Origin of the sequence: Cytobacillus mangrovibacter (genome assembly GCF_042865275.1) — a bacterium.
In the GTDB taxonomy this organism is placed as follows: Bacteria; Bacillota; Bacilli; order Bacillales; family Cytobacillaceae; genus Cytobacillus; species Cytobacillus mangrovibacter.
Map to the genome: position 1 here is coordinate 115,343 of NZ_JBIACJ010000007.1, position 115,343 is coordinate 230,685.

A 115,343-nucleotide genomic window follows, 5' to 3' on the forward strand; every position below is an offset into this window, starting at 1 on the left:
ATCTGAAGACCATTTCTGTCAATGATACCTACTAAATTATCAAGTTTGTAATGGGAGCCAGCCATCGCAGCTTCCCAAACCGAACCTTCTGCTTGCTCACCATCACCCATTAAACAAAACACTCGATAATCATTGTCGTATCTTTTTGCAGCTAGAGCCATACCTACTGAGATAGGCAGTCCGTGTCCTAAAGCGCCAGTATTCATTTCGATGCCATCAACTTTATTATTTGGGTGGCCTATTAATCTAGTTCCAAACTGGGAAAACGTATCTAATTCGCTTGAAGGGAAGTATCCAAGGTCAGCTAAGATACACCATAAAGATTCAACGGAATGGCCTTTACTAGCGATAAATCGATCACGTTCATTCCATTTTGGTTCCATTGGATTATGGCGCATTGTATGGTAATACAGAACAGTTAATATATCTGTATTACTTAGTGATCCGCCCGTATGTCCAGCTTTCGCTTTATGAATCATTTGCATTAATCGAATGCGGATTTCAGCAGCCTTTTTCTTCAGTTCGATTGATTTACTCATTTCATATCACTACCTCTCAACCATGATCGGATTTCATCTTCCGTTGGATCAACTGGATCAGGATTTAAACCTGGAATATAGTTGCAAGCTTCATAAATAGCAGGGATTACATTTGCATGAATGCCAACTGAGTGATGGACATATGGACCTTTTACCAATTTTTCTTCCCAAAGCGGCCAATCGTTTACTTCAACCCAAACATAAGAACCTCTAGTGAAGGGACCTTCAATGCCTTTTGCTTTTCCTAAGAAAATAGAATACTCCCCATGATCGCCATCAAAACGAGCAAGTGTCATGGAACCACCACGGATTTCTCCTTCATGTGTACCTGGGGAATGGTCATCAAATAAGAAATGTCTTCTAAGTTTCGGTTTATCTTCAACAGATAATGAGACTGGGAAGTTTCCGCAATGAAACAATAGCTCGCCATTATCATTTTCAGGATGTCTAATCGTTAAATCAGCAAAGAACGTCGGGCTTGTATTCATTGTTGCGGCTTGAACCATAACAGATGTAATGGCTCCATGTATATCTGTTTCGCATGTTACTGGTATTTGCTCATCTGTAAGAATCGCATTTGCCAAACAAGGCATAATTCCCATTGAATCCTGCAAGGAGGACCAGCATTGGATTGCAATTGCAGTACATTGATTATCAGTAGCAAGCGTTTTCATAGCTACTTTTAATGCGGCAATTTTCCGGATATCTTCATCGCTCACGTCGATAGCATCCAGATTTGTTTTAATATATTCGATTGCTTCATCCAACTCAGGACTTTCTTTAGCTGCCACTTTCTTTGATGCGCGCTTAATATCTTCAATTGTAATTGGGTGTAATTCAATGCCGAATCGTTCTAATAATTCGCCTTCATTGCACATCATTGTCCAGAATGAAGTTGGACGTGGACCAATTTGTAAGATTCGTAGAGAATTAAAGGCTTTAACAACATTCGCAGCAGCGATGAAGTTAGTAAATCCACGCTCAAATATAGGATCATCCACTCGGCAATTTGTAATATATGTGAATGGTACATTAAATCTTCTTAATACCTTGCCAGTTGCGAATAAGCCGCATTGTGTATCTCGTAAGCGCATGCCATCCTTTAGAGGAGCTTCATCTCTTGGTCCCCATAAGAGAACAGGCTTGCCAATCGTTTTTGCTACTCGAGCTACTGTATCTTCTGTTCCGAAATTACAATGTGGAAAAAATACTGCATCCACTTTTTCCTCTTGGAATCGTTGAATAATCGACTCCGAACTAATCAAGTCATTGTATAATAATCCCTCATCATTGATGCCTTCTAAATCAATAATTTCGATATCTAGACCAAAGGATTCCATTTTTTCACGTATTTGTACTTTATAACGATAAGCGTCTTCTGCGCTAAAAGTGAAACGTCTTGTTGGTGCATAGCCTAATTTGAATTTTGACATTTAGAATGCCTCCTTAAATGTTCTTTCAATGTCATCGTATCATCGGCAGAATATCTCGTCAATAAATTAATTTAGTTATTTTTACTAAAAAATATTAGTTTAGATTTAACAGTTTTAAATAGTGTTAATCTTTATGTACTAAAGCTTTACCTTGTATTTATTTTTTGGAAATAGTAAACTAAACTTGTTTACAGATAGAGTTCGAATGTTATTTTTACTGGATGGTGACGCGGAAAATGAAGATGGAAGATATCGCTAAACTCGCTAATGTTTCTAAATCTGCTGTTTCACTTGCACTTAGTGGCAAGCCAGGGATTAGCAGTGAAACGCGGGATAAAATATTAAAAATCGTGAAGGAAACAGGCTATATACCTCGTTCAATGGTGAAAGCTGATCAAGTTTATGGAGGGAGTAATTCACTTCGCTTCTTAGTTATTACTGATTCAAGATTTATGATGGATCAGTTTTATAAACAGCCTTTTTTTATGGAGCTCATCCATTATATTGAAGAGCAATGCCGTTTGAGAGGGTACTCTCTCATTTTTTCAACTCTTGATATTGGCCAGTTTGAAAGAGAGATAAGCTTGTTGAGTGATGATACAGAAAATAGCGGCATTATTTTACTAGGAACCAATTTGAATAAGAAACAAATAGAAGAAGTCATAGGTATTCATACTAATTTAGTTGTACTGGATACATATGTAGATGAACTAAAGGTTGATTTTGTTGTAATGAATAACATCATGGGTGCTTATCAGGCTAGTACTTATTTAGTTGAACAAGGTCATCAACATATTGGTTATGTACAGTCAGATTTTCGGATGCATAATTTCGAAAGTCGAAAACGAGGATTTTGTAAAGCTCAAAAGGAACTTGAGTTTCAATCATCAGAGAAAGATATATATATCATGTCTCCAACAATCCTTTCTGCACAGGAAAAGTTCCAGCAGCAAATAAAAGAGAAAATCGCTAAAAACGAGTCATTGCCGACAGCTTTATTCTGTGAAAACGATTATTTAGCAATTAGTGTGATTAAATCACTAAATGAATTAGGAATAAAGGTTCCGGAAGACATCTCAGTTGTAGGTTTTGATAATATCCAAGAATCCGTCATCATTTCACCTGAGTTAACTACTGTGCATGTTGACAAAGAAATGATGGCTTCACAAGCAGTCGAACAAGTTATTCGATTAATAGAAAATAAAGACAGGATCGGATTAAAAACGATTGTTGATACAAAGTTAATTGAGAGAAAGTCAGTAAAAAAGTTTAGTTCGGAAAGTTAGGGTTTTTCTTACTACCCTGACTTTTCGGACTTTTTTTATGTAAATTGATAGAAAATGAAAAAGTTTAGTTTTTATCACTAAAATAAATTACTTAATCTACAAGAAATTGTATTGACACATAAATAAAAATATTTTAGAATCGATTCATGGAACATGTTTCACATTCCTGTATTAGTTTATAAAAGCGTTTACAAAGTTTAGACGAAATACATAATGTTTAGTTGTTTTTTTTAGGGTGATTGTAAACGCTTTCCAACACTACTTAACCAGGATAGAAAGGGTGATGTTTATGACGAATATGCGGAATATCGCCAAAGAAGCAGGAGTTGGAATTGCTACAGTATCTCGTTATATAAACAATACTGGTTATGTGAGTGAGGAAGTAAAGTCGAAGATTGAAAGAGTTATTGAAAAATCCAATTATCGGCCAAATGAACTGGCAAGAGCGATCTTTACAAGAAACTCTAAGATTATAGGACTGCTGGTACCTAATATATCGAATCCGTATTTTAATGAAATGGCACTAATCATTGAAGAATTTGTAAGTAATCTTGGATTCTCAATTTTCCTATGTAATACAAATGATGATCCTGAGAAGGAGAGACATTATATTGACGTCTTACAAGGACATCGTGTTGCGGGAATCATTACAGTTAGAAGCCAATGTAAAGAAGAATACACTACACATGATATCCCAGTTATTTCTTTCGAAAGTAATATTTCCGAACAAATCATTACAGTTTCAACGGATAACTATCTCGGAGGAAGGCTCGCTTTTGATCATTTATATGAATGCGGTTGCAGAAAGATGGTTCATATTGCAGGGCCGGATTTCTCTAATGCGATTAATGATCGGTACATGGGTTTTGTGGATGCGGCTAAAGAAAAAAATTTAGAAGTAGATATCATCCAATTTAAAACAGACTTTCAAAGAAAAATGCTTGAGGCTAATATAAGAACACTTGAAGATATTGAGAGTTATGATGGGATCTTTGTTTTCAATGATATAGCAGCTGCTACAGTTATAAGGTATTTCAAATTGAAGAACGTTAATATTCCACAGCAAGTACAGGTGGTAGGATTCGATAATAGTTATATTGGAGAATTCTTATATCCGTCGTTGACAACGATTGAACAGTCCGTCCAAGAGGTAAGCAAAATATTGGCGGAAGTACTTGTTAAATTAATTAAAGGAGAAGCTGTGGAACAAAGAAAAATATCAATTATACCTAAGCTAATTCAACGGGAAACAACTAAAACTTTCGAGAAGTTAAACAAAATAACTTAGCAAATATTATCTGTACTGGAGGTGTTATCGTGGAATTAAAAATGACTGATATTAATAAAAGTTTTGGCGAAGTCCAAGTTCTAAAAAATGCTGGAATTCACGTAAAGGAAAAAGAAATACACGCACTTATGGGAGAAAATGGTGCTGGTAAATCAACGTTGATGAAAATCTTAACAAGCGTTTATACGAAAGACTCTGGAGTAATCGAAATTAATGGTGAAGTTCAAGAGTTTACTAATATAAAAGATAGTGAGAATAAGAGAATAGCCTTTATTCATCAAGAATTAAACGTACTGAACGAAATGAGCATCGTTGATAACATGTTTCTAGGAAAAGAGAAAAAGAATAAATTCGGTCTGATTGATAAAAAAACGATGGTAAAGATAGCAAAGGAAAAACTTCTATTACTTGGCCTTGATGTTGATCCTAATACTCATATAAAAGATATTTCTATCGGAAAAAGACAGCTAGTTGAAATTGCTAAAGCCCTATTAATGGATGCAGAGCTCATTATTATGGATGAACCAACAGCTGCATTATCAGATAAGGAAATTGATTTGCTCTTTAAAATCATAAGGGAATTAAAAGAAAAAGGTGTATCGTTTGTTTATGTATCTCACCGAATGGAGGAAATCTTCGACCTTTGTGATGAGATAACGGTCATGCGTGATGGCGCGTTTATTGGTCAGAAAACGATAGCAACTACAAATTTTGATGAAATTGTCAGTATGATGGTAGGGTATGATTTGGATGAACGGTTCCCAAGGGTCGAAGTTGAACCTGGAGATGTCGTTTTATCTGTCAAAGATTTAACGAAAAAAGGGAAATTCGAAAATATTAATTTTGAAGTTCGTAAAGGAGAAGTTCTCGGCTTTTCAGGTTTAATGGGATCAGGTCGTACTGAAGTCATGCATGCAATTTTTGGAAGTTTCCCATTTGAATCCGGTTCCATTTCTATCGATCAAAAGGAAGTCAAGATTAGTTCTCCAATTGTAGCCAAGAAATTGGGAATTGGTTTTATCACTGAAGATAGAAAAAATGAGGGATTGATTCTTAGTTTTTCTGTTGCTGAAAACACAGTCTTACCTTCTTTAAACACTTTTACTGAGAAGAAGTTAATTAAAAAAGGAAAGATTTCGAGTGTTGTCGCAGAGTACATCAAAAAGTTAAATGTGCGAACGCCAAATCAAACGATTGAAGTTGGTAAATTAAGTGGAGGAAACCAGCAGAAGATTGTTATTGCAAAATGGCTTATCACGAAACCTAAGATTCTCATACTAGATGAACCTACGAGGGGAGTAGACGTAGGAGCAAAAAAGGAAATTTATGAGATTATCAATCAATTAAAACAAGAGGGAGTTGCCATCATTGTTGTATCCAGTGAACTGCCAGAAGTACTTGGTATCTCGGATCGTGTGGCAATTATGCATGAGAGAAAATTGAAAAAAATATTAGATATTAAAGAAGCAACGCAAGAAAAAATAATGGAATATGCCACAGGTGGAGGGGTGTAAAGGTGGAGAAAATAGGAAGTATATATAAAAAGTATGGAACATTCATTGTCTTACTAGCCTTAGTGATCATTGTATCTATCATTAATCCCAAGTTTTTATCGATGTACAATATACTTAATATTTTCAAGCAAGTTTCCATTAATGGCTTAATTGCCCTAGGGATGACCTTTGTTATTTTAACAGGTGGAATTGACTTGTCAGTTGGGGCTATCTTAGGTTTAACTGGTATGATTCTGGGACTATTAATAGCAGGAGGAACACCGGAATTAATTGCTATACCAGCGGTTCTTATTATTGGTGGACTATTGGGATTATTTAACGGAATTTTAATATCAAAAATTAAATTACAAGATTTTATTGTGACACTAGCAACTATGACCATGTTTGGTGGACTAACCTTGATTATATCTAATGGAATTCCAGCAATGGGTATTACAAAAAATGCTCCTGTGCTTGATTTCTTTAGTCAAGGAAGTATAGTTGGAATTCCATTTCCGATGATTGTCTTTATCGTTGTTTTCTTCATCTTATTAGTCCTCTTGCAAAATACAGTTTTTGGACGAGGAGTCTATGCTATTGGCGGGAACGAAGAAGTTGCAAGACTTTCATCTATGCCTACTAATCGCATAAAAACAATGGTTTATGTTATCAGCGGTGTTATGTCTTCCCTAGCTGGGATTATCTTAACTTCAAGACTAAGCTCATCACAGCCTACGGCTGGTGCAGGTTTCGAATTAGACGCAATTGCTGCGGTTGTTATTGGTGGTACTAGTTTGGCCGGAGGTAGAGGAAGACTGTTTGGTACTTTTATTGGTGTACTTATTATTGGGGTATTGAATAATGGTCTTAATATCATTGGTGTTTCTGCTTTCTTCCAGCAATTTATTAAAGGGCTAGTTATTCTTCTTGCGGTTATTCTAGATCGTAAGAGTGCTAGATAAAAATGAAAAAAATAGGGGGCAAGAAAATGAAGAAGTTTTCTTTAGTGTTAGTTGCGTTTTTCCTACTCTTTTTAGGTGCATGTAGTAACAGCGATGAAGGCAAAGGAGAAGCAGGAGGAAAAGAGGGTAAAGAAGGCAAAGGGAAAATTGCTTTACTTATGGCGGATTTAGGAAACCCATTCTTCCATGTGCTACGTGATTCTGTTGTTAAACAAGGTGAAGAGTTAGGCTATGAAGTAATTGTATATGATGGACAAAATGATGCTTCACAACAGCCATCACAAATTGAAGATGCACTTCAAAAAGGTGTAGATGCAATCATTATTAATCCAGCAGATGAATCATCTACTGCAAATGCTTTAAAAGATGCAATTGCACAAAACATTCCAGTTGTTACTGTGGATAGATCTGTAGATGTAGATGGCGTTCTTTCATATCTTGTAACTGATAATCTTAAAGGCGGAGAACTTGCGGGTGAATGGTTACAAGAAAAAATGCCTGAAGGTGGAAATGTTATCCATATGGAAGGTGTAATGGGTACAGCTCCTCAACGTGAACGTGGAGGCGGTTTCTTAAGTGTAATCGATCCTGCTAAAAATCCAGATAGTAAATTTAAAATTATTGATACTGCTGTAGGTGATTTCTCAATGGCTCCTGCTGAAGCAGCAATGTCAGATTTATTAGCTAAACATGATGATATTGATGTTGTTTTCGCTCAAAATGACACAATGGCTGTTGGTGTTGCTCGTGCAATCGAAACGGCTGGCAGAGAAGATGACGGAATTGTTATTATTGGCTTTGACGGTGCAAAAGAAGCTTACGATTTAATTGAACAAGGAAAAATGAGTGTGACAGCTGTTCAAGATTTCGAATTTATCGGCGCAGAAGCAGTTAACTATGTAAATGGCTTCCTTAAAGACGGTACAAAGCCTGAAGCAGAAGTTTTAGTTGATGTTTTCATGTCAGATTCAAAGTAAAAGTGTAAAAAAGTTGTACCCCTTTATCTTACTAAAAATAAAGGGGTATTTTTATATGTGCTTACCTGCCTTTAAGGAGTGAAAATAATGAAATATGTGATAGGTATTGATTTAGGAACAAGTGCTGTTAAAACAATATTAGTTGATCAAAATGGAGAAGTTGCAGCTGAAGCAACAAAACGATACCCGCTTATTCAGATAAAATCAGGTTACTCTGAACAGGATCCAGAATTGTGGGTAAAACAAACCATTCTGTCTTTAATAGAATTAGTGAGTCAGTTTCATGGCGACCCAAAGGATATTGAAGGAGTAAGTTTCTCAGGTCAAATGCACGGATTAGTTTTGCTCGGTGAAAATAATCAGGTACTGCGTCCTGCCATTCTTTGGAATGATACGAGAACAAGCCCGCAATGTGAATTAATAACAAAGGAATTCGGTGAAGAGATTCTAAGGATATCAAAAAACCGTGTACTAGAAGGGTTTACATTACCAAAAATATTGTGGGTGAAAGAGCATGAGCCTGAGGTTTTTCAACAGACAACTCATTTTCTGCTCCCTAAAGATTATGTAAGATACCGGATGACCGGCATGATTCATAGTGAGTATTCGGATGCCGCAGGAACCCTGCTTTTAGATATCGCAAAAAAGGAATGGAATCTTGAAATTTGCAATAAATTTGAAATTCCTATCAATATTTGTCCACCACTTATTGAATCACATGCATTTGTAGGAACTCTATTGTCTGAAATAGCTGATGAAACCGGACTTGCTCCTGAAACTAAGGTATTTGCTGGCGGAGCAGACAATGCGTGTGGAGCAATAGGTGCAGGTATTCTCTCGCCAATGTATACACTTTGCAGTATAGGCACTTCTGGTGTCATCCTTTCTTATGAAGATGACAAAGAGCGAGATTATAATGGCAAAGTCCACTTTTTTAATCATGGAAATCCTGAGTCCTTTTATTCTATGGGCGTTACATTGTCTGCTGGCCAAAGCTTAACTTGGTTTAAAGATACATTTGCGAAAAATGAGTCGTTTGAACAATTAATGGAGGGAATTGATGAGATTCCTGCTGGATCAAATGGGTTGTTATTTACTCCTTATTTATTCGGCGAAAGAACACCTTATCCTGATTCCAGCATCCGTGCGAGCTTTATAGGAATGAATGGTACTCATAAGCGCGAGCATTTTGTGCGAGCGGTTATGGAGGGCATTATTTTTTCATTGAACGAATCGATCGAAATCTATCGTGAAGAAGGAAAAACAGTTGATACGATCATTTCTATTGGCGGCGGAGCGAAAAGCGATGTTTGGCTGCAGATGCAGGCAGATATCTTTAACACGCGGGTTGTCAAGTTAAAGAGTGAACAAGGTCCAGGTCTTGGAGCAGCAATGTTAGCTGCATTCGGAGCGGGCTGGTTTTCCTCTTTAGAAGAATGTGCAAACCAATTCATTCAATTCACAGACGAATTTTTACCACAAGCAGAACAAGTAATAAATTATAAAAAGTTATTTAAAATCTATCAATTAATCTACCTAAATACAAAAGAAATAAGTGAGAAACTGCAAGATTTTCGCTTATAAAAGACAAACGGGACAAGGGGACAGGAACCTTGTCCTGTTTGTGTGAAAAAGTGCTATAATAGATGCATTCGTTTACTTTGTAATCGTTAAATATGCGAGGAGGTTAGATGTAAAGTATGTTCTCACGTTATAAAGTTTTACAAATTATAGGTGCAACCATGCTAGCGGTATTTGTGATGGCTGGTTGTGGGACAACATCAGAAAGTGGACAGAAAGAGGAGACAGGGAAGCAATCGCAATCAAGTGGTAACTCTGAATATCCTTCGACCGTTAAGGAAAATCCGATTGTTACGATTTCGATGGAAAATGATGAAGAGATCATCATTGAATTGTATCCTAAAATTGCGCCCAATTCAGTTGCAAACTTTATATCACTAATAGAAAAGGGATTTTATAATGGATTAATTTTTCACCGAGTGATCCCGGATTTCATGATTCAAGGCGGGGACCCGGCTGGAAACGGTTCAGGTGGTCCTGATTATTCAATTAATGGTGAGTTCGCTACAAATGGGTTTGAGAATAACTTAAAGCACGAGCGTGGGGTTCTTTCTATGGCTCGAACACAAGATCCAAACTCTGCAGGTTCTCAATTTTTTATTATGGTAGAAGATGCATCCCATCTTGATGGACAGTATGCTGCCTTTGGTAAAGTAATCGAAGGGATGGAAGTGGTTGATAAAATTGTTTCTGTCAAACGAAATGGAGAAATGCCTGAAGAAGAACAGAAGATGAAAACGGTAAAAGTAGATACAAAAGGATATGATTATCCCGAACCAGAAGTTCATTAATATCCCAAATAGAATATAATATTATAGAAGGAATGGGTCAACTTATCAGGTTGACCTATTCCTTTTTTTGTTAACCATTCCAAATATATGGTTTGATGAAAATCACAGAATATCTATAATCCTAAATATATAATGGATGTACGTTAAATAATTTGAATCGTTCTTTATAAAAATGAGTGTAAAGAGGTTAAACAAATCATGCAGAACAAGAATACATATGTTCCATCAAGATTTAATGCACTATCACATACAGAAGATCACGGGGTAGTTCTTTATAATAGTTATAATGGTGCAATCGTCCATTTTTCAGAGGCTGAAAAAGAAGCAGTATTATCTTCCCTAAAAAGAACCGGTACAGATCATCTTGAAAGTGAAATCAAACAAGATTTATATGAAAATGGCTTTTTAGTTTCTAATCAAGTAGATGAAAAAAGGAGAGCCCAATTTCTGCATCAATCTTTACACCGAACAGATGTGATGCATCTTGTTCTCTTGCCGACAGAAGCTTGTAATTTTCGCTGTACTTATTGTTACGAAACGTTCCCGCGTGGAAAAATGAATCCGGAGACCATTCGTGGATTAAAAGCGTTAGTGAAAGAAAAAGCAACGAATCTATCTCATTTAAATATTAGCTGGTTTGGTGGGGAGCCACTTTTAGCATTAGATGTCATTGAAGAATTATCTGTTTCATTTTTGGCTGCCGCAAAAGAAAATAAGATTGATTATTCATCAGACCTTGTTACAAATGGGTATTTTTTAACTAAAGAAGTGCTTCAACAATTACTCTCTTGGGAAATTCGGCAATTGATGGTGACCATTGACGGGATTGGAGAAATACATGATAACCGTCGACATCTAGCGGGTGGTGGAAAAACATTCGATCGAATTATCGAAAATCTTCAAGCGATTAAGGAAGTAGAAGGAGAGTATGATCTAACCATTCGAGTGAATTTTGATGAAAGCAATTTAGAAGAAACATCTCAATTGATCGATTTTTTAAAAGTGAATTTTGCAGATGATAAGCGATTTGGCGTCTTATTTCGACCTGTTGGCAGATGGGGCGGGGAAAACGATGATGAACTTCCTGTTTGCAGCCAAGTACAATCCAATCGGAAAATTTGGGAATTTACGAATGAGTCTGTTGTTCAAGGAATGGGGATGGCTACCATGATTGCTGGCTCCCTAATGCCAACAGGATCGGTATGCTATGCAGCAAAGCCTCATTCTTTAGTTGTCGGAGCCAATGGCCAGTTATATAAATGTACCATTTCTTTTGATGAAGAAGTAAATAAGGTTGGGACAATTGATGGCAATGGACATTTAGAGCTGGATTTTGACAAAATAGCTGCTTGGACAACTTCAGGAGAAGAAACGGATGCTGTCTGTCAATCTTGTTTTTATCGCCCAGTCTGTCAAGGGAATCATTGTCCATTGTATCGAATGAGAACAGGAGAAAGGCCTTGTCCTTATGAAAAAAGAAGTATAAAAAAAGTCTTAAACCTTATTTGGAAGAATAGTTTGCAATGAATGAAAGGAGGTGAATGGACATGCGCGTTTTACGTCCTGGAACAACACCAGTCAAGACAACAAATTCCGGAAAAATAATGAAATCAGTACCTGGAAACTTAAATTAAAATCATATGGCCCTTGTTACCATTCATTTTAATACTTAATTTCTAAACTTTCCATCGTATACCTTATGCGTCTATATGCAAAAAGTATGAACACAAAAACCTTTCATTTTTTAATGAGAGGTTTTTTTGTGTTCATACTGAATAATACAAGATATTGTTAACATAATGTTTTATAACGGAGAATTGTTATGAGAGTGTATATATATTGGAATAGCAGTTGAACTAGCTGTTTTTTCTTTCGGAAGGAGCTGGTTACTATGTATAGAAATAGATACAAAGAGCTAATCATTGTTTTATGTGTAGCTTTATTGATATTTCTTATAGTGAGTGCGTTTCGTAACATTTCCATATATGTTGTGTATAGCTCTGGGATCGGTACATTTATTATTTTTGGTTTGATCATTTTGGCAATCTTTGTTTTATACGTTAAAGGCCGGTGAATAATGATATGAAGATCATTATTTCTTTGAATGAAACCTATCTGGAATCTGAAATATTTCTAGTTATTGTTAAGTCATGGTAATCTTATCTTAATACGGTTGCAGCAAAAGGGTGAGGGTTACTCTTTTGCTGTCATCCAATTAAAGGAGTTGGATTTTAATGTCAGAACAATTTGAAAAGGCAATATTTGCAGGTGGATGCTTTTGGTGTATGGTATCACCATTTGATGAGCAGCCAGGGATTATAGAAGTGGTTTCAGGCTATACAGGTGGATTTACGGAAAACCCGACTTATGAAGAGGTATGTTCGGATACAACTGGACATTATGAAGCAGTTCAGATTACATACGATCCTTCGATTTTCCCCTATAAAAAATTATTGGCGATTTTTTGGCAGCAAATTGACCCGACTGATGGAGGTGGACAGTTCAATGATCGTGGACAATCCTATCGTACGGCAATTTTCTACAGTAATGAGCAGCAAAAGGAGCTAGCTAAAGCATCAAAAGCTGAATTGGCTGGCAGTGGACGCTTTCAAAATCCGATTATGACAGAAATTCTACCGGCAGGCCCTTTCTATAAGGCTGAGGAAAAGCATCAGCATTATTATAAAAAAAATCCATTCCACTATAATTTATATAAAGAAGGTTCTGGAAGAGCTCGTTTTATACGCGAGAACTGGAAAACAATCAAAAGTGATAAACAATTACGAGAAGAACTAACAACCATTCAATATGAAGTAACAAGAAATAATGCGACTGAGCCTCCCTTTCGAAATGAATATTGGAATCACACGGATGAAGGAATATATGTTGATATCATTTCAGGTGAACCACTATTTAGCTCAACAGATAAATATGATGCAGGCTGCGGATGGCCAAGCTTTACGAAATCCTTACACCGTCCAGAAATCGAAGAGAAATTAGATACTTCTCATGGGATGCGTCGCATAGAAGTTCGATCAAAAACGTCGGATTCCCACTTAGGACATGTATTTGATGATGGTCCAGGACCAGATCATGCCAGATATTGCATAAATTCAGCGGCACTTCGATTTGTACCTAAGCATAAGCTTGAAGAAGAAGGCTATGGGGAGTTTTTAAGTTTATTTAAATAAAGGGTATGTAATAGGAGAATTTATTAGAATTTGGCACTTGTCCCCTTGCTTGTTAACGAAAGAATATGAAAGGGGACAAGCGTACTTTATTAAAGTGGAAAATAGTGAATGCAGAAAAATGAGGATAAACCTTTACTCTTTAGTTCTGATCGATTAAATTTCGAAGCTTTCTTTCATGTCTCACATTTTTAATGGTAAGATGATCAATATTCTCCTGTGTTTCTAACAATTCAACCCTAAAAGAATCAAGTTTTGATTCTACACGGCCAACTCTATCTTCTAAGCGTTCAAAGCGCTTATCCATTTGTTCAAACCGCTTGTCTACTTGTTCGAACCTTCTATCTACTTGTTCAAACCGCTTGTCCATTTGTTCGAAACGCTTGTCTATTTGATCGAATTTCTCATCCATCCGATTCTCAAGTTGAACCTTCATGTCAGTAATTTTGTTATCAATATGTTCAGAATGAAGTTCCAGCGCTTTTAAAATTTCCTGAATTCCTGATTGATCCATGTTTATCACCTCCAATTCATATATATTATATCCTCAATAAAAGATAAAAGCGATCATAAAATATTCTACAAAAAGATAGAAATATGCTGTAAGAATGAAAAGGTTTTCTATCCGTAGCTCTATCCATTTGCTATAATAAATAATATTTTATTACATTTGGAGGTTCATCCATGAAGCTGACAGAAAAGGAATTAGAAATAGTAGAGATTTTGGAAAAGGATGCACGCATAGAGAATGAAGATCTTGCGAAAATGGTTCATTTAAGCATAGAAGAAACAGAAGAAGTAATAAAAAAACTTGAAGAACAGAAAGTCATTGTTAAATATACATCTGTCATTGATTGGGGAAAAGTCGAAGACCATTCTGGCTTAACTGCAATGATCGATGTGAAAGTAACCCCTAAACGAGGCGTAGGCTTTGATGAGATTGCCGAAAGAATTTATCGTTATAAAGAAGTGAAATCTGTTTATTTAATGTCTGGTGCGTACGATTTATCAGTGGAGATTGAGGGGAAATCAATGAATGAGGTGGCGCGTTTTGTTTCACAAAAGCTTTCGACACTTGATTCAGTTATCTCCACGACTACACATTTTATATTGAAGAAATATAAGCATGATGGCACAATATTTGAAACAGATGATGATGACAAACGAATTGTGGTGTCACCGTAATGAAACAGCTAAAAAAAGAGTATCTATCTAAAAAGGTTCAAGATTTAAAGCCTTCAGGAATTCGCAAGTTCTTTGATTTGGCGGCAGGAATGAAGGATGTAGTCTCTTTAGGTGTTGGTGAACCAGACTTTGTCACACCATGGACGGTAAGGGAAGCAGCAATTCTTTCCATTGAGCAGGGGTATACCTCATATTCAGCGAATGCAGGATTTTTAGAGCTGCGGAAAGAAATTGCTGGCTATATGAATAAGCAGTTTAATCTAACTTATTCTCCACAATCAGAAATTATTGTTACCGTTGGGGCAAGTCAGGCGATCGATATAGCAATGAGAGCAATCCTTAACCCTGGTGAAGAAGTGATCATTATAGAACCTTGCTTTGTCTCCTATTCGCCAATGGTTGAAATGGCTGGTGGAGTCCCTGTACATGTACAGGCATTGAAGGAAAATGATTTCAAAATATTGCCTTCCCAATTAGATGCGGTTATTACAGAGAAAACAAAAGCGATCATGCTTTGTTCCCCAAATAATCCAACAGGAACGATGTTGAATAAAAAGGAACTTGAGGATATTGCAATGATTGCAATAAAACATGATGTACTCGTCATTGCAGATGAAATATATGCAGAGCTAGTCTACGATGAAGAGTATACAAGTCTTCCATCCGTTGAAGGGATGAGAGAAAGAACAATTTTAATTTCTGGTTTCTCGAAAGGGTTTGCGATGACAGGCTGGCGTCTTGGTTTTGTTTGTGCACCGAAAGAGATGTCGCAAGCAATGTTGAAAATACACCAATACGCAATCATGTGCGCGCCAACGATGGCTCAATTTGCCGCAATCGAAGCACTTCAAAACGGCCGCTCTGATATTATAGAGATGGTGAAAAGCTACCGTCGCCGTCGAAATTATATGGTCCAATCATTTAATGAAATAGGACTAACCTGTCATTCACCAGGCGGAGCCTTTTATGTGTTCCCTTCCATTGAATCTACTGGCCTTAGCTCAGAAGAGTTTGCCGAACGGCTTCTATTGGAAGAAAGTGTAGCAGTTGTGCCAGGAAATGTTTTTGGTGAAAGTGGGGAAGGTCATATCCGCTGTTCATATGCCACTTCCATGGACCAGCTTCAAGAAGCTGTCAAACGTATCAAACATTTTATTAGTAAATTAGAACGCTGACAAAGAGGGAATGTTATTTTTCCTATCTTTTTTAAACGAAATCAAATCGTAAAATTAATTTGCTCCATTAATACGCAGTTCAACAAAATTCGTAAAAGAATAAGAGTCCAAGCCTTACTGTACATGATAAATTCATGAACAGTAAGGCTTTTTTAACACTCTCTTCTGAAAATGTTATCATTTTTGAATGAATTGTGTGTTTGAAAACTATTCACAATTAGTGTTGGTTGATTGGAGTGGAAGGCGCGAGACTCCTGCGGGAGTAGTGGGACAGCTGAGACCCCGCAGGAGCGTTAGCGACGAGGAGGCTCAGCGCCCACCCCGCGGAAAGCGAGCGACCTGAAGCGGAAATCAACCTCTACAATTTTATGTTAAAAGCAACAATGTTTGCAAAAAAAGGCCTTTTAATAAACAGAAATGACACAGTGTCATAAAACATTTGACATATGACACCATGTCATTTATTCTATAAACAGAAGGAAATGACATGATGTCATATTGAGAGGGAACTGAAAATGGATCAAGAGAAATTAAAAAAGTTTATTAATGAATTGAAAATAAAAGGCATAAACGCTTCATTATGTAAAAGACCCGTTTTAAATATTAACTTAGCGAAAGAACAGAAAACGATTATCAGTTGTTAATAGAATATAGAAAAACAACAAAAAGGAGATCAAAATGGAAGTAATGACACCAGCAAGTTTAAAACAACAATTTAAAACATTAAAGACGGATTTAATCCGATTTATGATGTCATATAAGTTCGCGTTAGCAGAAATGAACACAAAAATTGATATATTAAAACAAGAATTTCAATACATCCATGATTATAATCCAATTGAACATGTCACATCCCGTATTAAATCCCCTGAAAGTATTTTAAAAAAGGTTCAAAGGAAAGGGTATGAATTTTCGTTACCTTCCATTAGAGAAAATATTCGAGATATAGCTGCGATTCGTATCACTTGTTCCTTTATATCTGATATTTACGAAATAAGCCATATGCTTCAGAATCAAAAGGATATTGAAGTGATCGCATGTAAGGATTATATAAAAAACCCCAAGCCTAACGGCTACCAAAGCTTGCATTTAATCTTGCAAATTCCAATCTTTATGTCAGATCGTGAAGACCATATCTTTGTGGAAATTCAAATCCGTACGATTGCAATGGATTTCTGGGCAAGCTTGGAACACAAAATTTATTATAAGTACAATCAAGAGGTTCCTCAGAAGATTAGGGATGATCTTCGGGAGGCAGCAATTACAGCCGCCCAATTAGATAAAAAGATGGAAAACATCCATAAAGAAATGAATGCAATCAAGGGCCTTAATAGGGAGGAAGAGGACCTACAAGAACTTTCAATTAATAATGAAAAGTTCCGTCTCCCCTTGGACTTTTTAGCACCAATTATGCGAACTGCGGACACAATTGAATAATTCATTACAAGAGGAGCGAGCAAATTGCCGAAAATTACATTTTTTAATTTGCCAGAGGAAAAAAAGCAAACGTTAATTCAAGCAGCGAAAATAGAATTCTCAAGAGTGCCATTATATGAGGCTTCAATTACAAACATAATTAAATCAGCCGGTATCCCTCGCGGCAGCTTTTATCAGTATTTTGAAGATAAAGAGGATGCTTTTTTCTTCTTATTAAATGAATGGGCAAAAGAAAATAAAAACCACTTTATCTTCATTTTAATTAAAAATAATGGTGATTTATTTGAAACGATGAAAGAGTTTTTTCAAGTGATTATCATGGAAGAGGAAAACTTCCATTTCTTAAAGAATACTTTCTTAAATATGACTCATCGAATTGAACGTACATTTGCAAGAAGCTTTAATGTGAATGAAAGAAATGAAGGTTTTGAGAAAATCAGCTCCTTAATCGATCTGTCCATTTTGAATATTTCAGATGAGAAAGAATTATTTTATGTTTTGAAAATTATTTTAGCTGTTACCATTCGTAATTTCATTGACAAATTTGCTAGAGATTTGTCTGCCGAAGAAGCGGTAAATATATATATGATTGAAATGAATTTGTTAAAAAAAGGACTTTATCGGAATCCAGAATTGGAACTTGAGAAAAAATAACCTTCTGCTATTGACTCAAAAAACAGGATATGTTATTAAATGAATGAAGCATTTTAGCACTCTGTTCAATAGAGTGCTAAAATGGGGTATGAAATGAAAGGGGATCTCGATATGGAAAAGAAACAATTTCAAGCAGAGTCTAAAAGACTATTAGAAATGATGGTCAACTCTATCTACTCCCAAAAGGAAGTTTTTTTACGTGAGTTGATATCTAATGCAAGTGATGCCATCGACAAAATCTATTACAAAGCATTGACTGATGAGAATTTACGCTTTGAAAGCGAAAGCTACTACATAAAAGTGGAGCCAGATAAAGAAAGTCGAACATTGAAAATCATTGACACTGGAATTGGAATGACAAAAGAGGAATTGGAAAGTAATCTAGGTGTCATTGCCAAAAGTGGTTCTTTAGCTTTTAAAAAAGAAAATGAAATAAAAGATGGCTATGATATAATTGGCCAGTTTGGGGTTGGCTTCTATGCGGCATTTATGGTGGCAGATGTAGTAACTGTAATCAGTAAAGCACAAGGTAGTGAAGCAGCTTTCAAATGGGAATCGGAAGGTACGGATGGATATTCGATTGAGCCAACAACGAAAGAAACGGTTGGTACCGAAATTACTTTGAAAATCAAAGAAAACACAGAAGATGAAAATTATGATGAGTATTTAGATTCATATCAATTAAAATCAATTATCAAAAAATACTCTGACTTTATTCGCTATCCAATTAAAATGGAAATCGAGAGCAGCCGTCCTAAAGAGGGCAACGAAAATGAATGGGAGGAATATACAGAAGAACAAACCATTAACAGCATGGTTCCAATTTGGCGCAAAAATAAAAGTGAATTGACAGATGAAGACTACGAGAAATTCTACATGGAAAAACATTATGGCTTTGATAAGCCCCTTAAACATATCCATATTAGTGTGGATGGGACTATTCGTTATAATGCGATTCTATATATTCCGGAAAAAATTCCATTTGATTACTACTCTAAGGAATATGAAAAAGGATTGGAGCTTTATTCAAACGGAGTATTAATTATGAATAAATGCTCAGACCTTCTTCCAGATTACTTCAGCTTTGTGAAAGGGATGGTAGATTCTGAGGACCTATCTCTTAACATCTCAAGGGAAATCTTGCAGCATGACCGTGGCTTGAAGCTGATTGCTAAAAACATCAGCAAAAAAATCAAAAGTGAATTGCTAAGCTTATTAAAGAATAATCGTGAAAAGTATGATGAATTCTTTAAATCCTTTGGCCGCCAGTTAAAATTTGGCGTTTATAGTGATTTTGGCAGTAATAAAGACTTGCTGCAGGATTTACTAATGTTCTATTCTTCTAAAGAAAAGAAAATGATCACATTAGATGAATACATCTCTAGAATGCCAGAGGATCAAAAATATATTTATTATGCTTCTGGTGAATCGGTTGAACGAATTGATAAGCTGCCTCAAACGGAGCTTGTAGCGGAAAAAGGCTATGAAATCTTATACTTCACTGATGATATTGATGAATTTGCTATCAAAATGCTGATGAATTATAAAGAAAAGGAATTTAAGTCTGTTTCAAGCGGTGATTTAGGGATTGAAGCTGATGAAAATGACAATAGCAATGATGAAATTCAGCAGGAAAATAAAGAACTCTTTGACGCAATGAAAGAATTCTTGTCAGGAAAGGTCAAGGATGTAAGAGCATCGAAAAGATTGAAATCCCACCCGGTTTGTTTAACTGCGGATGGGGAAGTAACGATTGAAATGGAAAAGGTATTAAACATGATGCCTGACAACCAAAATGTAAAAGCAGATAAAGTGTTAGAAATTAATCTAAACCATGATGTGTTTAAGTCACTGAAGACTGCTTTTGAAACAGATAAAGATAAACTAAGCTTATATACAAACTTACTTTATAATCAGGCACTTCTAATTGAAGGCTTGCCTATTCAAGATCCAGTAGATTTTACAAACGATATTTGCAAAGTAATGGTATAATATAGAAAATTGCAGCCCTACTATTTCTTAAGGTAGGGCTGTTTAATTTATACCGTAAATCAAGGGAGGAACTGACCGATGTTAGCTTTATTGAAAAAAGAAAAAAACGGGTATACAGCAATATTTGATCGTTTTCTTAATCATTCAGTTGAACAAGTATGGGCGATGCTAACTGAAAACGAAAAGTTGTCAACTTGGTTTTCAGAGTTGAAAATTGAAGAACTGCGTGAAGGTGGCTTAATAAAGTTTGACATGGGAGATGGCTCTTTCGAGAAAATGGAAATTTCTGAGGTAAAGAGCTATTCAGTTTTAGAATATACATGGGGAAATGATAGAGTACGTTTCGAATTAGAGGAAGCACGAGAAGGCTGCAGGTTAATTTTGATTGAAAAAATAAAAGAAATCACCAATCATACTCCAAAAGATCTTGCTGGCTGGCATGTCTGTTTAGATGTCATTGATCAATTATTAAATGGCCAAAGCAATTCTTTTAGAAAAGAAGAATGGGGGAAGTGGTATGAGCAATATATAAAGGTAGTTGAAGCAGTTGGTCATGAATAAACGGGAAACGTAAATCGTATGATTGCATTAAAATGGTGCGTAAATTCCTTTGCAGATTTATAATAATGAGAAAAGTCAACGATAAGGAAAGAAGTGGAGCTGGTTGGGAAAACAACAACAGATATATCTTATTTTGTTTTTTGTCATGGTGGCTTGGGGATTGAATGTCACTGCGACAAAAGTGCTGGTAGAAAATTTTATGCCTGTAACGATGACGGCACTTCGTATTTTTGTTTCGGGTATTAGTGTGTTTATTATTCTCTTTTTAATGAAAAAGGTTCGAATGCTGACAAAAAGGGAATTCCTTTATGTCTTTTTCGGAGGGTTATTAAATGTTGTAGCACACCAATATTTTCTATCAACGGGACTCACTCAGACTTCAGCCACTAATGGGGGACTTATCCTTGGAATGGGGCCACTTCTAACAGCGATATTGGCAGTGGTTTTTTTAGGTAGTGTAGTGACAGGTATTCGCGTAATTGGAATTGTATTAGGGATTGCAGGGGTATCATTTATTGTGTTTCAAGGGAATGGAGGAATAGATGGTGTGTCGATGGGGGATGTATACATATTTGTTTCTATTCTCGCACAGGCAGCTAGCTTCATTCTGATTAAGAAAGGTTCGGAGACATTAGATCCCCGGTTAATGACTGGCTATATGTTAGTCATGGGGGCGGTTATACTATTTATCATTAGTTTGTTTATTGAACCAGAGGGCTTAGCAAGCATGCACAATGAATCAATGAATCTATGGGCTGTTTTCTTTGCTTCAGCCATCATTGCTACTGCCATTGGGCATATGCTTTATAATAGTGCAATTGGAAAAGTAGGGGCAGCGGAAGCTTCTATGTTCCTTAATCTAAATCCTTTTTTTGCACTTGTAGGAGCTGCCATCTTTCTAGGAGAGAAAATTACGATGGCGCAAATTATCGGATTTATTTTCATCTTGTTAGGCGTTATTCTTGGTTCTGGCGCATTTGAAGAAACAGTCCGCAAGATTAAGAGAAAACAGAAAATGACTATCGCTAAGTAACTGTTTTCCTTTCGTAATAGATTTAGTGGAAGAGGAGGTAATATGCAATGGATAAAGAGAGCAGTAAAAAGGTGAGAGAACGAGGAATTGCGATTGGAACTCTTCATACGGGTAGAAAAAATTGTATTACAGATGTACCAGGAGTAAGTGTTGGCCATGTGACATTAGATTATCCTCTAGAAGGTGAAGAATATGCCTGCACTGGAGTAACAGCGATTCTGCCTCATGGAGGAAACTTATTTAAAGAGAAAGTGGTTGCAGCAAGCTATGTTTTAAATGGTTTTGGAAAAACAACGGGTCTTGTCCAGGTGAATGAGCTAGGGGTAATAGAATCCCCCATTATGCTAACGAATACTTTTGGGGTTCCTGCTGTGTCTCAAGGAACACTAGAATACATTCTTCAGGAAAATCCTGAAATAGGTGATACGACAGGCACGGTTAATATTGTTGTTGGTGAGTGTAATGATGGTAATTTGAACTCGATCCGGCAATTCCCTGTAGAACCAAAGCATGCAATTGAAGCCATAGAAAATGCCTCAACAGATAGATCTCAAGAGGGAGCGGTGGGTGCTGGGAAAGGAATGGTCTGTTTCGGCTATAAAGGTGGCATTGGCTCCGCATCTAGGATTATTTTAGATGAAGAGAATAATAGAGAATACATAATGGGATGTATGGTGCTGAGTAACTTTGGTGGCAAAGTAGAGTTCCCATTTGATAGATATCCTGGGATGAAACCGCAAATAGACGGGATAGAGAAAGTGACAGATGGATCCATCATCATTATTCTGGCCACTGATATGCCATTAAGTGACAGGCAGCTATTAAGAGTGGCTAAGCGATGTGGAATTGGACTTGGCCGATCTGGCAGCCATTTTAGTCATAGCAGCGGGGATATAGTCATTGCTTTTTCAACGAAAAATAAGATTCCTCATGAAAGTGAAGAGGTATTCCAGACACATTCATATATTAGAGAGGATCATCCAATCATGAATCAGCTATTTGCTGGTGCGGCTGAATCCACTGAGGAAGCGATATTAAATTCTTTATCACAAGCCGTAACAACAAAAGGAAGAAATGGGTTAATCGTAGAATCGATGTTTTCTTAAAATAAGTATAACGATAATAATATTATGTTAATAACATTGAGCGAAAAAATGATAGAGACATAAAGTTACAATATAAGGGAAGAATGGTTTCGTAACAAACTTATATGAACCGAAAATTACAGTAGAAGGAATAAGTGGGTTCATAAAAGGAGAATAGCGACTTAAAATTACAAATATAGGAAAAAACGCTCACTAATAGTATGTTATGTGACCAGTATTAACAGTAAAAGGAAATACTGGTCACATAAAACAGAGCTTCTAGCTATTATTGTTTTTTTCGATTCCTAATCTCTGCACTTACCTTTTTCAATGCTTTTTTCGATCCTCTTTCAATATCTCTCTGGAACTTCCTTTCGCTATAACTAGTAAATAGTGAATTTAAATCATAGCCATCCGGATATAATCGCTTGCTTTTATTTCAAGCTCCAATCTCTTCGCATTTAGTTCAATGAAATCTTCTTTATAGAGCACAGTTACATGATTATATGAATCCTTCTTCTTATACACAATCCCAAATTCATCATATTCAGTTAGCTTCACTTTATCTCCAACTTCAAATTCATAGTCGATAGCTGCTTCTAATGCTTCTTCTTTGGTTTTAGGGATGTTGCTCTCTTTTACCCGTTCTAAATCGTATGTTTTATTGTCTATATATTGCTGTGCTTTTTGTAAAATATGCTCAGGGATATTCATTTTCTTCGATATCCAAAGTGCATTGCTATCCCCAGATTTCCCAATCAAAAGCTTATACAATGGTTCAAGTGTATGACTATTGAATTGCATTGCTGCATTTATGAAATCGCTATGAATTTCTGAGTAACGTTTAATTTCCCCATAATGTGTGGTAGCAACGGTTATACACCCTTTATGGTAAAATTCTTCGAGTATAGCAATTGCTAAAGCAGCTCCTTCATTGGGCTCTGTCCCACTTCCGATTTCATCAAAAAGCAGAAGCGTATTTTTGCTGGAAGCTCTTAATATTTCAGAAAGATTTTTCATATGGGACGAAAAAGTACTGAGTGAATTTTCAATGCTTTGATTATCGCCAATATCAACAAATAAATGATCAAAAACAGCTAACTCTGTACCTTCATCAGCTGCAATGTGAAAGCCAGACATAACAGATAATGTTAATAGGCCGAGTGTTTTCAACACGACTGTTTTTCCACCGGCATTTGGACCAGTAATGATTAAGCTGCGATACGATTCGCCAATTTCAAAGTCCAGAGGAACAATATTTCCAGTCAATAGGGGGTGCTTTCCTTTCCTCAGCTTTATATAGCCATGATTATTCAACTGGGGCTCTATTGCATCCATGCTTTTACTAAACTTTGCTTTTGCAAAGATCATATCGTATTGGCTTATAAGTTCAATATTAATTTTTATTGATCTTATCTCTTCAAGGATCAACCCTGAAAGAGTAGCTAAAATTTGATATTCTTCGATTGCTTCCTCTGCCTTCAAAACAGCTAATTCTGCATTTAATTTTGAAACGGCTGCGGGTTCGATAAATACAGTTGACCCTTTCGAAGAAACTTCAACAATCGTCCCAGCCACTTGATTTTTATAAGATGCTTTAATTGGGATTGTAAAGCGGTCATCTTTTTTGCTAATAAAAAATTCTTGAATATATTCCTTGTTGGCGCTGCTTCTTAAAAATTTATTTAATCGCTCCTCAATTTTTTCCTCCGTCTTGGCAATATGATTGCGAATTCGTCTTAATTCCTTGCTTGCTTGTGAATCCACGCTGTTTCCTTTAATTGAGAAATTAATTTCATCCTCAATTCCTCTAAATTCTGTCATAGAGTATGCATAAGAGTGCAATGTTGGAGCGAAAAACTCTTTATCCGCCATAAATTTTTTTATGTTCCTGCATCCTCTTAAAAAGTCAGAGATCGCTACTAATTCTGAAGGGCTAAGCATCATGCCCTTTTCAAGCTTTTCAATATGATTTTCGATATTGGTTATCCCTTTTAATGGAAGATGGCTTTCGGCATCTAATAGTTTTCGTCCTTCTGTTGTCTCTTTTAAGCGAGTTCTTACAACTTTGATGTTTGTACTTGGCTGAAGTTGATCAAGCAATGCCTTTCCAAGACTGCTTACACAATAGGTTTTGATCATTTCCTTTAGCTCGTTATATTGTAATTTCTCAAATGTCATTGTATTCATATTGGCCTCCACATAATTGTTTTTTGAAAGCTCTGTTAAACTAGACTGTTGATTTCCGCTCCAGGCAATCGCTTTCCGCGGGGTGGGCGGTGAGCCTCCTCGACGCAAATGCGTCTGTGGGGTCTCACCTGTCCCACTTCTCCCGCAGGAGTCTCTTGCCTTCCGCTCCAATCAACAGAATGTAATAACACAGACTTTGATAAAAAAATGCCCGCAGAAAATATTCCTACCTTTCCAAATAACGAAAAAAACGGTTATTTGGGTAGAAAGCTCCTGCGGGCATTTGCTTTGTAGAAAACAAAGCAAGATTATCGTTAACAAGAAGGGGAAATGAAACAAAAAAGCATGACAGGACAAATCCTGCCATGCTTTTCGTCATAACATACCTAAAATGTTACACGATTATATGGAAAAGGAAGCCGTCTTAAGGTAGGTATTCACAATGAACACATTGTGAAAAAAGGCATACTTAATAAACTGGCTAAACCAGATATAAGTACCTTATTCAACTAAATTAGTTGATACCTACTCCCGACATAAATCCCCACACCTTTTAATTAGAATAACCAAAATATAGCATCCTTTTAAAGGGAAGTCAATGGAGAGAGTAGATGGAAACGCCTAATTTGCATTGTAAAAGAATATGCACGCTTTAAAATTTCATGAAATGGAGCATAATTTGAGAGAGCCAATTCATTCAGTTGGCGCTCCAGGGGGATAGTAGTAGGGTGGTACTTTAATCCAGCCCCGCTTTCGCATGAGATCTTTTAAACTTACACCAAATTTCATTTTTTCAAGCATACATTGCATAAAGAGTGAAGCCACATCATTCCGGATGCTTTGACAGGCGGCTGTTGCACAGGTCGTTGCTGCAGCGACTGTCTTTATGCTCAGCCCATTCATAATTTCATCGTCTGTCAATTTCACACCAAGAGGAACGCCATTCGGATCAGAATTTGGCCGATCCTCACTCGTTGGGGGCAAATGGATTCCTTCTTGCCTCATAAATTCTTTGAATCGCTTGCTTTGACTGTCACATTGGTTATAGCTATCTCTCAGCATTTTTATCACATCATCATCTGTGGTTGTATTTAATCCAATTTGAATAAACACTCTTGCTTCATCCATTAATGTTAAATAAAGCCAACAGCTCATTACTTCACCGACATGAAGGGGGTTCTTAGGTTCAGCATCCAGTTGCATTTGAAAATAATCTTTTAATGATTCAAAAATTGTTGTCATACAAGTACCGATCCTTTCTTAAGTAATAATCATACTTTTTCCTAAATTTGTAAAATGATACTATAAATTAATTTTTTCTAGTTGAGAAAGTAAAAAGCATCTTTTTTTCGGAATGATTCCCGTAAAAAAGATGCTTTCAACTTAATTGGTTCATTTATTTTTCAACTTCTGCTCTTGCTATTTCCTGATATGCTTTGAAGAACGCACTACAAAAAGTATCCCATTCACTAGCTGCCATAATGGAAGCATCACTAACATCACCTAGTACAGGTCTTTGTAATAAATCTTCCAATTGTGAACTGAACTTATTAATTTCCTCTTGTGATGCTCCTTGTAAAATACTTGCGACAAACTCAGCAGGGGAGTACCATTCTGACACTCTTTGAATATCACGATAAATTTGTGTTAATAGGAGATTGCGTGGCCCTTCCCATTGCTCGTTTACAACCACATCTCTGAAAATACGAGGCAAGGATGAAAATTCCTCCATTACTCCATGGCCAGCGAAGACAGAAATTGCTTCACGCAGCACGTCAGCTCCTTCACTTGTAGCACAAATTTTTTGCAGCAGCACTAGCTCTCTTAAATTGAATAATTGTTTTCTTAATTCAAGAGGCTTGTCAGTTGAGATCCCTGGATTTAAGGGCTGTTCAAGCTTTAAGAAAAGATCATAAATCTTAAATGCACCAGCTGTCGTGCGTTTAGCAGCCTGTTCAATTTGCCTTAACTTACTTGCAGCAAGCGGGAATTCATGCACCTTTTTGCCAAATACTTTTCGGAAATCGGCATATAGATGCGCTTCTCTAGAAGCACGTAACATAAATCCAGCACACGCAATCCCAATTTCTAGCCGAGATAAAGTTAGTACAATTCCAACTGCAACAGCAATTCCTTTATTAGCTGGTGCAATCGGGTACGCAAGGGCACCATTATACTGGATTTCTGCTGTAGGTAATTCAGCTGTGCCCATTTTCCATTTAATGCGGTTGATTGTATAACCATTTCTTATTTCCTTTTCTTTATTCCCTGGAAGCCATGCAGGTACAATAAATGTGGAGACTTTATCTGAGCCAGCTATTTTAGCTGTCACAACAGCATAATCAGCATGGGCAGCTGAACAGAAGAACTTGTTTCCGTATAATCGAAAATGTTTCCCGTCTTGAACAGCCTCCAGCATATTAGCAGGGAGATCAGATCCACCTTGAATTTCAGACATAAATTGTGCGCCAATGGCAAATTCCCCGTCAATCCCTTCTTTCGTATGCATCAATATCTCTTGCAGCTCTGGTATATCTGGATTTGGGAATTGATCTAATAAAGCAACAAGGCCATGAGTACAAGTTAATGGACAGGTGACGCCAGCTTCACCTAATTGATGAATAATCATACGCTTCGTAAAACTTTCCCATGGATTTATTTTATTAGAAAATAAGCCCTCACCAAACACACTTTGTTCAAGAATATGTGCTTCATGGGGGCGAACAATTCGGTCGATCCGATGATTGAATGCATCATAATGAAGCATATAAGGACGAACCTCTGGCCGTGCGACGGTTTCTGCTAAACGATTCCACTTAGATGACACTTTAGGAGAGAGGGCAAGTACGTTTTTATTGATCTCTTCAAAGTCTTTCCCTGTAAAATGTTTGACAGCCTTCTGCAAAAATGGTTCATCTTTATACCAGTCTAGATTTTCACGTTTCGAAACAAATTCATCAAATGTGTAGGGGTTTGTGCCTCTTTTTTCAACTTCTTGGGATACTATCGTCATTTTTATCACTCCTGCCTCCATTTTGTTTGACAAATGATAATATTCAGATTTATTATAAAACTAAGTATACGTTAACGTCAACTAGGAGGATTAACATGACTGAAGATCATCTTTTTTCCATAAGTGAATTAGCAGCAATGTTCGATATCAGTTCTAGAACGATTCGCTACTATGAGGAAGTTGGACTGCTTTCATCTGAGAATCGTGAAAGTTTAACGAAGCAGCGGACATATACAAATCGAGAGCGGCGCAGGTTGAAACTGATTCTTCGTGGGAAAAAGCTAGGTTTTAGTTTGCAAGACATCAAGGAAATGGTCGATCTCTATGAATCGAACCCGGAAGGAGAGGATGAGAAAAGAAGAATCATTGAATTTGCTGACCAAAAGCTAGGGGAAATTGAGGAGCAAATTGTACAACTACAAATGCTAAAGGCAGACATATTGGCTCATAAGGAAAAATATATGGATAGAAAAGGATAAAGGGGATGAATGGAATGGGTATAACAATTCACGGAGTTCTAGAAAGAAATGCAAGAAAGTATCCTGAAAAGGAAGCATTTATTACAGCGACTAATCGATTAACCTATGTACAAATGAATAGGACTTGTAATCAGATTGCTAGACTTCTTCAAGAAAAAGGGGTTAAGCAAGGGGATAGAATCGCAATAATGGCTCGGAATAACGAGAACTTCTTCTTTGCCTATTTTTCCCTGATGAAATTAGGTGCAATTCCAATGCCAATGAATATACGATTAACCCCCTCAGAATTAGTCGTGATGTTACAAAACTCAAATGCGGCAGGAGCCTTCTATGAAGCAGAGGCACATGGGACGGTTCAAACAATTTCAGATCTATACGGATTAACTCACCAGCTGTCCATTCAAGAAATAGTTGAGGCTTCATCCGTTTACAGTGGAGAAAATATGAATTTACCAATACACTCAAGTGATGTTAGTGAAATCTTATTTACTTCAGGAACGACTGGTATTCCAAAGGGTGTTGTATTTAATCATGATCGAATGATTGCTTTAGCAACAACGGTATCAATAGAGTTTGCACTTTCGAATGAAGATAAAATGCTTACACTTATGCCATTGACCCATTCAGCACCCATCAATACATTTTTCCTAAGCGGTCTTTACTGTGGAGCTGCCCATGTAATTGGTGAGTTCACACCAAAGAATTTCCTGCAATTGATTCATGACGAAAAGCCAACATTTTCATTTGCCGCTCCTGTCGCATACTTATTGTCTTCTAAAGATCCAGAGCTTGATACATATGACCTGTCAAGCATTCGTGTCTTTGCATATGGAGGAGGACCTTTGGCATTAGCTTCTTATGAGCGTGTGAAAGAAGCATTCAAGAACGAAAATTTCTATCAAGTATACGGATTAACAGAGGCTGGTCCAAATGGCATTCTCTTACGTCCTCATGAGCATTTAACAAAAGCAGGCAGCATTGGGAAGAATCCGACAGTTAGTATGGAACTTCGAGTTGTTCGAGCAGATGGATCTGATGTCCATCCTAATGAATATGGAGAGGTTCTATTAACTGGTGACAGCTTAATGCTAGAGTATGATCAAAATCCTGAAGAAACAAATGCAACGATTAAAAATGGCTGGATTCATACGGGAGACATTGCCTACAGGGATGAAGATGGATATATCTATATTGTTGACCGTAAAAAAGATGTGATTATTTCTGGCGGGATTAATATTTATCCAAGAGAAATTGAAGAAGTACTTGCGAAGCATCCGAAAGTGCTAGAATCATGTGTCATTGGTGTACCTAATGAGGAATGGGGGGAGACTGTTAAAGCAGTCATCGTAGCTAAAGAGGATGTAACAGAAGGAGATTTGCGCGATTTTGTAAGCCCTTTCTTAGCAGATTATAAACGGCCACGTCAATATGCTTTCGTAATGGAGCTTCCACGCAATGCAAGTGGGAAAATATTGAAGCAGCATGTGAAAACAATGTAAACCGATCATAATTAAATTATGCTGACTTGAAATGATGTATTTCTATCATTTCAAGTCAGTTTTTTTGTCTAAATCCTTCTATTTGAAATCGTTCAAGATTGAGTATATTTTTATCACTTCTTGTTAAGTATGGGGAATAGGTACATTAAATTCCTAGACGGGTGATTTCAAGATGAGATTATGGAGAAATAAAAAAAAAACCGTAGAAAATGAAAATGAAAAAGGCCTGACTCTCCAAACCTTATTACAGCAATTATCCGCATCTAATGAATTTACTCAGTTTACCTATGCATCTAGGCAGTCATCATTATGTATAGGTTACTACGCATCACTTATAGATACGGAGATATTGCATCGAGATGTACTGCCATATTTGAAAGAATTAGATACAATGACTAATTTGCCTTCCATGCTTCCGATTGAAGAAGTTGTGCTTACAAGCGACTTATTGAAAGTTCAGGATAGTCTATTAAGAGGTTATATTTTTATATTTGATATAAACAACTTAAATCAAGTGGGCCTTGCCAAGGCAGGGGTTGAAAGAACGAGGCAGGTTTCACTTCCAGAGGTAGAATTTAGCGTAGTAGGACCTAAAGAGTCCTTTGTAGAGTCACTTGATACAAATATCAATCTCGTAAGAAAAAGATTGCCTCTTCCAGAGTTAGTTATAAAAGAATTACAAATCGGGAAATTATCAAAAACGAGAGTTTCAGTTCTGTATATTGAAGGGATTGCCAATAAAGAGAATGTGAATACGGTCATTCAGCGTTTATCAGATTTAAAAGTAGACCAAATCAATGACAGTTCATTTATCACTCAGTTAATTCAGGACAATCAGAATTCCCCCTTTCCTCAGCTAATTGATACAGAGAGACCGGATCGAATCGCTTCGATATTAGGGGAAGGGAAGATTGCTATACTTGTTGACGGTGCACCGCATGGATTGATAGGTCCTACAACCTTTTTTGAGTTTTTTTCCGCATTTGAAGATTATTTTTTAAATTGGACAATCGCCTCATTTTTTCGCTTAGTCCGATTTTTTGCTGTGTTTTTTTCCATTTTGGTTACCCCCATTTATGTAGCTGTACTAACATACCATTACGAATTAATACCGAAAGACATGCTCAGCACCTTAATTACTTCTAGAAGTGCCATTCCTTTGCCTCCGATAATGGAAGCACTTGTATTAGAATTAACCATAGAATTGTTAAGAGAGGCAGGGGCAAGATTGCCAACTAAGGTTGGTCAAACAATTGGTATCGTAGGCGGTATCGTTATTGGAACAGCATCAGTGGAGGCAGGACTAACGAGTAATGTTTTGTTAATTATCGTTGCATTGGGGGCATTAGCATCCTTTACAACCCCAGTCTATCAAATGGGTAATACGATTCGCTTAATACGGTTCCCGTTTTTACTAATGGCTCACTATATTGGTTTAATGGGAGTAGCAATAAGTTTTTGTTTTTTACTTATTCATCTATTAAGATTATCTTCTTTAGGAAGACCATTTCTTGAACCGTTCTATCCACTGAGATTTCAGGATTTAAAGGATTCTCTTATTCGCTTGCCTTTTTCAATGCAATCCAAACGGCCGATTCAAGAACAAACAGAGGACACAATTCGTTATGACTCAACGAAGGCAAAAGAGAATAATGATCTTTAATTGAACAAGAAAAAGGGGGGCACATGTAACTAATGGAAAAGAAAGAATTACAAATTTCCCCTTTTCTTGTTTTCTTTTTAATTCATTCCGTACAAGTAGGTGTAGGAATTTTAGGATACCAGCGGATTATTATCGATTCAGCAGGAAATGATGCGTGGATGGCAGTTATAGCAGCTGGTATTGCTGTCAGTATCATTATTTGGTTTATGTATTTATTGCTAAATAAGCATCAAAAAGATCTTGTTCAAATTCATCGGGATTTATTTGGGAAGTGGGTAGGGGGACTTTTGAGTCTCATTTGGATTATTTATTGGTTATTAATTGGGATTATTGTGTTAAGAAGCTATATTGAAATTGTACAAGTTTGGGTATTTCCAACCATTAATTTATTTATGTTTAGCCTTTTCTTTATTATTCTTGTCTATTACTGTGTGAATGGTGGATTTCGTATCGTTACAGGTATCAGTTTTTTTGGCGTACTTATTCCAATGTATATATTTCTAACCTTTTTCTTTCCTATTGAGTATACTGAATTCCGGAATTTACTCCCTGTATGGAATCATTCTATTAAAGAGATAACAATTGCATCGAAGGATATGATGTTAGGCTATTTAGGATTCTCGACTTTACTAATGTATTACCCTTATATTAAACATCCGAATAAATCACAAAAATGGGCGCATTTAGGACATTTATTAACGGTAATTATTTATTTATTTATCCTAGTTATAACGATTGGTTACTTTAGTGAACAACAGGTAAGCAAACATATTTGGGCAACACTGTCTCTGTGGAAAATTATAGAAATGCCATTTGTCGAAAGATTTGAATACATAGGGATTACTTCTTGGATTTTAATTATCCTTCCCAATATTTGTTTATCTGTTTGGGCTGCAACGAGAGGTGTCCAGAGAATATTTAATATTAAACCAAAAAAAGTAATGATTATTATGTTGATTATATTAATTTGTTCAACTATTGCTATAAAGGGGAGAGTGAATATAGAAAGGATAAATTCATATATGTCGATATTAGGCCTTTGTTTGGTCTCTATTTATATACCTTTACTTACTCTTTTATCTTTCCTGCTATCAAAAATAAGGAGGACAAAGATTGGAAAAGGGACTTAAAAACTGTACATTGATACTAATGATCATTGGGTTAACTGGATGTATGAATATTAATCAGCAGGTGTTAGATGATATTCAATTAGCAACTGGAGCTAGTTATGAATACATTGATGAAGATAAAATTGAGGTAATAGCTGTATTCCCTAATTTTCAGCCAGACAAATCTGTCAAAAATGAAACCATATCTGCAAGCAGCAGTCTTAGTAAAGAAATTCGCGATAAATTAAGTTTTCAATCAGACAGACCTATAGTCAGTGGAAAAGTAGAAGTAACACTATACGAAAAGAAAACAGCAGAAAGAGGGATTAAAGAACTTTTAGATACGTTACAGAGAGATCCCTCTATTGGTTCGAATGTTTTTTTAGCAGTTATTGATGGTGATCCTGAAGAGTTGTTAAGCAAACAGTATGGAAATACGGATAATGGTTATTATTTATCCAATCTTATTGAGCAAAATATTGAAACAGGATTGATTCCAAAAACAAACCTTCATCTGTTTTTGTACAAGTTGTATGCTGAAGGAATGGACTCCATGCTCCCCATTATTGAACAAAAGAATGGAAAGATCAATCTAAAAGCAATTGGTTTATTTGATGAAGATAGATTAGTTGATCAATTGGGAGTAGATGATTTTTTTTATTTAAGAATCCTATTAGAACACAAAAGCCAACGGGATTCGCAGGCCTTCAAACTTACTGACGATAAAAAAGTTTCTATTTTTAATATTAAAACCAAGAGAAAATATGAGATACCAAAGCCAATGACTAATTCAGAAATAAAAATCAAATTAAAAATAAAGTCCATTATTCGAGAGTATAGAAATGGAGAGTTAAATAATAAAAAAATTAAAGAATTAGAAAAAATATTGAAGGAGCATATTGAGAAAAAATCTGAAGAGTTGATCCAGCAATTTCAAGAGAAAGAGATTGATCCGCTTGGTATTGGAGAAGAAGTTCGGACCCGAACAAGGCAATGGGATCAAAAAAAATGGGAAGAACTATATCCAGATATCAAAATAACTGTTCAAGCAACGATAGATATACTTGAGTCAGGTGTCATTGATTAAGTCTGCCCATTTTTTTCATTATAGCTGCATTCGAATGGGTTATGCATTCTGAATGCGACGGCTTCTGCTTAAAATCCCTAGATAAAGAACGATGGAGCAAAGGACGGAAATAGCAGAGACAATATAGATCATACTGTAACCGAACATATAGGCAATTTGTCCAAAGAGGATGGCTCCGATTCCTACGCCAAGATCGAAGAAGGAAAAGAAGGTTGCATTGGCCATTCCTCTTCGATTACTTGGTGCTTCCTTTACAGACCATGCTTGTAATGCAGGCTGGACAGTACCAAAGCCTAATCCATACAGGATAGCAGCGATAAACATCATCAGGCTGTTAGGCAGCCAAGCGAGTAGAAGCATGGAAATAATAATCAACAGAGCACCTGGAATGAAAACAGCCTGATGTCCTCTCTGATCATATAATCTCCCTGCGAATGTCCTGCTAATCATTAAGGCAAGAGCATAAAGAAGGAAGTACCAATGAATTCCCTCGATCCCTTTTTGTGCGGAATAAATTGGAAGAAAGGACGCAATTCCACCAAAAGTAACCGTAAGAAAGAATAAGAGCATGGATGGAGGAATAGCAGTCTTTTCATAAAAGTCCCATTTCTTAAGCTGTGAGGTCTGTGAATCCACAGCTTTGTATCGAATAGTAGAGGATAATAATAAGGCCGCTAATCCTAGGGCGGCACAAATAATAAATAATTGAGTGAACGAAACAATCCCAACTAAAGCAAGACCTAGAGAAGGGCCGATTGCAAGTGCCAGGTTTCCAGATAGACCATAATATCCCATGCCTTCTCCGCGTCTTTTTGCAGGTATGAGATCAGTTGCGATTGTTCCAGATGCTGTTGTAGAAAATCCCCATCCGAGCCCTTGAATCACTCTCATAATAAATAAAAAGATTAAGCTCTTTACAAATCCAAAGGAGCCTACTGAAAGAACGAAAATTCCAAGCCCTGTTAAATAGACAAAGCGTCGGCCCTTTGATTCTAATGCATGCCCTGCGTATGGTCGTAGAAGAAGGGCGGAAAAAGTGAAAATCCCTACAACCATTCCAATGAGCTGATCATTTCCACCTAATTCTTCAACGAACAATGGAATAGTCGGCAAAGTCATTTGAAATCCGAGAAAAATAAAAAAGTTGGACATGACAATAAGGATAAAATCACGTGTCCATATTCGATCAGCACCAGCCTTGGTGTGTTCCTTAACTACTTGGTGACTCATACAGATTCCTCCCAGATATCCTAAATCCATCTTTTTGATTAAAATATTTAGAGAGCCTAAACATAATTTCTATTCTACAAGAATTTGGATAGAATTTCTATAAGGAAGTACTTATTCGACCAAAGTGGATTACTTTAACACCCCGAAAAACGCACTGGCAACGGTTGCTCCTGCTAAGACAAATACCGCTATCGAGCCAGCTTTATTTTTTTCCCTCCATAAGGAAATCGAAAAACCAATCGTATAAAGAAAGAGAAGTATCATTACAATCCAGATGAGCATTGTCAAGTTAATCCCTCATTTTATCTAGATTCGGTATTCTGCTTTGCCTTCCAAATTCACCAAATTCAATATCAACCGAAAGTTTCACATCCATATCTGGATATGATTTCATCCAATTGAATTTTTCATATTCGGGCAGGGTTGCAAATTTTTTTCTAGCGACTAATGACCAGCCAAAGGGTTCCCCTTTGTATTCTTCCTGTGTCTTCTTAATGAAACTTCTCATTTTTTGTTCGAATCTTTCTATAAGATGTTTTTTTAATTCATTTCTTTTGTTAATATCACTTGCATATTTAACCATACTATAATCTGACAAAATATCAATATGAAGCGGAAGGATGACATTAATGGTTGATGCTCCTTTTTTCAAATTCATCTGAACTTTGATCTTTTTCAATTGCGAAATTTTAGCTGTAACTTTATATCTTTTATTAAATGGATCGGGAAAAGTGGTTACGATTTCTGGTGCTTTTATGGCAACACTAAGGAGAATCGCGATTCTAGTTTCTTCGGCTGTTAATGTATCAATCATGATTCCTTCTTTAAAAATAGCCGAACCAATAAATTGAGTTTTATTTGTTAGTCCTTCAGTCTGCAATTGACCGGCAAGAATTTCGTCCCCTTCTGTACTATCTCGTGATTTTGACTCATGCTCAGTTGTGCTGTATATTCCCAAAAAAAGATCAGAATCAGCTTCAGTTATTCTAAGATATCTATGAATATCCGCTTTTGGGATCGATGCGGTTTCAATTCCACGCGTAATGATCAGGTCAAAATACTTTTGTGCTCTTGTTTCAAGTTTCGGCTGGTTTTGTTCAATGTATGTACTCGCATCCTCTTTCGAAATAATAAAATAAGAATCTCTTCTTATTTCTCTTTCCTTCGTTGCATCATACATCCATCTAATAAAGTCTTTTTCCTTAGCGAGTTTTTCCGAAATAATAAAATTTCTTAATAAATCATAAGAAATTTCTTTAGCAACAACTGCATTAGCCTTATTGGCGGAGGATACGAAATCAGCAGATTCGATTGAGATGATTTCATGTGGCGGTTCGTTAGTTGAACCTCCTTGTTGCTGCACCCCGTATTCAGGATTGGCAATTAAATAAGTAAGGATAATACTATCTTTTTCCCCTTTATCCATTCCAAGTGCTATGACATATGCTCGTTTATCTATTTCTTTTTGATCCCAGCATCCTCCTAAAGAGAATAATAAGAATAATAAACAAATGATTTTGTTAAGAGTCTTTTGCTTTTTCATTCATTAAATCTCCTTTAATTTTGGCGGCAATCCATAATAAACAAGGGAGAAAAATAAATACAGGTGTACTAATAAGTATTAATTGTTCCCTTATATTGAAAATAGTGAATGTAGGTGTCTCGGGTATCATTCCAATGAAGACACATAATATGGCCATTGAAGGGATCAAGTACTCAAAGTTTTTTATTTTAAACATATTTCCAAAGAGAAGTGAATTTATATATAAATAAAATGTAAATCTTACAAATGTGGCTAGCAGCCAAAATGGAAAGAAAAAGGTTTCGATATTGGTAAGGAACCCAAGGCTAATGTAGCGGATGGTTTCATGATAAGGGAAATTCATCACTCTTACCCCTGCAAAGTCAAATAACATAAGAAAGCTAGCAATAGCAAATGAGAGCTCAATAGTAATGATACTTAATGCAATCCAGTTTCCCTTTTTGAAATCACCTTTGCTTTTTAAATAGGGAAAAATGAATCCTAAATAAAGAAAATCTGAATAGATAGATGTTCGTAGTGAGCTTTCTTTAACGACTTCCCATTTTCCGGCTCCAAAAAAGGGGAATAAAAAGGCTGTTTGTCCCTGAAAGAAACAAATAACCACGACAATAAGAAGAGAGAGCTTGATCCACAGTAAGACAGACCATGCAACAGAACCAATTTGTTCTAATCCTTTTTTTGCTCCATAGGCACAGACAACTAATAAGAGTGAGTAGATAATCAGCATCGGTGTTTTAGGGAAATACATCATTGAAATGATATCTGCATATATAGCTGAATCAAATGAGAGAGCTGTAAATGAAATGATCCATAAACAAAGCAAAATGATAAAACCAAATAGTTTCCCAAATAAATGACTGATGATGTCTGCTAAATTTTTATTATTATAGGCTGACAAGACTTTAATGATTAGATATATAGGTATACAGGAGATTGCACCAATGATAAACGGCGCCATCCATGCAGCACTCTTCATATGTGTGTATAGGAAAACAGGCGTGTCATCGCTGAGCTTCGTTCCAACACATAGAATAATAATGGCAATGAATTCCCTAACGCCAATTTTCCCCTTCGGTTCTAACATCTGCATTCTCCTAAGTCTTTTTCATATCTTTTGGTTTTACATAACCTGGGCGAAATATTTCATTCTTTAGAGTTCTTCTAAATAAGGTATCTTTAGATGAAGCATACCTAGGTGTCATGGGTGCTAAATAAGGTACGCCAAACGATTTTAAAGAAACCATATAAAAGAGTCCAGCAACAAACAAAGCGGTCATGCCAAAAAAGCCAAATAATCCTGATGAGAGAATAAAAAAGAATCGTATAATCCGAATAGAAAAATTCAGATTAATATCCGATACTAAAAAGGAGCATACTCCGCCTAGTGCAACAACAATAACAACAATCGGGCTGACGATATTTGCTTGAACAGCCGCTTGCCCTAGAATTAATGCCCCAACGATTCCAATCGTTGGTCCAACGGGAGTGGGGACTCGTAAACCGCCTTCTCGAATAAGTCCAAATGCAAATTCCATCATGATTACTTCAATCAAAGCTGGAAAGGGGACCTTTTCTCTTGTCCCTGATATGGCCAGTAATAAATCTGGAGGAATCATTTCTGAATGATAGTTTGTAATTCCTACATAGATGGATGATATAAATAAGGTTATGAAAATGGCGACCATTCGTAATGCTCTTGTAAAGTTCCCATATATATATCGTAAATAATGATCTTCAGATATGTGGAAGAATGACCAAAAGGTTGCAGGTAATACGAGACAATCTGGAGAATTATCCATTATCAGTACAATATATCCATCTTCAATAAAGGATGTTGCTCGATCTGGCCTCTCCGTATTTAAAATAGTAGGAAAAAGTGATAACTGTCTTTCTTCAATATGCTGCTCTAATAAGGAAAGATTTTGAATAGCATCTACATTAAGTGCATTAATACGATTTTTAATGTTTCCTAAAAGCTTCTCGTTAGCTATATCTTTCATATAAATGATATATAGTTGATTGTTGGATCTTTTGGATATGGTTGTAGATTCTACAATAAGATTCTCATTTTTTATTCTCTTTCTAATTAAAGAAATATTGGTTGAGGCTTTTTCTGTAAAGGCTTCTTTGGGACCTTTCAGGGTTACCTCATTTTCCGCAGAATTTACATCCCTTCCTTGGAAATTAGTTGCACTAATGCTAAATGCTTTTGAATAGCCTTCTATAAATAAGATGGCATTGCCAATGTTAATTTCCGCAACCACCTCTTTAATAATTGAAACAGTTGAAAGTGATTGAACGGCCAGAAGATCTTCAATTTCAATTGAGCGGTTCATATTGGTAAGCAATGGGGTTAGGACAAATTCTTCTATAATGTTTATATCTGTTATTGTATTAATTGTTAGGAGGCAGGCCGTCTTATTCAATCCAGCAATTTGAAATGTCCGGAATTTCACATCTGTATTTTCTGGAAAGGAATAGAGTTGTTTGAAAAGCGTAATTGTTTTTTCTAAATCAGCATCAATTAACTGAGCTTTCATCTGAATTTCTTTTGAATTAGAATATTCCTGAAACGGATTTGTTTTTTTCTTTTTTTTAAGTGCTTTTCTAAAAAAATCGCCTATCATTTTCTATCCCTCCCATTTTTAAGTATTCCACTTGAATGAAAAGTTATGTAATAAGGAAACAGATGAATATAAATAACATATGGATGATGGTAAAATTGAGTAAATACAAAATGATGATTAAACGGAGGCTGCGTTAGTGGGGAATAATTATGGTGAATTGGTTCAGAGGCAGAGAGATTTCTTCTTACAAGGGAAAACGAAGGACGTACAATTTCGAATAGACACACTTGAATTATTAAGAAAGATCATTCAGACAAATGAAGCAGAATTAATGAAGGCACTGAAGGAGGATTTGAATAAAAGTGAGTTTGATGCGTATTTAACTGAAATAGGGATCGTGCTTGAGGAAATTAAATTTACATTAAAGCATTTAAGGAATTGGGCTAAGCCGAGAAGGGTAAAGTCCTCTATGGCCACATTAGGTTCGAAAAGCTATATTTATCCAGAACCATATGGGATTGCACTTGTCATTTCTCCATGGAATTATCCGTTTCAATTAGCAATTGCCCCGTTAGTTGGTGCAATTGCCGCTGGAAATTGTGCGATTTTGAAACCATCTGAGTTGACACCGCGTACCTCTGAGGTATTACAAGAGTTAGTTAGTAAAAATTTCCCTGAAGAGTATATTGCAGTTGTGGAAGGTGGAGTAGAAGCAAGTACTGCTTTGTTAAATGAGAAATTTGATTATATTTTCTTTACGGGCAGTGTTGCTGTTGGAAAAGTCATTATGGAGGCAGCTGCTAAAACTTTAACCCCTGTTACACTTGAATTAGGCGGAAAAAGTCCATGTATTGTCCATGAGGATGCCAATTTGAAATTAGCTGCCAAAAGGATTGCTTGGGGGAAGTTTACGAATGCAGGGCAAACATGTGTAGCGCCTGATTACTTATACGTACATACTCATATAAAGGAGAAGTTTCTACTTGTATTGAAAGAAACCATTCTGGAGCTCTACGGTGAGGATGTCATTAAATCAGGACAATTTACAAAAATTGTGAGTGAAAAACATTTCAATCGGCTTGTGTCCTTCCTTTCGAATGGTAACAGCTTATTTGGTGGAAAGCATGATTTATCCAAACTGACCATAGAACCGACAATCATAGAAAACATCAAATGGGAAGATGCTGTAATGAAAGAGGAGATTTTTGGGCCGATTTTGCCTGTTATGGAATATGATGATCTTAAAGAAGTAGTTAGTGAAATTAATAAACGTCCAAAACCGCTAGCACTGTATCTATTCTCAGAGAATGAGATGACACAGAAAAAGGTATTAAATGATATTTCATTTGGCGGCGGCTGTATAAATGACACGGTCTATCATTTAAGTTCACCATACCTTCCATTCGGTGGAGTGGGCGAAAGTGGAATCGGTGCATACCATGGAAAGGGGAGCTTCGAGGTATTTTCACATGAAAAGAGCATATTAAAGCAAACAACGAAGTTTGACCTGCCATTTAGATACCCGACGATGAAAAATGGACTAAAGTTCATTAAGAAAGTGATAAACTAAGGTTATGAGTCCTTTGAGTAGAAATAATAAGTAATATTTAGATTAAAAAAGTATACTATTAAACAGTGGACTCATTCTTCAAAAAGAATTCAATCGACAAAGAGGAGGGATTTATGTGGAATTTTCATTTGGCCTACTTATTAGCATCGCAGTAACCATCTATTTAGTAATTGATGCGCCAAAACATAATAAAAGCCCTGTATTATGGGGAATTCTTGGTTTTATACTAGGCTTATTAGGACTTGGGATCTACCTAATTGTTACTGACAGAAAAGTGTTAGGATGGATCATAGTTGCTTTGTATATCATAATCGTCATTATCATTATTTTATTTTTTGCATTTATATTTGCTGCATTATTTAATATGAGCTAATAAAAAATGGGAGCCGTTTGCATCTTTTCTGCAAAAACGGCTCCCATTTTTTTATAAAACATATAGATAGACACTTAGAAAATGTGACAAGCTGCCGAGCAGAATAAATATATGGAAAATTTCATGGAATCCAAAATGCTTAAATTCGAGAAATTTTGGCTTAACGGCATAAATAGCTCCACCAATAGTGTAGAGGATACCACCGAAAATTAACAAGAAGAGGCCAGTAGAGCTTAATGTCTCTGAAAGCGGTGAAAAGGCGAAAATAATGATCCAGCCCATTGCGATATATAAAATAGTGGAAAGCCATCTTGGGCAATTAAACCAAATCATTTTGAAAAGAATACCAGAAATAGCAACTGTCGTAACGATCCCGAATAAGAGCCACCCAGTGACCCCATTTAAGGTGATTAAACAGTAAGGGGTATAAGACCCGGCAATTAAAATAAAAATCATTGAATGGTCAAGCCTTCTTAAAAAGGCAATTACCTTGTCTTTAGCAATAACCATATGATAAGTAGCAGATGCGGAGTAAAGAAGAATCATGCTGATGCCAAAAATAATGACTGCTGTAATAACCAGAGCTGATGAAGTTGTCATTGCAGCTTTTACGACCATGGCTAGTAAGCCAATGAAAGAAAGAATGGCTCCAGCAAGATGGGTCAGCCCGTTAATAGGCTCGCGAATATAAGAAGTCATAAGTAAATCCCCCTAATATCATCTAATGTAGTTTTGATAACTACTTATAATAATATAACCATTCTGTTATGTAGTCAACATTTACATAATGGATTTTTTTAAGTAAACTTAAATTATTGAATAAACGAGTAGAGGTTATGTGCATGGAGAATATACAGCAAATACTAGATAAGCTTGGGTTAGAAAGTCAATTGACATTGGAAGATATCCCGCAAATTGATTTGTACATGGATCAAGTGATCCAGCTATTTGAAAACACATATAGCAGTGCCAAGCGTAATGATGAAGAAAAAGTGTTAACAAAGACTATGATTAACAATTATGCGAAAGGAAAGCTGTTTTTTCCAATAAAAAATAAAAAATATTCGAAAGAGCATCTCATATTAATCAGCCTCATTTATCAATTAAAAGGAGCTCTTTCTATTAATGATATTAAAGATTCTCTTTTCAAAATTAATGAGAAAGCAAGTATGGATCATTTTGAATTGGAGCACTTTTACGAGAGTTATCTGCATGTAGTGAATAAGAATATCAAACGGTTCAACGAGGATATTAATGCAATCTCAAAAGATGTAGAAGAGGAAATTGAAAGACTTGAAGATTCAGACAAGAAGGAACTTGAACAAATTCTAATGATCTCTTCATTAGCGAATATGAGTAATTTTTATCGAAGAGCAGCTGAAAAGCTTGTTGATGAACTAAATTTAGGTCAAAAGAAAAAAGAGAAATGATAGATTGGAGCATTCCAATATAAAAATAAAGCTGGGCAACCTGAAAATTGGGTAGCCCAGCTTTTTGTCCTAAAAGAAGATAATAAAAATCACTAATGCCAGAACAATGCGATAAATGGCAAATGGAACGAGTTTGATTTTGTTAATTAATTTTAGGAAGAAACGGATGGAAATAAGCGCAAATACAAATGCACTAATAAAACCTGCAATGAAGAAAGGCAATGCATCTACTGTAAAGTACTGCCAGTTTTTCAATAAAGACAGAAAGCTTGCTCCCGCCATAATCGGCACAGCCATAATGAATGTAAAATCAGCTGCCGCACGATGGCTTAGTCCGAGCAGTACACCTCCAGAGATGGTTGACCCTGAACGAGAAAACCCTGGCCAAAGGGAAAAACATTGAATTAATCCAATTGAAAAGGCTTGCTTATAAGTGATTTGATCTACTGAATCAACTTTTGGCTTTTTCCCGCCGAAGAAGTCGGCGAAGATCATAAAGAATGCCCCGATAACAAGTCCAATTAAGACTGTCTCTGTTGAAAATAAATGTTCATCAATATAATCCTCAAACAAGACGCCAAGGACTCCTGCTGGAATTAAGCCAACAATTACTTGAGAAAGTTTCAATCTGCTTCCATTGTTTGTTGAACCTTTGCTTCTGAAGCGGCCAAGACCAAGCATATCAATGAAGCGATCCTTAAATACAATGACAACGGCTAAGATCGAACCTAATTGAATGACTACCTTAAAGGTATTAGCAGTCGATTGTGACAGAAATTCTTTCGAATGTAGCCACATATCATCGACAATGATCATATGTCCTGTTGAAGATACAGGGGCGAACTCAGTTAATCCTTCAACAAGTCCTAATATGATTGCTTTAATGATCATGATGAAATCCATTAATAAATCTCCTTTTTGAAAAGTTAAGAAAATGTATGTATTCTCGTGTTGAGAAATCTCCTGCTTTAGGTGCTGTACACTTTCTTAGTAGAGTAGTAAAAATTTCTTTACGACTGATATTATAACATTTCTTGTCCCATTTTGTTCGAAATTTAGCATAGATCAAAAGTGGTGTATATCACTTCACAAACTCTTCACATTCTCGTGAACGTATGTGAGATATATCACCTATATGAATGTCGAATGACATTATTATAAAAGTATGGAAGGCAAACAAAAATAAGGGGGAAATAAAGATGAACAAAGGTGTAAAGATTCTTCTTACTTCAGCTCTAGGTATTGGATTATTAACAGGATGTAACCAACAGGCAGATTCTGGGAAAGTAAAAGAACCAGAACAAAAGGTATTAGCAGCAGAGAAAAGCGAGGTAGAGGTAATTAAGCCCCATCAAGGATTGAATCAAGAGCCAACGCCACTAAAAATTGAACGAGTTGGTCCAAAAGAAGTAAACGTAGAAATGACTTCTCAGATTACAGACATTGAAATTGCTAAAGGCAATATGTATAAAGCATGGACATTCAATGGTGAAGCTCCAGGACCAGTCGTAGTGGTGAATGAAGGAGACACTATTAATTTCACACTTAAGAATATGGATCCAGCAATTCCACATAGTATGGACTTTCATGCTGTACATGCATCACCATCAAAGGATTTCACTAACGTAGAACCAAATGAAACAGGTACATTCAGCTATCCAGCAAATAACCCAGGTGTCTTTATGTATCACTGTGGAACAGCTCCAGTACTTTCTCATATTGCGAATGGAATGCACGGAACAATTATTGTTAAACCAAAAGCTGGCTATCCAACAGATGGCGATATTGATAAAGAATTTGTTATCGTACAAAACGAATGGTACAAGTACAATGATTTAGAAGACTTCACAAATGGTGTGCCTAGTCATGTGGTAATGTCAACGAAAGCATTGAAAGAAGGCGACAGAAACACAAATGGCGATACATTTAGTCTTAAAGATGAACCATTATTAGCTAAAGTCGGCGACAAAGTCAGAATTTATGTAAATAACGTTGGACCGAATGAAGTAAGCTCATTCCACGTAGTTGGTACAGTATTCGATGATGTTTATCTTGATGGTAATCCATATAATCATATGAAAGGATTACAAACAGTTATGCTACCAGCTAGTGGTGGAGCAGTTGTTGAATTTACTGTTACACGTGAAGGCAGCTATTCAATTCTAACACATCAGTTCAATCATGTACAAAAAGGAGCCGTCGCTATCTTAAAGGTGACTGCAACTGGAGAAGATGACGGCAAGGCTACAATGAGCCATTAATAAATAAATATATAAATACGAAAAACAACACAACCATATTATATATAAAACAAATGAAAATGTGAACCCTTTTTGACAAAATTAGGACAGTTTATTTCCCTTTTTGAAAAAATTGCTCAAACGGGGACAACTGTCCTTTTGGAAGTTCTTAAAATAATTCCGCAACATTGGTGGAAATGTGTGTAGGGCAGGTGAAGCTCACATGTATAAGAAAATCGGATTATTTCTCGTGCTGTTTTTGGTTGTTTTTACCGGAAAGGCATACGGAGAAGAGCGAACTGTAACGAACAGTGAGGAGCTGCAGGAGGCACTTGCAAGTAATGAAGAGCTTACGGTTATTCAATTAAAGCGAGGAGAATACGCTGGTACCTTCACTATTAATCATCCCGTTCATTTAATTGGGGAAGAGGGGGTTGTCCTTCTCGGACCTGAAAGTGGCAATGTTCTAACGATAGAAGCAGATGATGTAACGGTTGAAGGGCTGCAAATTGAAGGAAGCGGTTCCCAAAATGCAGGGATATATGTGAAGGGGAATCGAGCATCTATTCATCAAACAATTCTCAAGAATGTTTTTCATGGCATTTATGCAAAGGATAGTTATGGTCATCGCATAGAAAACAATGTCATTACAAGTTTTAACGAAGATCATAAACATAATGGCTTTGGTATTTATTTAGTAAAAGCACCGAACTCTATAGTGAATCATAACTTTATTTACGATACACAGGATGGTATTTATGTTTCTTATTCTAATTACTGTGAAGTAAGAAGCAATCAAATGATTCGAACAAGATACGGCGTTCACACGATGGATTCTAAAACGGTACTCATTGCACAGAATGAGGTTCGTGAAAGTGTGAATGGAATGATGATCATGCAAAGCAATGAAATTTCAATTATTGAAAATGTATTCTACTTGAATACGAAGATTGATGGAGCTGGAATATTTATTTTTGATACATTTGATTCGAAAATTTCCTCTAATATTATGAAGGCGAATTTTAAAGGAATCGTTATAGAAAATGCGAAGCGAAATACCTTTGAATTTAACACTTTTTTAGGAAATAATGTCGGAATGGAATTAGGTTCTACTTCGGATGATAATACCATCTATCTAAACAACTTTTATCACAATACAAGACAGATTATTTCTGATAAAGACAATAAAAACTTGTTTAGTCGAGATAATTATGGAAATTACTTTGATGATCATGGCTCACTTAACTTAAACAATGACGATCTTGTTGATTTCGCCTATAAGAGTGGGGATGTTTTTTATAATATGACAAGTGAGGAACCTTACTTGAATATTTTTTATCAATCACCTGCTGTAGAGCTATGGAACAAGATCGAACAATATACACCAATGCCGACACAATCCTTTGTAATTGATGAGGTACCACTTGTTAAACCTGCGCCTGTTCATTGGAGCAAGGGGGAAACAAAGACCGGTATTCTAGAAAATCCTACTTTTGATGTAATTCAGATTTTGTGTTTTCTAATCATCCTAGCAGGGAGTCTGTTTATCTTAATCAAGTTGGGGAGGGAAAGACGTGAAGTTTAAAATCCTTATTAGTCTGGCTATATTCATCATTCTTTTAGCAGGATGCACATCCTCTGCCTCAGGTCCAGTTGAAATCAAGCAAAATGAAGATGCATGTGATGCATGTAATATGGGGATTCAGGAATTAAACTCAGCAGCACAAATGATATTAGAAAATGGAAAACCATTATTATTTGATGATATTGGCTGTATGATTGATTACATTCAGAAAAAAGCACCAACATATGAAGCTGCTTTTGTTCATGATTACAAAACGAAGGAATGGATTGATTTTGATAAAAGTACTTTTGTACAGGATCATTCAATCAATAGCCCGATGAGTTATGGGATAGCTGCATTTGAAGCAGAAGAAAATGCTTCAGAATTTATGAATGAACATGGTGGGAAATTATACTCACAGAAAGAATTGTTAAATGTAGAGATGAAAAGCTTAAAAACAGGTGAAATGGAACACGGACATTAATTTGTGAAGAATCGTCTTACGGTGAGGAGGCAGTATAATGAAACCAGGAATTTTATTTTCAATGGTGAAGCATGAACTGCAATTATTACTGCGCAGCAAATGGCTATTAAATTTCATGATTTTATTCATTTTCTTGTCAGCATTGCTTTATGTGTATGGTTTGCAATCAATTAAATCAGATCCTGTGGAGAAAACATTTGGTTTAGAATCAGTAAATACCGATATTGAAACAATGGGAGTAAATCCTGAGTGGTATGGATTAAAAGAAATCAAAAAAGAAGTAGCAAGTTCTTCAGATGAAATAAACCAATCTGCATACAACCGTTCAATTGCCATGCTTATTAATTTGTCCTTATGGCTTTTGCCGATTATCTGTTTAATATTAGGGGCCAATTCGATAATTGCTGATAAGGAGAGCGGCAGGTTTTCTTTATTCAAGACCTATCAAATATCCTATTGGCATTATATGTGCAGTAAGTTTTATTCATTAGTGCTGTCAATGTTTGTAGTTATGGGTATATCATATGGATCTTTTGGACTGATTTTATCCATGATTGGAAAATCCTTTGAAGGTTCTGTCTATCTCGTATTTATGGCGGTAAATATGCTGTTGATTATTGTATTTTCCGCTGCGGCTTTATTTATTGGAGCGATTAGCAAAACAAGAATGCAGGGTTTATCATTTGCTTTATTCTTCTGGAGTTTAGTCGTATTTGTCTATGAATTCGTGATTTTTTCTGTCATTGATTGGGTTCCTTATTCAATGAAGCTCAGCAGTTTATTTTTCCTGATTTTGTTCAATCCAGTGGAATCCATTCGTGTTTGGTCGATTTCAAAGTTAAATGCTGAATATGTATTTGGCCCTGAGTTTTTAATGATTGAAAAATGGGCAGAAAATGGTATGTTAACGGGTGCACTTCTTTTATCAATTGCCATTCTAATATTCTTGACGATTGCTACCTCAACGCAATTACTGAAGAAAAGGGGTATTTGATATGATTATAGAGTTAAAGAATATCTCCAAAAGTTATAAAAAGAAGCTTGCTTTAGCCCCTGTCGATCTCACTTTCAATGAAGGGGAATGCATCGTATTATGCGGCGGCAATGGTGCTGGGAAAAGTACGATGATAAAAATGCTGACTGGAATTGAAAAGCCATCTACAGGAAAAGTCATTTTTCATTCAAAGCATAAGAAGGCTTTTGCTTATATGCCTGACCAAATGAATTTCCCTCCAGAGTTTACACCCATTGAAATATTGAATTATTATGGGAAGTTCCTGGATGCGAAGAAAGAGCATATTGATCATGTGTTAAAAGAGGTAGGTTTATGGGAAAAACGCAATGTAAGGGTTGGGGGATTTTCAAAGGGAATGTCCCAGCGGTTAAATCTAGCCCAATGCCTTTTAGCAGATACAGATATATATATATTGGATGAGCCAACGAATGGATTAGATCCGTATTGGGTTATCCAATTCAAAGAAGTTATACAGCAATTGAAGCAGCAAAAGAAAACGGTAATTGTCAGCAGTCATATTATGAGAGATGCCATTGAAATTGCCGACAAAGTGATGATTTTATTTAATGGGAAAGTCAAGTCGTACGGTACACTTGATTGTATTTATAAGGAACATCAGTGCGAATCTCTTGAAGAGGTGTTCTTGTCTGTTCATCAAAGTGAACAGAGCACAGTGTAGACAGCCGGGGATAGGGAGTCTCCGGCTGAATCAAGTTTTATGTATTACTAATGTTCTTTCCCTTCATAAGTAGAATATTCCTCAATATCCTTAATCCAAATTTCTGCATTCCTTCCGTCTGGATCTGCTATCCATAAATCTCCTACTATTTCGGTTAAACTTCTTCTAATCCAAGTTAATTTACCAGAATAAGCGTTAAAGAGAGGTTGGTAATCACCTTTTCCCTTCTTCGGTGATGTGATTTTGGTTTGCTTTTCTTTATTCATCATTATTAAGTATAAAGCTGGGTTTGGCCGCTGTATTGGATCGTTTGACCATTCTTTCTCAGGCACTCTTGAAGCGATTAAAGAATGATTATCCAACCAGGTAAACCACATATCTGCATACTTATCGGGTGTTAAGCGAATAGATTGAAAGGCAGGAAGTTCGGTTACTTTTAAATTTTTATTTTTGAAACCAAAGACAATTCTTCCACTGCCTGCAATATAGGCAAGAGAATTTTTGCTTGGGGCCCATTCAGGTGTACCAATATGAAGAATGGTCTCATCTAACACGGAAAAGTTTTTTCCATCAGATGTAAGAACGCAAACCATGTCATTGTCCATTGATAAAGAAGCTGTCGGACTGACGATAAAGGAAATCCATTTTCCATCTGGGGAAAAAGCAAAGTTTGTCGCATTAATAGATGGGATACTTTCATTGCCATTAGATAATTCCTTTGGAATTATGAATAGTGGCTTATATTGGGTTAGATTTACTTTCTGAAAATCTTTTTCTAATGGAATATTGTAAAGGACTGGATTGGTCCATCCATCCGGTCTTAAAGTGGCGGAGGAAGAGGCAATAAATCCATGTCCGTCTGGATACCATTGATAACTGCTTACTCCAAGTGCTACATTTTTAAATTCTTTTAAATTAGAGATGTTAAGGACATCACGACTTTGAAAGGCGACAATATTTTCAGTTGGAGACCACTGAGGATTCCATCCATCATAAAATACCTTTATATGCTGATTTGTTTCAATATGGTATACCCAAATTTCCAACTGCGTTTCCTGTGATGGATCATTCATTGAAGGAACTTCTTTTTGATAGAGAATCCACTTTCCATCATAGGACCATTTGGGGGGATAGGGGTGTTTCGCTTGTTCTTTTGTGCGTTTTTCCTCTTTATTATCTATTTTTGTCCATAAGTAGCCATCACGGAAAAAGGCTGCTTTCATTGGCTGCCGACTTACTTGTTCACCATAAGTTAAACTAGGTATGATCAGGAGGAAGCAGCAAAGCAAACCGATGAACTTTTTCATATTAATCCCTCTTTTCATGCATGTTAGATATATTGCTCTCCTATTATTTATCGAGATAGATGGAAATATAACGTAAACGTTCCTCTTCCATAATAGGGAAGGGGAGCGTTTACGATGTGACAAGCAAATACAATTGATTATTCCTTTTCAATAATTTTGAAGCTGTTAAGCATATGGCTCATCCTCGCACCATGTCCTTCTTCTGCTTCAAGGAAGTAATACTGCTTGAAAACAAAGCTTCCTTTCTTTCCGTTGCTTATTGCTATATATTTAATGATCTCGCTATCTGATTCATTCCCTTTCTTTACTCGAAATGATAAGGCATCGAATGGATAATCGATGGGGGAAATCGGAGTGATATCTAAGTCTCCATCCGTCCATTCTGCTCTTAATTCCTCTAAAACAGCATTAGGTTCTTTATCTGTAAACTGTATAATATCCATGCCCACACTCGGATAGGATTCAGGATGGTTTTTGGCAACGATTTTGTCCATTCCTTCTGATTTAGTAAATATATAACGCTCTTCATCAATATAAATGATGTATTCAGCCTCTGAACCTTCATGTAGATTGACGGTTCCTTCTTCTTCCATTCCTTCTATCGATTGAACAATCTCCTTCTTTGGTTCAAACATTACTTTCACTTGATCCATTAAAGCATGCCCAATTTTTGATTGGGAAGCGATAATTAGTAGAGCGGCGGCAGCCATAGTGGTTAATAACAGGAGCCTTTTTTTCTTCTTCGTTGGCTTTTGAGTTCTTAATGATCTCGTTTTTTCGGGTAACTGCTTTTCAATATTGCTCCAGATTTTTTCTTTCTCTTCGCTGCTTATTTCGGTATATGAGGTTAATTCTTTTTTCATTTGAGCATCAAAGTCATTTTTCATGATAAATCCCCCTTATTTAGATGTTCAAAAAATAGTTTTAATTTTTTTCTTGCATGAAACAATCTCGACTTGACCGTATTTTGGTTGAGATCCATGATGGATGAGATTTCTTTTTCACTAAATCCTTCTAAGTATTTCAGCACAATAGGGATGCGGTATGGTTCCTTTAGTGATTCAATCGCATCGATAAGCTCTGTTCCTTCAAAAGGCTCATCAAATAGTGAAGACGAACTTAACTCTTCTTCAAGTGTCACAGTCCTTCTTGGTTTCTCTTCTTTTTTTAACAATCGCATACATTCATTGTGTAGAATACGATAGAACCAAGGATCAAAAGGTTTTGAAGAATCATAATCAGCTATATATTTATAAACGCGGATAAACGTTTCTTGGACAGCGTCTTTAGCTAGTTCGCGGTCTTTAACGATCCCAACAGCTACGCCGTAAGCTCTGCCTATATAAGCATCATAAAACTCTCTAAAGTCATGTGGGTTCCCCTTTATAAGACCTTTAAGCATTTTCTTATCCAATGATTTACACCTCTCTTTTGATGTGTTTTCATATATTACTACCTTTAGCGATGCGTAAAAGTTTAATCTTTTTGAAAATAAGTTTGGATAATAAATAATTTTTTTAGGAGGATGCTCCTTCTTTTTTTCCTATGATATGATAAAAAAGAAGTGTATATTGGGGGGGAGAATGTTTGGATAAAAACTGGTCAATGGATCTGGAACATAATGAATACGAGAATAATATTGATCTGATTATTGAGGATGGACTGAAGGCAGTGGAGGAGACAGCTGCGGGCTACTACGTTAATCTAGTCACATCAGAACGATTTGGTCATCCTGATGACTATCTTGTTCCTTTATTATCTGAGGTTTATGGAGAGTCGATTCAAATGAAATTTATTGATCAATGTGGCTGTGGGGGGTACGTTTTACGCGTATGGAAACTTTAATCAATCAACTTCAAACATTATCTCATTTTAACAATCAGCAAGTGGTCATTAACTTTTATGAAGATGAAGAATTGGTACAAAGAGAAGGACTCGTCTTTGAATCGATTCAAATAGAAGATAATCATTTGTATTTCAATAAGGCTGGCAAGATACTTTTTTCTCTGCAGTTGGATGAGTATAAAGAGTTTTTGCAGCGAAATGAATTTAAGAATTATTTTTCATTTATTAATGGAAAACAGCGAGTAGAATTATATTTTCCGTAAGAGCTGGGCTAGAATTCATGTAGCCCAGCTCTTATTTTTTAAAGAAATTTTCTGTGTAATAGGGATGGGACTCTTCATTAAATGCGACGCCGACTCCTAAAAATTGATAGTCTGGCTGTAGAATATTTTCCCTATGACCGAGTGAGTTCATGAGCCCCTCATGAGCAAAGATACTGCTGAACTGCCCGGTTGCAAGGTTTTCTCCAGCAACGGTAAAGACAATATCATCATTACTCATGCGGTCAAATGGAGATAATCCTTCAAGATTTGTATGGGAAAAGTAATTATTCGCAGCCATATCTAAACTATGACTTCGTGCTGTTTCTCTTACATGATCATCCCACTTCAATACTGGTAGATGATAATTGACACGATCTGCATTTGTAAGATCAAATAATTGATATTCAAATCCTTCTTTTAATTGATCAGTTGCCTTTGTATAAAAGGCTTTCTTATTCCTTTCAAGATCCTCATTTATGATTTGAATGGATGTAACAGTATTATCCTCGTGCTTATCGTAAAAAATAGTTATATAACATTCATCAAGTGAAAAAACATCATAATCTCGATCTTCCTGAAGTTGAAGATACGTCATTCCTTTACGAATTTGGCTTAGGGGTTCGCCTAGAAGCTCAAGAACCGTTTCTTTTGGACTTCCTAGCTTAATTCCAAATGTAGAGGCAATTAAATCTTGGTTTGTATACATACCAGAGACTTGATGATTGTCATTGTAGGCAATCATTAAAAAGTGTTGGTAGTTATTATGATAGGTATACCATTTAGTTCCATATTCATTAAAGGAAGTTCGTTGTGCCTGGCCAAATTGCTTCTCTACCTCAGTCTTTTGGTCACCTATTTCAATATTATAAATAGAAAAGGACTGTTTAGAGGGAATGGATAGATTGGGTTTATCACTTTGTTTTGTTTCAGGCTGATTATCAGTTGAAGGGACTGGATTGTTTGTTTCATCAAGTTTACCTGTAAGATCATTCACCTTTTTATATATCGTCTCTAGTGCGGCGGTTACATTGGGATGTTCAATAATGCCGCGAATCTCAGTTTTCATCGTTTCCAGTACAGGATAATAATCGGTTTTTTCGATTTGCTTTTCAATATATGGCCATGTGATAAATAAAATAAATAAGAAAATCAATGATCGAAAAAATTTCCTCAATGTACACACCTCCCCGAGACAGATGTTCGTCTCTTGTTACACTTTATTCCCTATAAGTATAAATTTTAAAAAGCAAATTTTACAGCATAAGGACTTTTCCTATTTTTGGATAAATAAGAAGGCAAATTATTATGAACGAAAATGGGTAATATAACAATATTTAATGAGACTTAACTACATTGCAATGGGGGAATGGGGATTGGAATTAACACCTGAACAACGAATTGAATTGCATGGATTTAATAATTTAACAAAATCATTAAGCTTCAATATGTATGATATATGCTATACGAGAACAAAGGAGGAAAGGGAGGCGTATATTGAATATATTGATGAGGAATATAGTGCTGAGCGTTTGACAAAAATTCTCAAAAGTGTGTCAGATATCATCGGTGCACATGTACTAAATATTGCCCAGCAGGATTATGTTCCCCAAGGTGCAAGTGTAACCATGCTTGTTTCGGAGGGGCCAGTTGTAGAAGTGCCGACTGAATCTTATAATGAATCGCCAGGGCCGCTTCCGGATTCAGTTGTTATGCAGCTTGATAAAAGTCACATAACTGTTCATACATATCCTGAATACCACCCGTCGGAAGGGATAAGCACTTTTCGGGCTGATATTGATGTTTCAACATGTGGGGAGATTTCACCACTTAAAGCACTTAACTTCCTCATTCATTCATTTGATACCGACATTATGACCATTGATTATCGTGTGCGCGGATTTACGCGGGATAAAGTTGGGCACAAATTATTTATCGATCATAATATAAGTTCCATACAAAATTATATTCCTGATGAGATGAAAAATGAATTTGATATGATTGATGTGAACATTTATCAATCCCATATTTTTCACACGAAATGCAGAATCAGAGAATTCGATCTCAATAACTATCTGTTTGGCTATACGAAAGATAAGCTGTCAGCAGAGGAAGTAGAAGAAATCACTGAAAAACTAACAACGGAGATGGATGAAATCTTTTATGGCACCAATTTTGAATCCGTCTAATGCCTATAGAAGAATACCTGACACCCATTAGGGTGTCAGGCACCGCTCGTGGACACCTTTGCTTTTTTGTCCACTACTATGAACAAAGTGAGTTTTTATCTCCAGAATTTCCACCAAGCTTCTTTCTTTTCTTCTTCAGATGCAGCTACATTTCGAAAGCTCATTATCATATCTTGAAACATAATCTCACGGTGATTGACGTCTTTCCAATATTCTTCTCGTTCCCTGTTAATGGTGTCAAGATAGATATCCCGATCTGTATTCAATGTTTCAATTAGTGCGCTGATTTCAGTATGGGTGACCTCAGCTGAGCTCGAAATATAGTGAATCATCGTTTTAAATTCCTCTGCAGCTGCCTCTGAAGAATCTGCTACACGATTTGCCAAGTAACGGATTTGCTCGGAAGTACCCTTTGAAGATTTGGCAATTCTCCTCGATAGTGTTCCAAGCTTTTCAGAAGTATGTTCAGATGTTTTATGTATATCTGTTGAGAGTTTATCAAGTTCGGCTTTTGTTTTTTCGGTTGATTTATAGATAGAATCAGAAAGGCTTTTGACCATATGGACTGATCCTTTTGAAATTTCCTTCTTTACTTCTTCAACCACTTCCTTCCGAACACCAGTGCGAATTTCTTCCCGGACATCACCGATAAGCTCATCCTTCCATGAAGTCATTGCAGCTAAGAACCGCTCAATATCTATCTTGCTCATTTCAGTTACGATTCGATTATCACTTGCTGCAGGTAATACTTCAATCGGAGAAAGTTCTGCTTCCTTACTCATTTGAGAAAGCTTTTCTATCGTTTCCTGTATTTTGTCTTTACTTAAACCTTCTTCATGCATTTGCTTGACTGTCTCTAGAAGGCTAATGTTATCCTCCGTATAATAGCGCGCTCCTTGTTTCGAACGAGGGATGACAAAAGTGCCGCCTAATTCTTTTTCCCACTGCTTAAGTTCACGGGGTGAGACAGCAAGCTTTTTTGCCGCTTCTTTAATCGTATAGTTTTTCAAGATTTGCTTTTCCATTTGGCTTCCAACCCTTTCTGTTATGCTAAATATTCCCGTAGGATGATTGTATGATTTTCCCTATGGTAAACTAATTCAGCAAAGGCTACTTCATTTTCCTGCCTCATGACAAAAGCTATCAAAAGAAGACGGATTTCTGCAGAAATAGTCAGTTCATTGGCTATTCGACAGCGACAAGCTATTATTTGGATGGTTGCATGTGATTGATAATAAAAAAGCTGGCAATTCTTATCGTAAGAATTGCCAGCTTATATTTTTCAATTGCTTCTAAGATTCAAATATGATTTTTCCTGTAAGTGTAAGATCGTATCCATTTAGCTGCTCCAGCTGAGAGCGGTATTCGTTAGAATTAACCGCTTCTTTAATGACTTTAAGTAATTGACTGTTTTCTTTTGTTTTTAAAATGACTAAATCATATTGTTCCTTTATCAGTGGAATAAAGTCAACGTTTACCATTTTTGCCGCATTTTCAATCCCGATTCCTGCATCTGCTTGGCCACTAGCTACGGCTGAAGCGATAGTAAGGTGACTCGTCAATTCTTTTTCATAACCATGCAGTGCCTCTTGCGAGATGCCATTGATCCGTAATTGTTCATCAAGCAAAACTCTTGCACCTGAACCCTTTTCACGATTAACAATCGTAATATCCGGATTGGCCAAATCACTCCATGTTTTTATCTTCTTCGGATTTCCCTGCTGAACGTAAATTCCTGCATTTCTGCAAACTAAGTTAATCAATAGAAAGGGCTGACTCACCAATAGACGCTTAACATAAGGGATATTGTATTCATTAGTGTCCCCATCGAATAAATGAACACTTACAACATCACATTCACCATTATACATGGAAACTAGACTATTTAAGCTCCCATTATATAATCTTAATGGAGTGAGCTGTGTGTGTGTTTCAATATATTTACTTAGCATGTCCAGAACGATATCCTGCCCACTTATCACAACTTGTTTTTTACTATTTTTTAATTCCTTATTTTCACCTGGCAAAATGGGATCTTCAAGCACTTTTCCTGTCTTATTTTTCGATTTATAGCTCTCAAGATCTTGGTAATCTACTCTCATTTGCCTTCCAACCCGATAGGCAGGAAGCTCATTTTTTTTGATTAAATCATAGACGGTTAATTTTGAAACCTTCAATAATTGAGAAACCTCTTCAATAGTATATGAGTTATTCATACGATCACTCCCAGTATAGTATAACCTAATTAGTAGTGGCGGGTGAATTTTTTAAGAGAATGTGATAAAAACCATTGTTAGTTATAATTAATTATAATAAGATATAACTAGTTATAACGAATAATAATAATTTAAACTGAGGTGGAAAAATGAAAAAACATTTTAAATTAGTTATTGTCCTTATATTTTTACTCGTATTTACAGGAGCATGTGCTAACAATCAAGAGACAGAAACACCAGCAAATACTGAAACAAAAGAAGAGGTAGAGTTAACCATTTCAGCTGCAGCTAGTTTGAAGGATGCAATGGATGTGATTCAAAAGGCATACCAAGAAGAACATCCTGAAGTAGAATTAGTATTTAACTTTGGCGCTTCAGGTTCTTTACAGCAACAAATCTCTCAAGGAGCACCTGCAGACTTATTTTTCTCTGCAGCGGAAGATAAGTTTGATTTATTAGTTGAGGAAGGCAACATTGCAAAAGAAGACGGAATCGATCTTCTCGGAAATTCATTAGTATTAGTCGTGCCAAAAGAGGATCAAACTATTAAAGGTTTCGAAGATCTTGGTAAAGCAGAAATCGACAAGATGTCCATTGGAACGCCTGAATCCGTACCAGCAGGAAAATATGCTAAGGAATCTCTTGAAAAGATGGAACTATGGAATAAAGTGGAATCAAAAATTGTTTATGCGAAGGATGTCCGTCAAGTATTGTCCTATGTAGAAACTGGAAATGTTGCTGCAGGGATGGTTTATAAGACAGATGCTATTGTATCTGATAAAGTAAATATTATTGCTACGGCAGATCCTAACACACATACACCAATTATTTATCCAGTGGGAATTATTAAAGCTTCCAAACATTACGAAGCAGCAAAAGAATTTTATCAGTATCTTCAAAATGACAAAACATTGAAAGTGTTTGAGGAATATGGATTTACTACTAAATAAGGTAACAATGCAAGAATTTTTAAGTCCAATATGGCTATCCCTGAAAATCTCTATTGTAGCTAGTCTTGTTGTTATTTTGATAGGGATTTTGGTCGGCCGGGTTTTTGCGAGAGTAACTTTTAAAGGCAAGGCCATTTTGGAAACTATACTTATGCTTCCAATGGTTCTGCCTCCAACGGTTGTTGGATTCTTGCTTATTATCATTTTTGGAAAGAATAGCTGGGCAGGGCAAGCCATAGAGTGGCTATTTAAGCAGCCAATCATTTTTACTTGGTGGGCTGCCGTTATTGCGTCGATCGTTGTGGCTTTCCCGCTTATGTATCAGTCTGCCAAATCAGGATTTAAAGGAATAAACAAAGATATTGAAGAAGCGGCACGAGTAGATGGAGCAAGTGAATGGAAAATTTTTCTGTTTATTTCAATTCCGTTAGCGTCTAATGCTCTTATTACTGGGAGCATCTTAAGTTTTGCCCGGGCTCTAGGCGAATTCGGTGCAACTCTTATGTTTGCAGGTAATATTCCTGGAAAAACTCAGACGATTCCTACCGCGATATATATTGCGATAGACTCAGGTAATACGCAAATGGCCTGGCTATGGGTGATTTCGATCATTTTAATTTCCTTTATCATGCTGCTAAGTGTCCGAGTAAAAGAAACCTAATATTATTCACGTACAGAAGGCTCGAGTTCATCAACTCGAGCCTCTTCTCATTGTCTCCCAAAACCTCATCTAAAAAGCCACAAATCGTTCAAAAATATAACCAACTATAAGTTTAGAGGCGCCTATTATGGTTAAGCTGATTAATATCATTTATGAATCATAGCCTTATTTGGCTGAAAGGAAGGGATCCATATGTCAGGACCAAGTTTGAAGAAACCAGATGCACATTCATCTATTCATGAAGCTGCACTTAATGAAGCAAAAGAGTTAATGGAAATCTATCGCCGTTGTTTGGAAGATAACCAAGAGGAAAAAGCTCTTCAAGTAGCTGAAATCATAATAGAGCATTGGGAAACACGAACACTAAAGCATGCAGAAGCGGAAGAAGAAGGTCTGTATAAGGAGATGGTCGAGGAAAACCCGGAAGTAAAGGAGCTGGTTATTCAGCTTACACGAGATCATGACATTATGAGGCGTATTGTTGATCAGATGAAGGAACTACTCCAAAAACAAGTGGTGGATGAGCAATTTATCAGTTTGATGAACGGCTTGATTATTGTTGACTTAATTCATAACGAGGATGAGATGAATAAACTTCTAGTCAATGACAAACACTAATTGGAGGGAATTTAAGGAAATTGCTAGTGAGGAGGGTTAGAGTGGGAGAACACCAGCTTGAAAGGGAAGAATCATTACGAATTGCTGCCCCAAATGTATATAGAAGGATGGTAGAAACCTTTGAAAAACATAATATTCATCCATATGATGCACAAGGCAGTGTCATAAAGAAAAAAGAAGGCTTGGATGTCACATTAAGACTATCAAATAGTTTCTCTGAAGTGGCAAAAACACATATTAGCTTTGAACAGGTGAAGGAGCCTGATACGGAGCTCACTGACTTTTTTGAACAGGCTGCCGAAAAGTGTAAGAAACAATTAATCACAGACTACTATAAAATGATCAAACTGTAGGAAGGAATGGTGGCATGTTTTCATTCGAAACAGATTCATTATTGGTTGATGATCGTGAAGATTTGATTGCTGTACTGCGGATGAGATTTGGCTTTCTGCCAGGAGAAATCATTGAGAAAATTTATGAAATCAATGATTACGGGACACTGCAGCGATTGATTCTTGCAGCAGCAAATGCGGCTAATTGGGAAATATTCCAAAAGGAACTGCATGCTGGGGAAGAATCGTTTCGACTTTTAGGAGAAGAATTTAATCCAATTGCGGATAGCCTGAAAGGAAGGGATGACATAAATGGAGCAAAGACAAAATAAGCTACTACAATCATTAAGGCATTTGAAGCGTGGAGAGCGGATCAATGATGGATGGACAGAAGAGAGCCCGCGTCCGCGCAAATCAGAAGATATTTATAGAAGACGCTGGCAGTATGATAAAGTCGTACGCTCTACTCATGGAGTAAACTGTACGGGTTCTTGCAGCTGGAAAATACATGTGAAAGACGGAATTATCGCTTATGAAACGCAGCAGACAGATTATCCATCCACTGGTGAGAATTTCCCTGATTATGAACCTAGAGGATGTCCGCGTGGGGCCAGCTTCTCATGGTATACATATAGTCCAACACGAGTAAAGCATCCCTATGTAAGGGGTGACCTTTATGAATTATGGAAGAATGAGTTGAAAACAGCTGATAATCCTATAAAAGCATGGGAAAATATTGTAACTGATCCAGAAAAGCGTGCAAAGTATGTGAAAGCCCGTGGGAAAGGTGGCTTTGTTCGTGGGAGCTGGAAGGAGCTCTGTCAATTAATTGCTGCATCAATCATTTATACGATCAAAAAATATGGTCCTGACCGTATTGTTGGTTTTAGTCCCATACCAGCAATGTCTATGGTCAGTTATTCAGGTGGAACGAGATTCCTATCATTAATCGGCGGTACGATTCTCAGTTTCTATGATTGGTATGCGGATCTACCTCCTGCTTCCCCTCAAGTTTGGGGCGATCAAACGGATGTTCCAGAAAGTGGAGATTGGTATAATACGAAATATTTCATTATTTGGGGGACGAATATTCCGCAGACAAGAACACCAGATGCGCATTTTATGGTTGAGTCACGTTATAACGGGACGAAAGTAGTAGGAGTCAGTCCAGACTACGCCGAGTATGATAAATTTGCTGATATTTGGTTGCCTGCAAAACCTGGTACAGACGGGGCACTTGCGATGGCCATGACGCATGTGATTTTAAAAGAGTTTTATGTGGACAAGGAAACACCTTATTTCATTGACTATGCAAAACAATATACCGATTTACCATTCCTTGTGATTTTGGACAAGAAAGATGGGAAGTTCCGTTCAGATCGTTTCTTGCGCGAGTCAGATATTAATAATAAACAGGATCTTGGTGAATGGAAGACGGTCATGTGGGATGAAAAAACGAATCAACCGGTCATTCCAACAGGCAGTCAGGGCTTTCGCTGGGATAATGGAAACAAGTGGAATCTTGATTTGAAAAGCGAAGATGGAAGCGAGATCAATCCACAGCTTAGTTTCTTGAATAAGTCGGACGAAGTGGTTATGGTGGATTTCCCTTATTTCGCCGAGAAAACAGGTGGATCAGTTGGAAGAGGTGTGCCTGTAAAGAAAGTGAAAGATCAATCAGGCAATGAACTAACGGTTACAACTGTCTATGATTTGATGATGGCACATACAGGTATTAATCGAGGTCTTGCAGGGGATTATCCCGAAGACTACAACGATCCAAACAAACCGTATACACCTGCATGGCAGGAAAGCATTACAGGAGTGAATCCAGCACATGTGATTCAGGTAGCAAGAGAATTTGCCCAAAATGCTGCACAGACAAATGGAAAGTCGATGATAGCGATGGGTGGGGGAACTAACCACTGGTTCCATAGTGATCAAATCTATCGGTCGATTTTAAATCTTGTTCTATTAACAGGATCGCAAGGTGTAAATGGCGGGGGATGGGCTCATTATGTTGGGCAAGAAAAAGTACGCCCAATTGAAGGCTTTTCTCAAATTGCCTTTGCCAATGACTGGGTGAAATCTCCTCGTTTTATGAATGGCACGTCCTTCTTCTATTTTGCAACGGAGCAGTTCCGTTATGAATATCAAGCGGATAATGAGAAAAATGAATGGGGTGGCAAGTATAGCAATATGCACCCTGCTGATTTCAATGTGATGTCTGCCCGATTAGGCTGGCTGCCAAGCTTCCCGCAATGGACGCAGAATTCTTTGGATGTAATGAGAGAGGCTAGAGAAAGATTGAAAGAGGATGATCAAGGGCTTATTGAAGATATTGCCAAGCAAATTGCGGATGGAAAGATTACGTATGCTCTAGAAAATCCTAATGATCCACGTAATTATCCGCATATATTCTTTAATTGGCGCTCCAATCTACTTGGTGATAGTGGAAAGGGCCACGAATACTTTGTTAAACATTTAATCGGTGCAGATGATTCGGTCCTTACCGATACCGAAAGTTCATGGCAGCCGGAGAATGTGAATATTGATGAGAAGCCGCCTGAAGGAAAGACGGATCTATTTATTGCCATGGATTTTCGGATGACAAGCTCTGGACTATTTTCTGATATTATTCTGCCAGCAGCTACTTGGTACGAGAAATTTGATATTAGTACAACAGATCTTCATCCGTTTGTTCATCCTTTCAATGCAGCCATTTCCCCACCTTGGGAAACAAAGAGTGATTGGGATGCATTTAGGGAAATTACAAAAGAATTTTCTAAGCTTGCAGCCGAGCATCTCCCTGCACAGGAAGACATTGTGATGGCTCCACTAGCCCATGATACGATTAACGAAATTGCTCAGCCACTAGGCAAAGTGAAAGATTGGCAAAAAGGTGAGGTTGAGGCAATTCCTGGGAAAACGATGTCCAACTTGAATATTGTCAAAAGGGATTACCCAAATGTATTTAATATGTGGACAACGGTTGGCCCGAATATTCGCAATGGCTATGGAACAAAAGGTGTAAAGGTAGATGGAGAAAAGGCATATCAAGAATTACTTCAACGTCTTGGTGTTTCCAAACGAGAAGGAGTCGGAAAGGGTCATCCAGATCTCTATTCTGATAAACAAGCAATCAATGCCATTCTTCTAATGTCAGGAGCGACAAATGGAAAACGCGCTGTTGAAGGCTGGAAGTCAATGGAAGAGAAGACAGGAAAGAGCTTAGGACATATTTCGGAAGCTCGTGAAGAGGAAGATTATACGCTTGATGCATTAAGTGTCCAGCCTCGTCAAACGATTTCGACGCCTGTTTGGAGCGGCTTAGAAAATGATAACCGCCGCTATTCTCCATTTACGGTTAATAAAGAATACAATATTCCATGGCATACACTTACCGGCCGTCAAAGCTTTTATATTGATCACGAAGTTATGCTTGATTATGGAGAGGGTCTCCCGCTTTATCTTCCGCCAGTTAATTTGGAACCATTTTTAAAAGGGGAAAAAGAAGTGGAAAACGCGGGGAAGTCTCTTACATTGCGCTATATGACTCCTCACCAAAAATGGGGCATTCATACAATGTTTACTGATACAAATCATATGGTGCAGCTTTTCCGCGGCTGGCAGGTTGTCTGGTTAAATGAAAAAGACGCTGCTTCTGTCGGCATTAAGGATAATGATTGGATTGAAGTCTATAACCGTAATGGAGTTGTTACAGCAAGGGCTGTCCTTACTTATAGACTTCCAAGAGGTGTTGCCTACATGTATCATGCACAAGACAGAACGATGGGTGTTCCAGGGAATACGATCAATAAGAAGCGTGGGGGAACACATAATAGTGTGACGAGAATTAATCCGAAAGCTACACATATGATTGGCGGCTATTCTCAGTTAAGTTATGGGTTTAATTATTATGGACCAACTGGAAGCAACAGGGACACAATGACAGTAATCCGTCCATTGAAGGAGGTCGATTGGCTTGAGAATTAAGGCTCAAGTGGCGATGGTCATGCATCTTGATAAGTGTATCGGCTGTCATACTTGTTCTGTGACGTGCAAGAACACGTGGACAAACCGTCCCGGAATGGAATATGTCTGGTACAACAATGTGGAAACACGACCAGGACCAGGCTACCCGAAAGAATGGGAAAATACCGATCGCTACAAAGGTGGATGGACTTTAAGAAATGGTCAGCTGCATTTAAGAGCTGGCGGCCCTGTTTCAAAGCTTGCTAATATTTTTTACAATCCAAACATGGCAACATTGGATGATTTTTATGAGCCGTGGACATATGATTTTGAACATCTTCATAAGAGCCCGAAGAAGGAGAATTTGCCTGTTGCTCGTCCAAAGTCGATGATCACGGGTAAATATATTGATAAACCAGAGTGGGGATCGAACTGGGATGATGATCTTGCAGGTGGCAGTGAAATCGTTCCAATGGATCCGAATGTGCAAAAGCTGCAGGAGCACATTGCGATGGAATATGAGAAAACGTTCATGATGTACTTGCCAAGGATTTGCGAGCATTGTTTGAATCCGTCCTGTGTCGCATCCTGTCCATCTGGTGCGCTATACAAAAGGGATGAAGACGGGATTGTGCTCGTAGATCAAGAGGCATGCCGCGGCTGGCGTTTCTGCATGAATGGCTGTCCTTATCATAAGGTGTATTACAACTGGAACACTCATAAAGCGGAGAAGTGCAATTTCTGCTATCCAAGAACTGAAGCTGGACTGCCAACGGTGTGTTCCGAAACTTGTGTTGGGCGGATTCGATATATCGGAGTTGTTCTGTATGATGCGGATCGAGTGAAGGAAGCAGCATCTGTTGAAGATCCAAAGGAATTATATGAAGCACAGCTCTCAGTCTTCCTGGATCCGAATGATCCAGAAGTAATTGAAAAAGCACGTGAAGCAGGAATTAATGAAAGCTGGATAACAAGTGCTCAAGAATCGCCTATATATAAAATGGCGATGAAATGGAAAATTGCTTTGCCGCTTCATCCAGAATATCGGACGCTTCCAATGGTATGGTATGTACCGCCGCTAAGCCCGATTATGAACCATATTACAAATGAACAGGATTTAAGTATGGACGGCTATATTCCTGCTGTCGACGATATGAGAATTCCAATGGAATATCTTGCCTCATTATTGTCAGCAGATGATACAAGTGTCATCCGCCGAGTCTTGTTAAAAATGGCTGCCATGCGTGTCCATATGCGTGCGAAAACAGTTGGGGGCCTTGATGAAATGAAAACGAGCAAACTGCTTCGTGAAGCAGGGACAACAGTAGAGGAGTTAGAAGATATGGCTCGACTCCTTGGAGTTGCCAAGTATAATGAACGATTTGTTATTCCAACTGGCAGACGTGAAATGGATGATAACTCCTATTATCGTCAAGGGTCTTGCAGTATTGAAGAATTGGCTCCAGCTGAAGGCATGGTCACATATCCTTATGAAAGAAGTGATCATGGATGAGAGAAGAAATAGCAGAGGTGCTTATCTTTGTCGCCCGATTCTTGGATTATCCAGATCATCAATTTTTTAATGAGTGTTCAGATCTTGATCAATATGTGAAAAAGAATTTGATAGATGAAGAGCTGCAAAGGGAAGTGTCCCAGCGATTACAGCCCATGTTTGAAATGGAATTAAAGGATCTTCAAGAGCTTTATGTTGAAACTTTTGATTATAAAGATAAAAGTGGTCTGTATTTGACAGCTCAAGAGCTAGGTGACAGCCGCAGACGCGGAGAAGCATTAATTCGATTACAAAAGCTGATTGCTGATCTAGGTTTTGAAAATGTAAGTAAAGAATTGACTGACTATATTCCAATGCTAATGGAGCTACTAGCAGTAGCTCCAGAAAATGATGATGTTAGTCAGCTTAAGCGCAGGCTAGCCTATGCGATCAATCGTATCTTTACACATCTTCCAAGCAGCAATCCTTATTCTAACGTATTTGACATCCTAATGACCTTTGCCTTTGAAGCACCAAATTCAGAGGAGATTGCGCAATTGGAGAATGAACGGGAGGAAGCCGATTTAGATCCTTTGCCATATCCGATGATTTATCGGTAAGTGAGTGGGAAGTCTATTATAATGATTGTTTTGAGATTTTCTTGCAATCCAATTTTGCAAGGAACCATCGAATTGCTTACTAAGGAGGACAGATATGGGATTTTTTTGGTGGGGAATATTTCCTTATATAGTTGGGACCATTCTAGTCGTTGCTTCTGTTTATCGTTTTGTATTTCGCGGGACTAGCTGGCATGCACCGTCTACAGAAATTTTCGAGAAAAAGTGGCTGAGAATTGGTTCGTTGCTTTTTCATTGGGGTATTCTATTTGCCTTTATTGGGCATGTAATGGGGGTTCTAATCCCGATTAGTTTCTATGAATCAATTGGCATAACAGATCATTTATATCACTTCGGTGCAATTGCTGGTGGAGGAATTGCTGGACTGATGGTTGTCACTGGCTTGATTGTCTTGTTGATTCGCAAGGTTTCAAACCCAAGAGTCAGTGTCCATGCTTCATTTGCTGATTATTTCACAGTTATTTGGCTTATTATTGTCGCTGGATTAGGAACATATATGACACTTATTTATAATACAACAGTTGTTGCTTATGAATATCGAGTAACAATTGGCCCATGGTTTCGAAGCTTGTTCACTTTAAATCCCGACTATGAGCTTATGACAGCCGTACCTTTCCTTTTCCAGATACATGTAATTGCTTCATTTATCTTATTTGCGGCCATTCCATTTACACAGCTCATTCATATGTTCAGTTTTCCAGGACGTTATCCTGCAAGAGCACCACAGCAGTATCGAGCGCGTGACGGTTACAAAAATAATAATTAACTAAGAAAAAATCACTTTCAGTTTTGAAAGTGATTTTTTCTTGTAACAGTTTATTGTTGTGTAATATCACTAAACATGGCGACATGCCTTTTAGGATGACCGGCTTCATCATTGAGCGTACTAATGGTTAACCATTCTAAATAAATTTCTCCATTTTTACGCTTATTCCAAATTTCTCCTTGCCAATAACCTTCTTCGTAAATTTCCTTCCACATTTCCTTGAAGAATTGTTCGTCATGTTTTCCTGAATGCAAGATATTTGGCTTTTTGCCAACAGCTTCTTCAAGTGAGAAACCGGTCACTTTTGAAAAGGCAGGATTCACTTGTTGAATGACTCCATCTAAGTCTGTAACCATAATTCCTTGCCCTGTACTTTCCACAATTTGATCTGCAAGTGAAAGCTTGTCTTGATAATAAAGCCAAACGACGAGAATCGTACTTGCTAATGCAAATTCAGAAAGTGACATGAAACCAATTGCATAATGTCCTGTCCAATTATGTAAAATCGTTAAGATAATCGGAGGGAAGAATCCGCCTAATCCACCCATCGCAGAAACAATCCCGTTAACAATTCCGGCTTGCTTCGAGAAATAAAGTGGGACAAGTTTGAAAATGACTCCATTCCCAATCCCGGCACAAATGGCCACTGCTAGACAGCCAACCGTGTAGACTGGCAGGGAAGGGGTAAACGATAAAAGGAATCCAGCAAAAGTTAAACCAGAGAATACAACAACTAAAATTAAGAATGAATTGAATTTATCTCCGAGCCAACCGCCAATTGGACGTAGAAAGGTTGCAAGGGCAATAAATCCAGCTGTTCGGAATCCAGCATCTACCTTTTCAAGTCCAAAATGGTTTACTAGAAAATTCGGAAGGTAAATGGTGAATGCAACAAATGAACCGAATGTAATAAAGTAGAACAGGCTTAATAGCCAAAGCTTTGGATTCCTGTACACACTTTTAAACTGCTGTGAAAAAATAGCATGGACTTTCTTTTCTTTACGGTCCCCAAGAAAAAAGTTTAAGAGCGCTACGAGAATTAATAAGATGATATAAAATTGAATCGTTAATCGCCAACCAAATGAGTCAGCTAGTACTGGAGCTAAGAATGATGTTAAGGCTGTTCCGATATTACCTGCGCCATAAATCCCATTAACAAAGCCATGTTTCTCCTTAGGATAATATTTTGGAAGAGCAGTAACCCCAACCGAGAAAACAGCACCGCCAATCCCTACTAGCAGTCCACCTAGAATCAATGTCATAAATGAGTTAGCCACACTAATAATGAAAACGGGCAAGATTAAGATGATGAAGCTGATCGTAAAGATAATTCTAGCCCCATAGCGGTTAGTCCAGAATCCAATAGGGATTCGTAAGAGTGACCCTAGAATAACAGGAGTCGCGGTAACTAACGTCATCTGATTCGCTGTAAGTGTAATATCAGCGGAAATGTATGGCATGAGGGAAGAAAGAATAACCCATACCATAAAGCCAAGAACTAAACTTGATGTTTGTAATGTTAACTGGAAATTACCTCGCTGCATAATGTACTCCTTTCATAACTTCTCTATATGTAGTTTGTTTTCATCAAGCCTGTTTCATACCTTTACATATAACCTTATCATTTCACAAGTGTGATATTGTATGAAAAAAAACGGTGCTTATTCCGCGAAGGCAGAATAAGCACGATGATTAAAAGGTGTTATAAACATTCTCACATTCAGTTGCAGACGGTTCATAAAAACAGTGAAGCCTAAACCGATCTACAAGGGGCTGGTTATACCAAGTTGGGGGGCAGTCCCCAGGTGGCCGGAAATACCAAAGAGCATATTTGGCTGGCCATGGTCTTTCCCCTCTAACAGCCCTTCTAGCTAAACGTCGCTCACTTTCCCTTGCTCGCTGATAAAAGTATCCTTTCTGAACTGCTTCAAAAGCATGAGGCTGATGGATCATTTGAGGAATGGTTCGCAATCCTTTAAAGTCAGAACAATTTGCCCGAATCCGGTTGATCCCAACTGCTCCAACAAGCATCATTCCCATTTCACCTTCTCCTTCAGCTTCAGCCCGAAGCAATCTTGCTAACATATCAAGATCTGAGGAAGTATGTGCTACTACCGCCAAGTTATCACCACCATACATGTTATACAACTAGCATATTTTCATTCATGCCTAATGATGTTTGTCTGAATCATTTTCGTTTAAGGAAAGAAAAATAATTGCAACAAATGATGATGATTTGCCGGTCATTAGCTCCATAGCTTATTTCTGCAAATGATTGTCTCTTCTAATGATTGCTTCTGCTTCGACTTCCACATTGCCTTTTAACGCACGTGAGATCATACAGGATGTTTCGGCTTTTTGAGTGAGTTTTAATGCTAATTCAACATCCATTTCAGAAGCGTCAGCGTGAAGGACAATGACAGGATGATGAATGATTTTTTTGTATGTAATAATGCCCTTTGTTACATCGACAATGCCGACTGATTCCATCGTTAGATCTACTTTATCGAGCTTACTTCTCTCCATCATTGCAGCTAAAGTGATGATATAACAAGTAGCTGCTGCTCCTAAAAGCATTTCATCTGGATTCGTGCCGACACCCGGTCCTTCCATTTCTGGTGGAATGGAAACCTTTGTCTTTAATTGTCCTGTTTCGATTTCTCCTACGTCATTTCGTAAGCCTGGCCAATGTGCCTTTAAGTGAAATTGATGTTCTGCCATAGGGATCCCTCCTTTGCTATAAGCTATGTTAGCCCTGATTGTTGATTAAGAGCCATTGGTGTGCACGCGAATGTGTTTTATTCGAATGAATTACTTAATGAGCGGGTACACCAATGGTGATTTTATGCAACAATATTATTTAACAAAGCTTGCTATAAAATATATCGTATTTGAAGAGATTTTTGTAATTTTTTGTTTCTAGCTTTAGATCCAAGTGTATATTATTTCATTCAGTTGCTTGTTTACATAGTAGATTGGTAAATGTAATAATGAAGAAGAAAGCTGTCGAAAAACATAGATAATTAAGCGCCAAGGTGGTGTTTGTATGAATTGGATGTTTAAAACGAAGTATCGGCTATCTGAATTATTGGCACTTGGGATTTGTTTCTTTTTTGCCTTATTTCTTCCTGGTTATCTTGGCCTTAACAAATGGCCAACATTAATCCTAATTATTTGTCTTGTCATCTTTATGAGAATCATTGAATGGCCGATTGCGAAATTACTAGGAGATCGTGATAGATTAGTAAAGTTGAAACATTATGTTTGGACATTTGTGCTTGTTCTGTTTCTAGTTGTCGGTATAAGGATGCTTGTATCGTGAAGTCTTGAAGCTTTGCAGGAAAATGTGTTTCCTGTTACCCTAGGAGTCTAAAAAGATTTTTATAAGGAGTATTATCAATATGAAATTTGTTTCTTGGAATGTGAATGGACTTAGAGCCTGTGTAAAGAAAGGCTTTTTAGATTACTTTAATGAAGTGGACGCAGATATTTTTTGTATCCAGGAGTCAAAACTGCAAGAGGGGCAGATTGACCTTGATTTAGAAGGCTATCATCAATTTTGGAATTATGCTTTGAAAAAGGGATATTCCGGAACGGCTGTTTTTACGAAAAAAAAGCCACTTTCTGTTAAGTATGGGGTAGGGGATAATGAGTCAGAGGATGAGGGCAGAATCATTACACTGGAGTTTGAAGATTTTTATTTAGTGAATGTGTACACGCCCAATTCGCAAAGGGATTTAGCTCGGCTTTCGTTTCGGTTGGAATGGGAGGAAGAGCTACGGGCATATCTACAAGAACTTGATCAATTGAAGCCTGTCGTCTATTGTGGAGATTTAAATGTAGCTCATCATGAGATTGATTTAAAGAATGCGAAGTCCAATCATGGAAATTCCGGCTTCACAACAGAAGAACGTGGGAAAATGACGAATCTTTTAAATTCTGGCTTTGTTGATTCGTTTAGATATGTCTATCCTGACGCAGAAGGAGCTTACACATGGTGGTCCTATATGATGAAGGTAAGAGAGCGGAATATCGGCTGGCGAATTGACTATTTTATCGTTTCTGAACGCATGACAGAATCTATTCAAGCAGCACAGATTCATAGTGAAGTCATGGGCAGTGACCACTGTCCAATAGTTTTGGAAATGGATTTTCAAAAAATATAAAAATCAAAAACAAAAAATAAGAAAAAGTATCGCTAATTAAACTGATGCTTTTTCTTATTTTTTTGGTTTTGAAAATTATCCTGTTTATTTCCGCTTCATTCAGCTGGGTGCAAAAATCTATAATTAGCTTTAATAAAGCATTTTATTAGCCTAATATTGGGCATGCTGATGAGTTTAGTACTTAAAATGTTTCCTTATCTTCCAGTTTCTGATATATGCAGTTATACTTGATAGTAGAATGCCCAAATTGTTCCAAAAGGCTTGACCCTAGAAGGAGGAATTGAATGAATACAATTTGGTTGAACTCGAAAACAAAAATACCAAGTATGACAAATATGGCGATCAATAGAGAGCGGTTACATCAATTACTGAAAAAAGGCCATTCCACCAAATTAACGATTGTTCAAGCGCCAGGGGGCTATGGGAAAACAACTATCCTTAGTCAGTGGATAAATCAACTGGACGAACCTAGGTCTTGGTATTCAATTGAAACGCTTGATAATGATCCGATTCGTTTCTGGAAATATGTCATACAATCTGTGTCTGACACTTTAAATAATGACTTAGATACACGACTATTTCCACTATTTACTTCACATCCCCCAGCTCCATATGAGCTTATCATTGATTCTTTCTTAAATGAATTAAGTGCTGTTAAAGAAAATCTACATATTGTCTTAGATGACTATCACTTTATTGATCATCCCCTCATACACGAGATGATGATTCGCTTTATCGATTATTTGCCTAATAATACTCGTGTTTATCTATTAAGCCGGACGAGTCTTTCACTTCCAATAGCTAGATGGCGAGTGAAATCATGGCTCACAGAAATTGGTTTCAAACAACTGTGTTTCACATATGAGGAAGTTGAAGCTTTATATAAAAAGAAAAATCTTGTATTGAATGGAGACAAATTATATCAAGATGTGTTGGATATTACGGAAGGATGGGTGGCAGGTATTCAATTAGCCAGTCTATCCATTGCAACTGATGAGTTAGATGTGAGTAGATTTGATGGATCACACCCGTTTGTGGCCGAGTTTTTGATGAAGGAAATTTTTGAGGCGCTGTCACCTGCTATTCAGGATTTCCTTTTACAAACTTCCGTCCTAAACATGTTGGACCCAAAGGTTTGTAATTCTTTAACAAATCGCACAGATAGTTATGATGTATTAGTAGAACTTGTTGAAAAAGGTGTGTTTACCGTTCGAATGTCTTTAAAGAACCCTGTTTTTCGGTATCATCAATTATTTGCAGATGCTCTTCAAACAGAAATGAGAAATAAGTATCATGAAGAACAAGTAAAGGCCATCTATCAAAAGGCAGGAACACTTTTGTGTGAAAATGGGGATTATATTTCAGCGATTGAATTAGTTATACAGCAACAAATATACGATTTGGCAGATTCATGGATTACAACCTACCTTGTAGATATCTTTACATCAGGTCAAATAACAACATTAGTGCGCTGGGTTGATACATTCAGAGAAGTTAAATTTCCCCTTCCATTTGAAACGATTGTCATGTATACCATTGCACTAACCGCTATTCCTGACTTGCAAAAGGCAAAGCAAATCATTGATGAACTGGAACATAGGCATAAGTTTGACCAATGGATGGATCATCCTGATCATCAAGGAGTCGTTAGTATTCTAACTACATTAAAAGCATATGTTCTAATGGCAATTGGGGATGATAAGGAGCAAGTTGCAGAAATTATTCTGAAGCAGCTTCAAAAGGGAAGAGTGAGTTCTAGATGGGATCATATTCCGATGCAATACAATCAGTTTGAAGCAAAAATATCCAGAACATTGATAGGATCAAAGGGGAAGTTTTCTTCAGTAGATGAGTCGATTGCATTCGCGAATTTCTTTCAACAAACCGAATTTAAAGAACAAAATATGATGGGATTTAGCTATGCTGTTTTAGCTGAGATATTGTATGAAGCAAATTTACTTGAAGAAGCATTTCAAGAAATCGAAGGGGGATTGCAATATGCCTTTCGCTTTCAAGATTCTGGTTTATCCATTCCTCTTTATATATTGAAAAGTAGGATTTATATGGCAAAAAGGCAATTTGCCGCAGCTCAAGCTGTGTTGGACCATGCCATGCAGGGAGTGACTGAGTGGTATTGGATTCGTTCATTACAAGCGATGAAGGCCCATGGTTATTTAATGGAGTCTGATATAAAAAAAGCTGAAACCGAACTGTTCAAAATGAAAAGGCCGGAAACATTTAAAATTGAATTAGGCCAAGAGTTCTGGCTGCTCGTTTACGTCCGATTTTTACTTGCCATAAATGATGTTCAAAAGGCTCTGTCAATCGCTATCCGTGTAAAAGAAAAATCATTAAATGAGGATCAAATTTCAACGATAATTGAGGCTTCATTACTTGAAGCACGGTGCTATATGAAAGTAGATCGTTTAGAATTAGCCTTTACCGCGATACACAAAGCAATGGAATTAGGAGCTTCCTATGGATATAAAAGAATCTTCCTTGATGAAGAGGATATTATTCCGTTAGTAAAAAAGTATGAAACGTTCAGAAAAAAGGATTCGAATGAAATTTTCAAATCTGTTCCACTTTCCTTTATTGAAGAATTGCTAAGAACTAGTAATAAGATTACTGATGAATCAATAAAAGAGCGCCTTACTCCTCGTGAGTTGGATGTACTCCAGTTATTAGCAAAGGGCATATCAAACCGTGAGATTGCTAGTCAACTATTTCTTTCTGAAGGAACGGTACGTGTCTATTTAACAACTATTTATAGCAAGCTCGAAGTTCAATCCCGAACACAAGCAATCTTACTGGTGAAAGAATGGAATTTTTAAAAATATGGTTGACTGATAGTTAAAAATTAATTATTTATTAGCTGTTTATGGAGGCACATCCAATTTTTTATGGATGTGTTTTTTGCATTTATTCATAGTCATCAGTAAACGGTTTTTATAGAAAAAGTATTAACATTCCTCAATAGTGGGATTAAACAGAATTGTTTAATATTGTAATTAGTGTGTTAACCTTGTATTTATATAACACTATGTTCTGAATACTCTGTATATTTGTTTTTTAAGTGAAACTATACTTCTCAAATTTCTTAAGATAAGGGCCTGAATGCCATTAATATGTGACAAAATCAATTTTTATTGGGGGGAAGACATTGGAAAAGTTAGATCAAGAATGGATTCAATTAATCTTTGAAGCAATGGAAATTGGTCTAAATGTAGAAGATATACGAGAGTTTTTTCTACGCCAACTAGATGAAAATAGGAAAGAAATTTTCTCCGAATAATTTCATATTTACTCGGTCTTCGCATAACAATCAAAAAAGGAGATCTCGGAAGGTATTGATTCAACACTAACCATGCCTTAAAGAGGCTTCTCAAACATTTAGTCAATTAATGAGAAGCCTACAATAGCCATTATTTATTTATCCTTTAGAACGTTTTACATCTTGCAGTTTATTTTGCCAAAAAACAATTATATTCCCCTCAATCCACCCAAATCCAATATTTCAATTCCTTTTTGTCCAGATTGTACAAGTAAGCCTTGCTCTTCGAAATCAGCTAATTTACGACTGATGCTTTCTGGTGTTGTACCGAGATAGGAGGCAAGGTCTTTTTTTACTTAATGGGGGGTGAAAGGAGGATATGATGTGAAAAAGTTTATAATGATTATAACAATTTTAATGATTTTGGCATTAGGAATACCTACTAGCGCAGAAAGTGATATACCAAAAGGAGCACAACAATTTGCAGATAACTTTTTCATAGATATCGTAATAGAACACCTAACTGCAGCACATGCAGGTAATTTTAATCTCAATCCAAACTCGAAAAATATTACATTTGGCCCACTTCATCATGTTTATGTACTTACTAAAGAATTTGCTGCAAACAAAAATACAGATGGCTCAGGAATTATAGGTTCAGACGAATATATCTCTGTAGTTTACCAAGATGGTGTACCTGTTAATGTAATTGGTACTTATGAAAATAAAGCAGGAGTATTTGAACTATCCGCATTTGGTTTTGGATTGGAATTTACTCGAAATCTAGACAAACTAAAGTTAGAGAATGGTGAACATCTCCTTTTTGAGGCTCCTTTTGATGCCTGGTACATCTATAATGGAAAAAGTGTCAAACCACTATCGCATTCTGCTGTAAATCTAATGAGTGAAGAAAAAAATATCCTCGATTTTCAAAAAATAATTTATGAAAGATACAAAGATGCAGATGATAACCCAGAAATGGGCGGTGGAATTAGTTTGCCTGAGAATACCGATAGAAATGAAAACATCTTGTTATATTCAGTAATTGGAATTTTAACTGCAACTCTCATAGTATTATTCATTCGTAACAGAAGAATTAAAAATAAATAAAATTATAAAACGGGCATCATGCCGCCCATGATGCCCGAAATTCAATTAAATTCCCCTCAATCCATCCAAATCCAGTATTTCAATTCCTTTTTGTCCAGATTGTACGAGTAAACCTTGCTCTTCGAAATCAGCTAATTTACGACTGATGCTTTCTGGTGTTGTACCGAGATAGGAGGCAAGGTCTTTTTTGCTTAAGGGGAGGGTGAATTGTAAGGTATTTTCCTTATCTGCCAACTCCACTAAGTAAGAAGCTGTTCGTTTTTCTACATCTTCAGAAGTGAGGCTGCTGACAAGCCTCTCGACATTCAAAAGCCGCTTGCTGAATTCATCAAGTAATTTTAACGAAATCGATGGCCATTTTAAGAGAAAGGCTTGTAGATCCTGTTGCCTTATAATACAAATCTCCGTATTTTCCATTGTTTCCGCATAATGGTCAAAAGTGGATTTCGAAAAAAGAGAAAGCTCACCCATAAAATCTCCTGGTTCCATCATGCGAATGAGCTGCTCTTTACCTGATTCAGCGAGATGATAAATTTTCACACGTCCTCGGTGAATGATATACATATAATCAGAAGCATCTCCAGCCTCATAAATAATTTCACCGCGTGAAAACTTTTCCATTCGTGTAGTCTTAACGATTTCTTCCATTTCTTCTTGCTTCAAATGATTGAAAATAGGGACAGCAGAGATGCAAAGCTGATTGCCCTTCTGTCCCGCATGACCGCAGCTACTCAAGATTTATACACCCTTTTCCGTTAGTAATGCAGGAATGGATTTATGCTTATAATTCCTATCCCTAACATTATTATACCGCACTAGCCGGATCGCGTTAGTGATTACGATCAGCACACTCAGTTCATGGATCAGCATCCCAGAAGCAAGGAATACTTTCTTCAAAAGAACACCAACAAGAAGGAGTAGGACGGTTCCGACTGCAAAGAATGTATTTTGTTTCATGTTTCTGACGGTCGCCTTTGCGAGCTTGAATGCATGTGGGAGTCGATCGAGCTTATCGGACATTAAAACTACATCAGCTGTTTCCATAGCAATATCTGTACCGGCACCGCCCATTGCTAAACCGATATCTGCTGCCGCGATGGCAGGGGCGTCGTTAATGCCATCTCCAATCATTGCTACTTGATATCCATCTTTCTGAATCTTTTGCAGCTTAGCTACTTTGTCTTCAGGGAGCATTTCGGCATAAACATGATCAATGCCAAGCTGTCTCGAAACAAGCTCTGCTGTATGTCGGTTATCTCCAGTCAGCATATACACCTTTTTTACCCCATTTGCCTTCAAATTTCGAATCACTTCGGCTGCTTCTGGACGAATTTGGTCGGCAATGGAAAGAATGCCTTCAATTTTCTTATTAAATGCAACGAATATGGCTGTATATCCTTTTTTCTCATTTATCATAGCTGCTCGTTCGATTTCTTTAGAAATATAAATTTCATTTTCAATCATTAGCTTTCGATTCCCGATTGCGAAGGATAGATTCTCAATCATTCCTGTGATTCCTTGACCCTTGATCACTTCAGTATGTGTTGGTTTTTCATGAATATCAAGCTTTCGATTATTGGCTTCGCGTACTATTGTTTGTCCAAGATGGTGTTCAGAAATGGTCTCTGCCTGTGCTGCTAATTGCAATAGTTTGTCTTCATTCATGGTAAATGTCTGAATCGCTACTACTTCTGGCATCCCCTTAGTTAATGTCCCTGTTTTATCAAAAATAACTGCATTGACTCGAGCGAATTTCTCCATTATTTCTCCACCTTTTATAAGCACACCGTTTTTTGCACCATTGCCAATTCCTGCAACAATAGAGACGGGAGCAGAGATTACAAGTGCACCTGGACAGGCGATTACGAGAAAAGTCAGAGTTAATTCAATATCCCTTGTCATTAAATAAACAATAATGGAGAGGATGATAATGGCAGGTGTATAGAAATTCGCAAACCTTTCCACAAATTTCTGTGTTTTAGCTTTTGATTCCTGTGCTTCTTCAACAAGCTCAATAATTTTTGCAAAAGTAGTATCATCACCTACTTTTTCCGCGATTACTTCTATATACCCATTGTCAATTAATGTTCCGCTAAATACATGATCCCCATTCTTTTTATTAGCTGGGACAGATTCACCAGTAATTGTTGCTTCATTAATAAAGGCAGTTCCTGAAACAATTTTCCCGTCTACTGCCACTTTTTCACCTGATTGGATAAGGACATGATCTCCTTGCATGATTTTATCAATTGGTAATATGATTGTTTCTCCATTTCGTATCACTTTTGCCTCAAGTGGAGCCATATCCATTAATGATTTTAATGATGAACGCGTTTTTGCAAGTGTTCGAGCTTCAAGATAAGCTCCGAATTGGAATAAAAATGTGACAACTGCAGATTCTACATACTCCCCAATAAACAAGGCGCCTATAACAGCAATCGTTACGAGTAATTCAATACTGAAGGCCTTCATACGCAGGGACTGGAATGCTTTTACCATAATAGGGAAGCCTGCAATTGCGGTAGTGATCAGTAGCGAGCTGTTTATTAGAGTAGAGAGATCCATTAAAAAGAAGGCTAAGGATGCTAATAACAATACCGCTGAAACAAATACAATTTTTGACTTTATTTGATCTTTCATTTTTTTCACCTCTTTTGATTTTAAGAAAAGAATCCTTAAATTAGGATTCTTTACTTGCTAAGACTGGGTAACCTAGTTTCTCAATAATGGTATTCAATTCCTTTGCATTAACAATTGTTTCATCAAAACTCGTTTTTACTTTGCTTGAGTGAAAGAGAACTCTTGCTTCACTGACTCCTGGCTGTTTCTTCAATGTTCCTTCAATTTTTTTGACGCATGATGGACAAGTAAGTGGCTCAAGCTGATATGTTGCTGTTTTCATAATGATTTCCCCCTAAAAGTAATGTTTTATCTTTATCATTATCTTATATGGAATGAAAATGGGATTCCTTGATATGCGTCAAGTAATAAGCAGGAATTCAAATAGAGGCTGTTGAAATAGGACATAGCATTGTTTTTTGAGGGAATTAACTGTAAGTGGGTAAAAAAAACAAAGTATAAAGGAAGGAGTTACGTTGGCAGATATAAGTCAATGAAGGGCTTTAGCTTTTATAGGAAAGGAGCATTATATATGGAAAATATTAATGAAGGCATAACAAAAAGCGAATTACCCAAGATTGGTAAGCCAGCCACTCGTGCGCTATCCATTGCTGGATATATTAAATTAGAACAATTAACAAAAGTGACTGAATCGGAGATATTGAAATTACATGGGGTTGGACCGAAAGCAGTGAGAATACTGAAGGAAACGCTTAATGAGAAAGGTCTATCTTTTGCCAATAAAAACGAGCATTGAATGGAGTGTAAGATGAGCTGTAATCGTACACATGATAGGATTTTTTAGGCTGAACCACTTACAAATCAGTGGACAGCCTTTTTGTAATTTACCCCTAGATTTAGCGACTTTGAATAGCGACTTTTAGGCCAAGACCAATATAGATGACTCCAACCATTTTGTTGCTCCAGCGACCAATCCAAGACATCCGCTTCACAAAACGTCCAAGCAGTTGTACACTCATCGCTACAAATGTTGTGTATAATACCCCTAACAGTACAAAGATAAATCCAAGGATCAAAAATTGAAGAAAGGATGATCCCTGCTCAGGGTGAACAAATTGCGGCAGGAATGCCAGAAAGAAGAGAGCGGTTTTTGGATTAAGAACTTCAATTAAAATGGCTTGGCTATAAGTATTTGACGTCTTCTTCGGAGAGTGATTTGGTAATTGAGGATCCGCAGGCTTTTCTAGAATAGCCCGTATTCCTAAGTAAATTAGGTATACTGCTCCGACAATTTTTACAATAGTAAAAGCAAGTGAAGAAGTCATTAATATGGCAGATAGTCCAATTGCGGCAAATAAAGTATGAATAATGTCCCCCGTCGCAATCCCAAGGCCTGCGATAATTCCAGCTTTACGTCCGCTTTGAGCTGTACGAGTGGCGATCAGTAAAACAGCAGGGCCTGGAATCAGAAATAGTCCAAAGACAATAATGACAAACGCACTCAATGTTGAAAGTGTGAGCAAATCATCTCCTCCAATCCATTTCAAATGTTGGAAATATTGTATCAATAAACTCGTGAATAAGTAAATGGACTATTAAGTAATTAACAAACTTCGTTTAGAATGTACCATTTGGGTACTAAAATCTCATCTGGAAATAATTTTCCGCTTGAAAAATAAAATAATGCGTAGTACTATGTACAAAGTGAACATAAACAAATTAAATATTAACTGTATAACCTCAAGAATATGGCTTGAGGGTCTCTACCAGGAACCTTAAAATCCTGATTACAGAAAATGAATGAATCATTTTTTGTAATCAGGATTTTTTTGTTTTCTAAAAAAGACCTTCTAGCCTATTTCTTTTAGCTTTTATAGGAAAGGATGCGAAACAGATTATGAATTTGAAAGTTTTTATACTAGCTTTATCAACTGTTGCAGTGGGATTGGTTGAATTAGTTGTAGGCGGAATATTGCCGACCATTGCCGATGATTTTAGCATTTCATTAAGTGCTGCCGGACAGCTAATTACAGTTTTTGCTCTTATCTATGCCATTGCCGGACCAGTTCTACTTGTATTAACGAGCAAAATTGAACGGAAGAAATTGTATCTTGCTTCTTTGTTCGTTTTTTTCCTCGGTAATGTATTAACGTATTTCAGTCCGAATTTTACCTTTATGATGATAGCGAGGGTACTGACTGCAACAAGCACGGCATTGATCGTCGTACTTTCTTTAACAATTGCGGCAAAAATTGTTGCACCTGCTCATCGAGCAAAAGCGTTAGGGCTTATTTATATGGGAATTAGTTCATCACTTGTATTGGGTGTACCAGTCGGCATCTTGATTTCCGACACATTTGGATGGCGCATCATATTCCTTGGAATCGCAGTGCTGTCAATTGGGTCAATGGTGCTGATTTCTCTATTTTTGGAGCGTATTCCTGGAGAAAAAACAATTTCACTTTCCCAGCAATTAAAAGCGGTAGCTAGTGCAAAATTAGGCAGTGCCCATCTAGCAACAATGTTTATGCTAGCAGGCCATTATACGCTTTATGCCTATTTCACGCCATTCTTAGAAACAAATCTTCATTTAAATTCAACTTGGATCAGTATTTGCTATTTTGTATTTGGGATTGCAGCTGTAAGTGGAGGAGCATTTGGCGGAACACTTTCGGATTGGATTGGTGCGCCTAAAAGCATCATCATCGTTATCAGTGCATTTGCGCTTGTCCTTTGCTTATTGCCATTAACGACTTTTTCACTTGTTCTATTCCTGCCAGTGATGATGATATGGGCGGCACTAAGCTGGAGTCTTGCGCCACCCCAACAAAGCTATTTAATTCAAACAGACCCTGCAACTTCAGACATCCAGCAAAGCTTTAACAACTCTGCCTTACAAATCGGTATTTCACTTGGGTCAGCAATAGGTGGACTTGTATTAAACCAAACGGGTTCTATTTCAAGTACGGCTTGGTTTGGAAGTGTTATTGTCATTATCGCCTTAGTATGTGCTGTCTTTTCTTTGACAAGACCAACGATTGCAAGAGATAATACAAATGCTGCTTAAATAAAGCAAGCTGAGTGAATTTACGGGCAACTTGCTCATACTGAAAGAGCATATTTAAAAACATAATATCCAAAGGCGTTCTCTCAATATGGAGAGGCGCTTTTTTGTTTAATAATGGTGGTACAAGAGGGCAATTATTTGACGAAAATCGAACAAAAGGTAGTTCAAACTAAACTCAATAAGGCTTATCGGTTAGGGTTTCCCCATGCCTTTTAATAATAAAGTCAATAAAATATCTGCTTGCTATCGGCAAAACCCTTTTGTCCTTGTATGCCAGGCTAATTGTTCGAATGACAGATGGAGAGATTTCTTTTGTTACAATGTTATATGGGCATCTGCTTAAAACGAGTTTTGGTAAAATAGAAATGCCTAATCTTTGTTCAACCATAGACATAATCGTATAATCATCATGGACTCGATATTGAATATTAGGCTCAAAGTTGTTTTGTTTAAAAATAGTTAATGGTTCACTAATTTCTCCCTCATCTAAAAGGATATAAGGACCATTCGTTAATTGTTCCAATGTCACTTTTTCGGCTGCAGCTAAAGGATGATCTGGCGGCAATACGGCAAGCATATCATCTTCTTGCAAGGGAATGGTCGTTACATTTGATACAGCATTTGGATTCACAAAGCCGAAATCTACGCTCCCTTCTTTAATCCAATTAGAGATATCCGTGTATTCCCCCTGATGCAATTCAAAATGAACAGTAGGGTACTGCTCCTTAAAGTCCTTCATTAATATTGGCAGCCAATGACATGAAACACTAGAAAATGTACCGATTCGAATAAGCCCACTATGTAGCCCTACCATCTCTTTGTGCTTTTCTAGCAATTTCCTATGTGAATGATAAATATTATTAATATATGGAAAAAATTCTTCACCATCAGGTGTCAATGTAATACCCGTTCGTGAGCGTAAAATAAGTGTAGTAGAAAGCTCTTCCTCCAATGAATGCACCATCTGGCTAATGGCAGATTGAGTATAGCCTAGCTCTTCAGCTGCTTTCGTAAAGCTTCCTGTTTCAATTGCCTTGATAAAAGCATAATACAAATTCATCCAAACAACCCCCTCTGCATTAGCATTTCTAATAGTTCTATTATAAATATTCGTTTTATTAATGTAAATTTAGATGGTACGATAACGCTAAGCTTTGAGAAATAGAGGAAAAGGGGGTTGGCAGATGGTTATGACACAACGACAAGCAAATTGGATTTTAGCTACTGTTTCAATGGCTTGGGGAGCATCGTATATTTTTATGAAGCTATGTGTAGATGAGATCCCTCCAATAACAATTGTCGCTTTACGATTTGGGATTGCATTTATCGTTATGCTAGCAATATTCTTCAAAAAGATAATTCATGTTAATACTAAAACGTTGATTTATAGTGCGATTGTAGGAACCTTGCTTTGTGGGATATTCATTGCACTAATGTATGGTGTCAAAAGCACAACTGCGTCTACAGCTGGTTTTTTGACGAGTACTACAGTAATCCTTGTTCCTGTATTGCAAACATTTATTACACATAAACTGCCAAGTCAAAAAATTGTATGGGGTATTCTAATTGTTACCACTGGTTTAGCATTACTAATAATCGGAGATGATTTTAATCTTGCATCAGGCTCATTATATTGTTTATTAGCTGCACTCCTTTATGCAATCCATATTATCGTAACGAATCGCTTTGTACGTGAAGTTGATGCCTTGCAGCTAGGAATTTATCAATTGGGATTTGCTACCACGTATGCAATCATTTTAACCCTTTTATTAGAAACACCTGTTTTGCCAGGGGATGCAATTCATTGGTTTGCGATACTTGGTCTGGCACTTATTTGTTCAGCTTATGGCTTTGTCATGCAGCCGATTGCTCAACAATACACGACACCTGAAAGTGCAGGTTTTCTATTTTCACTCGAACCGATTTTTTCTGCTATACTTGCATTCATCTTCCTACATGAAAACATGGGGCTTCAAGGTTATTTTGGTGCTTTGCTCATTTTAACAGGTGTACTCATAGCAAACTCTATATCTAAAAAACAACGTCAAATGAGGATTACAAAAGAAATTGGCAAAGTTGCAGAGGATAGACATTGATTGCTGTAGAAATAGATTTTTTCAAAAGGAGGAGTAATAATGAATATACTTATTATTTATGCACATCCAGAGCCTAAATCCTTTAATGGGGCTTTAAAGGATCTTGCTGTTTTAGAATTAACAGCTTTAGGTCATCAAGTTAAAGTGTCTGATTTGTATGCAATGAATTTCAAAGCTCTTGCTGACCGTAATGACTTTCAGTTGCTTGAAAATGAGAACTTTCTAAAATATGCATTAGAACAAAAACATGCAGCTAAGACGAATCTTTTTTCTCCAGATATTAAAGAAGAGCAGGAAAAACTTCTTTGGGCAGATTTTGTTATTTTTCAATTTCCTTTATGGTGGTATTCTGTTCCTGCCATTTTAAAGGGCTGGTTTGACAGAGTATTTGCTTCAGGATTCGTTTACTCAAGAGATAACAGATATGATACTGGCAGACTCAAAGGCAGAAAGGCGATGTTATCCACTACAACAGGTTCTCCTATACAAGCGTATACACCGTTTGGAATGGACGGTGACATCCACGAGAAGATACTTTATCATATTAATCATGGAATGCTTTACTTTGCTGGTTTAGAACCTGTCGAACCATTTATTGCATGGACTCCATCACATAATGAAGAAGATCGAAAGCGATACTTGGAAGAGTATAAAACACGTTTACATAACCTCTCGAAAATCCCATCTATCCCATACCATCCTACTTCTCATTATGACGAACATCATCAATTAAAGATGGAGTATAGATAATTCCTTAAACGAAAGGGAAATTTTTAGAATTATACTGTATGGGAGGGGGAGTATATTTTGAGAAAGGTAGAAGTGTGTTCGTATAATAAAAAATGGGCTTTAATGTTTGAAGAAGAAGTAGAAAAACTGGACCGTGTTTTTGGAAGCGAAAGTGTTGTCATTTACCATATTGGCAGCACCTCAGTTCAAGGATTAAAGGCCAAACCAATAATTGATATCATGCCGGTTGTTACGAATATTACCATTGTCGATAAATATATCGAAAAAATGGGGAAGATTGGATATGAACCTAAAGGGGAGAAGGGAATACCTGGAAGGAGATATTTTCAAAAAGGTGGAGACAATCGTTCCCATCATGTACATATTTATGAGGTTGGAAGTCCTGAAATTATAAGACATTTAGCTTTTCGTGATTATCTTAGAAATCATCCAGATGAAAAAAAGAGTTATGGTGAGTTAAAAGAACGTTTGGCACAACAATTTCCATATGATATTGATTCTTATATAAATGGAAAGGAACATCTTGTTAGAGAAATTGAAGAAAAAGCAATGGACTGGTACAGATTTAGAAATCTTCAAATTGAATAGAGGCTTCTGTGACAAAATATTGTTGATTAAATGAATAATTTTATTGAAAGAAATAAAAGGGGAATCCTTATGATTAGGTTTCTCCCTTTTACACTTTAAGTCTATATTGTATTAGCTTGCTAGTCATCCCTAAGTATTCTTCACTACCGTTTCTACTTATTTCTTGAAATCCTAATTTCTCAAGCATTTTTCTTGATCGAATATTTTCTTCATGTGTTTCTGCGTTAAATGTTCTAATTCCTAATTTTTTTGAGCCATGTTCGATCATACATATAGCAGAATGAAATCCAATCCCTTGTCCCCATAGTCCAGTATCTCCAATTGCAATACCTAATTCAGCAGTATTATCTTTTATACAGGCTAAGTCAGCGTATCCAATTAATTTCTCATTTAACACTATGCCCATTCTAATAAAATCTTTGGCCGTTTTAGAATACCCATTGAGTTGTTTGCCAATAGGGGTCTTGCCTACCGAAATGGTGAAAACCTAGTGAGTACGGTAGCCAATAAGGGGTCTTGTCTACCGAATTGATGAAAACCTATTGAGTACGGTAGCTAATAAGGGGTCTTGCCTACCGAAATGATGAAAACCCAGTGAGTACGGTAGCCAATAAGGGCTCTTGTCTACCGAAATGGTGAAAACTCAGTGAGTGCGGTAGCCAATAGGGGGTCTTGCCTACCAAAATGAGGAAACATTAGTAAAAATATCTCTAATTATTCCAAAACACCAAAGTTTGCTAAAACATTCTAAAAAAAAGAGTGACATTTCTAATCAAAAAAGCACTCTTTTCTGTGTTATTTTGTTGTCAAATTCTCTGGCATTTGCAAAGTCAAAACAAGGTCATGCACCTCTAAGGTGAACCCTTTATAATTTTCTACACTTATTTAAGCCTGGATTCAAATTATTTATTCCGTCGATCAACTATCTCAAGTTCATAATAATACTGAGCAGAAATGATGTTCTTCTAAAATCTGGTTCGTCTCGATTTGCTTTCTCAATATTGCACCGAAACCACCCATAGTATATTGTAGTATTTGGTAATATGGTTCATCAACTTAAACCATTAAACTGATTAATGGAGGTATTTTACTGAATGAATAAACAGGATCAACTAAATATGATTAAAGAAGATTTTATTAATTGTCAAAAAGTACTATTGGCGATTGGTGATGAAACACGTCAAGCGATCTTGCTAGTTTTAATGGGGACCGATTGTCAAACAGGATTGCGTGTAGGTGAAATCACAGAACAAACCCATCTTTCTCGGCCTGCCGTGTCCCATCATCTTAAAATCTTGCGAGATGCTGGTATTATTTTAATGCGTAAAGAAGGGACAAAAAACTTTTATTATATTAACGTACGTTCAGAATTAGGTTTATTAAAAACGCTTGTGATGGATATTGATAAGTTCATGCAAAACTTTTATTTAAATGATGGAATTTCGGGGGGATAAGCAATGAAAGCAATGATTATTGATAAATATGGGAAAGTTCCAATGCGTTTGGCAGAAATGCCCACACCTGAAATTGGTGAATATGAGGTACTCGCAGAAATTCATGCAGCTAGTATTAATCCTGTTGATTTTAAGATACGCGATGGGAAAGTGAAATTGTTAGTTAAATATCAAATGCCCCTTACCTTAGGGAATGATTTTTCTGGTGTTGTGGCAAAGGTTGGCGCAAAAGTGACTCGTTTTAAAGTTGGTGACGAAATATATGCACGTCCACGTAAAAGTAAAATTGGTACTTTTGCTGAATATATCGCTATTCATGAAGATGATATTGCCTTAAAACCTAAAAATTTGAGCTTTGAAGAAGCGGCATCGATCCCGCTTGTTGGGTTAACCTCCTATCAGGCCTTAATAGACATTATGCAATTGAAAAAGGGACAAAAGATTTTGATTCAAGCTGGGGCTGGTGGTGTGGGTACCTTTGCGATTCAACTGGCTAAAGCTATGGGTGCCACTGTTGCAACGACTGCAAGTGTTGCTGGTATGAATTTAGTAAAATCTCTAGGTGCAGATGAAATTATAAATTACAAGACAGAAAAATTTGAAGAGATACTGAAAAACTATGATGCCGTATTTGATACATTAGGGGGCGAGACACTCGAAAAATCATTCGAAGTGATAAAAAACGGAGGGAAAATTGTTTCCGTTTCAGGTTTACCAAATGCTCGTTTTGGTAAAGAATATGGTTCCGGATTTTTTAAAACGTTGTTGTTTTCAGCAGCAAGTCATAAACTTACTGCGCTTGAAAAAAAGCATAATGTTCAATATTCGTTTTTGTTTATGAAGCCAAGTGGAGATCAATTACGTATTATCGCAAACTTTATTGAGACTGGTAAAATCAAACCTATAATTGATAGAGTTTTTCCTTTTGAAGAGGCTCAAAAAGCGATGGAATATGCGGAGGCAGGAAGAGCTAAAGGGAAAATAATATTGAAAATCAAATAGTTTCCAACAAAAGGATGGAAAATTAATTAAAAAAGAAAATACTTTAATATAGTATTTCCGTGCATATATAGTTTGGGGTAGCCACAGGTGCAATGAGGCCGCTCGTAAAGATTATTATGGAGATCAACCTTCAGCAGTATGCTTGATCAAGTGAAAACTACGATTCTCCTGAACGAACGAAACTTTTAAGGAGTGAAAAGGTATGCCAATGGAACAGGAAACCATGGGAATGTTGACAGGTGGTTTTTCAATCGTCATAGGAATAACTTTCATTGTAGTAATACTATTATTTTTTTCAAAAAGACAGAAACCATTTAGAATGGCTTATGGGCTGGTGATTGGGTATTTAGTATTTTTTAGTTGGGCTGTAAATCAAGCTTTGAATGCAATCAGTTTTGATGTAAACCATCCAATGGCATCTGAAGAAATAACCTTGCGTCTTGGTGTTGCTGGTGTTCTATGGGCTATTAGCATGCTATTTTTTGTACTGGCCATCATAAAATTTTCATTTACCCAAAAAGTAAATGAAGAAATATTACGAAAAGGACAAGGTTAGGCTCCAAAAGAGATTTGCCAATAAACTATTACCTTGTGTACTTAGAATGAATGTGTGCGTTGATCAAAGGATTAACGCTTTTTTTGTTGAAGTAAAATGGATTCATTTTAGTTATAGGATTTATCTGTTAAAAGGAGTGGAAAAAGCCGCCAAATACTTGACGACTAAGTAAAATCTATTTGGTAGAAGAAAAAAATAAAAATAAGGGGATTCTTAATCGTCTCTTAAAAATATCCTCGTTCTCAAAATTATCCATTTTTGGTTCAGACTCTCTTAAAGATTCTATGTTAAATCCAACAGCCTTAAGATGATGAAAGTAGTCTTCAATTGTTCGATGGTACTTTGTAACATTCTCTCCAAGCCAATGTTGTTCGCGTTTTCCTCGAATAAAGTAGTTATCAACTACCCAATCTGTTTTCTTTCCGCTACTTTGTAAAGTGGATGTGATAACGGGGTGCTCAATAGAAAAGATAAATTTGCCGCCATCCGATAAGGAGTGATATATTCTTTCAAATATGGCTTCAATATCCTTAATATAATGGAGGACCAATCGCGAAACTACTAAATCAAATTGCCCTTTGGGGAAATTCCAATTTTCTATTGTTGAGTGGACTAAATTACTAGTTTGAAATGATTCAAGGTTGTTTAACGCGGAATTATACATGTTAATAGAACCTTCAATTCCTTGGTAACTTTTACACCCAAAATTGATTAAATCAACTCCAAACCTGCCGTCACCACAGCCTAAATCAAGAACGTTTAACTGTGATACCTTTCCCATTAATTCCATAAAGATTGGTTTTTCAATTGTATCATTAGGATTTTTTAGTGAAGCCCTTTTTAAAGTGTAATTTTTAAAGAACTCTTCATTGTCATAGTACTTAGAGCCATTTGTATGCAATAATGAAGCCCCCTTTGAGAAAAATTGTCACAATAATTATACACACAATCAATTTCATTATGATAGAAAAGTTTCCAATATTCTACAATAGTTGTTATAATTTTCATAATAAATCAACTTATAAGTTAAATGATTTCTTAAATTAGTAGAAATCGGAAGAAATAATTTAAGTTTGAATTGAAGCTAAGGGGGAAGTTTCGTGTTAAATCGTGTTATTCAACAATTTGGATTGTATGTACGATCAATTAATGAGGTTGAAGATTCACATAGTTCTACAGTATATAAATGTCAGTTGCTTAGTGGTGATAATGTTTATTTGAAAATTCCTTATACAAAGTTGAAATTTCAGCGGGAGTTAGAAGCTTATGAAATTTTAAAAGGATATGTTGCAATTCCCGAAATGCTAGATTATTGGTCTGGTGATGAAGAGTGTACAGGTGCTTTTTTATTATCTGAATTAAAAGGAAAACCGTTAACATCTGAGGCTTCACCAACAGTAGCGTATCAAGTAGGGGTCCTTCATGCCCAAATGCATGAAATTCAGCCGCCAGCAGTGAAATTGTTAACTGGCATACAAAATGAATTCCTGAACTGGTCTAATTTTATTGAAAAGCAATTCTATAGCTTTGCAGAGGATGTAAGCCTCGTTTTGGATCAGCATTTATACAATTTAGCTATTGATAAATTTGAAAAAATGAAAGTGCAGCTTCCATCTCCTGATGGACCTAGTTTTGTACATATGGATTTTCGTCCAGCAAATATAATTGTGGATAGTAATAAAGTTTCAGGTGTGATCGATTTTGAAAGCGTACGATTTGGATCAACGGAAATCGATTTTACCAAGCTGTATCGTGATTTTCTACGCTTTGATATCCTTTTGTATCAGGCTTATCAAGAAGGCTATAAGAGTATCAGACCATTAATTGATTTAGAAGTTGTATTGCCTTTTTATCGATTTACAGATGCTTTCAATAGCATCGGTTGGTGTAAACGCCGTGGAATTGAAAAAAATGCAGTATTTCTTGAAGAGAATTTAGTGATTTTAAAACAATTTCTATTATAATCTTATTTTAAAAAAAATATTCTTTAGCCGACCTTATCATACGAACGAAGTTTGATTAATTAAAGGTTTTTTATGAAAAAGGTTAGCGGGGCTCTATTTTAGTAGAAAAGAATAGTAGTAGATAATTTTTAGAACCTAAAGAACCGGCTAAGAGATATGGAGGGTAAATATGAATATCGAAATGATTAAACAAAATCAAAAAAGTTGGGATACAGTAGCACATCATTTTAATGGAATAGATGCTTTACCAAGTTACGGACCATTTACACAAACGGAAGATGAATTAGGATTATTTGGAGAAATGAAAGATAAAAAAGTACTTGATATTGGTTGTGGAAGTGGACACTCATTACTGTATATGGCTAATAAAGGTGTTAGTGAATTGTGGGGAGTTGACTTTTCCTCGTCACAAATAAGTACAGCAAAAGAAACACTTAGTGGTTTTGAGACCAATTTATTTTGCTCACCAATGGAAAAGGAAATTGGATTGCCGAAATTATATTTTGACTATGTTTACTCCATTTATGCGATTGGCTGGACGACAGACTTACCAGCTACTTTTAAATTAATTCACTCTTATTTGAAGCAAGAGGGAAGCTTTATCTTTAGCTGGGATCATCCTTTATACGCTCATATGACAAGCAAAGATGGGCAAATTTGCCTTAATGGGTCGTACCAGAATGAGGAAGTTTTAACTTATAAAAGCTTTAAAGGTGAAGATGCGCCTATGGTCATTCATAAAAGAAAGTTGAGTACATACATAAATGAATTGATTGGAGCCGGATTTACGATTGATTCTGTCATAGAAAGCGACGTGTCAGCAAATTATCATTCGATGAAAGAAGAAGTATCCGATCGCTACTATTCTTTATACAAAGCAAGGCGATTCCCGACAACGATGATTATTAAAGCCATTAAAAAGTGAAAATGCTTGTAATTTGGAGTATTTTCTTTCAATTCGTTTTTTTATTCATGAACGCGGCAAGTTAATTTAAGTAGGTAATCTATCGATTGTGAATAAACGAGGGAGGATATCTATGTTTTGGAGCATTGTGGCTGTTTTATTTATCTTATATGTCGTATTCAGTCTTTCGACTATTAAATACCAATTAAAACAGATTCAAAAACAGCTTAAGATTAAAGATGTTGGAATAGAAAAGCTAAGCGATGAACAAATGGAGAAAGAATTAGAAGATAATTTTAAAAGTTAAAAATATATTGGCTTAATCAAATAGAATTTCTTTTCACAAACTAAAAGATGCTTTTTACTAACTTAACAGATTATTTTAGAGTGCAGTTATTTTAAAGAGAGAATGATATGGAGCCATAAAAACAGCTTAATTAGGAGCTATCTGCCAAAACAGGCAGCTTACTTTTATTAAACCAATGTTCAATTTATTGGAAGAAGGTATTAGTTTATTTCAATAAGAATATATTTTATAACGTTCTATAACTGAGTGTAAGGTGGCATTGAAATGGAGAAAAGGGTTCTATTCGACTTTGAAATTGAGTTTACCAATGGGGGTGGAATTCAGGGGCAGGAATTTCGTCTTGATATTGATGGCGATGATATTTCTGACGAAGAATTAGCTAGGTATATTGTAGAAGATACGAGACTGCTAATGGTTGGCAAAGTGAGAATTCTTAACAAGAGAATTATTAATGAAAAACATAAACGAAGTTTTGGAGACGAGTAATGAGTTTCTTTAAATGTAAGCAGCCAAATGAGGTAGCTTTTTCTTTTTTTGACGCAAGGTGCAGTTTTATTAAAGAAGGTTTGTTACAGTTTAAATTAGTTGAAAAATCAAACCCTTTTATGATGGTAATCGTATAATAAAGGTAACTACTGAAATTTCAACTTTACCTTTCAACATGTCTTTTTCAAATCTACCAATCCATTAACTTGAACTTTGAAAGTAACAAATAATTATTCAAGTCCGTCTAATTAGATGGGGTGAAAAATGAATAAACCAATATTAAGTTTAATGCTGGTTGTAAGTTTATTTTATTTATCAAGTTGTGTTGATTTGGAAACCAAAACCTCGGTTTCGAAGCATCCAGATGCAGAAGAAGTATTGCGTCTTGATGATAATGCCGATATTTTGCAATGGGATGGGTTAATTTATAAAACAGATATTGTTTGGGTGAATGAATTAGAACTTACCAAGAAAGAGTGTATTGGCGAGATTTCAGAATTATTCACAGATAAAGATACTAAATCATTTAACAACGGAATGGCGAACAAATTACCAATAGGTTCAAAAATTTATACAACAAACGAAATTGAAGGCATCCTAATTGTTGAATACAACGGCAAAAAGAAGTATTATCTATCACAAGTTGAAGGGTAAGAGAGGTTAAGACTATATTTGAATCGAACGTATTCACTAAGCATGGACGGAAGAGATCTTTACAGAAATTTATTATAATATTGCTTATGAGTTATATGGAGAGCCGCTAGAAAGTTAGTAATAGGAATTTGGGAAGTGAGTAAGCATAATAAGCTCTTAGCTGCTAAGTAATATGTTTTTATATATTTAAAGAGTCCCGATATAGAAGTACATAAGAGCGAAGATAAAAATAAAGGTTAAAAAGACTCCCAATACCTTTTGGTTATGAATTCGATCGCCATTTTTTAAGTTTATTAAAAAGTTAGTGAGATTTAAAAACCATAAAGCCCCTAATATTGGAATAACAAGCAAAAGGATTTCGAGCATATATTAGTCTTCCCCTTTTTTTATTTTCTGAATATTATACTATATTTAAGTGTAACACAAATCTTTATATTAGTAATAAATAAAATTAAATAAGGAGAATGTTTATGGTTTATATCGCTCTTTTACGAGGAATTAATGTGGGTGGAAATAATAAAATTGACATGAAGATGCTTAAACAAACATTTGAACAAGTTGGGATGAATGATGTAGTAACATACATCAATACTGGTAATATTATTTTCTCATACGATAACGCATCAAAAATTGAACTTTCGAGTATTTTGGAAGAAGCGATACATAATGATTTTGGATTACAGATAAAAGTAGTAGTGCGTAGTGTCGATGATGTTAGAGGAATTATTAACGCTATACCAGACACATGGAAAAATGACAAAGAAATGAAAAGTGATGTTATGTTTTTATGGGATGAGATTGATGATGAATCTGTACTTGAGAATTTAGTTATCAAACCAAATATTGACACGGTGAAATATGTACCCGGCGCGATTTTATGGTCTATTGATAAGGAAAATGTAACAAAAAGCGGAATGACAAAGATTATTGGATCAAAGCTATACAAACAAGTTACGGTAAGGAATGTTAACACCACTCGTAAAATATACGAACTCATGCAAGCTCAAAACAGTTAGTTCGCCTGCTGATAATTATGTAAGAATTATTTAGATGGATGGAGGAAAATGGCTACTCATTCGATAAGTACGTGTATGGTATAAAAAGTAGCGTTGATCCAACAAAAGGATTAACGCTACTTTTTTGTTTTTTTTAGTAAAGAAAATGTTTAATTCAATAATCAAAGCTAATAGGAACATCCTATATCGATAATAATATAATAAAAATCAATATTTATTTATTGAAAAACGATAAATAATATGTTAAATTCATACTGACAACAAATACGTGAGGTGTTTTTTATGAAACAAGTGTCAACGCTCTTTTTGAAAATAGCTCTTATTCTAATTGGAATTCCGATTCTTGCGTTGTGCATCTTTTTGGTTCCTGAGATAGGGGATGTGGCAGCAAAATTGCTTCCAAAGTTTGCTTTTATTAAATATCTTGTTTACATCATTTTTTATGCTTCGGCGCTACCTTTTTACTTTGCTTTATATCAGGCTTTCAATCTGTTACGCCTTATTGACAAGAATAATGCCTTCTCGCTACTTTCTGTCATAGCTTTAAAGAAAATTAAATACTGTGCAATTACAATCAGCTGTTTGCATGTTCTAGCCTTGCCGCTTTTCTATCTTTTTGCGGAGATGGATGACGCTCCAGGTGTGATCTTCGTTGGATTGGTTGTTCCTTTTGCGTCGATGGTAATTGCAGTCTTTGCAGCCGTTCTCCAAAAACTTTTACAAGAAGCAATTGATATAAAATCAGAAAATGATTTAACGGTCTGAGGTGAAAACAATGGCAATTATAATCAATATTGATGTGATGTTGGCGAAAAGGAAAATGAGTGTTACAGAGCTTTCGGAGAGAGTTGGAATAACAATGGCCAATCTTTCTATTTTGAAAAATGGAAAGGCAAAGGCAATCAGATTTTCTACTTTAGAGGCCATTTGCAAAGCATTAGAATGTCAGCCTGGAGATATTTTAGAATACCGAAATGGTGAAGAAACTTAAGAATAATTAAGCAGGAATAATGATAAAAGGGAGAGGGTACTCATGAATATAACCATGCAAAAAGGGAAACTGAAAAGCATGAGCGCGTTAAAACAGCTCGTTCATTTTGGGTGGGAGCAGGCCCTATCCTGTTTGTTTCCTGTCGTTATCTTTGCTTCTTTAGCCATTACAAAGTTCTTGCCGCTCCCATTTTTGCCTCGGTATGACTGGCTGCTTATCATCTGTCTACTGATGCAGTGGTGGATGGTGCGTTCTGGGCTTGAAACACGGGATGAACTAAAGGTTATCACAGTGTTCCACCTAATTGGACTTGCGCTTGAACTTTTTAAGGTACATATGGGTTCCTGGTCATATCCAGAGGAAGGATATTTTAAGATTTTTGGTGTGCCTTTGTATAGCGGATTTATGTATGCAAGTGTGGCAAGTTATCTTTGTCAGGCGTGGAGGAGGTTAAAAGTTGAATTGGTTAAATGGCCGCCGTTTTTGGCCGTTGTCCCTCTTGCCGCTGCGATTTATTTAAATTTCTTCACCCATCATTTTTGGATTGATGTACGATGGTGGCTATCTGCACTTGTTATTATTGTCTTTTGGCAATCATGGGTCACCTATGAGGTTAATGGAACGCGTTACCGAATGCCGCTTGCGTTTTCATTTGTGCTCATTGGGTTTTTTATCTGGATTGCAGAAAATATTGCAACGTTTTTTGGAGCTTGGGAATATCCGAATCAAAAGGATGCGTGGAGTCTCGTTCATCTAGGGAAGGTAAGTTCCTGGCTTTTATTAGTGATAGTTAGCTTTCTTATTGTTGCGACGTTAAAGCAGGTTAAGGGAAAAATACCTCAAAAATAGATGCTGAACTATTTTCTTGGCTGTGAACAGTAAGAACACACCTTAATAAATGATTAGCAACACTACAAATGTCAATTCTTCTTCATTCAGGATGATAAAATTATTGTATGGAAAGCAGTATTTTTACGAATATGTGTTAATACATTTTAAGTGAAGTATGGTTATCTAATCTTGGATAAGGGGAGACATTGTGATGAATGCTAACTCACAAGATTTCAATGCTGAAATGTTCGTTACTCGATCTCTAGATGAAATTCGTTTCTGGTCAAGAATCATGAAAGAACATTCTTTATTTCTCAGGTTAGGGTTTCGATGTGATGATACACAATTAATTGAGGAAGCAAATCAATATTATCGATTGTTTGAACAAATTGAACAGCGATCTCATTCATTTACTAATCAGACAGACCCAGGACAAATTAAACGATTTAATTCAGAAGTTCAACAAGCTGCTACAGGTATATTCGCTTTTAAGCGAAAAGTATTAGGGTTAATTCTGACATGTAAATTGCCAGGTGCGAATAACTTCCCTTTATTAGTTGATCATACTAGTCGAGAGGCCAATTATTTTAGAAAAAGATTAATCGAATTAAATGAAGGAAAGCTAAAGCCTCTAGAGGATGCAATTATTAAAGAAAATGTTTTTTTCTTAAGAATAATGGCAGATCATGCAAAGTTTATTGGGCATCTGCTTGACCCATCGGAAAGAAAGCTAGTTGATATGGCACGAAACTTTAGCAATGATTTTGATACATTACTTTTTCAAGCAAGAGACTTAGATTCAATGAGACCACAATCGCAAACAGTTCCTCTATTAGATCAATTCCTTGATGAAAACCGCGTATCTGTCGTTTCTCTTCGTGACTTTAAGAAAACTGCTCGAGACTTAATTGAAGAATGTAAAATAAAAAGTATTATTCACCCACTGTTAGCGGATCATGTTTTCCGTGAGGCTGAAAGATTTCTTGAGATTATTGATATGTTTGAATCCCATCTTACAGGGGGAATACCTAAACAAAGATAGAGTTTTGATCAGGCTTCCCATATCTATCTGTGAAGAAATATTTACAAATTTAAGGTACCGAAGAGGGTACTTTTTGTTTTGACTTAAGCTAATTGGAGCCATAGCAAATAGGGGGACCGCCAACTTTGGCGGTCCCCTTATTTGCATCATAAAAATCACTTATAAGTCAACAATCATAAAATTTAAGTCCAGTGCATTGAAAAAAGAGAGATTTTATGCTAAATTTATATAGATGTACATCCCGAAAGTATAATTAAATATATTATCCCTATTTTAATTATACAGTGTGTTCGATGCATTAGTCAATCCTTTTATAAAATTTTTTTAAGGAGTGTTTGCAATTGAATTTGGAATTTCAGCAAGAACAAAAACGAGTAGATAGTGTAATGGAAATCATAAAGAAGGAAATTAACAGGTTGGAGGAAGAAACCTCTAGGCGTAAAAGCGAAGTGGTTAATATCCGCAAACATTTTTGGGATGAAATCAAGGTGAATACGGATACCTTTGATGATTATCTTGAGACCATTATCGGCTTGAGGCAAGAGGCACAAGCTCTGTCGGTAAACCAAAGTGCCCATAGACATGCATCCAAGCGCTTGTCCACACTGGGCCGAATGCAAGTGAATCCATATTTTGGCCGGATTGATTTAATTGAGGAAGGGACTTCAACTCAGGAACAAATTTATATTGGTATCTCTTCGCTTATTGATCCCAATGGCGAAGATTTCCTCATCTATGACTGGAGGGCTCCAATCTCAAGTGTCTACTACGATTACCAGCCTGGTCCAGTTAAGTATGAAACACCTGGCGGCACAATCCATGGCATATTGGAGAAAAAGTGGCAATATCTCATCCGCGGTGGTGTTCTTCAATCTATGTTCGATACGAGCCTCACCATTGGAGACGAGATTTTGCAACAAGTATTGGGCAAAGGGACCGACAAACAAATGCACAATATAGTAGCAACCATTCAACAGGAGCAAAATCGGATCATCCGTCATGATCAAGGGAAGCTGCTCATTGTCCATGGTGCAGCTGGCAGTGGCAAGACATCGGCAGCCATGCAGCGAATTGCTTATTTGCTCTACAAATATCGAGATCGTCTGAATGCTGATCAGATCATACTTTTTTCTCCTAATTCCATGTTTAATAGTTATGTGTCGAATGTGCTGCCGGAACTCGGCGAAGAAAATATGCAACAGGTTACTTTTCAGGAATACTTGGACCATCGTCTGAGTCGAGAGTTTGAAGTCGAAAATCCATTTGATCAATTAGAATATGTTTTAACAGCTGCAAATACTTCTTCGTACAGGTCTAGGATTGCTAGTATCCGATTCAAAGCATCTACCCGTTTTTTTGATGCGATTAAATCATACAGACAGTCACTTGAAGTTTCTGGCATGTTGTTTCAGGACATTAACTTCAGAGGAAAACCAATCGTAACTGCACAACAAATAGCAGAAAGGTTCTACAGTCATGATCCTTCACTCCGCTTCCATAATAGACTTGAAAGGCTGAAAGATTGGCTCATTGAGAAAATAAATGAGACCCAAAAGGTCGAACGGAATAAGCTGTGGGTTCAAGAGGAGATTGAGCTGCTTAGCAACGACGATTACCATAAGGCACATCGCTATTTAGCGAAAAAACGTGGCTTTAGAAAAGAATCGATTGCCGACTATGAGATCGAGCCAGATGCACTTGCCAGATTGATTGTTCATCAGAAATTGAAGCCGTTACGAAAACGAGTACGAACATTTCGTTTTGTTGATATGAAGGGGATGTATAAGCAATTTTTTACTAATTCAATAAAAATCAATGATTGGATTGAAGGGGAGACACCAGCTTCGTTAGCGGATATTTGTCAAGTGACGCTGGAAATGCTAGATGAAGGCAAACTATTTTATGAGGATGCTACTCCGTTTTTACTTTTGAAAGAGCTGATTCTAGGCTTTCAGACGAACAGTTCAATTAAACAACTTGTTGTTGATGAGGCTCAGGATTATTCCCCATTTCAATTTGAGTTTTTAAGGCGGTTGTTTCCTGCGGCAAGAATGACAGTGCTCGGTGACTTTAATCAAGCAATATTTGCCCATGCCAGTGAAATGGTTGATTTTAACACCCTGACCAACTTATACGGTCCTGATGAAACAGAAATAATCAATATAGCACGGAGCTACCGATCCACCAAACCGATTATTGAATTTACACGAAGACTCGTTCCGAACGGTGAAGGAATTATCCCTTTTGAACGTGATGGTGAACGACCTGTGCTAAAAAATGTGGCTGATCATGCAGAATTGCACAGTAGCGTTGCCTCCAAAGTCGCAGATTTGCGAGGTCAAGGGTTTAATAGCATTGCGATTATATGCAAATCTGCAGAGGAAAGTTTACGTGCATACAACGCCTTGTCTGACATCGATGAAATTAAACTCTTGAAGAGTAACTCGATTGAATACGAACAAGGAGTCGTTGTAGTACCGTCCTATTTATCTAAGGGCATAGAATTCGATGCAGTTATCATTTATGATGCTTCACAAGATGTATACGGTGATGAGTCTCTACGCAGAGTTTTCTATACCGCTTGCACCAGAGCTATGCATTATTTGCAGCTCTACAGCGTAGGTAAACCGAGCCCATTTTTGAAAAACGTATTACGGGATGGTTTCATCCAAACTTGATTTCGTTTTTTAAAATTTTCATAATGCCTGCTTTTTGACAATGGAAGGACATAAAAAATTGAAAAGGTTTAAATATATCAGAGAAATAAAAAAGGGGGAATGTAGAAATGAGTTCTCTTGTTCTCGGTTTTCAGGAAATGGAAAACACACAACTTTTTCTTGTTGGCGGAAAAGGGCTAAATTTAGGAGAGTTATCTAAAATAGAAGGAATACAAGTCCCCGAAGGCTTTTGTGTTACAACAGCAGGATATCTAAAAGCCATCGAACAAAACGAAACTTTTCAAGCTTTGTTGGAACAACTAACAAGTTTAAAAGTAGAGGATCGGGATCAAATTGGTGAAATCAGCAGGAAGATTCGAAAACTCATTCTAGAAGTGGAAATTCCTACAGATGTTGTGAAAGCCGTTACTCAATATCTCTCCCTGTTTGGCGTGGAACATGCTTATGCAGTACGTTCTAGTGCAACTGCTGAAGATTTACCATATGCCTCTTTTGCGGGCCAACAAGATACTTTTTTAAATATCATCGGCGTCGATGCCATCTTGCAGCATATCAGCAAATGCTGGGCTTCCCTATTTACGGATCGCGCGGTAATCTACCGAATACAAAAGGGATTTGACCACAGTCAAGTTTATTTATCTGTAATCGTTCAAAGGATGATTTTCCCGAAGGCTTCAGGAATTTTATTTACTGCTGATCCAATTACTTCTAACCGAAAGGTGCTATCTATTGATGCCAGTTTTGGTCTTGGAGAGGCACTAGTCTCCGGCTTGGTATCTGCAGATTGTTATAAAGTACGGAAAGATACAATCGTCGATAAGAGGATTGCAGCCAAAAAATTGGCTATCTACGGACGAGAAGAAGGCGGAACAGAAACTAGGCAGATCGATGAGGATCAGCAAAAGACACAAACTTTGACTGATGGTCAGATTTTACAATTAGCAAGTATCGGTAGACAGATCGAAGCTCATTTTGGTTTCCCACAGGATATTGAATGGTGTTTAGCTGATGATACATTTTATATTGTCCAGAGTCGTCCAATCACGACGTTATATCCCATCCCTGAAGCGAATGATGAAGAAAATCACGTTTATGTATCTGTCGGTCATCAGCAAATGATGACTGATGCCATGAAACCATTGGGCTTATCTTTTTGGCTGTTAACGACTCCTGCCCCGATGCGCATAGCTGGTGGAAGGTTGTTTGTTGATGTTACACTGCAACTGGCCTCACCTATCAGTAGAACCATTTTATTAAATACTATGGGACAACATGAACCGCTCATGAGAGACGCACTTATGAATATTATTGAGCGTGGAGATTTTATAAAATCGTTACCAAATGATAATAAAGCACCGATTCCCAGAAGAAACAACACAGATTTTCCAGTAGAAATTGGAAACGATCCGACAATCGTTTCTGAATTGATTAAACGTAGTCAAACATCTATAGAAGAGTTAAAACAAAACATCCAAACGAAGTCAGGGATAGATTTACTTGAGTTTATTCTAGAAGATATTCAGGAATTAAAGAGGATTTTATTTGATCCACAAAGTACAGCTGTATTTATGGCGGCACAGGATGCTTCAACATGGATCAATGAAAACATGAACAAGTGGTTAGGTGAAAAAAACGCATCAGATACACTTTCTCAATCAGTTCCCAATAATATTACTTCAGAAATGGGTCTGGAGTTAATGGAAGTCGCAGATGTGATTCGCCCTTATCCAAAAGTAATTGATTATTTACAACATGTAAAAGATGATAACTTTCTGGATGAACTGGTTATGTTTGATGGTGGAGAGGAAACCAAAGATGCAATAATAGCCTATCTCAAAAAATACGGAATGCGATGTGCTGGAGAAATCGATATTACGAAAACTCGTTGGAGTGAAAAACCAATTACGCTTGTCCCTATGATTCTGGGGAATATTAAAAATTTTGAGCCTAATGCCAGCCATAGGAAATTTGAACAAGGACGACGTGTTGCCTTGAAAAAAGAACAAGAGATATTGGATCGATTGAAGCAATTACCAAATGGTGAACAAAAAGCCAAAGAAACAAAACGAATGATTGATTTAATCAGGAATTTCATCGGGTATCGTGAATATCCAAAATACGGTATGGTTAATCGCTACTTCCTTTATAAAAAGGCATTACTGAAAGAAGCCAAGCAACTTGTACAAGAGGGCGTTATTCGTGAAAAAGAAGATATATACTACCTCACTTTTGAAGAACTTAGCGAAGTCGTACGCACAAATAAACTGGATTATGCGATTATCAGCAAACGAAAAGATGAGTACAAATTATATGAAAAACTAACCCCACCACGTGTGATTACGTCTGATGGTGAAATCATTGCAGGAAAATACAAACGTGAAAATCTCCCAGCCAAAGCGATTCAAGGTCTTCCTGTTTCTTCAGGAGTTATAGAGGGGCGCGCTCGTGTCATCTTAAATATGGAAGAAGCTAATTTAGAAGAGGGGGATATCTTAGTCACATCCTTTACTGATCCTAGCTGGACACCATTGTTTGTTTCTATAAAGGGACTTGTCACAGAAGTTGGCGGATTGATGACCCATGGGGCAGTTATCGCACGAGAATATGGTTTACCAGCAGTTGTAGGGGTAGAAAATGCCACCAAACTGATAAAAGATGGGCAGCGAATTCGGGTGCATGGAACAGAAGGATATATCGAATTAGTATAATTGCTGAATACGTCCATCATTAATTAGTTTGTAGCATCAATAAGGGGTTACTTGAGTGATGTCTGACCGTTCCTATCTAAATTATATGAAAAAAAGAGAGGGAATACCCTCTCTTTTTCCATTTTTGGTGCTGATTACTTTTATAGTAATCATTCACGTTTTTTGTTATCTGTTAACAATTTTCTTTAAGCGTCCTGCAAGAGGAATTGCAATTACTCCTGCGATTGCGACTTGCATAATGTTTCCTGGGATAGAGCCGAATGGCAGTATCCAGTTACCGTAAATTATCACTTCTGCAAAATAATAGCCAATCACTTTTATTATTAGCGCAGTTGCAGCGGCAAGAGAGTAAACTAGTACCCTATTTCCAGGAGCCTTTTCAGCTATAAGTCCTGCTAATAGACCCATGACACCCACTATGACAAATGTAAATGGTGCCCATACAGCCCAGCCAGATAGAAGGTCAAAGAAGGCCATTCCGAAAGCGCCTGCTATTGCCCCCGTTTTTTTGCCATAAACAAAGGCAGCAATAAAAAGAGGCACGTTACCTAGATGGATTAGTCCTCCGTTTCCCATTATAGGGAGCTTGATGTTTATGAACATCGTGGCTAAGAGAGTTAATGCGATGAATAGTGCATTGATAATCATGGTTTTTGTTTTGGTTGTTTCTGTTGCTAAGTATGTTGAATTCATATGAGTACCTCGTTTTTTTTATATAATATCATACAATCCGATATTAAATAAATGGGAAAACGATAAATTATAGTGATATAGATATATATTTTATTACTTTGAATGGATTTGATACAATTCTCTACTAAAACTATAAGTAATTAGAGAATGAATGTGTGCATTGATCAAAGGATTAACGTTTTTTTTGTTGAAGTTAATATAAAGAAGAGGCATTTGTGCATATATTTATCTTATTGGAAACTAGAAAGAGGGTGAACCAATGAATCATATTAAATGGGTAAATGGAAGTTGCAAAGAGGATAATCGTATTTTTGATTCGGAATTTGAAGCTGAAAAATGGGCAGACTCTATCTATCCCGATTTTATTGCATATTTTGGCTATAAACAAGATGTAGGATATGCAACCCCTGATAAAAAGGTAATAAAACATTTAGAAGTTCTCATGCCTCAATGGGCTGCTTATAATAATTTACAAGTCAATGTACGTACGGAACATTCGAAATTAGACGGGCGAATCATTTATAAAATTTGGACAGAGCAATAATAATTATCTATCACTACTGGGTGCGATCTTTCCAAGGAGAAGATCGCTTTTTTATTGGTTTAATAAATGAGCAAGATCGTTTATCACGGACAATATAGCATATAAAATATTTGTAATTAATTATAATTTCTGTAACCTTTTCGCTAACTCAAACGATTAATAAGCGAGTACATAATTGAGGGGGGAAGCTTTTGTCTACTAACGAGAACTTAGAAGACCGCATAATTGAAGTTTATCGTCGGCATTATTTGGATGTGTATCGATTTCTTATTTGTTTTACTGGTAATCAAAACGACGCGGAGGACTTAACTCAAGAAGTATTTGTTCGTGTATTGAATAATCTTTCTAATTATAATACTGGAAATTTAAAGACTTGGATCTTTTCAATTGCAAAACATACGGCAATTGATCATTACCGAAAGAAAAGATTTAGTTCAATTTTTAAGGAAGGTTTCTATAAACAATTGCCTTCATCTGAAATGGAGCCTGATGATTTCATTGAACAAAATGAAGTGAAAAGAATCGTTCATGCAGCAATCTCAAAATTAAAACCAGATTATCGAGCTGTAGTAATCTTGAGAGGTGTTAATGAATTGACAATAAAAGAAACGGCTGACGTTCTTCATTGCAGTGAATCCAAGGTAAAAGTAGATTACCATAGGGCTTTAAAAATTCTCAAAAAGAAGCTAAATATGGATGCCGAGGAGGTAATGGGAAATGCAAACTGATAAGGAGCTATTTAGCTTAATTAAAGAATCATATTCTATGAATCCTGGGCCAGAATTTGTTGCTAATACGGAGTTACATCTTAGAAAAGCAGCAAAACAATGGAATAGAAAAAGAGGTTATAAATGGATAACAATTACTGCAGGCGGGATTCTTGTTTGTATGATCGCCGTTCTTTTAATATTCCCTTATAGTGGAAGGGAACTCATTTATAATACACTATCTTCATTGGGCGAGAGTAATTCAATTTCTCCAGTTAACAAGGAGAAACCATTAATCTATATTTACCATTCACATGATCTTGAATCATTTATATCTGAAACCCAAGTGACAGATCCGAATGAAGCCTATCATCAATCAAAGAATATTACTTTAGTGGGGGAAAGATTTAGTCAGTCTTTAAATGAAAAGAATATTAGCACAATATATGAAAATAGAGATGTTATGCGTACTTTGGAGAAAAGAGGATTAGCTTTTTCAAAGTCATATACCGTTTCAAGGGAATTTTTATCAAATATTTTAGAATCGAATAAAAGTATTAAAATGGTATTTGATATTCACAGAGATTCGAAGAAGAGACATGACACTACTACGAAAATAAATGGAAAAGATTTTGCAACAGTTTCTTTCGTTATATCCAAATCAACTGCTAATTACGAAGATAATTTAAAGTTTGCGGAAAAACTTCATAAGAAAGTGGAAGAGAACTATCCGAATCTGTCAATGGGAGTCTTTGTTAAATCAAACCCAGGAAACCAAAGTACCTACAATCAAGATTTAAAAAGTGAATCCGTACTAATGAATATTGGTGGAGTTGAAAATACTTTGGAAGAGGAATATAGGACAGTAGATGCCTTGGCAAAGGTTATTGAAGAAATACTTTTGGCAGTGAAATAACTCTCAGTTGATCTGTTACTTGCCTAATAATCAATAATCGGGAGTGTTAATCAAAAAAGGATTAACGCTCTTTTTGTTGAACTAACTAAGCAGGCTAGTTGAGTATGAGGGAGTAATGAACTGTTTATTAGATTCGATTATTACCAGGCTTTAAATAGGAGGTACACATAAATGGGGAAAACAGTTACTTTTTCTTTTAGAAGTACAAATTTTGAAGGTGTAGAAGCAACAGAAACATTCACTTTTGAAAAATTAAGCATTGACGAGGATTTGGATGATATAGCATTAAAAAAAGTTATAGATGAAATTTTTCATGCTTGGGTTTGGGATAAACTTAATATTTCCTATAGTATTGTTATGGATTGAACGAGACCATTTTCTAGTCCATTGATTGTTTGCTACATTCTAATGGGTGAATTTATTATTTACGGCTTATCAAAATAAAATCCTCCAAACAATGAATTAGGGAGGAGGGGAGGTCTATGAGTTAATGGCTGATAAAAATGAGTTAAAAAAATTCAATGGCAGAGTAGTACATGATGGAACTATAAATGATCATTTTAAAGAGCTTCATGGGATTACAATTGAGGAATGGAACGAAAAAAACTTCAAAGCCAGAACTGGTATGTCGTCTGAAGAATGTTATATTAAACAGATTACAAACTTTATACCAGTCGATTACATAAAAGAACGAAATGGCAAAATTACTGAAGAAGACATTAATGTTGTTCATTATCTCCAAGCCTTGGGACTTAAGGAAGCTGTAATAAATGTTTTGTTCGATTATGTTGGAGTTTTTAGTAGTGTAGGACTGATACCTCCTGACCCGAGAGAAGGAGGGAAATACTGGGTTGAACAAAACATTTCATCAATTGATAAAGCAATTATCTTCGCTCGATCTAAATGGATAACAGAATGGAATAGGTACAAAGATTAAAAGTATATGTAATGGAGGTAGAATACAATAAAAAGAGGAATGCTTATGGTAAACGATCGGGGCAGATTACTGAAAGAAAGAGGTACCTAGTATGAGAGTTAGAGGTTCTGCTGTTCTTATTGAAAATAAAAAAGTTGCATTAATTAAAAGAATAAAAAATGGTGTAAGTTATTATGTCTTTCCAGGTGGAGGGATGTTGAAAGATGAAACGCCTAAGAAAGCAGCGAAAAGAGAAGTTTATGAAGAGTTAGGCATTGATATTGATGTAAAAGAATGTATTGCTGAAATTGATTTTAATGGTAAGCAATTTTTCTTTTTAGGGGATATCGTTGGTGGAACTTTCGGTACTGGTCAAGGCGAAGAATTTTCAGATGAAAGTAAAGGGATTTACCTCCCTATATGGGTGGATATAGATGATTTACCATTCATTGATGTTAAACCAAATGAAGTTGCCGAAAAAATAAAAACTTTATTCAAGTAAAGGGGCGCAATTCTGCAACAAGAATTACGCTCTTTCTTTATGTGAAGAGCAATATACTAGAATCTATAATAATAAGGCAGCCGCAGTCTTTTATTTAAAATGCAGTCTTAGGTCATGTAATTTAAATACTTTTATCTGAAAGGGAGCTTTCAACCTTTGCACTACTTTTCACATAATCAATAAATCTTTTTAGATTCAAAGCTAATTCTTTATCTCTTTTACGGCTGCAAATATACACAGGTCGTCTTACCTCAATTCCTTTTACAAATACTTTCCCAATTTCCCCTCGTTTCAGATAGTCCCTGACTGCTATTTCCGGAGCTAGCATTGTACCATACCCAGCAACGACTGAACGAATTGATTCATTTAGACCATGATATTGTAATCCAATATTGAGGTTAGGAACTCTATGAATTTTGCATAATGAGAATAGGATTTCCCTCGTGGAACTTCCTTCTTCTCTTAATAAAAACGGCTCCATCATCAAGTCGGTTAATGAAACTTCTTGTCCATCGTATTTATGACCTTGTGGGACAATAAACCAATAATCAATATCCATTAGGTGATCAAGATGAATTTCAGGATTATTACACTCTTCATTCACCACAAAAGCAATATCAGATTTGTAGTGAAGCAAGTTTTCTAATACTTGATTCGAATTGCCACTGTATAGGTTCACATTTACTGATGGGTAATTCATTTTGAATTTTGCTAGCCAAACAGGTAATAAAAAATTGGCTGGCAAATATGTAGAGGCTATTCGAAGTGCTTGTATTTCTCCATTCTTAAGCTGTTGAAGCTTATTTTCAATATCCTTTTCCATATCAAATAAGCTTTCAGCATGTCCAACCAAAAACGTTCCTTCTTTTGTAAGCTTGATTCCTCTTCCTTGGGTTTCAATTAGTTTTAGTCCCGTTTCATTTTCTAAATTTCTAATTTGAACGGTTACTGCTGGCTGGCTGATCGAGAGGGCATCTGCAGCTTTTGTAACACTGTTTAATTCAGCTACTTTGATAAAGATACGTAATGCATGAAGATTCATAATCAAAATCCTTTCATAAAAATAATTTATCAGTTTACTAAAAACATATATTAGATTTATTTAAAGTTATTATATATCCTTTGATTATCAATAACGATAGAAAAGGAGAATATGATGAAAAAACTAATGATTACAGTTCTTTTACTTACCAGTGTAATCCTTTTAATAAGCGCTTCATCCTTAAGCAAACACCTAATTATTCTGTTTTTTATTGGAAACCTTTCTTCTTTTGTTGGGACTTTAGCTGGTGGAGGAGGACTGATTACACTTCCGGCGATGATGTTAATTGGGATTCCTATTCAAACAAGTATTGCAACAAATAAATTTTCCTCGGGTATTGCAGCAGTTTCAAGTGTATTCTATCTTATCCACCATAAACAGTTAAGTATTAAAACAATCATTCCACACTTATTTGTAGCATTTTTAGGAGGAATTGGAGGGGCTCTAGTTACAGCTCAGCTCTCTGAAAATACGATGAATATGTTTGCGATTATTCTCCTTTCTATTGCCTTAGTTGTTACCTTTAAAAATAAGGGATGGGTTGAAAGGGCTCAATGTGGTTATCATGAATCTACTAAAAATAGATGGGCACCCTTCATTCTCTTTTCTATAGCAGCTTATGATGGAGGATTTGGTCCCGGCTCATCCACATTTGGCATTCTATATTACATGAATAAACAACTAACTTATTTAAAAGCGGTGCAACTAACAAGGGTTTTGATTTTTGGAAGTTGTGTGGGCGCATTTATTATTTTTTATCAAACTGGCTTCCTTCAATGGTCATACGCCATAGCAATGGCTTGTGGTTCCATTATCGGTTCTCAAATAGGCTTACTTGTTTTACCTAAAGTTCCATTGAAAATAGCGAAATCATTATTAATTACAATTATGTGCTTTTTGATTACACAGATGGTTTATAAAATTATATAACTATAAATTTCTATACAAGGAATTTTTTTTTTCAATCATTAGTTTACGAGCAATCCTAATATAATTTTGATATTCTTCGAATATGCTGGGCAGAATAATTCTGCAAAAATTGGTTATTGATGGTAAAATCATTTTAGATATGGAGGGATATAAGGAAGAAATGAACCCAATATATCCATGGATGTTATCACCGTTTAACTGGAATCCCAATGCTAGATTATTAAAGGTTGGCCTGAAAACAACGGCTTCCTGAAGAAATCATCCATATTAACCAAGGGGGAATGCATATAATGAATGCAACTGAATTGAAAACAGTCTTACAGGAATTAAAAAATGGGAGCAGAAATTGGGAAGATGTCAGTAAAGTTACTATAGTCGGATCAATGATTGAGCATATTGGTTCAACGGATAGTAAACTTAGAGACCAACTGATTTATAGCTTATTTTATCAGTTAATTATTGAAAGCAATCAAATTGAACATGAGCTACTGAAAGACCTATTAGATGCTTGTTTAAATGAATATTTATTTAAAGGAATAGGTGAAAATGGAACAGATACAGTTTTTACAAGGTCTTTTACAACACTATTAATAGCATTAATTCTAGGTAGAGATATTGAAGATAATTTTCTATCTCAAAGCATGATATATAGAATAAAAGATAAATTAATTCATTATATTAACTCTGAAAAAGATTTAAGGGGATATGTGGCTGACAAGGGATGGGCTCATAGTGTTGCCCATGTAGCCGATACTTTTGATGAACTTGTGAAGAATCCAAAAATCAATAAAGAGTTTTATAGAGAAATTCTACATTCACTATGGAATAAGATATTTATTTCTGATAGTGTCTATATTCATGATGAAGATGAAAGAATTTTAATACCAATTTTAGAAATGTTAAATAAGGGATTAGAAGTAAGTGAGATAGAAATTTTAATACAAAATATACCAATAGAATTGAGTGTTCGGAGAGAACAAATAGTAGATGAAAAGTATTTGTTCTTACTTTTTAACTGTAAGACATTTTTAAAAAGTTTTCATATGAAAATCTATAGAAATTCTAAATTTGTATCCCTTCAAAAGAGTATTGAGGAATGCCTCGCAGAAATTTAGGGAAACAAAAATTGTGATCAAATGATTGTAAACGCTATCATGAAAGAATGGAATTACCTTTCCTTTTTTGTGATGAAGGACTGCTTTATGAGGCAAACGGGCATGTTTCTTCAAGATGAATTGCACGAAAGAAAAAAAGCTGGATTGTTTAAGAAACAATATGCATAAAGGATATCAAAGTGAAGAACTTCTTAAAAAGGGAGTGTTTTACAGGATGGAATTTAAATTTGGACGCTATGCTATTGTTCTCCCACCATTACATATTACAATTAGCGCAATAATAATTATTTACTTATTAGTAAGGTGGAGCAAACAACTAGAGACACGACGTTTTACAGTTTTCTTTTACTTTCTGATTAGCACTTACATTGCACCGATTTTTTCTCGAAATACAAAAGAAGGTGTCTTTGAGTTATGGTTTCCTTTAGGATTTATAATCGTTTTCTTTTACTTGTTTCGTAGTAAGAGAAACCATCCATCTAAAATGAAAGCGAGTATTTTAGGACTTTGCATAGCAATATATCGGTTAATCCTACAATACGCTGGGTAGTTTGGTGTTCAAGAGCTGTTTGGCATAGCTATTATTCTTCAACCCAATGAAAATATAAGTTCATATATTGGTATTTTTGGTAATATAAAGGAGATTATAAATTCTTTGTTAGGGGGAATCGTTGTGCCGAACGAGATTATTGAGAAAGTGAAAAGGGGACTTCAGGGAATCGAAATAGGATATTTTGATACAGGACAAGACTTTGAAGAAGCACCGTATTATTTTTATTTCGGAGACCCAGAGCTTGAGACTCGCCGATATGCAATTGCGGTTTTTACTGTGAATTTGGGAAACTGGTATAGCTGTTGTTCTTATCCGTTTTTAAATAGAGGGACTGAATTGGAAAAGTTTATTAATGCATTTTTGGAACATCATCAGAAAATTGAAAGAGATTTCCCTGTTATGCATGAATATATCATTTCATTTTTAATTAGGATTGAGGAAGAAAATGCTGATTCAACCTTCAAAATTGATAATAATTTACATGAACGTTTGAAAAGAGAAGTGTTAATTCCTAAACGGGAATACTTAAATAAGCGCACACCAATAAAATTCTTTCTAAGAGAAATTAGAGTGAATCCTTTTTTTAAAACTGATTTCTTCGAGGAACATTAATATAATGATTTTTCAGGAGGAGACTATGGGATACATTGAAGATTTACGCAAGATTGTTGGAAATCAACCTCTAATATTAGTTGGAGTTGCGGTAGCGGTAATTAACGAAAAAGGAGAATTTTTACTACAAAAACGGAGCGATGGACTTTGGGGTGTTCCTGGTGGATTTATTGAATTAGGAGAATCTACTGAAGAAGCAGGGAGAAGAGAAGTGTTAGAGGAAACAGGGATTGAAATTGGTAACCTTGAATTAGTAGGTGTATTTTCGGGAAAACAGCATTATGTTAAACTACCAAATGGTGATGAATTCTATCCTGTTACAATCGCATATATTTCAAAAGAAATTAAAGGTGGGGTTCTTGAAGCAGACGGTCAAGAAACTACTGAAGCAAAGTTTTTTAAAGCAAATGAGTTACCAGAGGGACTAAATCCTTTGATAAAAAACCTTATTAATCAATATTCGATATCATTTTCTAACAAGAAATAATAAAATTGTGAAAAGATGCACAATTAGTAACGGTAAGATATTTCTGGAATGAAGGATTGTTTTTTTAAAATCAAGAAATGTCTTTATAACATTTGGTTAACAATCTCAATAAGTTCTTTTTGAGATTGCTCATATGATATTTGTGTATTGAAATAAGAGACACCAATATTTGCATCATTTACTTGGAAAAATATAGATCCACCTCCATATAGTCGACCGATAATCCCGTTTTTTAATTCTACTTCTTGGTAATGAGCTTTTTCAGGTTCAGGGGTAAGTGTACTTGGAAAGTAGGCTTTAATATTTAGAATAATTAATTGATCTTTATTTTTTGAATTAGTACGAAATAATCGTTATTGAAGCTTACGGTGCTTACGGTGCAAAAGTGGTGTTTCTTGGTTCTAAAGGTAAACCATGATTAAGTATAGCGATTGTGAATCAGTATATATCGTAGAAGGTTGTTACAGTATCGAAATTTTTGTTACATTAAAACCAAATTTAGCGTATAAAGTGAATTTTTGTATAAAAATAATAGTTACCACACTTTACCAATACTAATACCATATTAGTATTCTTGGGAAACATAGGGATATTTATCAAATACCATATTTTGGAGCATGAATAACATTATTACATCTGTTAGCCTACTTATATATCATTTTATGAGGAAAATAGGAGGCTAATAAGATGAATAAGTTTAAGAAACTATTGATTGTACCAGCTTTAGCAGTTACACTATTTGGTTTTAGCTCACAATCAAATGCAGCAACAAATGTTCACCAAGTACATAAAGGCGATACTTATTGGACCATTGCGAATAATTATGGGATTCCGGTGGCCAGCTTAATGAAAGCAAATAACAAATCTAGTGATTTACTGTTGACTGGGGAAAAACTCGTTATCCCAAATACAGCTATATCTGAAGCGGATAAGAAACTGATGGCACGACTTGTATCTGCGGAGGCTAAGGGTGAGCCTTACGCAGGAAAAGTGGCTGTTGCTACAGTGATTTTAAACAGAGTCGACAGTTCTCTCTTCCCAAATACAGTAAAAGAAGTAATCTATCAAAAAGTAAGTGGGCATTATGCATTTACACCTGTTCAAAACGGAGAAATTAATCATCAAGCAGATACCGCTTCCATGAAGGCTGTAGAAGAAGCTTTAGCGTTTAGAGGACAAGGAAGAGGTTCATTATATTTTTATAATCCAAAAACTTCAACAAGTAAATGGATTCTCTCCCGTCAAGTGACAATAAAAATTGGTAATCATCGATTCGCACGGTAATTATGAGTAAAAACCTATGGATCATAATTGTTTTGTACGTTGAACGAAAAGTAGACAAATAAAAAAAACCTTTAATACCTTGATAGCAGGTTTACCTCAGAGGTGAAACAATATAAAACACATAGCAAAACGCACTTGAATTCACAATATAATTCACAGTGCGTTTTTTATTGATTTATCAACATTTTGAAGAATTTTTATTGCTTACCATTTCCCTAATTCACATAGTAATCACAGGGTATGAAATAATTATTGGAGGGTGTGTGAAGTTTTTGCAATTTAGTACGTGAATTACAATTGTGTAACCAGTGATATTTAAAACAAACGGAGATTTTCCAGTTTGACAGCAGGATAGGGCTCTATCCGGGGTTTATAAGCGGAGATCTTCCGATTAAGCAAAGCAGTGTTACCCATTTTTACGCTTTTTGGGTCAATATTCGGAACCTTTCCGTCTATTTAAGCTATTTACAGTGCTATTTCCTAAATAAGCGAAATTTCTCCGCTTATTTATCAAACTCGCTTTAGCATTTAATGAACTTGTACAACTTAAGGGTGGTTTCGTGAAAAAAGAAAATTAAAAAAGTGCTTAGAGATATTTGCACCTCAATTCCCAAGATATGCACTAATTATTGGAGGGTATGTGAATTTGTTGCAATTTGTTATTTGAACATAGAAATAATAAGAATTGTTTCCCAAAACTTTGAGTAATGTAGTGTAAAATATTTTAGAAAGTAAAGACTCAAATTGTACAGCTAGGGAGGGATTTTTTTGATCGTGTACACTGTTCAGCCAGAATTTCTTTATATAAAAATGCGTGAACAAGGGTTTCTGGAAGGAAATAAAGATTTTGCTATGTTCCCAGAACCATATGAATGGATGGTAAGCCAAATGAAAAAACATATCGTTTTTAGTAATATGAAAAACTATCCTATATGGTTATGGAGAAGAAAGCCAAATAGAAATGAAAAGGCTCTTGCACCAAAAGGAAAGAGATGGGTTATTTTGAAATTAGATATTGCAGAGGATGAAATTTTATGGTCATCATTTGATGAATGGCATACGATTTTAAATAATTCTCCAATTGTTTATGATGAGAATGAGTGGAATGATTTTAAGCGAAAAGGCTTCCCGAAAGAGGAAGTAATAAAAACTTGGGAACGGTTATTCGACCATCAATGGTTGGCAAATAGACCATCTGATTGGATTGGAGATTATAAAGAACATTGGTTACAAGGTGTTACATCACGCATTACAATGGAGCAAATTAAGAAAGTTTCAAGATTTCTTGGCAAAGGCTAATACTTCTCACTTTTGATAAAGCCGCTCATCCAAGAAGGGATGATCGGCATGTTTTATTTTTGTTTCACTTTTTCTGCCATGTGATCAGCAGCGATATAGCCAAATGCCATTGCTGGTCCAAGCGTTGCACCTGGTCCTGGGTATGTCTCGCGCCCATTACAGCGGCAGAACAGTAGCCACAAGCATATAATCCTTCAATTGCAGAGCCATCTTCACGAATAACTCTTGCATTTTGATCAATTACAAGACCGCCTTTTGTGCCAATATCTCCTGGATAAATAGGAAGGCGTAGAATGGAGCCTTATTAATTGGAGCAAGGTTTGGATTCTGTAACGTGGGATCTCCATAATAACGATCATATGCACTATCTCCACGATGGAGCCGTTTTTGCATCGATAAACTCGTGGTAAGGAACAGCTTCGTTAACATATTTTTCTATTTGTTCATACTGTATTGTTACCAATCGATTCGGTTTCCATCTCTATGATAACTGTGTAAACCGTTAAATATGAAGGAATTAACCATGCCCATTTTACTAGTATGGTAGTTTGTATTTTTTAAGACAGAATTTGTGCAATTCTTGTCCTTTTTACGTTAAAATTATAAATAGATTTTGTCGAAAAAGGTTAAGAAGGAGTGAGATAACAACTTGTGAAGAAACTACTAAAATTATTGCCTTTATTCCTCCTTGCATTTGTCGCCTATCAATCTTTCTTATTCATAAAGAGTTATCCTGGCTCATCAGACCAGGTTGAATACGAGGTAAATGCAGAGACTCCACCAACTGAACTGCACCCAATTGTAGCTGAGAAAGTGGAGGTTTTAAAAGAAAAAACAGCAGAAAAAGAGATTACGATCCTGATCACAGATGATTACCGCTCGATTGAGGAGCAAGACAAGATTTATGATCAGGGCAGAGGAACTCCCGGAAAAGTAGTAACTCATTTAAAGGGAGGCGATTCCTATCACAACTTTGGCCTTGCAGTCGATTTTGCACTTCAGCTTGAGGATGGTAATGTGATCTGGGATACTGAATATGATGGGAACGGTAACGGTCAATCAGACTGGTTTGAGGTTGCAGAAATTGCAAAGGAGCTGGGCTTTGAATGGGGAGGAGACTGGCGCGGCTTTAAAGATTATCCTCATCTTCAGATGAATTTTGGCTTAACCATTAACAATCTGCAAGAAGGAAAACGTCCCAAAACAGAGGGCACTGAAACACGTTCGGTTTTTAAAGAATCTTAATAGCCATACCAGAAAAAGACGACTTTAAAATTCATAAATGTGAATTTTGAGTCGTCTTTTTTAAAAGCTTCATAAATTTCTCCCTATCTTCTGATGTAAATGGTTTTGGCCCTTTTGTACGTTTTCCGCTTTTTCGAGCCATTGCACTCAAATATCGTGATTGCAATAATTGGTCAATGTTTTCATTTGTATAGCTATATCCATTATGGTGAAGCACCTCACACCCTTTTGCTAAACCTAGCGAAGCAAGACCATAATCTTGCGTTACGATTATATCTCCTTTTTCTGCTAACTTCATAATCCGATAATCGGCAGCATCTGCTCCAGAATCAACATAAATGGTTTCCACTCCTGATGGTTGTTCCGCATTAGAAAAATGCGAAAAACTAGTAACAAGAATAACAGGAATTTCAGCATTCGTACCTTCAGAGATAATGATATCTTTTACCGGACAAGCATCTGCATCAACATAAATTTTCATGTTTTCCTCTCCCTGTAAGTTTGTTTGAGTTGATGATAATGGCAAGTTTATCCTTTGTCAAACGATAAAGGTGGTTTACCTGAAATCATTTTATAATTATTTCTTTAAAGGTGTGATACTTCAATAAAGAAGCATCAATTTTTTTACAATAGATCAGTTTAATTGATGAAGGGAAATCATTACTTTACAAAGTGAATTTATGTATTGATTGCCTTTTTATTTTCAAAAAAGCCATTTTTCATTTGGAATATTATGTTAGTATTAATGAATAAGACTATTGAACTATCGAAGTAGTATAGCGAAGAAGGAAAAAGATTATATGTTGAAATTTATAAAGATAATTATATGGAGGGGACAATTTTGCTAACTAATATATACTTTGTACGACACGCCCATTCCACATATACACCTGATGAATTAGGAAGACCTTTATCTACTAAGGGTCTCGCTGATGCAGAAAGGATAACCGAAATCCTCGAAAATGAAAAAATCGATATTATCATTTCAAGTCCATACAAAAGGGCGATTCAAACGGTTGAGGGAGTCGCAAAATTTTTGGAGAAAGAAGTTATAATTGAGAAAGGTTTAAAGGAACGGACATTATCTGTAAAACCTGTGGAGAACTTTAAGGTAGCTATATCAAAAGGATGGGAGGAACCAGCCTTTTCTTTGGAAGGAGGAGAATCCAATATTATCGCCCAAAAACGGGGGATAAAGGCAATTTTAAGGGTAATAGAAATGTATGAAGGTAAAAACATTGCAGTAGGAACACACGGTAATATAATGGTACTAATTATGAATTACTTTGATGAAAAATATGGTTTTAGTTTTTGGGAAGACCTTGATATGCCTGATATTTATAAATTAACCTTTGATAATAAGAATCTGAAAGAAGTTAATAGAATTTGGAATAGGATTTAGATTGTTATTCAACTAATGGGGGCTTCGACCCAATGAGGATTAACGCTCTTTTTGTTGAACTTATTTTACGAACGGGCAGTTTTCTTCAAGTAGGAACATGTACTTTATGATTATATCCAAGAGTTGGTTAATTAATGATATGTCTACTTTCTTTTACAAGACCAATGAAATGAGGGGAATTTAGTTGAGGATAAATAATCAAATATTTATTGAATGGACAATTGCTAGAGTTTACGAGGATTTTTCTTTTACAAACGCAATTGATAATGCCTTAAAGCAAGTATGTTTAAAAGAAGGGGAAAAGGTCGAGGTTCATCAATTAGTAAATGTTGGTGAATTTAATAATGAAAAAATATTTTTGATTATTTTAAATGTTATTTCTAGTAAAGACTAGAATTATTTAACTAAAGGGAAAGAGAGTTGCTTATTGAACTAAAATTGCTGTAAATAGTTGTATATCCAATTCAATTTAATGGTGCATCTCTAAAATAAGATTAGTGTCCATTGGCATCAAAGGGTCATAAAGTTGAATAAGTGATAAGGACATAACCAAGTTAATAAGGATGTGAGATCGTTGAAAAGAATGCTTGCTATAAGTGATATTCATGGAGATATTAAGAAATTCGAGAAGCTTTTGGAGCTTGTTCAATATAACAAAGACCAAGACCAGCTACTGCTTTTAGGTGATTTTGTGGATCGTGGGCCTCATTCAAAAGCTGTTTTAGATAAAGTTATTCAGCTAAAGAGCGAGGGAGCGATTGCATTAATTGGAAATCATGAAAAGATGATGATAGATGCTTTTCACGGTGATCCGATGAACTTGAAGAGATGGTATTACAATGGTGGAATAAAAACTCTTCAGAATTACAATTATGAAATTGAAAAGGACGATGCTGAGTATTGGTATACGACTAACGAAATGCCTGAACCTATTCAAATGAATGATGACATCCGCATACATATTGAAGCACTAAAAGAATTACCGTACTATTATGAAACAGACACCCATATCTTTGTTCATGCAGGCGTTCATCCAGAGACACCAATAGAGTCAACAGAACCTCATACATTAGTATGGATTCGTGAGGAGTTCTTCAAGGCATACAAGGGAGAAAAGACTATTGTGTTCGGACATACACCAACAAAGCATTTACATGAAAGTGGCGATGTATACTTTGGGGATAATAATATCATTGGAATTGATGGCGGCTGTGCTTATGGTGGAAGG

The 115,343-nt window shown here is 36.3% G+C and carries 115 protein-coding genes, 3 pseudogenes and 1 riboswitch (2 of these 119 running past the window's edge); of the genes and pseudogenes, 83 read left to right on the forward strand and 35 right to left on the reverse strand.

Annotated features, from left to right (window positions below):
* Both ACFYKT_RS14055 and ACFYKT_RS14060 read right to left on the reverse strand, forming a co-directional pair.
* Positions 1-539 carry the 5' portion of a transketolase gene (locus ACFYKT_RS14055; protein WP_389220692.1) on the reverse strand. 316 nt of this gene lie to the left of the window's left edge, so the window shows 539 of its 855 coding nt (coding positions 1-539); the start codon lies at positions 537-539; its stop codon lies beyond the left edge, outside the window.
* Positions 536-1,972, reverse strand: a complete 1,437-nt coding sequence (locus ACFYKT_RS14060; protein ID WP_389220695.1) for an L-fucose/L-arabinose isomerase family protein — start codon at positions 1,970-1,972, stop codon at positions 536-538. The genes ACFYKT_RS14055 and ACFYKT_RS14060 overlap by 4 nt, the downstream gene beginning before the upstream one ends.
* A 236-nt stretch (positions 1,973-2,208) precedes the next feature.
* Here ACFYKT_RS14060 and ACFYKT_RS14065 point away from each other — a divergent pair, with 236 nt between their 5' ends.
* The 9 genes from ACFYKT_RS14065 to msrA all read left to right on the forward strand — a co-directional run bounded on the left by ACFYKT_RS14065 (position 2,209) and on the right by msrA (position 13,541).
* Positions 2,209-3,258, forward strand: a complete 1,050-nt coding sequence (locus tag ACFYKT_RS14065; protein ID WP_389220698.1) for a LacI family DNA-binding transcriptional regulator — start codon at positions 2,209-2,211, stop codon at positions 3,256-3,258.
* A 289-nt stretch (positions 3,259-3,547) separates the two neighbouring features.
* The gene (locus ACFYKT_RS14070) at positions 3,548-4,546 is read left to right on the forward strand and encodes a LacI family DNA-binding transcriptional regulator (RefSeq protein ID WP_389220701.1); all 999 of its coding nucleotides are present in this window, start codon (positions 3,548-3,550) and stop codon (positions 4,544-4,546) included.
* Positions 4,547-4,575: 29 nt separating this feature from the next.
* Complete coding sequence (locus ACFYKT_RS14075; RefSeq protein ID WP_389220704.1) at positions 4,576-6,060, forward strand: sugar ABC transporter ATP-binding protein; 1,485 nt, start codon at positions 4,576-4,578, stop codon at positions 6,058-6,060.
* Between the two features lie 2 nt (positions 6,061-6,062).
* Positions 6,063-7,001 (forward strand): ABC transporter permease, encoded by a 939-nt coding sequence (locus tag ACFYKT_RS14080; protein ID WP_389220707.1) that lies wholly within the window; start codon positions 6,063-6,065, stop codon positions 6,999-7,001.
* 26 nt (positions 7,002-7,027) lie between these two features.
* The gene (locus ACFYKT_RS14085) at positions 7,028-7,978 is read left to right on the forward strand and encodes a sugar ABC transporter substrate-binding protein (RefSeq protein ID WP_389220710.1); all 951 of its coding nucleotides are present in this window, start codon (positions 7,028-7,030) and stop codon (positions 7,976-7,978) included.
* Between the two features lie 87 nt (positions 7,979-8,065).
* On the forward strand, positions 8,066-9,562 hold the full coding sequence (gene xylB, locus ACFYKT_RS14090) for a xylulokinase (protein WP_389220713.1): 1,497 nt from the start codon (positions 8,066-8,068) through the stop codon (positions 9,560-9,562).
* Positions 9,563-9,678: 116 nt separating this feature from the next.
* Positions 9,679-10,350 (forward strand): peptidylprolyl isomerase, encoded by a 672-nt coding sequence (locus ACFYKT_RS14095; protein ID WP_389220715.1) that lies wholly within the window; start codon positions 9,679-9,681, stop codon positions 10,348-10,350.
* A gap of 198 nt (positions 10,351-10,548) precedes the next feature.
* On the forward strand, positions 10,549-11,877 hold the full coding sequence (locus ACFYKT_RS14100) for a radical SAM protein (RefSeq protein WP_389220718.1): 1,329 nt from the start codon (positions 10,549-10,551) through the stop codon (positions 11,875-11,877).
* 707 nt (positions 11,878-12,584) lie between these two features.
* Entirely contained in the window at positions 12,585-13,541 is a 957-nt protein-coding gene (msrA, locus tag ACFYKT_RS14105) for a peptide-methionine (S)-S-oxide reductase MsrA (RefSeq protein WP_389220721.1), read from the forward strand.
* Positions 13,542-13,680: 139 nt separating this feature from the next.
* On the opposite strand, the gene ACFYKT_RS14110 is transcribed toward msrA, so the two are convergent.
* On the reverse strand, positions 13,681-14,052 hold the full coding sequence (locus ACFYKT_RS14110; protein WP_389220724.1) for a hypothetical protein: 372 nt from the start codon (positions 14,050-14,052) through the stop codon (positions 13,681-13,683).
* 170 nt (positions 14,053-14,222) lie between these two features.
* On the opposite strand from ACFYKT_RS14110, the gene ACFYKT_RS14115 reads away from it, so the two are divergent.
* From ACFYKT_RS14115 to ACFYKT_RS14150, 8 genes are all read left to right on the forward strand, one after another.
* Positions 14,223-14,723, forward strand: a complete 501-nt coding sequence (locus ACFYKT_RS14115; RefSeq protein ID WP_389220727.1) for an Lrp/AsnC family transcriptional regulator — start codon at positions 14,223-14,225, stop codon at positions 14,721-14,723.
* Positions 14,723-15,898, forward strand: coding sequence for an aminotransferase (locus ACFYKT_RS14120; protein WP_389220730.1), 1,176 nt, complete (start codon positions 14,723-14,725; stop codon positions 15,896-15,898). Before ACFYKT_RS14115 ends, ACFYKT_RS14120 begins: the two co-directional genes overlap by 1 nt.
* A gap of 678 nt (positions 15,899-16,576) precedes the next feature.
* Positions 16,577-17,335, forward strand: a complete 759-nt coding sequence (locus tag ACFYKT_RS14125; protein WP_389220733.1) for a GTP pyrophosphokinase — start codon at positions 16,577-16,579, stop codon at positions 17,333-17,335.
* Positions 17,336-17,359: 24 nt separating this feature from the next.
* Complete coding sequence (locus ACFYKT_RS14130; protein WP_389220735.1) at positions 17,360-17,989, forward strand: TetR/AcrR family transcriptional regulator; 630 nt, start codon at positions 17,360-17,362, stop codon at positions 17,987-17,989.
* 111 nt (positions 17,990-18,100) lie between these two features.
* A complete protein-coding gene (htpG, locus tag ACFYKT_RS14135; RefSeq protein WP_389220738.1) occupies positions 18,101-19,981 on the forward strand; it encodes a molecular chaperone HtpG in 1,881 nt (626 codons plus the stop codon).
* A 78-nt stretch (positions 19,982-20,059) separates the two neighbouring features.
* On the forward strand, positions 20,060-20,542 hold the full coding sequence (locus ACFYKT_RS14140) for an SRPBCC family protein (protein WP_389220741.1): 483 nt from the start codon (positions 20,060-20,062) through the stop codon (positions 20,540-20,542).
* Positions 20,543-20,645: 103 nt separating this feature from the next.
* On the forward strand, positions 20,646-21,575 hold the full coding sequence (locus ACFYKT_RS14145; RefSeq protein WP_389220744.1) for a DMT family transporter: 930 nt from the start codon (positions 20,646-20,648) through the stop codon (positions 21,573-21,575).
* 47 nt (positions 21,576-21,622) lie between these two features.
* Positions 21,623-22,681: a DmpA family aminopeptidase gene (locus tag ACFYKT_RS14150; RefSeq protein WP_389220746.1), complete on the forward strand. Its 1,059-nt coding sequence runs from the start codon at positions 21,623-21,625 to the stop codon at positions 22,679-22,681.
* A gap of 265 nt (positions 22,682-22,946) precedes the next feature.
* On the opposite strand, the pseudogene ACFYKT_RS14155 reads toward ACFYKT_RS14150, so the two are convergent.
* From ACFYKT_RS14155 to ACFYKT_RS14165, 3 genes and pseudogenes are all read right to left on the reverse strand, one after another.
* Positions 22,947-24,850: pseudogene (locus tag ACFYKT_RS14155) on the reverse strand (endonuclease MutS2).
* 693 nt (positions 24,851-25,543) lie between these two features.
* Positions 25,544-26,092 carry a DUF3231 family protein gene (locus ACFYKT_RS14160; RefSeq protein WP_389220749.1) on the reverse strand — a complete coding sequence of 183 codons (549 nt, stop codon included), beginning with the start codon at positions 26,090-26,092 and terminating at the stop codon, positions 25,544-25,546.
* Between the two features lie 154 nt (positions 26,093-26,246).
* Complete coding sequence (locus ACFYKT_RS14165; RefSeq protein ID WP_389220752.1) at positions 26,247-27,863, reverse strand: acyl-CoA dehydrogenase family protein; 1,617 nt, start codon at positions 27,861-27,863, stop codon at positions 26,247-26,249.
* A 95-nt stretch (positions 27,864-27,958) separates the two neighbouring features.
* On the opposite strand from ACFYKT_RS14165, the gene ACFYKT_RS14170 reads away from it, so the two are divergent.
* The 5 genes from ACFYKT_RS14170 (at position 27,959) to ACFYKT_RS14190 (ending at position 33,700) form a co-directional block, all read left to right on the forward strand.
* Positions 27,959-28,342, forward strand: a complete 384-nt coding sequence (locus ACFYKT_RS14170; protein WP_389220755.1) for a MerR family DNA-binding protein — start codon at positions 27,959-27,961, stop codon at positions 28,340-28,342.
* A 14-nt stretch (positions 28,343-28,356) separates the two neighbouring features.
* Positions 28,357-29,841, forward strand: coding sequence for a class I adenylate-forming enzyme family protein (locus ACFYKT_RS14175; RefSeq protein WP_389220757.1), 1,485 nt, complete (start codon positions 28,357-28,359; stop codon positions 29,839-29,841).
* A gap of 172 nt (positions 29,842-30,013) precedes the next feature.
* Entirely contained in the window at positions 30,014-31,504 is a 1,491-nt protein-coding gene (locus tag ACFYKT_RS14180) for a spore germination protein (protein ID WP_389220760.1), read from the forward strand.
* Positions 31,505-31,536: 32 nt separating this feature from the next.
* Positions 31,537-32,634 carry a GerAB/ArcD/ProY family transporter gene (locus ACFYKT_RS14185; RefSeq protein WP_389220763.1) on the forward strand — a complete coding sequence of 366 codons (1,098 nt, stop codon included), beginning with the start codon at positions 31,537-31,539 and terminating at the stop codon, positions 32,632-32,634.
* Complete coding sequence (locus tag ACFYKT_RS14190; RefSeq protein ID WP_389220766.1) at positions 32,618-33,700, forward strand: Ger(x)C family spore germination protein; 1,083 nt, start codon at positions 32,618-32,620, stop codon at positions 33,698-33,700. Before ACFYKT_RS14185 ends, ACFYKT_RS14190 begins: the two co-directional genes overlap by 17 nt.
* A 39-nt stretch (positions 33,701-33,739) precedes the next feature.
* On the opposite strand, the gene ACFYKT_RS14195 is transcribed toward ACFYKT_RS14190, so the two are convergent.
* The 5 genes from ACFYKT_RS14195 to ACFYKT_RS14215 form a co-directional block, all read right to left on the reverse strand.
* A complete protein-coding gene (locus ACFYKT_RS14195) occupies positions 33,740-34,930 on the reverse strand; it encodes an MFS transporter (RefSeq protein ID WP_389220769.1) in 1,191 nt (396 codons plus the stop codon).
* A gap of 129 nt (positions 34,931-35,059) precedes the next feature.
* Positions 35,060-35,218: a hypothetical protein gene (locus ACFYKT_RS14200; protein ID WP_389220772.1), complete on the reverse strand. Its 159-nt coding sequence runs from the start codon at positions 35,216-35,218 to the stop codon at positions 35,060-35,062.
* A 1-nt stretch (position 35,219) separates the two neighbouring features.
* Positions 35,220-36,473, reverse strand: a complete 1,254-nt coding sequence (locus ACFYKT_RS14205) for a Ger(x)C family spore germination protein (RefSeq protein ID WP_389220775.1) — start codon at positions 36,471-36,473, stop codon at positions 35,220-35,222.
* The gene (locus ACFYKT_RS14210; RefSeq protein WP_389220778.1) at positions 36,451-37,557 is read right to left on the reverse strand and encodes a GerAB/ArcD/ProY family transporter; all 1,107 of its coding nucleotides are present in this window, start codon (positions 37,555-37,557) and stop codon (positions 36,451-36,453) included. The genes ACFYKT_RS14205 and ACFYKT_RS14210 overlap by 23 nt, the downstream gene beginning before the upstream one ends.
* A gap of 10 nt (positions 37,558-37,567) precedes the next feature.
* Positions 37,568-39,100, reverse strand: coding sequence for a spore germination protein (locus ACFYKT_RS14215; protein WP_389220781.1), 1,533 nt, complete (start codon positions 39,098-39,100; stop codon positions 37,568-37,570).
* A gap of 136 nt (positions 39,101-39,236) precedes the next feature.
* Here ACFYKT_RS14215 and ACFYKT_RS14220 point away from each other — a divergent pair, with 136 nt between their 5' ends.
* Complete coding sequence (locus ACFYKT_RS14220; RefSeq protein ID WP_389220784.1) at positions 39,237-40,610, forward strand: aldehyde dehydrogenase; 1,374 nt, start codon at positions 39,237-39,239, stop codon at positions 40,608-40,610.
* Between the two features lie 115 nt (positions 40,611-40,725).
* The gene (locus ACFYKT_RS14225; RefSeq protein WP_389220786.1) at positions 40,726-40,983 is read left to right on the forward strand and encodes a hypothetical protein; all 258 of its coding nucleotides are present in this window, start codon (positions 40,726-40,728) and stop codon (positions 40,981-40,983) included.
* A gap of 51 nt (positions 40,984-41,034) precedes the next feature.
* Here the strand turns inward: ACFYKT_RS14225 and trhA are convergent, their stop codons facing one another.
* The gene (gene trhA / locus ACFYKT_RS14230; protein WP_389220789.1) at positions 41,035-41,682 is read right to left on the reverse strand and encodes a PAQR family membrane homeostasis protein TrhA; all 648 of its coding nucleotides are present in this window, start codon (positions 41,680-41,682) and stop codon (positions 41,035-41,037) included.
* A 143-nt stretch (positions 41,683-41,825) separates the two neighbouring features.
* On the opposite strand from trhA, the gene ACFYKT_RS14235 reads away from it, so the two are divergent.
* Positions 41,826-42,413 carry a DUF1836 domain-containing protein gene (locus ACFYKT_RS14235; RefSeq protein ID WP_389220792.1) on the forward strand — a complete coding sequence of 196 codons (588 nt, stop codon included), beginning with the start codon at positions 41,826-41,828 and terminating at the stop codon, positions 42,411-42,413.
* Positions 42,414-42,482: 69 nt separating this feature from the next.
* On the opposite strand, the gene ACFYKT_RS14240 is transcribed toward ACFYKT_RS14235, so the two are convergent.
* A complete protein-coding gene (locus ACFYKT_RS14240; RefSeq protein WP_389220795.1) occupies positions 42,483-43,316 on the reverse strand; it encodes an undecaprenyl-diphosphate phosphatase in 834 nt (277 codons plus the stop codon).
* 296 nt (positions 43,317-43,612) lie between these two features.
* On the opposite strand from ACFYKT_RS14240, the gene ACFYKT_RS14245 reads away from it, so the two are divergent.
* The 5 genes from ACFYKT_RS14245 to ACFYKT_RS14265 all read left to right on the forward strand — a co-directional run bounded on the left by ACFYKT_RS14245 (position 43,613) and on the right by ACFYKT_RS14265 (position 48,395).
* On the forward strand, positions 43,613-44,674 hold the full coding sequence (locus tag ACFYKT_RS14245) for a multicopper oxidase domain-containing protein (RefSeq protein ID WP_389220798.1): 1,062 nt from the start codon (positions 43,613-43,615) through the stop codon (positions 44,672-44,674).
* Between the two features lie 202 nt (positions 44,675-44,876).
* Positions 44,877-46,238: a NosD domain-containing protein gene (locus ACFYKT_RS14250; protein ID WP_389220801.1), complete on the forward strand. Its 1,362-nt coding sequence runs from the start codon at positions 44,877-44,879 to the stop codon at positions 46,236-46,238.
* Complete coding sequence (locus ACFYKT_RS14255; protein ID WP_389220804.1) at positions 46,228-46,701, forward strand: nitrous oxide reductase accessory protein NosL; 474 nt, start codon at positions 46,228-46,230, stop codon at positions 46,699-46,701. The genes ACFYKT_RS14250 and ACFYKT_RS14255 overlap by 11 nt, the downstream gene beginning before the upstream one ends.
* A 37-nt stretch (positions 46,702-46,738) precedes the next feature.
* Positions 46,739-47,695 (forward strand): ABC transporter permease, encoded by a 957-nt coding sequence (locus ACFYKT_RS14260; RefSeq protein ID WP_389220807.1) that lies wholly within the window; start codon positions 46,739-46,741, stop codon positions 47,693-47,695.
* Between the two features lies 1 nt (position 47,696).
* Positions 47,697-48,395 (forward strand): ABC transporter ATP-binding protein, encoded by a 699-nt coding sequence (locus ACFYKT_RS14265; RefSeq protein ID WP_389220810.1) that lies wholly within the window; start codon positions 47,697-47,699, stop codon positions 48,393-48,395.
* A gap of 47 nt (positions 48,396-48,442) precedes the next feature.
* Here the strand turns inward: ACFYKT_RS14265 and ACFYKT_RS14270 are convergent, their stop codons facing one another.
* The 3 genes from ACFYKT_RS14270 to ACFYKT_RS14280 form a co-directional block, all read right to left on the reverse strand.
* Entirely contained in the window at positions 48,443-49,702 is a 1,260-nt protein-coding gene (locus tag ACFYKT_RS14270) for a TolB domain-containing protein (RefSeq protein WP_389220813.1), read from the reverse strand.
* A gap of 137 nt (positions 49,703-49,839) precedes the next feature.
* Positions 49,840-50,589 carry a hypothetical protein gene (locus ACFYKT_RS14275; protein ID WP_389220816.1) on the reverse strand — a complete coding sequence of 250 codons (750 nt, stop codon included), beginning with the start codon at positions 50,587-50,589 and terminating at the stop codon, positions 49,840-49,842.
* Positions 50,586-51,116, reverse strand: coding sequence for an RNA polymerase sigma factor (locus ACFYKT_RS14280; RefSeq protein WP_389220818.1), 531 nt, complete (start codon positions 51,114-51,116; stop codon positions 50,586-50,588). The genes ACFYKT_RS14275 and ACFYKT_RS14280 overlap by 4 nt, the downstream gene beginning before the upstream one ends.
* Positions 51,117-51,289: 173 nt before the next feature.
* On the opposite strand from ACFYKT_RS14280, the gene ACFYKT_RS14285 reads away from it, so the two are divergent.
* Both ACFYKT_RS14285 and ACFYKT_RS14290 read left to right on the forward strand, forming a co-directional pair.
* Entirely contained in the window at positions 51,290-51,547 is a 258-nt protein-coding gene (locus ACFYKT_RS14285) for a CGCGG family putative rSAM-modified RiPP protein (protein ID WP_389220821.1), read from the forward strand.
* Entirely contained in the window at positions 51,535-51,810 is a 276-nt protein-coding gene (locus ACFYKT_RS14290) for a hypothetical protein (protein WP_389220824.1), read from the forward strand. The genes ACFYKT_RS14285 and ACFYKT_RS14290 overlap by 13 nt, the downstream gene beginning before the upstream one ends.
* A gap of 31 nt (positions 51,811-51,841) precedes the next feature.
* Here ACFYKT_RS14290 and ACFYKT_RS14295 read toward each other — a convergent pair whose 3' ends face one another.
* Positions 51,842-52,984, reverse strand: coding sequence for a CAP domain-containing protein (locus tag ACFYKT_RS14295; protein ID WP_389220827.1), 1,143 nt, complete (start codon positions 52,982-52,984; stop codon positions 51,842-51,844).
* A gap of 199 nt (positions 52,985-53,183) precedes the next feature.
* On the opposite strand from ACFYKT_RS14295, the gene speD reads away from it, so the two are divergent.
* On the forward strand, positions 53,184-53,996 hold the full coding sequence (gene speD, locus ACFYKT_RS14300; RefSeq protein ID WP_389220830.1) for an adenosylmethionine decarboxylase: 813 nt from the start codon (positions 53,184-53,186) through the stop codon (positions 53,994-53,996).
* A 95-nt stretch (positions 53,997-54,091) separates the two neighbouring features.
* Here the strand turns inward: speD and ACFYKT_RS14305 are convergent, their stop codons facing one another.
* Both ACFYKT_RS14305 and ACFYKT_RS14310 read right to left on the reverse strand, forming a co-directional pair.
* Positions 54,092-55,021, reverse strand: a complete 930-nt coding sequence (locus ACFYKT_RS14305) for a MerR family transcriptional regulator (RefSeq protein ID WP_389220833.1) — start codon at positions 55,019-55,021, stop codon at positions 54,092-54,094.
* A gap of 267 nt (positions 55,022-55,288) precedes the next feature.
* Complete coding sequence (locus ACFYKT_RS14310; protein WP_389220836.1) at positions 55,289-56,212, reverse strand: substrate-binding domain-containing protein; 924 nt, start codon at positions 56,210-56,212, stop codon at positions 55,289-55,291.
* Positions 56,213-56,361: 149 nt separating this feature from the next.
* On the opposite strand from ACFYKT_RS14310, the gene modA reads away from it, so the two are divergent.
* The 9 genes from modA to narI all read left to right on the forward strand — a co-directional run bounded on the left by modA (position 56,362) and on the right by narI (position 65,644).
* Positions 56,362-57,162: a molybdate ABC transporter substrate-binding protein gene (modA, locus tag ACFYKT_RS14315; RefSeq protein ID WP_389220838.1), complete on the forward strand. Its 801-nt coding sequence runs from the start codon at positions 56,362-56,364 to the stop codon at positions 57,160-57,162.
* On the forward strand, positions 57,143-57,823 hold the full coding sequence (modB, locus tag ACFYKT_RS14320) for a molybdate ABC transporter permease subunit (protein ID WP_389220841.1): 681 nt from the start codon (positions 57,143-57,145) through the stop codon (positions 57,821-57,823). Before modA ends, modB begins: the two co-directional genes overlap by 20 nt.
* 192 nt (positions 57,824-58,015) lie before the next feature.
* Entirely contained in the window at positions 58,016-58,441 is a 426-nt protein-coding gene (locus ACFYKT_RS14325; RefSeq protein ID WP_389220844.1) for a hemerythrin domain-containing protein, read from the forward strand.
* Positions 58,442-58,482: 41 nt separating this feature from the next.
* On the forward strand, positions 58,483-58,794 hold the full coding sequence (locus ACFYKT_RS14330) for a hypothetical protein (protein WP_389220847.1): 312 nt from the start codon (positions 58,483-58,485) through the stop codon (positions 58,792-58,794).
* 14 nt (positions 58,795-58,808) lie between these two features.
* Positions 58,809-59,105 carry a hypothetical protein gene (locus tag ACFYKT_RS14335; protein ID WP_389220849.1) on the forward strand — a complete coding sequence of 99 codons (297 nt, stop codon included), beginning with the start codon at positions 58,809-58,811 and terminating at the stop codon, positions 59,103-59,105.
* Positions 59,086-62,769, forward strand: coding sequence for a nitrate reductase subunit alpha (locus ACFYKT_RS14340; protein WP_389220852.1), 3,684 nt, complete (start codon positions 59,086-59,088; stop codon positions 62,767-62,769). The genes ACFYKT_RS14335 and ACFYKT_RS14340 overlap by 20 nt, the downstream gene beginning before the upstream one ends.
* Positions 62,759-64,261 carry a nitrate reductase subunit beta gene (gene narH, locus ACFYKT_RS14345; RefSeq protein WP_389220855.1) on the forward strand — a complete coding sequence of 501 codons (1,503 nt, stop codon included), beginning with the start codon at positions 62,759-62,761 and terminating at the stop codon, positions 64,259-64,261. Before ACFYKT_RS14340 ends, narH begins: the two co-directional genes overlap by 11 nt.
* The gene (gene narJ / locus ACFYKT_RS14350) at positions 64,258-64,860 is read left to right on the forward strand and encodes a nitrate reductase molybdenum cofactor assembly chaperone (RefSeq protein ID WP_389220858.1); all 603 of its coding nucleotides are present in this window, start codon (positions 64,258-64,260) and stop codon (positions 64,858-64,860) included. The genes narH and narJ overlap by 4 nt, the downstream gene beginning before the upstream one ends.
* A gap of 94 nt (positions 64,861-64,954) precedes the next feature.
* Positions 64,955-65,644, forward strand: a complete 690-nt coding sequence (gene narI / locus ACFYKT_RS14355) for a respiratory nitrate reductase subunit gamma (RefSeq protein ID WP_389220859.1) — start codon at positions 64,955-64,957, stop codon at positions 65,642-65,644.
* A gap of 50 nt (positions 65,645-65,694) precedes the next feature.
* Here narI and ACFYKT_RS14360 read toward each other — a convergent pair whose 3' ends face one another.
* The 3 genes from ACFYKT_RS14360 to ACFYKT_RS14370 form a co-directional block, all read right to left on the reverse strand.
* Positions 65,695-67,188 (reverse strand): nitrate/nitrite transporter, encoded by a 1,494-nt coding sequence (locus tag ACFYKT_RS14360; RefSeq protein WP_389220862.1) that lies wholly within the window; start codon positions 67,186-67,188, stop codon positions 65,695-65,697.
* Between the two features lie 148 nt (positions 67,189-67,336).
* A complete protein-coding gene (locus ACFYKT_RS14365) occupies positions 67,337-67,765 on the reverse strand; it encodes a cell wall hydrolase (protein WP_389220865.1) in 429 nt (142 codons plus the stop codon).
* Between the two features lie 138 nt (positions 67,766-67,903).
* Positions 67,904-68,365, reverse strand: a complete 462-nt coding sequence (locus ACFYKT_RS14370; RefSeq protein ID WP_389220868.1) for an OsmC family protein — start codon at positions 68,363-68,365, stop codon at positions 67,904-67,906.
* A 325-nt stretch (positions 68,366-68,690) separates the two neighbouring features.
* Here ACFYKT_RS14370 and ACFYKT_RS14375 point away from each other — a divergent pair, with 325 nt between their 5' ends.
* The 4 genes from ACFYKT_RS14375 to ACFYKT_RS14390 all read left to right on the forward strand — a co-directional run bounded on the left by ACFYKT_RS14375 (position 68,691) and on the right by ACFYKT_RS14390 (position 73,105).
* Positions 68,691-68,966, forward strand: a complete 276-nt coding sequence (locus ACFYKT_RS14375) for a hypothetical protein (protein WP_389220871.1) — start codon at positions 68,691-68,693, stop codon at positions 68,964-68,966.
* 79 nt (positions 68,967-69,045) lie between these two features.
* Entirely contained in the window at positions 69,046-69,810 is a 765-nt protein-coding gene (locus ACFYKT_RS14380) for an exodeoxyribonuclease III (protein WP_389220874.1), read from the forward strand.
* Between the two features lie 284 nt (positions 69,811-70,094).
* Positions 70,095-72,644: a LuxR C-terminal-related transcriptional regulator gene (locus ACFYKT_RS14385; protein WP_389220877.1), complete on the forward strand. Its 2,550-nt coding sequence runs from the start codon at positions 70,095-70,097 to the stop codon at positions 72,642-72,644.
* A 329-nt stretch (positions 72,645-72,973) separates the two neighbouring features.
* Complete coding sequence (locus ACFYKT_RS14390) at positions 72,974-73,105, forward strand: anti-repressor SinI family protein (RefSeq protein ID WP_389220880.1); 132 nt, start codon at positions 72,974-72,976, stop codon at positions 73,103-73,105.
* A gap of 188 nt (positions 73,106-73,293) precedes the next feature.
* On the opposite strand, the pseudogene ACFYKT_RS14395 reads toward ACFYKT_RS14390, so the two are convergent.
* Positions 73,294-73,437 (reverse strand): annotated as a pseudogene (locus ACFYKT_RS14395) (helix-turn-helix domain-containing protein); the annotation flags it as partial.
* A gap of 31 nt (positions 73,438-73,468) precedes the next feature.
* Between ACFYKT_RS14395 and ACFYKT_RS14400 the strand changes: the two are divergent.
* Complete coding sequence (locus ACFYKT_RS14400) at positions 73,469-74,194, forward strand: hypothetical protein (protein ID WP_389220882.1); 726 nt, start codon at positions 73,469-73,471, stop codon at positions 74,192-74,194.
* A gap of 45 nt (positions 74,195-74,239) precedes the next feature.
* Here the strand turns inward: ACFYKT_RS14400 and ACFYKT_RS14405 are convergent, their stop codons facing one another.
* Genes ACFYKT_RS14405 through ACFYKT_RS14415 form a run of 3 tightly spaced genes read right to left on the reverse strand, consistent with a single transcriptional unit; the run spans position 74,240 to position 77,096 of the window.
* Positions 74,240-74,929, reverse strand: a complete 690-nt coding sequence (locus ACFYKT_RS14405) for a Crp/Fnr family transcriptional regulator (RefSeq protein WP_389220886.1) — start codon at positions 74,927-74,929, stop codon at positions 74,240-74,242.
* 3 nt (positions 74,930-74,932) lie between these two features.
* Positions 74,933-76,834: a heavy metal translocating P-type ATPase gene (locus tag ACFYKT_RS14410; protein WP_389220888.1), complete on the reverse strand. Its 1,902-nt coding sequence runs from the start codon at positions 76,832-76,834 to the stop codon at positions 74,933-74,935.
* Positions 76,835-76,874: 40 nt separating this feature from the next.
* Positions 76,875-77,096 (reverse strand): heavy-metal-associated domain-containing protein, encoded by a 222-nt coding sequence (locus tag ACFYKT_RS14415; RefSeq protein WP_389220891.1) that lies wholly within the window; start codon positions 77,094-77,096, stop codon positions 76,875-76,877.
* 249 nt (positions 77,097-77,345) lie between these two features.
* Here ACFYKT_RS14415 and ACFYKT_RS14420 point away from each other — a divergent pair, with 249 nt between their 5' ends.
* Positions 77,346-77,570: a DNA-binding protein gene (locus tag ACFYKT_RS14420; RefSeq protein WP_389220894.1), complete on the forward strand. Its 225-nt coding sequence runs from the start codon at positions 77,346-77,348 to the stop codon at positions 77,568-77,570.
* A 100-nt stretch (positions 77,571-77,670) separates the two neighbouring features.
* Here the strand turns inward: ACFYKT_RS14420 and ACFYKT_RS14425 are convergent, their stop codons facing one another.
* Positions 77,671-78,297: a LysE family translocator gene (locus ACFYKT_RS14425; protein ID WP_389220897.1), complete on the reverse strand. Its 627-nt coding sequence runs from the start codon at positions 78,295-78,297 to the stop codon at positions 77,671-77,673.
* A 187-nt stretch (positions 78,298-78,484) separates the two neighbouring features.
* Positions 78,485-78,584, forward strand: a riboswitch (purine riboswitch).
* An 87-nt stretch (positions 78,585-78,671) separates the two neighbouring features.
* On the opposite strand from ACFYKT_RS14425, the gene ACFYKT_RS14430 reads away from it, so the two are divergent.
* Positions 78,672-79,841 (forward strand): MFS transporter, encoded by a 1,170-nt coding sequence (locus ACFYKT_RS14430; protein ID WP_389220900.1) that lies wholly within the window; start codon positions 78,672-78,674, stop codon positions 79,839-79,841.
* 175 nt (positions 79,842-80,016) lie between these two features.
* On the opposite strand, the gene ACFYKT_RS14435 is transcribed toward ACFYKT_RS14430, so the two are convergent.
* Positions 80,017-80,901: a LysR family transcriptional regulator gene (locus ACFYKT_RS14435; protein ID WP_389220903.1), complete on the reverse strand. Its 885-nt coding sequence runs from the start codon at positions 80,899-80,901 to the stop codon at positions 80,017-80,019.
* A 124-nt stretch (positions 80,902-81,025) separates the two neighbouring features.
* On the opposite strand from ACFYKT_RS14435, the gene ACFYKT_RS14440 reads away from it, so the two are divergent.
* From ACFYKT_RS14440 to ACFYKT_RS14450, 3 genes are read left to right on the forward strand one after another with little or no spacing between them, the layout of a single operon-like run.
* Positions 81,026-81,937, forward strand: coding sequence for a DMT family transporter (locus ACFYKT_RS14440; RefSeq protein ID WP_389220906.1), 912 nt, complete (start codon positions 81,026-81,028; stop codon positions 81,935-81,937).
* 39 nt (positions 81,938-81,976) lie between these two features.
* Entirely contained in the window at positions 81,977-82,687 is a 711-nt protein-coding gene (locus tag ACFYKT_RS14445) for an NAD(P)H-dependent oxidoreductase (RefSeq protein WP_389220909.1), read from the forward strand.
* A 57-nt stretch (positions 82,688-82,744) separates the two neighbouring features.
* Positions 82,745-83,275, forward strand: coding sequence for a GrpB family protein (locus ACFYKT_RS14450; RefSeq protein WP_389220912.1), 531 nt, complete (start codon positions 82,745-82,747; stop codon positions 83,273-83,275).
* 88 nt (positions 83,276-83,363) lie between these two features.
* Here the strand turns inward: ACFYKT_RS14450 and ACFYKT_RS14455 are convergent, their stop codons facing one another.
* Entirely contained in the window at positions 83,364-83,753 is a 390-nt protein-coding gene (locus tag ACFYKT_RS14455; protein WP_389221193.1) for a GNAT family N-acetyltransferase, read from the reverse strand.
* 616 nt (positions 83,754-84,369) lie between these two features.
* On the opposite strand from ACFYKT_RS14455, the gene ACFYKT_RS14460 reads away from it, so the two are divergent.
* The 3 genes from ACFYKT_RS14460 (at position 84,370) to ACFYKT_RS14470 (ending at position 86,287) form a co-directional block, all read left to right on the forward strand.
* A complete protein-coding gene (locus ACFYKT_RS14460) occupies positions 84,370-84,729 on the forward strand; it encodes an ArsR/SmtB family transcription factor (RefSeq protein ID WP_389220915.1) in 360 nt (119 codons plus the stop codon).
* Between the two features lie 3 nt (positions 84,730-84,732).
* Entirely contained in the window at positions 84,733-85,731 is a 999-nt protein-coding gene (locus tag ACFYKT_RS14465) for an NADP-dependent oxidoreductase (RefSeq protein WP_389220919.1), read from the forward strand.
* Positions 85,732-85,933: 202 nt separating this feature from the next.
* Positions 85,934-86,287 carry a hypothetical protein gene (locus tag ACFYKT_RS14470; RefSeq protein WP_389220922.1) on the forward strand — a complete coding sequence of 118 codons (354 nt, stop codon included), beginning with the start codon at positions 85,934-85,936 and terminating at the stop codon, positions 86,285-86,287.
* A 175-nt stretch (positions 86,288-86,462) separates the two neighbouring features.
* Here the strand turns inward: ACFYKT_RS14470 and ACFYKT_RS14475 are convergent, their stop codons facing one another.
* Complete coding sequence (locus tag ACFYKT_RS14475; RefSeq protein ID WP_389220925.1) at positions 86,463-87,188, reverse strand: class I SAM-dependent DNA methyltransferase; 726 nt, start codon at positions 87,186-87,188, stop codon at positions 86,463-86,465.
* Positions 87,189-87,387: 199 nt separating this feature from the next.
* On the opposite strand from ACFYKT_RS14475, the gene ACFYKT_RS14480 reads away from it, so the two are divergent.
* From ACFYKT_RS14480 to ppsA, 12 genes are all read left to right on the forward strand, one after another.
* A complete protein-coding gene (locus ACFYKT_RS14480; RefSeq protein ID WP_389220927.1) occupies positions 87,388-88,251 on the forward strand; it encodes an aminoglycoside phosphotransferase family protein in 864 nt (287 codons plus the stop codon).
* Between the two features lie 169 nt (positions 88,252-88,420).
* A complete protein-coding gene (locus ACFYKT_RS14485; RefSeq protein ID WP_389220930.1) occupies positions 88,421-89,176 on the forward strand; it encodes a class I SAM-dependent methyltransferase in 756 nt (251 codons plus the stop codon).
* A gap of 112 nt (positions 89,177-89,288) precedes the next feature.
* Complete coding sequence (locus ACFYKT_RS14490) at positions 89,289-89,462, forward strand: hypothetical protein (RefSeq protein WP_389220933.1); 174 nt, start codon at positions 89,289-89,291, stop codon at positions 89,460-89,462.
* 264 nt (positions 89,463-89,726) lie between these two features.
* Positions 89,727-89,948: a cyclase gene (locus ACFYKT_RS14495; RefSeq protein WP_389220936.1), complete on the forward strand. Its 222-nt coding sequence runs from the start codon at positions 89,727-89,729 to the stop codon at positions 89,946-89,948.
* A gap of 264 nt (positions 89,949-90,212) precedes the next feature.
* Complete coding sequence (locus tag ACFYKT_RS14500; RefSeq protein WP_389220939.1) at positions 90,213-90,602, forward strand: hypothetical protein; 390 nt, start codon at positions 90,213-90,215, stop codon at positions 90,600-90,602.
* A 470-nt stretch (positions 90,603-91,072) separates the two neighbouring features.
* Entirely contained in the window at positions 91,073-91,618 is a 546-nt protein-coding gene (locus ACFYKT_RS14505; protein ID WP_389220942.1) for a DUF1697 domain-containing protein, read from the forward strand.
* A 282-nt stretch (positions 91,619-91,900) separates the two neighbouring features.
* Positions 91,901-92,383: a DUF2975 domain-containing protein gene (locus tag ACFYKT_RS14510; RefSeq protein ID WP_389220945.1), complete on the forward strand. Its 483-nt coding sequence runs from the start codon at positions 91,901-91,903 to the stop codon at positions 92,381-92,383.
* Positions 92,384-92,393: 10 nt separating this feature from the next.
* The gene (locus ACFYKT_RS14515) at positions 92,394-92,609 is read left to right on the forward strand and encodes a helix-turn-helix domain-containing protein (protein WP_389220948.1); all 216 of its coding nucleotides are present in this window, start codon (positions 92,394-92,396) and stop codon (positions 92,607-92,609) included.
* A gap of 78 nt (positions 92,610-92,687) precedes the next feature.
* Entirely contained in the window at positions 92,688-93,458 is a 771-nt protein-coding gene (locus ACFYKT_RS14520) for a DUF817 domain-containing protein (protein WP_389221196.1), read from the forward strand.
* A 193-nt stretch (positions 93,459-93,651) separates the two neighbouring features.
* Positions 93,652-94,482, forward strand: a complete 831-nt coding sequence (locus ACFYKT_RS14525) for a DUF2935 domain-containing protein (protein ID WP_389220950.1) — start codon at positions 93,652-93,654, stop codon at positions 94,480-94,482.
* Positions 94,483-94,823: 341 nt separating this feature from the next.
* Positions 94,824-97,160 carry an RNA polymerase recycling motor HelD gene (gene helD, locus ACFYKT_RS14530; protein ID WP_389220953.1) on the forward strand — a complete coding sequence of 779 codons (2,337 nt, stop codon included), beginning with the start codon at positions 94,824-94,826 and terminating at the stop codon, positions 97,158-97,160.
* A 107-nt stretch (positions 97,161-97,267) separates the two neighbouring features.
* Positions 97,268-99,868: a phosphoenolpyruvate synthase gene (ppsA, locus tag ACFYKT_RS14535; RefSeq protein WP_389220956.1), complete on the forward strand. Its 2,601-nt coding sequence runs from the start codon at positions 97,268-97,270 to the stop codon at positions 99,866-99,868.
* Between the two features lie 165 nt (positions 99,869-100,033).
* Here the strand turns inward: ppsA and ACFYKT_RS14540 are convergent, their stop codons facing one another.
* The gene (locus ACFYKT_RS14540) at positions 100,034-100,561 is read right to left on the reverse strand and encodes an ECF transporter S component (RefSeq protein ID WP_389220959.1); all 528 of its coding nucleotides are present in this window, start codon (positions 100,559-100,561) and stop codon (positions 100,034-100,036) included.
* Between the two features lie 259 nt (positions 100,562-100,820).
* Between ACFYKT_RS14540 and ACFYKT_RS14545 the strand changes: the two genes are divergently transcribed.
* The 6 genes from ACFYKT_RS14545 to ACFYKT_RS14570 all read left to right on the forward strand — a co-directional run bounded on the left by ACFYKT_RS14545 (position 100,821) and on the right by ACFYKT_RS14570 (position 104,146).
* Positions 100,821-101,105 carry a hypothetical protein gene (locus ACFYKT_RS14545; RefSeq protein ID WP_389220962.1) on the forward strand — a complete coding sequence of 95 codons (285 nt, stop codon included), beginning with the start codon at positions 100,821-100,823 and terminating at the stop codon, positions 101,103-101,105.
* A gap of 191 nt (positions 101,106-101,296) precedes the next feature.
* On the forward strand, positions 101,297-101,833 hold the full coding sequence (locus tag ACFYKT_RS14550; RefSeq protein WP_389220965.1) for an RNA polymerase sigma factor: 537 nt from the start codon (positions 101,297-101,299) through the stop codon (positions 101,831-101,833).
* Entirely contained in the window at positions 101,823-102,728 is a 906-nt protein-coding gene (spoIIP, locus tag ACFYKT_RS14555) for a stage II sporulation protein P (protein WP_389220968.1), read from the forward strand. The genes ACFYKT_RS14550 and spoIIP overlap by 11 nt, the downstream gene beginning before the upstream one ends.
* 171 nt (positions 102,729-102,899) lie before the next feature.
* A complete protein-coding gene (locus tag ACFYKT_RS14560; RefSeq protein ID WP_389220971.1) occupies positions 102,900-103,094 on the forward strand; it encodes a hypothetical protein in 195 nt (64 codons plus the stop codon).
* A 124-nt stretch (positions 103,095-103,218) separates the two neighbouring features.
* Positions 103,219-103,665, forward strand: a complete 447-nt coding sequence (locus tag ACFYKT_RS14565; protein WP_389220974.1) for a hypothetical protein — start codon at positions 103,219-103,221, stop codon at positions 103,663-103,665.
* Positions 103,666-103,756: 91 nt separating this feature from the next.
* Positions 103,757-104,146 (forward strand): NUDIX hydrolase, encoded by a 390-nt coding sequence (locus ACFYKT_RS14570; RefSeq protein ID WP_389220977.1) that lies wholly within the window; start codon positions 103,757-103,759, stop codon positions 104,144-104,146.
* A gap of 121 nt (positions 104,147-104,267) precedes the next feature.
* Here ACFYKT_RS14570 and ACFYKT_RS14575 read toward each other — a convergent pair whose 3' ends face one another.
* Positions 104,268-105,188: a LysR family transcriptional regulator gene (locus ACFYKT_RS14575; RefSeq protein WP_389220980.1), complete on the reverse strand. Its 921-nt coding sequence runs from the start codon at positions 105,186-105,188 to the stop codon at positions 104,268-104,270.
* 114 nt (positions 105,189-105,302) lie between these two features.
* Here ACFYKT_RS14575 and ACFYKT_RS14580 point away from each other — a divergent pair, with 114 nt between their 5' ends.
* From ACFYKT_RS14580 to ACFYKT_RS14605, 6 genes are all read left to right on the forward strand, one after another.
* Positions 105,303-106,118, forward strand: a complete 816-nt coding sequence (locus ACFYKT_RS14580) for a sulfite exporter TauE/SafE family protein (protein ID WP_389220983.1) — start codon at positions 105,303-105,305, stop codon at positions 106,116-106,118.
* 290 nt (positions 106,119-106,408) lie between these two features.
* On the forward strand, positions 106,409-107,233 hold the full coding sequence (locus ACFYKT_RS14585; protein ID WP_389220986.1) for a DUF2785 domain-containing protein: 825 nt from the start codon (positions 106,409-106,411) through the stop codon (positions 107,231-107,233).
* Between the two features lie 673 nt (positions 107,234-107,906).
* A complete protein-coding gene (locus tag ACFYKT_RS14590; RefSeq protein WP_389220989.1) occupies positions 107,907-108,398 on the forward strand; it encodes a hypothetical protein in 492 nt (163 codons plus the stop codon).
* Between the two features lie 25 nt (positions 108,399-108,423).
* Positions 108,424-108,885 (forward strand): NUDIX hydrolase, encoded by a 462-nt coding sequence (locus ACFYKT_RS14595; RefSeq protein ID WP_389220992.1) that lies wholly within the window; start codon positions 108,424-108,426, stop codon positions 108,883-108,885.
* A gap of 687 nt (positions 108,886-109,572) precedes the next feature.
* Positions 109,573-110,169 carry a cell wall hydrolase gene (locus ACFYKT_RS14600; protein WP_389220995.1) on the forward strand — a complete coding sequence of 199 codons (597 nt, stop codon included), beginning with the start codon at positions 109,573-109,575 and terminating at the stop codon, positions 110,167-110,169.
* A 774-nt stretch (positions 110,170-110,943) separates the two neighbouring features.
* Positions 110,944-111,468 (forward strand): DUF3841 domain-containing protein, encoded by a 525-nt coding sequence (locus ACFYKT_RS14605; protein ID WP_389221199.1) that lies wholly within the window; start codon positions 110,944-110,946, stop codon positions 111,466-111,468.
* 53 nt (positions 111,469-111,521) lie between these two features.
* Here the strand turns inward: ACFYKT_RS14605 and ACFYKT_RS14610 are convergent, their stop codons facing one another.
* The gene (locus ACFYKT_RS14610; RefSeq protein WP_389220998.1) at positions 111,522-111,650 is read right to left on the reverse strand and encodes a hypothetical protein; all 129 of its coding nucleotides are present in this window, start codon (positions 111,648-111,650) and stop codon (positions 111,522-111,524) included.
* A gap of 29 nt (positions 111,651-111,679) precedes the next feature.
* Positions 111,680-111,763: pseudogene (locus ACFYKT_RS14615) on the reverse strand (hypothetical protein); the annotation flags it as partial.
* A 356-nt stretch (positions 111,764-112,119) separates the two neighbouring features.
* On the opposite strand from ACFYKT_RS14615, the gene ACFYKT_RS14620 reads away from it, so the two are divergent.
* Positions 112,120-112,713 (forward strand): M15 family metallopeptidase, encoded by a 594-nt coding sequence (locus ACFYKT_RS14620; RefSeq protein WP_389221001.1) that lies wholly within the window; start codon positions 112,120-112,122, stop codon positions 112,711-112,713.
* Positions 112,714-112,744: 31 nt separating this feature from the next.
* Here ACFYKT_RS14620 and ACFYKT_RS14625 read toward each other — a convergent pair whose 3' ends face one another.
* A complete protein-coding gene (locus ACFYKT_RS14625) occupies positions 112,745-113,194 on the reverse strand; it encodes a YaiI/YqxD family protein (RefSeq protein ID WP_389221004.1) in 450 nt (149 codons plus the stop codon).
* 360 nt (positions 113,195-113,554) lie between these two features.
* On the opposite strand from ACFYKT_RS14625, the gene ACFYKT_RS14630 reads away from it, so the two are divergent.
* The 3 genes from ACFYKT_RS14630 to ACFYKT_RS14640 form a co-directional block, all read left to right on the forward strand.
* Positions 113,555-114,115: a histidine phosphatase family protein gene (locus ACFYKT_RS14630; RefSeq protein ID WP_389221007.1), complete on the forward strand. Its 561-nt coding sequence runs from the start codon at positions 113,555-113,557 to the stop codon at positions 114,113-114,115.
* A gap of 184 nt (positions 114,116-114,299) precedes the next feature.
* Positions 114,300-114,509, forward strand: a complete 210-nt coding sequence (locus ACFYKT_RS14635) for a hypothetical protein (RefSeq protein ID WP_389221010.1) — start codon at positions 114,300-114,302, stop codon at positions 114,507-114,509.
* Between the two features lie 180 nt (positions 114,510-114,689).
* A protein-coding gene (locus ACFYKT_RS14640; RefSeq protein ID WP_389221013.1) for a metallophosphoesterase family protein crosses the window boundary here: on the forward strand, positions 114,690-115,343 show its 5' portion. Its footprint extends 48 nt past the window's final position; the window shows 654 of its 702 coding nt (coding positions 1-654); it begins with the start codon at positions 114,690-114,692; its stop codon lies beyond the right edge, outside the window.

Bases quoted from the DNA above. Each gene is read 5' to 3' on its own strand.
- ACFYKT_RS14085 (WP_389220710.1), top strand. From the start codon at position 7,028: ATGAAGAAGTTTTCTTTAGTGTTAGTTGCGTTTTTCCTACTCTTTTTA.
- ACFYKT_RS14100 (WP_389220718.1), top strand. From the start codon at position 10,549: ATGCAGAACAAGAATACATATGTTCCATCAAGATTTAATGCACTATCA.
- ACFYKT_RS14140 (WP_389220741.1), top strand. From the start codon at position 20,060: ATGTTAGCTTTATTGAAAAAAGAAAAAAACGGGTATACAGCAATATTT.
- ACFYKT_RS14380 (WP_389220874.1), top strand. From the start codon at position 69,046: ATGAAATTTGTTTCTTGGAATGTGAATGGACTTAGAGCCTGTGTAAAG.
- ACFYKT_RS14160 (WP_389220749.1), bottom strand. From the start codon at position 26,092: ATGACAACAATTTTTGAATCATTAAAAGATTATTTTCAAATGCAACTG.
- spoIIP (WP_389220968.1), top strand. From the start codon at position 101,823: ATGCAAACTGATAAGGAGCTATTTAGCTTAATTAAAGAATCATATTCT.
- ACFYKT_RS14460 (WP_389220915.1), top strand. From the start codon at position 84,370: ATGAATAAACAGGATCAACTAAATATGATTAAAGAAGATTTTATTAAT.
- ACFYKT_RS14560 (WP_389220971.1), top strand. From the start codon at position 102,900: ATGGGGAAAACAGTTACTTTTTCTTTTAGAAGTACAAATTTTGAAGGT.
- ACFYKT_RS14375 (WP_389220871.1), top strand. From the start codon at position 68,691: ATGAATTGGATGTTTAAAACGAAGTATCGGCTATCTGAATTATTGGCA.
- ACFYKT_RS14540 (WP_389220959.1), bottom strand. From the start codon at position 100,561: ATGAATTCAACATACTTAGCAACAGAAACAACCAAAACAAAAACCATG.
- ACFYKT_RS14465 (WP_389220919.1), top strand. From the start codon at position 84,733: ATGAAAGCAATGATTATTGATAAATATGGGAAAGTTCCAATGCGTTTG.
- ACFYKT_RS14510 (WP_389220945.1), top strand. From the start codon at position 91,901: ATGAAACAAGTGTCAACGCTCTTTTTGAAAATAGCTCTTATTCTAATT.
- ACFYKT_RS14415 (WP_389220891.1), bottom strand. From the start codon at position 77,096: ATGAAAACAGCAACATATCAGCTTGAGCCACTTACTTGTCCATCATGC.
- ACFYKT_RS14585 (WP_389220986.1), top strand. From the start codon at position 106,409: ATGAATGCAACTGAATTGAAAACAGTCTTACAGGAATTAAAAAATGGG.
- narJ (WP_389220858.1), top strand. From the start codon at position 64,258: ATGAGAGAAGAAATAGCAGAGGTGCTTATCTTTGTCGCCCGATTCTTG.
- htpG (WP_389220738.1), top strand. From the start codon at position 18,101: ATGGAAAAGAAACAATTTCAAGCAGAGTCTAAAAGACTATTAGAAATG.
- ACFYKT_RS14520 (WP_389221196.1), top strand. From the start codon at position 92,688: ATGAGCGCGTTAAAACAGCTCGTTCATTTTGGGTGGGAGCAGGCCCTA.
- ACFYKT_RS14625 (WP_389221004.1), bottom strand. From the start codon at position 113,194: ATGAAAATTTATGTTGATGCAGATGCTTGTCCGGTAAAAGATATCATT.
- modA (WP_389220838.1), top strand. From the start codon at position 56,362: ATGAAAAAACATTTTAAATTAGTTATTGTCCTTATATTTTTACTCGTA.
- ACFYKT_RS14065 (WP_389220698.1), top strand. From the start codon at position 2,209: ATGAAGATGGAAGATATCGCTAAACTCGCTAATGTTTCTAAATCTGCT.
- ACFYKT_RS14500 (WP_389220939.1), top strand. From the start codon at position 90,213: ATGAATAAACCAATATTAAGTTTAATGCTGGTTGTAAGTTTATTTTAT.
- ACFYKT_RS14205 (WP_389220775.1), bottom strand. From the start codon at position 36,473: ATGAAAAAGCAAAAGACTCTTAACAAAATCATTTGTTTATTATTCTTA.
- ACFYKT_RS14490 (WP_389220933.1), top strand. From the start codon at position 89,289: ATGTTTTGGAGCATTGTGGCTGTTTTATTTATCTTATATGTCGTATTC.
- ACFYKT_RS14370 (WP_389220868.1), bottom strand. From the start codon at position 68,365: ATGGCAGAACATCAATTTCACTTAAAGGCACATTGGCCAGGCTTACGA.
- ACFYKT_RS14580 (WP_389220983.1), top strand. From the start codon at position 105,303: ATGAAAAAACTAATGATTACAGTTCTTTTACTTACCAGTGTAATCCTT.
- ACFYKT_RS14275 (WP_389220816.1), bottom strand. From the start codon at position 50,589: ATGAAAAATGACTTTGATGCTCAAATGAAAAAAGAATTAACCTCATAT.
- ACFYKT_RS14525 (WP_389220950.1), top strand. From the start codon at position 93,652: ATGAATGCTAACTCACAAGATTTCAATGCTGAAATGTTCGTTACTCGA.
- ACFYKT_RS14120 (WP_389220730.1), top strand. From the start codon at position 14,723: ATGAAACAGCTAAAAAAAGAGTATCTATCTAAAAAGGTTCAAGATTTA.
- ACFYKT_RS14335 (WP_389220849.1), top strand. From the start codon at position 58,809: ATGTTTTCATTCGAAACAGATTCATTATTGGTTGATGATCGTGAAGAT.
- ACFYKT_RS14495 (WP_389220936.1), top strand. From the start codon at position 89,727: ATGGAGAAAAGGGTTCTATTCGACTTTGAAATTGAGTTTACCAATGGG.
- msrA (WP_389220721.1), top strand. From the start codon at position 12,585: ATGTCAGAACAATTTGAAAAGGCAATATTTGCAGGTGGATGCTTTTGG.
- ACFYKT_RS14600 (WP_389220995.1), top strand. From the start codon at position 109,573: ATGAATAAGTTTAAGAAACTATTGATTGTACCAGCTTTAGCAGTTACA.
- ACFYKT_RS14565 (WP_389220974.1), top strand. From the start codon at position 103,219: ATGGCTGATAAAAATGAGTTAAAAAAATTCAATGGCAGAGTAGTACAT.
- ACFYKT_RS14470 (WP_389220922.1), top strand. From the start codon at position 85,934: ATGCCAATGGAACAGGAAACCATGGGAATGTTGACAGGTGGTTTTTCA.
- ACFYKT_RS14215 (WP_389220781.1), bottom strand. From the start codon at position 39,100: ATGATAGGCGATTTTTTTAGAAAAGCACTTAAAAAAAAGAAAAAAACA.
- ACFYKT_RS14270 (WP_389220813.1), bottom strand. From the start codon at position 49,702: ATGAAAAAGTTCATCGGTTTGCTTTGCTGCTTCCTCCTGATCATACCT.
- ACFYKT_RS14195 (WP_389220769.1), bottom strand. From the start codon at position 34,930: ATGAGTCACCAAGTAGTTAAGGAACACACCAAGGCTGGTGCTGATCGA.
- ACFYKT_RS14180 (WP_389220760.1), top strand. From the start codon at position 30,014: ATGAGATTATGGAGAAATAAAAAAAAAACCGTAGAAAATGAAAATGAA.
- ACFYKT_RS14310 (WP_389220836.1), bottom strand. From the start codon at position 56,212: ATGAATAACTCATATACTATTGAAGAGGTTTCTCAATTATTGAAGGTT.
- ACFYKT_RS14595 (WP_389220992.1), top strand. From the start codon at position 108,424: ATGGGATACATTGAAGATTTACGCAAGATTGTTGGAAATCAACCTCTA.
- ACFYKT_RS14570 (WP_389220977.1), top strand. From the start codon at position 103,757: ATGAGAGTTAGAGGTTCTGCTGTTCTTATTGAAAATAAAAAAGTTGCA.
- ACFYKT_RS14485 (WP_389220930.1), top strand. From the start codon at position 88,421: ATGAATATCGAAATGATTAAACAAAATCAAAAAAGTTGGGATACAGTA.
- ACFYKT_RS14545 (WP_389220962.1), top strand. From the start codon at position 100,821: ATGAATCATATTAAATGGGTAAATGGAAGTTGCAAAGAGGATAATCGT.
- ACFYKT_RS14165 (WP_389220752.1), bottom strand. From the start codon at position 27,863: ATGACGATAGTATCCCAAGAAGTTGAAAAAAGAGGCACAAACCCCTAC.
- ppsA (WP_389220956.1), top strand. From the start codon at position 97,268: ATGAGTTCTCTTGTTCTCGGTTTTCAGGAAATGGAAAACACACAACTT.
- ACFYKT_RS14245 (WP_389220798.1), top strand. From the start codon at position 43,613: ATGAACAAAGGTGTAAAGATTCTTCTTACTTCAGCTCTAGGTATTGGA.
- ACFYKT_RS14170 (WP_389220755.1), top strand. From the start codon at position 27,959: ATGACTGAAGATCATCTTTTTTCCATAAGTGAATTAGCAGCAATGTTC.
- ACFYKT_RS14070 (WP_389220701.1), top strand. From the start codon at position 3,548: ATGACGAATATGCGGAATATCGCCAAAGAAGCAGGAGTTGGAATTGCT.
- ACFYKT_RS14110 (WP_389220724.1), bottom strand. From the start codon at position 14,052: ATGGATCAATCAGGAATTCAGGAAATTTTAAAAGCGCTGGAACTTCAT.
- ACFYKT_RS14250 (WP_389220801.1), top strand. From the start codon at position 44,877: ATGTATAAGAAAATCGGATTATTTCTCGTGCTGTTTTTGGTTGTTTTT.
- ACFYKT_RS14260 (WP_389220807.1), top strand. From the start codon at position 46,739: ATGAAACCAGGAATTTTATTTTCAATGGTGAAGCATGAACTGCAATTA.
- ACFYKT_RS14265 (WP_389220810.1), top strand. From the start codon at position 47,697: ATGATTATAGAGTTAAAGAATATCTCCAAAAGTTATAAAAAGAAGCTT.
- ACFYKT_RS14125 (WP_389220733.1), top strand. From the start codon at position 16,577: ATGGAAGTAATGACACCAGCAAGTTTAAAACAACAATTTAAAACATTA.
- ACFYKT_RS14305 (WP_389220833.1), bottom strand. From the start codon at position 55,021: ATGGAAAAGCAAATCTTGAAAAACTATACGATTAAAGAAGCGGCAAAA.
- ACFYKT_RS14440 (WP_389220906.1), top strand. From the start codon at position 81,026: ATGGTTATGACACAACGACAAGCAAATTGGATTTTAGCTACTGTTTCA.
- ACFYKT_RS14060 (WP_389220695.1), bottom strand. From the start codon at position 1,972: ATGTCAAAATTCAAATTAGGCTATGCACCAACAAGACGTTTCACTTTT.
- trhA (WP_389220789.1), bottom strand. From the start codon at position 41,682: ATGACTTCTTATATTCGCGAGCCTATTAACGGGCTGACCCATCTTGCT.
- ACFYKT_RS14360 (WP_389220862.1), bottom strand. From the start codon at position 67,188: ATGCAGCGAGGTAATTTCCAGTTAACATTACAAACATCAAGTTTAGTT.
- ACFYKT_RS14515 (WP_389220948.1), top strand. From the start codon at position 92,394: ATGGCAATTATAATCAATATTGATGTGATGTTGGCGAAAAGGAAAATG.
- ACFYKT_RS14430 (WP_389220900.1), top strand. From the start codon at position 78,672: ATGAATTTGAAAGTTTTTATACTAGCTTTATCAACTGTTGCAGTGGGA.
- ACFYKT_RS14175 (WP_389220757.1), top strand. From the start codon at position 28,357: ATGGGTATAACAATTCACGGAGTTCTAGAAAGAAATGCAAGAAAGTAT.
- ACFYKT_RS14575 (WP_389220980.1), bottom strand. From the start codon at position 105,188: ATGAATCTTCATGCATTACGTATCTTTATCAAAGTAGCTGAATTAAAC.
- ACFYKT_RS14445 (WP_389220909.1), top strand. From the start codon at position 81,977: ATGAATATACTTATTATTTATGCACATCCAGAGCCTAAATCCTTTAAT.
- ACFYKT_RS14385 (WP_389220877.1), top strand. From the start codon at position 70,095: ATGAATACAATTTGGTTGAACTCGAAAACAAAAATACCAAGTATGACA.
- ACFYKT_RS14095 (WP_389220715.1), top strand. From the start codon at position 9,679: ATGTTCTCACGTTATAAAGTTTTACAAATTATAGGTGCAACCATGCTA.
- ACFYKT_RS14420 (WP_389220894.1), top strand. From the start codon at position 77,346: ATGGAAAATATTAATGAAGGCATAACAAAAAGCGAATTACCCAAGATT.
- narI (WP_389220859.1), top strand. From the start codon at position 64,955: ATGGGATTTTTTTGGTGGGGAATATTTCCTTATATAGTTGGGACCATT.
- ACFYKT_RS14325 (WP_389220844.1), top strand. From the start codon at position 58,016: ATGTCAGGACCAAGTTTGAAGAAACCAGATGCACATTCATCTATTCAT.
- ACFYKT_RS14505 (WP_389220942.1), top strand. From the start codon at position 91,073: ATGGTTTATATCGCTCTTTTACGAGGAATTAATGTGGGTGGAAATAAT.
- modB (WP_389220841.1), top strand. From the start codon at position 57,143: ATGGATTTACTACTAAATAAGGTAACAATGCAAGAATTTTTAAGTCCA.
- ACFYKT_RS14185 (WP_389220763.1), top strand. From the start codon at position 31,537: ATGGAAAAGAAAGAATTACAAATTTCCCCTTTTCTTGTTTTCTTTTTA.
- ACFYKT_RS14290 (WP_389220824.1), top strand. From the start codon at position 51,535: ATGGAAACTTTAATCAATCAACTTCAAACATTATCTCATTTTAACAAT.
- ACFYKT_RS14240 (WP_389220795.1), bottom strand. From the start codon at position 43,316: ATGGATTTCATCATGATCATTAAAGCAATCATATTAGGACTTGTTGAA.
- ACFYKT_RS14210 (WP_389220778.1), bottom strand. From the start codon at position 37,557: ATGTTAGAACCGAAGGGGAAAATTGGCGTTAGGGAATTCATTGCCATT.
- xylB (WP_389220713.1), top strand. From the start codon at position 8,066: ATGAAATATGTGATAGGTATTGATTTAGGAACAAGTGCTGTTAAAACA.
- ACFYKT_RS14150 (WP_389220746.1), top strand. From the start codon at position 21,623: ATGGATAAAGAGAGCAGTAAAAAGGTGAGAGAACGAGGAATTGCGATT.
- ACFYKT_RS14435 (WP_389220903.1), bottom strand. From the start codon at position 80,901: ATGAATTTGTATTATGCTTTTATCAAGGCAATTGAAACAGGAAGCTTT.
- ACFYKT_RS14235 (WP_389220792.1), top strand. From the start codon at position 41,826: ATGGAGAATATACAGCAAATACTAGATAAGCTTGGGTTAGAAAGTCAA.
- ACFYKT_RS14340 (WP_389220852.1), top strand. From the start codon at position 59,086: ATGGAGCAAAGACAAAATAAGCTACTACAATCATTAAGGCATTTGAAG.
- ACFYKT_RS14115 (WP_389220727.1), top strand. From the start codon at position 14,223: ATGAAGCTGACAGAAAAGGAATTAGAAATAGTAGAGATTTTGGAAAAG.
- ACFYKT_RS14410 (WP_389220888.1), bottom strand. From the start codon at position 76,834: ATGAAAGATCAAATAAAGTCAAAAATTGTATTTGTTTCAGCGGTATTG.